92 protein-coding genes and 18 pseudogenes (2 of these 110 running past the window's edge) are annotated in these 114,115 nt (G+C 66.4%); 59 read left to right on the plus strand and 51 right to left on the minus strand.

Annotation, left to right across the window (positions count from 1 at the left end):
* The 11 genes and pseudogenes from OG844_RS00555 to OG844_RS00605 form a co-directional block, all read left to right on the plus strand.
* On the plus strand, positions 1–21 hold the final stretch of the coding sequence (locus tag OG844_RS00555; RefSeq protein ID WP_406387346.1) for a fascin domain-containing protein. Its footprint begins 570 nt before the window's first position; 21 of the gene's 591 nt are visible here — the last part of the coding sequence; its start codon lies beyond the left edge, outside the window; its stop codon occupies positions 19–21.
* A 470-nt stretch (positions 22–491) separates the two neighbouring features.
* On the plus strand, positions 492–1,190 hold the full coding sequence (locus tag OG844_RS00560; RefSeq protein ID WP_406387347.1) for an NAD(P)-dependent oxidoreductase: 699 nt from the start codon (positions 492–494) through the stop codon (positions 1,188–1,190).
* Between the two features lie 57 nt (positions 1,191–1,247).
* A complete protein-coding gene (locus OG844_RS00565; protein ID WP_406387349.1) occupies positions 1,248–1,376 on the plus strand; it encodes a hypothetical protein in 129 nt (42 codons plus the stop codon).
* Positions 1,377–1,491: 115 nt separating this feature from the next.
* Positions 1,492–1,710 (plus strand): hypothetical protein, encoded by a 219-nt coding sequence (locus OG844_RS00570; RefSeq protein ID WP_406387351.1) that lies wholly within the window; start codon positions 1,492–1,494, stop codon positions 1,708–1,710.
* Positions 1,711–1,812: 102 nt separating this feature from the next.
* The gene (gene sigJ / locus OG844_RS00575; RefSeq protein ID WP_406387352.1) at positions 1,813–2,892 is read left to right on the plus strand and encodes an RNA polymerase sigma factor SigJ; all 1,080 of its coding nucleotides are present in this window, start codon (positions 1,813–1,815) and stop codon (positions 2,890–2,892) included.
* A gap of 227 nt (positions 2,893–3,119) precedes the next feature.
* The gene (locus tag OG844_RS00580; RefSeq protein ID WP_406387353.1) at positions 3,120–3,527 is read left to right on the plus strand and encodes a hypothetical protein; all 408 of its coding nucleotides are present in this window, start codon (positions 3,120–3,122) and stop codon (positions 3,525–3,527) included.
* A 908-nt stretch (positions 3,528–4,435) separates the two neighbouring features.
* Positions 4,436–5,275, plus strand: coding sequence for an IS5 family transposase (locus OG844_RS00585; RefSeq protein WP_406387354.1), 840 nt, complete (start codon positions 4,436–4,438; stop codon positions 5,273–5,275).
* Positions 5,276–5,325: 50 nt separating this feature from the next.
* Positions 5,326–5,538, plus strand: a pseudogene (locus OG844_RS00590) (NAD(P)-binding domain-containing protein); the annotation flags it as partial.
* Between the two features lie 238 nt (positions 5,539–5,776).
* Positions 5,777–7,480, plus strand: coding sequence for a PHP domain-containing protein (locus OG844_RS00595; RefSeq protein WP_406387355.1), 1,704 nt, complete (start codon positions 5,777–5,779; stop codon positions 7,478–7,480).
* Entirely contained in the window at positions 7,477–8,217 is a 741-nt protein-coding gene (locus OG844_RS00600) for a hypothetical protein (protein ID WP_406387356.1), read from the plus strand. The genes OG844_RS00595 and OG844_RS00600 overlap by 4 nt, the downstream gene beginning before the upstream one ends.
* A gap of 326 nt (positions 8,218–8,543) precedes the next feature.
* A pseudogene (locus tag OG844_RS00605) lies at positions 8,544–9,051 on the plus strand (transposase); the annotation flags it as partial.
* 30 nt (positions 9,052–9,081) lie between these two features.
* Here the strand turns inward: OG844_RS00605 and OG844_RS00610 are convergent.
* Positions 9,082–9,306 (minus strand): annotated as a pseudogene (locus tag OG844_RS00610) (transposase); the annotation flags it as partial.
* 116 nt (positions 9,307–9,422) lie between these two features.
* Positions 9,423–10,250: an oxidoreductase gene (locus tag OG844_RS00615; RefSeq protein WP_365281059.1), complete on the minus strand. Its 828-nt coding sequence runs from the start codon at positions 10,248–10,250 to the stop codon at positions 9,423–9,425.
* A gap of 91 nt (positions 10,251–10,341) precedes the next feature.
* On the opposite strand from OG844_RS00615, the gene OG844_RS00620 reads away from it, so the two are divergent.
* Complete coding sequence (locus tag OG844_RS00620) at positions 10,342–11,244, plus strand: LysR family transcriptional regulator (protein ID WP_406387358.1); 903 nt, start codon at positions 10,342–10,344, stop codon at positions 11,242–11,244.
* Positions 11,245–11,514: 270 nt separating this feature from the next.
* Here OG844_RS00620 and OG844_RS00625 read toward each other — a convergent pair whose 3' ends face one another.
* Complete coding sequence (locus tag OG844_RS00625) at positions 11,515–12,573, minus strand: saccharopine dehydrogenase NADP-binding domain-containing protein (RefSeq protein ID WP_365281053.1); 1,059 nt, start codon at positions 12,571–12,573, stop codon at positions 11,515–11,517.
* A gap of 98 nt (positions 12,574–12,671) precedes the next feature.
* On the opposite strand from OG844_RS00625, the gene OG844_RS00630 reads away from it, so the two are divergent.
* Positions 12,672–13,271, plus strand: a complete 600-nt coding sequence (locus OG844_RS00630) for a TetR/AcrR family transcriptional regulator (protein WP_365281050.1) — start codon at positions 12,672–12,674, stop codon at positions 13,269–13,271.
* A gap of 188 nt (positions 13,272–13,459) precedes the next feature.
* On the opposite strand, the gene OG844_RS00635 is transcribed toward OG844_RS00630, so the two are convergent.
* Positions 13,460–13,849, minus strand: coding sequence for a hypothetical protein (locus OG844_RS00635; protein WP_406387360.1), 390 nt, complete (start codon positions 13,847–13,849; stop codon positions 13,460–13,462).
* Between the two features lie 406 nt (positions 13,850–14,255).
* Here OG844_RS00635 and OG844_RS00640 point away from each other — a divergent pair, with 406 nt between their 5' ends.
* On the plus strand, positions 14,256–14,696 hold the full coding sequence (locus OG844_RS00640; RefSeq protein ID WP_406387362.1) for a hypothetical protein: 441 nt from the start codon (positions 14,256–14,258) through the stop codon (positions 14,694–14,696).
* Positions 14,697–14,955: 259 nt separating this feature from the next.
* Here the strand turns inward: OG844_RS00640 and OG844_RS00645 are convergent, their stop codons facing one another.
* The 4 genes from OG844_RS00645 to OG844_RS00660 form a co-directional block, all read right to left on the minus strand.
* Entirely contained in the window at positions 14,956–15,318 is a 363-nt protein-coding gene (locus OG844_RS00645; RefSeq protein WP_406387363.1) for a hypothetical protein, read from the minus strand.
* A gap of 201 nt (positions 15,319–15,519) precedes the next feature.
* Entirely contained in the window at positions 15,520–15,960 is a 441-nt protein-coding gene (locus tag OG844_RS00650; protein WP_406387364.1) for a hypothetical protein, read from the minus strand.
* Entirely contained in the window at positions 15,957–16,634 is a 678-nt protein-coding gene (locus OG844_RS00655; protein WP_406387365.1) for a GGDEF domain-containing protein, read from the minus strand. Before OG844_RS00655 ends, OG844_RS00650 begins: the two co-directional genes overlap by 4 nt.
* Before the next feature lie 72 nt (positions 16,635–16,706).
* Positions 16,707–17,638 (minus strand): IS5 family transposase gene (locus OG844_RS00660; RefSeq protein ID WP_406387366.1). Its coding sequence is split into 2 segments (ribosomal slippage): positions 16,707–17,258 and positions 17,261–17,638, totalling 930 coding nucleotides; the frame shifts between segments, so codons are not numbered across the junction.
* A gap of 116 nt (positions 17,639–17,754) precedes the next feature.
* Here OG844_RS00660 and OG844_RS00665 point away from each other — a divergent pair.
* The 3 genes and pseudogenes from OG844_RS00665 to OG844_RS00675 all read left to right on the plus strand — a co-directional run.
* Positions 17,755–18,117, plus strand: a pseudogene (locus OG844_RS00665) (transposase); the annotation flags it as partial.
* Positions 18,118–18,127: 10 nt separating this feature from the next.
* Positions 18,128–18,304, plus strand: a complete 177-nt coding sequence (locus OG844_RS00670; RefSeq protein WP_406395943.1) for a hypothetical protein — start codon at positions 18,128–18,130, stop codon at positions 18,302–18,304.
* 317 nt (positions 18,305–18,621) lie between these two features.
* Positions 18,622–18,981: pseudogene (locus OG844_RS00675) on the plus strand (transposase); the annotation flags it as partial.
* Here OG844_RS00675 and OG844_RS00680 read toward each other — a convergent pair.
* Positions 18,886–19,443, minus strand: coding sequence for a TetR/AcrR family transcriptional regulator (locus tag OG844_RS00680; protein WP_406387368.1), 558 nt, complete (start codon positions 19,441–19,443; stop codon positions 18,886–18,888). The pseudogene OG844_RS00675 and the gene OG844_RS00680 overlap by 96 nt on opposite strands.
* Positions 19,444–19,539: 96 nt before the next feature.
* Between OG844_RS00680 and OG844_RS00685 the strand changes: the two genes are divergently transcribed.
* Positions 19,540–20,148 (plus strand): DUF2867 domain-containing protein, encoded by a 609-nt coding sequence (locus tag OG844_RS00685; RefSeq protein ID WP_406387369.1) that lies wholly within the window; start codon positions 19,540–19,542, stop codon positions 20,146–20,148.
* 201 nt (positions 20,149–20,349) lie between these two features.
* On the plus strand, positions 20,350–21,621 hold the full coding sequence (locus tag OG844_RS00690) for an IS701 family transposase (protein WP_406387371.1): 1,272 nt from the start codon (positions 20,350–20,352) through the stop codon (positions 21,619–21,621).
* 165 nt (positions 21,622–21,786) lie between these two features.
* Here the strand turns inward: OG844_RS00690 and OG844_RS00695 are convergent.
* Positions 21,787–22,041 (minus strand): annotated as a pseudogene (locus tag OG844_RS00695) (transposase); the annotation flags it as partial.
* A 161-nt stretch (positions 22,042–22,202) separates the two neighbouring features.
* Between OG844_RS00695 and OG844_RS00700 the strand changes: the two are divergent.
* Both OG844_RS00700 and OG844_RS00705 read left to right on the plus strand, forming a co-directional pair.
* Positions 22,203–22,835, plus strand: coding sequence for a transposase (locus OG844_RS00700; RefSeq protein ID WP_406387372.1), 633 nt, complete (start codon positions 22,203–22,205; stop codon positions 22,833–22,835).
* Positions 22,836–22,979: 144 nt separating this feature from the next.
* The gene (locus OG844_RS00705; protein ID WP_406387374.1) at positions 22,980–23,579 is read left to right on the plus strand and encodes a hypothetical protein; all 600 of its coding nucleotides are present in this window, start codon (positions 22,980–22,982) and stop codon (positions 23,577–23,579) included.
* Between the two features lie 107 nt (positions 23,580–23,686).
* Here the strand turns inward: OG844_RS00705 and OG844_RS00710 are convergent, their stop codons facing one another.
* Positions 23,687–25,627: a family 20 glycosylhydrolase gene (locus OG844_RS00710; RefSeq protein WP_406387375.1), complete on the minus strand. Its 1,941-nt coding sequence runs from the start codon at positions 25,625–25,627 to the stop codon at positions 23,687–23,689.
* 590 nt (positions 25,628–26,217) lie between these two features.
* The gene (locus OG844_RS00715) at positions 26,218–26,460 is read right to left on the minus strand and encodes a hypothetical protein (RefSeq protein WP_406387377.1); all 243 of its coding nucleotides are present in this window, start codon (positions 26,458–26,460) and stop codon (positions 26,218–26,220) included.
* Positions 26,461–26,916: 456 nt separating this feature from the next.
* Here OG844_RS00715 and OG844_RS00720 point away from each other — a divergent pair, with 456 nt between their 5' ends.
* The gene (locus OG844_RS00720) at positions 26,917–28,296 is read left to right on the plus strand and encodes an ROK family protein (RefSeq protein WP_406387379.1); all 1,380 of its coding nucleotides are present in this window, start codon (positions 26,917–26,919) and stop codon (positions 28,294–28,296) included.
* Positions 28,297–28,398: 102 nt separating this feature from the next.
* On the opposite strand, the gene OG844_RS00725 is transcribed toward OG844_RS00720, so the two are convergent.
* From OG844_RS00725 to OG844_RS00745, 5 genes and pseudogenes are all read right to left on the minus strand, one after another.
* Positions 28,399–30,501 (minus strand): ThuA domain-containing protein, encoded by a 2,103-nt coding sequence (locus OG844_RS00725; RefSeq protein ID WP_406387380.1) that lies wholly within the window; start codon positions 30,499–30,501, stop codon positions 28,399–28,401.
* Complete coding sequence (locus OG844_RS00730) at positions 30,498–33,236, minus strand: PQQ-dependent sugar dehydrogenase (protein WP_406395944.1); 2,739 nt, start codon at positions 33,234–33,236, stop codon at positions 30,498–30,500. The genes OG844_RS00725 and OG844_RS00730 overlap by 4 nt, the downstream gene beginning before the upstream one ends.
* Before the next feature lie 422 nt (positions 33,237–33,658).
* A pseudogene (locus tag OG844_RS00735) lies at positions 33,659–33,964 on the minus strand (alkaline phosphatase family protein); the annotation flags it as partial.
* Between the two features lie 43 nt (positions 33,965–34,007).
* Complete coding sequence (gene eboE, locus OG844_RS00740; protein WP_406387381.1) at positions 34,008–35,177, minus strand: metabolite traffic protein EboE; 1,170 nt, start codon at positions 35,175–35,177, stop codon at positions 34,008–34,010.
* Positions 35,178–35,180: 3 nt separating this feature from the next.
* A pseudogene (locus OG844_RS00745) lies at positions 35,181–35,303 on the minus strand (hydrolase TatD); the annotation flags it as partial.
* A gap of 493 nt (positions 35,304–35,796) precedes the next feature.
* Between OG844_RS00745 and OG844_RS00750 the strand changes: the two are divergent.
* Positions 35,797–36,363 (plus strand): annotated as a pseudogene (locus OG844_RS00750) (ROK family protein); the annotation flags it as partial.
* Between the two features lie 118 nt (positions 36,364–36,481).
* Here OG844_RS00750 and OG844_RS00755 read toward each other — a convergent pair.
* The 4 genes from OG844_RS00755 to OG844_RS00770 form a co-directional block, all read right to left on the minus strand.
* Positions 36,482–38,815, minus strand: coding sequence for a glycosyl hydrolase family 95 catalytic domain-containing protein (locus OG844_RS00755; protein ID WP_406387383.1), 2,334 nt, complete (start codon positions 38,813–38,815; stop codon positions 36,482–36,484).
* A gap of 33 nt (positions 38,816–38,848) precedes the next feature.
* On the minus strand, positions 38,849–39,337 hold the full coding sequence (locus OG844_RS00760) for a peroxiredoxin family protein (protein WP_406387384.1): 489 nt from the start codon (positions 39,335–39,337) through the stop codon (positions 38,849–38,851).
* Complete coding sequence (locus tag OG844_RS00765) at positions 39,334–41,772, minus strand: discoidin domain-containing protein (RefSeq protein ID WP_406387386.1); 2,439 nt, start codon at positions 41,770–41,772, stop codon at positions 39,334–39,336. The genes OG844_RS00760 and OG844_RS00765 overlap by 4 nt, the downstream gene beginning before the upstream one ends.
* Before the next feature lie 149 nt (positions 41,773–41,921).
* Positions 41,922–42,881 carry an N-acetylglucosamine kinase gene (locus OG844_RS00770; RefSeq protein WP_406387388.1) on the minus strand — a complete coding sequence of 320 codons (960 nt, stop codon included), beginning with the start codon at positions 42,879–42,881 and terminating at the stop codon, positions 41,922–41,924.
* A 106-nt stretch (positions 42,882–42,987) separates the two neighbouring features.
* Between OG844_RS00770 and OG844_RS00775 the strand changes: the two genes are divergently transcribed.
* The 7 genes from OG844_RS00775 to OG844_RS00805 all read left to right on the plus strand — a co-directional run bounded on the left by OG844_RS00775 (position 42,988) and on the right by OG844_RS00805 (position 51,733).
* Positions 42,988–43,740, plus strand: coding sequence for a sugar isomerase domain-containing protein (locus OG844_RS00775; protein ID WP_406387389.1), 753 nt, complete (start codon positions 42,988–42,990; stop codon positions 43,738–43,740).
* Positions 43,741–43,801: 61 nt separating this feature from the next.
* Positions 43,802–45,199: an N-acetylglucosamine/diacetylchitobiose ABC transporter substrate-binding protein gene (ngcE, locus tag OG844_RS00780; RefSeq protein ID WP_406387391.1), complete on the plus strand. Its 1,398-nt coding sequence runs from the start codon at positions 43,802–43,804 to the stop codon at positions 45,197–45,199.
* A 16-nt stretch (positions 45,200–45,215) separates the two neighbouring features.
* Positions 45,216–46,133: a carbohydrate ABC transporter permease gene (locus tag OG844_RS00785; protein WP_406387393.1), complete on the plus strand. Its 918-nt coding sequence runs from the start codon at positions 45,216–45,218 to the stop codon at positions 46,131–46,133.
* Between the two features lie 11 nt (positions 46,134–46,144).
* A complete protein-coding gene (locus OG844_RS00790) occupies positions 46,145–47,044 on the plus strand; it encodes a carbohydrate ABC transporter permease (protein ID WP_406387394.1) in 900 nt (299 codons plus the stop codon).
* Positions 47,041–47,967, plus strand: a complete 927-nt coding sequence (locus tag OG844_RS00795) for a MurR/RpiR family transcriptional regulator (RefSeq protein WP_406387396.1) — start codon at positions 47,041–47,043, stop codon at positions 47,965–47,967. Before OG844_RS00790 ends, OG844_RS00795 begins: the two co-directional genes overlap by 4 nt.
* Positions 47,964–50,024 (plus strand): alpha-L-fucosidase, encoded by a 2,061-nt coding sequence (locus OG844_RS00800; protein ID WP_406387397.1) that lies wholly within the window; start codon positions 47,964–47,966, stop codon positions 50,022–50,024. Before OG844_RS00795 ends, OG844_RS00800 begins: the two co-directional genes overlap by 4 nt.
* Before the next feature lie 380 nt (positions 50,025–50,404).
* Positions 50,405–51,733, plus strand: a complete 1,329-nt coding sequence (locus OG844_RS00805; protein WP_406387398.1) for an ABC transporter ATP-binding protein — start codon at positions 50,405–50,407, stop codon at positions 51,731–51,733.
* 99 nt (positions 51,734–51,832) lie between these two features.
* On the opposite strand, the pseudogene OG844_RS00810 reads toward OG844_RS00805, so the two are convergent.
* Positions 51,833–52,604, minus strand: a pseudogene (locus tag OG844_RS00810) (transposase).
* 88 nt (positions 52,605–52,692) lie between these two features.
* Between OG844_RS00810 and OG844_RS00815 the strand changes: the two are divergent.
* The 3 genes and pseudogenes from OG844_RS00815 to OG844_RS00825 all read left to right on the plus strand — a co-directional run bounded on the left by OG844_RS00815 (position 52,693) and on the right by OG844_RS00825 (position 56,641).
* The gene (locus OG844_RS00815) at positions 52,693–53,220 is read left to right on the plus strand and encodes a GNAT family N-acetyltransferase (protein WP_406387399.1); all 528 of its coding nucleotides are present in this window, start codon (positions 52,693–52,695) and stop codon (positions 53,218–53,220) included.
* A 248-nt stretch (positions 53,221–53,468) separates the two neighbouring features.
* Positions 53,469–54,644 carry a PP2C family protein-serine/threonine phosphatase gene (locus OG844_RS00820; protein WP_406395946.1) on the plus strand — a complete coding sequence of 392 codons (1,176 nt, stop codon included), beginning with the start codon at positions 53,469–53,471 and terminating at the stop codon, positions 54,642–54,644.
* A 1,551-nt stretch (positions 54,645–56,195) separates the two neighbouring features.
* Positions 56,196–56,641: pseudogene (locus OG844_RS00825) on the plus strand (DUF2199 domain-containing protein).
* A 190-nt stretch (positions 56,642–56,831) separates the two neighbouring features.
* On the opposite strand, the gene OG844_RS00830 reads toward OG844_RS00825, so the two are convergent.
* Together OG844_RS00830 and OG844_RS00835 are read right to left on the minus strand one after the other, a co-directional pair.
* Entirely contained in the window at positions 56,832–57,263 is a 432-nt protein-coding gene (locus OG844_RS00830) for a DUF4259 domain-containing protein (RefSeq protein ID WP_406387401.1), read from the minus strand.
* Between the two features lie 38 nt (positions 57,264–57,301).
* Positions 57,302–57,487: pseudogene (locus tag OG844_RS00835) on the minus strand (hypothetical protein); the annotation flags it as partial.
* 738 nt (positions 57,488–58,225) lie between these two features.
* Between OG844_RS00835 and OG844_RS00840 the strand changes: the two are divergent.
* Positions 58,226–58,867 (plus strand): annotated as a pseudogene (locus OG844_RS00840) (DUF1524 domain-containing protein).
* A 24-nt stretch (positions 58,868–58,891) separates the two neighbouring features.
* Here the strand turns inward: OG844_RS00840 and OG844_RS00845 are convergent.
* The 3 genes from OG844_RS00845 to OG844_RS00855 all read right to left on the minus strand — a co-directional run bounded on the left by OG844_RS00845 (position 58,892) and on the right by OG844_RS00855 (position 59,962).
* Entirely contained in the window at positions 58,892–59,098 is a 207-nt protein-coding gene (locus OG844_RS00845) for a DUF6233 domain-containing protein (RefSeq protein WP_406387402.1), read from the minus strand.
* A 231-nt stretch (positions 59,099–59,329) separates the two neighbouring features.
* Entirely contained in the window at positions 59,330–59,563 is a 234-nt protein-coding gene (locus tag OG844_RS00850) for a hypothetical protein (RefSeq protein WP_406387403.1), read from the minus strand.
* A 195-nt stretch (positions 59,564–59,758) separates the two neighbouring features.
* The gene (locus OG844_RS00855; RefSeq protein ID WP_406387404.1) at positions 59,759–59,962 is read right to left on the minus strand and encodes a cold-shock protein; all 204 of its coding nucleotides are present in this window, start codon (positions 59,960–59,962) and stop codon (positions 59,759–59,761) included.
* A 304-nt stretch (positions 59,963–60,266) separates the two neighbouring features.
* Between OG844_RS00855 and OG844_RS00860 the strand changes: the two genes are divergently transcribed.
* Complete coding sequence (locus OG844_RS00860) at positions 60,267–61,469, plus strand: IS110 family transposase (protein ID WP_406387406.1); 1,203 nt, start codon at positions 60,267–60,269, stop codon at positions 61,467–61,469.
* Positions 61,470–61,915: 446 nt separating this feature from the next.
* Here OG844_RS00860 and OG844_RS00865 read toward each other — a convergent pair.
* From OG844_RS00865 to OG844_RS00880, 4 genes and pseudogenes are all read right to left on the minus strand, one after another.
* Positions 61,916–62,227, minus strand: a pseudogene (locus OG844_RS00865) (hypothetical protein); the annotation flags it as partial.
* Complete coding sequence (gene pspAA / locus OG844_RS00870) at positions 62,143–62,421, minus strand: PspA-associated protein PspAA (RefSeq protein WP_406387408.1); 279 nt, start codon at positions 62,419–62,421, stop codon at positions 62,143–62,145. The gene pspAA and the pseudogene OG844_RS00865, both read right to left, overlap by 85 nt.
* Entirely contained in the window at positions 62,418–63,194 is a 777-nt protein-coding gene (locus OG844_RS00875) for a PspA/IM30 family protein (RefSeq protein ID WP_406387409.1), read from the minus strand. Before OG844_RS00875 ends, pspAA begins: the two co-directional genes overlap by 4 nt.
* A gap of 418 nt (positions 63,195–63,612) precedes the next feature.
* Positions 63,613–64,743 carry a hypothetical protein gene (locus OG844_RS00880; protein WP_406387410.1) on the minus strand — a complete coding sequence of 377 codons (1,131 nt, stop codon included), beginning with the start codon at positions 64,741–64,743 and terminating at the stop codon, positions 63,613–63,615.
* 1,150 nt (positions 64,744–65,893) lie between these two features.
* On the opposite strand from OG844_RS00880, the gene OG844_RS00885 reads away from it, so the two are divergent.
* From OG844_RS00885 to OG844_RS00895, 3 genes and pseudogenes are all read left to right on the plus strand, one after another.
* Positions 65,894–66,478, plus strand: coding sequence for a GPP34 family phosphoprotein (locus OG844_RS00885; RefSeq protein WP_406387413.1), 585 nt, complete (start codon positions 65,894–65,896; stop codon positions 66,476–66,478).
* Between the two features lie 77 nt (positions 66,479–66,555).
* Positions 66,556–66,963: pseudogene (locus tag OG844_RS00890) on the plus strand (transposase); the annotation flags it as partial.
* A 145-nt stretch (positions 66,964–67,108) separates the two neighbouring features.
* Positions 67,109–67,462 (plus strand): hypothetical protein, encoded by a 354-nt coding sequence (locus tag OG844_RS00895; RefSeq protein ID WP_406387415.1) that lies wholly within the window; start codon positions 67,109–67,111, stop codon positions 67,460–67,462.
* On the opposite strand, the pseudogene OG844_RS00900 reads toward OG844_RS00895, so the two are convergent.
* The 4 genes and pseudogenes from OG844_RS00900 to OG844_RS00915 all read right to left on the minus strand — a co-directional run bounded on the left by OG844_RS00900 (position 67,457) and on the right by OG844_RS00915 (position 71,384).
* A pseudogene (locus tag OG844_RS00900) lies at positions 67,457–68,295 on the minus strand (IS5 family transposase). The gene OG844_RS00895 and the pseudogene OG844_RS00900 sit on opposite strands and share 6 nt — an antisense overlap.
* Before the next feature lie 688 nt (positions 68,296–68,983).
* The gene (locus tag OG844_RS00905) at positions 68,984–69,712 is read right to left on the minus strand and encodes a CE1759 family FMN reductase (protein WP_406387417.1); all 729 of its coding nucleotides are present in this window, start codon (positions 69,710–69,712) and stop codon (positions 68,984–68,986) included.
* On the minus strand, positions 69,709–70,200 hold the full coding sequence (locus OG844_RS00910; RefSeq protein WP_406395948.1) for a MarR family winged helix-turn-helix transcriptional regulator: 492 nt from the start codon (positions 70,198–70,200) through the stop codon (positions 69,709–69,711). The genes OG844_RS00905 and OG844_RS00910 overlap by 4 nt, the downstream gene beginning before the upstream one ends.
* Entirely contained in the window at positions 70,200–71,384 is a 1,185-nt protein-coding gene (locus tag OG844_RS00915) for a CE1758 family FMN-dependent luciferase-like monooxygenase (RefSeq protein WP_406387419.1), read from the minus strand. Before OG844_RS00915 ends, OG844_RS00910 begins: the two co-directional genes overlap by 1 nt.
* Positions 71,385–72,089: 705 nt before the next feature.
* Here OG844_RS00915 and OG844_RS00920 point away from each other — a divergent pair.
* The 3 genes and pseudogenes from OG844_RS00920 to OG844_RS00930 all read left to right on the plus strand — a co-directional run.
* Complete coding sequence (locus tag OG844_RS00920) at positions 72,090–72,482, plus strand: hypothetical protein (RefSeq protein WP_406387421.1); 393 nt, start codon at positions 72,090–72,092, stop codon at positions 72,480–72,482.
* A gap of 264 nt (positions 72,483–72,746) precedes the next feature.
* Positions 72,747–73,517: an SDR family NAD(P)-dependent oxidoreductase gene (locus tag OG844_RS00925; protein ID WP_406387423.1), complete on the plus strand. Its 771-nt coding sequence runs from the start codon at positions 72,747–72,749 to the stop codon at positions 73,515–73,517.
* A gap of 569 nt (positions 73,518–74,086) precedes the next feature.
* A pseudogene (locus OG844_RS00930) lies at positions 74,087–74,512 on the plus strand (helix-turn-helix domain-containing protein); the annotation flags it as partial.
* Here OG844_RS00930 and OG844_RS00935 read toward each other — a convergent pair.
* From OG844_RS00935 to OG844_RS00945, 3 genes are all read right to left on the minus strand, one after another.
* Complete coding sequence (locus OG844_RS00935) at positions 74,475–75,491, minus strand: IS481 family transposase (RefSeq protein WP_406387425.1); 1,017 nt, start codon at positions 75,489–75,491, stop codon at positions 74,475–74,477. The pseudogene OG844_RS00930 and the gene OG844_RS00935 overlap by 38 nt on opposite strands.
* A gap of 715 nt (positions 75,492–76,206) precedes the next feature.
* Positions 76,207–76,680 carry a VOC family protein gene (locus tag OG844_RS00940; protein ID WP_406387427.1) on the minus strand — a complete coding sequence of 158 codons (474 nt, stop codon included), beginning with the start codon at positions 76,678–76,680 and terminating at the stop codon, positions 76,207–76,209.
* Between the two features lie 790 nt (positions 76,681–77,470).
* Positions 77,471–77,926 (minus strand): MarR family winged helix-turn-helix transcriptional regulator, encoded by a 456-nt coding sequence (locus OG844_RS00945; protein ID WP_406387429.1) that lies wholly within the window; start codon positions 77,924–77,926, stop codon positions 77,471–77,473.
* 310 nt (positions 77,927–78,236) lie between these two features.
* Between OG844_RS00945 and OG844_RS00950 the strand changes: the two genes are divergently transcribed.
* Entirely contained in the window at positions 78,237–79,136 is a 900-nt protein-coding gene (locus OG844_RS00950) for a hypothetical protein (protein ID WP_406387431.1), read from the plus strand.
* Positions 79,137–79,632: 496 nt separating this feature from the next.
* Positions 79,633–80,148 (plus strand): peptide-methionine (S)-S-oxide reductase MsrA, encoded by a 516-nt coding sequence (gene msrA, locus OG844_RS00955; RefSeq protein ID WP_406387433.1) that lies wholly within the window; start codon positions 79,633–79,635, stop codon positions 80,146–80,148.
* Positions 80,149–80,220: 72 nt separating this feature from the next.
* Here msrA and OG844_RS00960 read toward each other — a convergent pair whose 3' ends face one another.
* The 3 genes from OG844_RS00960 to OG844_RS00970 all read right to left on the minus strand — a co-directional run bounded on the left by OG844_RS00960 (position 80,221) and on the right by OG844_RS00970 (position 83,130).
* Positions 80,221–80,910 carry a cytochrome b/b6 domain-containing protein gene (locus tag OG844_RS00960; RefSeq protein ID WP_406387435.1) on the minus strand — a complete coding sequence of 230 codons (690 nt, stop codon included), beginning with the start codon at positions 80,908–80,910 and terminating at the stop codon, positions 80,221–80,223.
* Entirely contained in the window at positions 80,864–81,580 is a 717-nt protein-coding gene (locus OG844_RS00965; protein ID WP_406387437.1) for a molybdopterin-dependent oxidoreductase, read from the minus strand. Before OG844_RS00965 ends, OG844_RS00960 begins: the two co-directional genes overlap by 47 nt.
* A gap of 830 nt (positions 81,581–82,410) precedes the next feature.
* Positions 82,411–83,130, minus strand: a complete 720-nt coding sequence (locus OG844_RS00970) for a hypothetical protein (RefSeq protein WP_406387439.1) — start codon at positions 83,128–83,130, stop codon at positions 82,411–82,413.
* Between the two features lie 243 nt (positions 83,131–83,373).
* Here OG844_RS00970 and OG844_RS00975 point away from each other — a divergent pair, with 243 nt between their 5' ends.
* The 3 genes from OG844_RS00975 to OG844_RS00985 all read left to right on the plus strand — a co-directional run bounded on the left by OG844_RS00975 (position 83,374) and on the right by OG844_RS00985 (position 85,854).
* Positions 83,374–83,946 carry a TetR family transcriptional regulator C-terminal domain-containing protein gene (locus OG844_RS00975; protein WP_406387440.1) on the plus strand — a complete coding sequence of 191 codons (573 nt, stop codon included), beginning with the start codon at positions 83,374–83,376 and terminating at the stop codon, positions 83,944–83,946.
* 83 nt (positions 83,947–84,029) lie between these two features.
* Complete coding sequence (locus OG844_RS00980) at positions 84,030–84,503, plus strand: hypothetical protein (protein ID WP_406387442.1); 474 nt, start codon at positions 84,030–84,032, stop codon at positions 84,501–84,503.
* Between the two features lie 325 nt (positions 84,504–84,828).
* Positions 84,829–85,854 (plus strand): alcohol dehydrogenase, encoded by a 1,026-nt coding sequence (locus tag OG844_RS00985; protein ID WP_406387443.1) that lies wholly within the window; start codon positions 84,829–84,831, stop codon positions 85,852–85,854.
* Between the two features lie 152 nt (positions 85,855–86,006).
* Here the strand turns inward: OG844_RS00985 and OG844_RS00990 are convergent, their stop codons facing one another.
* The 4 genes from OG844_RS00990 to OG844_RS01005 all read right to left on the minus strand — a co-directional run bounded on the left by OG844_RS00990 (position 86,007) and on the right by OG844_RS01005 (position 92,875).
* Complete coding sequence (locus tag OG844_RS00990) at positions 86,007–87,845, minus strand: glycoside hydrolase family 15 protein (RefSeq protein ID WP_406387444.1); 1,839 nt, start codon at positions 87,843–87,845, stop codon at positions 86,007–86,009.
* A gap of 613 nt (positions 87,846–88,458) precedes the next feature.
* Positions 88,459–88,944 carry a 6,7-dimethyl-8-ribityllumazine synthase gene (ribH, locus tag OG844_RS00995; RefSeq protein WP_406387446.1) on the minus strand — a complete coding sequence of 162 codons (486 nt, stop codon included), beginning with the start codon at positions 88,942–88,944 and terminating at the stop codon, positions 88,459–88,461.
* 244 nt (positions 88,945–89,188) lie between these two features.
* Positions 89,189–90,175 (minus strand): nitrilase-related carbon-nitrogen hydrolase, encoded by a 987-nt coding sequence (locus OG844_RS01000; RefSeq protein ID WP_406387447.1) that lies wholly within the window; start codon positions 90,173–90,175, stop codon positions 89,189–89,191.
* Positions 90,176–90,595: 420 nt separating this feature from the next.
* Complete coding sequence (locus OG844_RS01005; RefSeq protein WP_406387448.1) at positions 90,596–92,875, minus strand: SpoIIE family protein phosphatase; 2,280 nt, start codon at positions 92,873–92,875, stop codon at positions 90,596–90,598.
* Positions 92,876–93,860: 985 nt separating this feature from the next.
* On the opposite strand from OG844_RS01005, the gene OG844_RS01010 reads away from it, so the two are divergent.
* The 5 genes and pseudogenes from OG844_RS01010 to OG844_RS01030 form a co-directional block, all read left to right on the plus strand.
* Entirely contained in the window at positions 93,861–94,760 is a 900-nt protein-coding gene (locus OG844_RS01010) for an alpha/beta fold hydrolase (RefSeq protein ID WP_406387450.1), read from the plus strand.
* A gap of 195 nt (positions 94,761–94,955) precedes the next feature.
* Positions 94,956–95,237: a Sec-independent protein translocase subunit TatA gene (tatA, locus tag OG844_RS01015; RefSeq protein ID WP_406387452.1), complete on the plus strand. Its 282-nt coding sequence runs from the start codon at positions 94,956–94,958 to the stop codon at positions 95,235–95,237.
* 39 nt (positions 95,238–95,276) lie between these two features.
* Positions 95,277–96,125, plus strand: coding sequence for a twin-arginine translocase subunit TatC (gene tatC / locus OG844_RS01020; RefSeq protein WP_406387454.1), 849 nt, complete (start codon positions 95,277–95,279; stop codon positions 96,123–96,125).
* Between the two features lie 48 nt (positions 96,126–96,173).
* The gene (tatB, locus tag OG844_RS01025) at positions 96,174–96,515 is read left to right on the plus strand and encodes a Sec-independent protein translocase protein TatB (RefSeq protein ID WP_406387455.1); all 342 of its coding nucleotides are present in this window, start codon (positions 96,174–96,176) and stop codon (positions 96,513–96,515) included.
* 295 nt (positions 96,516–96,810) lie between these two features.
* Positions 96,811–96,969: pseudogene (locus OG844_RS01030) on the plus strand (IS5/IS1182 family transposase); the annotation flags it as partial.
* A gap of 42 nt (positions 96,970–97,011) precedes the next feature.
* On the opposite strand, the gene OG844_RS01035 reads toward OG844_RS01030, so the two are convergent.
* A complete protein-coding gene (locus OG844_RS01035) occupies positions 97,012–97,656 on the minus strand; it encodes a hypothetical protein (protein WP_406387456.1) in 645 nt (214 codons plus the stop codon).
* 163 nt (positions 97,657–97,819) lie between these two features.
* On the opposite strand from OG844_RS01035, the gene OG844_RS01040 reads away from it, so the two are divergent.
* Positions 97,820–98,005 (plus strand): transposase family protein, encoded by a 186-nt coding sequence (locus OG844_RS01040; RefSeq protein ID WP_406387457.1) that lies wholly within the window; start codon positions 97,820–97,822, stop codon positions 98,003–98,005.
* A 779-nt stretch (positions 98,006–98,784) separates the two neighbouring features.
* On the opposite strand, the gene OG844_RS01045 is transcribed toward OG844_RS01040, so the two are convergent.
* Together OG844_RS01045 and OG844_RS01050 are read right to left on the minus strand one after the other, a co-directional pair.
* Entirely contained in the window at positions 98,785–98,964 is a 180-nt protein-coding gene (locus tag OG844_RS01045) for a hypothetical protein (RefSeq protein ID WP_406387458.1), read from the minus strand.
* 563 nt (positions 98,965–99,527) lie between these two features.
* Positions 99,528–99,950: an organic hydroperoxide resistance protein gene (locus tag OG844_RS01050; protein WP_406387460.1), complete on the minus strand. Its 423-nt coding sequence runs from the start codon at positions 99,948–99,950 to the stop codon at positions 99,528–99,530.
* 572 nt (positions 99,951–100,522) lie between these two features.
* Here OG844_RS01050 and OG844_RS01055 point away from each other — a divergent pair.
* Positions 100,523–101,713, plus strand: coding sequence for an alpha/beta fold hydrolase (locus OG844_RS01055; protein ID WP_406387462.1), 1,191 nt, complete (start codon positions 100,523–100,525; stop codon positions 101,711–101,713).
* A 235-nt stretch (positions 101,714–101,948) separates the two neighbouring features.
* Here the strand turns inward: OG844_RS01055 and OG844_RS01060 are convergent, their stop codons facing one another.
* Positions 101,949–102,494: a CGNR zinc finger domain-containing protein gene (locus OG844_RS01060; protein WP_406387464.1), complete on the minus strand. Its 546-nt coding sequence runs from the start codon at positions 102,492–102,494 to the stop codon at positions 101,949–101,951.
* Between the two features lie 194 nt (positions 102,495–102,688).
* Between OG844_RS01060 and OG844_RS01065 the strand changes: the two genes are divergently transcribed.
* Positions 102,689–103,567 (plus strand): Bax inhibitor-1/YccA family protein, encoded by an 879-nt coding sequence (locus tag OG844_RS01065; RefSeq protein WP_406395949.1) that lies wholly within the window; start codon positions 102,689–102,691, stop codon positions 103,565–103,567.
* A 253-nt stretch (positions 103,568–103,820) separates the two neighbouring features.
* On the opposite strand, the gene OG844_RS01070 is transcribed toward OG844_RS01065, so the two are convergent.
* Positions 103,821–104,294: a VOC family protein gene (locus OG844_RS01070; protein WP_406387466.1), complete on the minus strand. Its 474-nt coding sequence runs from the start codon at positions 104,292–104,294 to the stop codon at positions 103,821–103,823.
* A gap of 450 nt (positions 104,295–104,744) precedes the next feature.
* Here OG844_RS01070 and OG844_RS01075 point away from each other — a divergent pair, with 450 nt between their 5' ends.
* Both OG844_RS01075 and OG844_RS01080 read left to right on the plus strand, forming a co-directional pair.
* Entirely contained in the window at positions 104,745–105,170 is a 426-nt protein-coding gene (locus tag OG844_RS01075; protein ID WP_406387467.1) for a TIGR02611 family protein, read from the plus strand.
* 337 nt (positions 105,171–105,507) lie between these two features.
* Positions 105,508–105,966, plus strand: coding sequence for a MarR family winged helix-turn-helix transcriptional regulator (locus tag OG844_RS01080; protein ID WP_406387469.1), 459 nt, complete (start codon positions 105,508–105,510; stop codon positions 105,964–105,966).
* 2,028 nt (positions 105,967–107,994) lie between these two features.
* Here the strand turns inward: OG844_RS01080 and OG844_RS01085 are convergent.
* Positions 107,995–109,926 carry an N-acetylmuramoyl-L-alanine amidase gene (locus tag OG844_RS01085; RefSeq protein WP_406387470.1) on the minus strand — a complete coding sequence of 644 codons (1,932 nt, stop codon included), beginning with the start codon at positions 109,924–109,926 and terminating at the stop codon, positions 107,995–107,997.
* A gap of 1,529 nt (positions 109,927–111,455) precedes the next feature.
* Here OG844_RS01085 and OG844_RS01090 point away from each other — a divergent pair.
* The 3 genes from OG844_RS01090 to OG844_RS01100 form a co-directional block, all read left to right on the plus strand.
* Positions 111,456–112,043 carry a hypothetical protein gene (locus OG844_RS01090; protein WP_406387472.1) on the plus strand — a complete coding sequence of 196 codons (588 nt, stop codon included), beginning with the start codon at positions 111,456–111,458 and terminating at the stop codon, positions 112,041–112,043.
* Positions 112,044–112,881: 838 nt separating this feature from the next.
* A complete protein-coding gene (locus tag OG844_RS01095; RefSeq protein WP_406395951.1) occupies positions 112,882–113,523 on the plus strand; it encodes an RNA polymerase sigma factor in 642 nt (213 codons plus the stop codon).
* A 14-nt stretch (positions 113,524–113,537) separates the two neighbouring features.
* Positions 113,538–114,115: the 5' portion of a CU044_5270 family protein gene (locus OG844_RS01100; protein ID WP_406387473.1), read on the plus strand. The gene runs 472 nt beyond the window's last position; the window shows 578 of its 1,050 coding nt (coding positions 1–578); the start codon lies at positions 113,538–113,540; the stop codon falls past the right edge of the window.

Here is a 114,115-nt window from a genome sequence, read left to right on the forward strand (position 1 = left end):
ACATGGGAGACATTCCGCTGACGGTCTGAGCCCGGTCCAGGAGGCTCTGGAAGCATCTGCGGCCATGCGTCCCCGGGAGACCTTCGGGGACGCATGTGGCCGTGCCGAAGGCGGATCAGCGTGCCTTCGGGGACCGGGAGTTCGCCCCGATGACCTGCGTTGCTGCGGTGTCAGGCGTCGCCGCAGGTGTCGGGCTTGGAGAAGCGGAATTTCTTGACGTGGGTGGACGGCTGGCTTGCAGTGTGAGGTCCACGGGACAGGGACTGGCTTGTTCATGACCCGGGTCCGGGCCCGTCCGTCCAAGCGCCGCGACCGGGGGCCGTCGAGTAGGTAGACCGAGCGCCGAGCGTCGTATCCGGCGGCGAAGACGACCAGGATGTCCAGGTCGTCCGCTCCGGGCCGCTCCCCCTCATAACAAGACCCACCTGGACGACGGCACCGTGTGCGCTGCCAAGCCCACCGGGGCCGTCAGAAGGAGACAGGAAAAACTAGTGAAACTCACCATATTCGGAGCGAACGGACCGACCGGGCGACAGGCCACCGAGCAGGCTGTCGCCGAAGGGCACGCGGTCACCGCCGTCACACGCCACCCGGAGCAGTTCCCGTTGAGCCACCCGCGACTGCAGGTGCTCGGCGCGGATGTGTTCGACGCCGGTGCCGTGGAACGGGCTGTGGCCGGGCAGGAAGCGGTGATTTCGGCGCTCGGGGTGCCCTACAGCAGGAATCCGGTCACCGTGTACTCCGAAGGGATCACCCACATCACGCAGGCCATGACCAAGCACGGCGTCCGGCGTCTGGTGTGTGTGTCCTCGACCGTGCTCTTCGGAGTGGCGGCGCCCGGCGAGACCTTCTTCTTCCGGAAAGTCCTCGAACCCTTCATCGCCCGCACCATGGGGCGCACGGTGTACGACGACATGCGGCGCATGGAGGAGATCGCGCGCGAAACTGACCGTGCGTGGACCGTCATCCGCCCCGCTGGCCTCTTCGACACCGCCGCCGTCAGCGACTATCAGGTCGCCACCTCGCGCCTGCCCGGCCGGTTCACCTCGCGCGCGGACCTGGGAAACGCACTGGTGCGCACCGCGACCGGCAACCGTCATGTGCGCGCCTTCGTCGATGTCCGCACCACAGAAGGGATTCCGAGCTTCCTCGATGTCATACGGAAGGAGGCGTTTGGCAGCGGGAAGTGAGTCCGGATCCGGGCGTGCCGTTCGAGGAGGGCGGCATGCATCAGGGAGGCGATGTTCATGACGGAAGACCATTTCATCCTGCTGGAGCCGGGCGGCGTAAGGCCGGGACGGATCCCGCTGCCGCCCGCCTTCGCCGTCAAGGCGACGACCGACGACACCGACGGGCGCTTCTCATGCTGGAGATGACCGTGGCTCAGGACCTTCCGCAGCATGTCCACCATCGCGCGGACGAGTGCGTCTATGTGCTGGCCGGCGTCCTGGAGATCGAGTTCGACGACCGCCGGCACCGTGCGCCCACGGTATGTTCGCACCGCTCCCGCGCGGCGTCCCGCACGCCCTGCGCAGCGCCTCCGACCCACCGCCCCGAGTCCTTCAGATCTCCTCGCCCGGCGGCTGGGAGCGATACGTCGAGGGCATGGTCGAGGCCGGGCCCGCCGTCCTCACCGACGGACGACTGGACCCCGCCAAGATCAATCCCATCGCGGCCGGACACCACATCGGCTACGAAGAACAGGGGTGAGCGATTCCACGCAGCGCTGCGGACCGCCAAGCGGCGGGATGGATGTCACACTCCGGCCGCTCTGTCCCTCTCAGTAGTGAATGCCACACAGGAAGGCGATCCATGGCGGCCAAACCCGATGACAGCCCGGTCACGCACGAGGCAGGACCCGCACGGGACGCCCCGCGCGGACAAGGCACGGGACAGCGGCAGGACGAGCCTGCGCACGGCGCAACGCAGCTCTTCGTCGACCACCGCGAGCTGCTCTTCTCTGTCGTCTACAACATGCTCGGCAGCGTCGCCGACACCGAGGACGTACTCCAGGAGACCTGGCTGTCCTGGTCCGGCAAGATTCGCCGGACGTCGCTGGCGGAGATCGACAACCCGCGCGCCTACCTCGTACGCATTGCGGTGAACCACGCGCTCGGCCGGCAGACCGCCATCGCCTTCCGCCGGGAGACGTACGTCGGTCCCTGGCTGCCCGAACCCCTGGTCACCGACGCCACCGCCGGCCTCGCCCCGGACACCGCCGACCATGCGGTCCGTACCGACTCGGTCTCCATAGCGATGCTCGTGGTCCTGGAGACCCTCACACCGCTGGAACGGGCGGTGTTCGTCCTCCACGAGGTGTTTGGCTACCCCCACACCGAGATCGCCGGCATGCTCGACCGGCAGCCTGCCGCCGTACGTCAACTCGCACGCCGGGCCCGCTCCCATGTCCACGCCCGCCGCCCCCGCTACCACGCCCACCCCCGCGTCCGGCGGGAGGCCACCGAGCGGTTCGTCGCGGCCGCCCTCGGCGGCGACATCCACGCGCTCATGGAGATCCTTGCCCCTGACGTGACGGTCTGGATCGACGGCGGAGGCGCGCGGCAGGCTGCCGGGCTGCGCCCGGTCCACGGCCGGGAGAAGGCCGCCCGCATGCTGGCCGGATACGCCACGCGGCGCACCGAGGATCTGGACATCCGCTACCGTCGCGTCAACGGCGACGACGCCGCGGTGCTGTTCACAGATGACTCCCCGTATGCCGTCATGGTCATGGATCTCACCCCGGATGGCGACCAGGTCTCCGGCGTCTACATCGTTACCAACCCCGCCAAGCTCACCCACGTAGGACCGGACAAGCTGAACGCGCCGGACGAGGTCACGGCCCCGGGCCGCCCCGAGCTCTGCCAACCGCCCGCCCCCGGAGAGCGCGCATGACCGCGCCAAGCACCCGAACTCGCGCGAGACGGGGGCACGCCGGCCGGAGGCGGGTACAGGGCCGAGGACTGGTGCGAGGGCCGACTGGGGATCTACCGCCTCGGCCGCACCTTGAACCGCCCGGTTCGTTAGAGGTGGTTGGTGGCTGTGAGTCGGAGCATGGCGATCGCGTGCTGGAGGCGTGACCGGTAGTGATCGGCTGCGGCGGCGATGTTGGTCCAGCCTGCTTGGCGCATGAGTCCGATGGTGAGGTTGCGCAGGGTGGCCATGGTGCGGGGTGCGGGTGCTACGCACGGCACGCCGCCCGGCGGGCACCGGGTGACGACGAGCAGTACCAGCGCTGGCTCACCATCGCGCGCACCGACCCAAATCTGTCCGCCGACTCCGCGGTGCTCGCCGATGCCTGGACGCAACTGGAGCAGCGCTACCGCAAGTTCTTAGAGGAGTACGCCGCCCAGTGCCCGACGATCGAGGCGTACAACGGCGCCCGGGACGCGCTGCGGCGCTGCGCCGACACCGGCGAGCGCCGGGAGCTGGACCGCATCGCCGCGGCCGTCGGCGGCCTGTCGAGGGAACGGGCTCGGCTGTACGCGCCGGAAGCGCGCCTGGAGTTGTGGACACTGCCATGGCGGTGATGTTCAGGCCCGGGATAGTCACCACCGCTGCGGCATAGATCCGGCGTAGATCACGGTGAACGTCGCGATGATGAATACGGCGACGCGTACGTAGTGACGTTCCCGATCCGGTCGGCCACGTCGGTCATGAAGACCACCGCCTCGCCCGGGTCCGGTCCGGCCACCACGACGTGACCGGTCAAGGGGGCGCCGGCCCCGGTCACTGTCCACCGTGACGCGCGCGCAACACGCCGGGACAGGGCGTGAGTCAGGGGCGCTCGAAGCGCTCGACAATCGCTCCCAACTACCTTGCAAAGCCTGGGGTGTTCGAGGTGTGCGTGAGGCGTTCGGCTATGGCGTTTCCGTAACGCCGTTCCGTGACGCCCGCCGCTGACGGCAGGCCCGCACCCGGCAACGGTCCGAGCAGCACACCGCCGCCTTCGACCGCTCCACCCCCACCGTCCACGACCGCGCGCAGACCGGGCACTCCGCCTGCTCTCCCCGCTGCATCGCAGCCACCCGCTGCCGGGTCCGCCATCGCCGTGACCTGCACCGACCCGAGCAGAACACCGCCTCCGCCGCCATCGTCCGCGGCAGCGGATCACCACGCTCCCGGCAGTACCGCCGCGCCGTCCCACCAACCCCCACACCACAGATCATCCAGCCGTTCACACCTCACGGCCAGGGATCAAAAACACCTACTCAGAGGGCGTTTAGCTCATATTTGGGCCGCTGTACCCGGGTATGGGCCTGGACTTGCCTGGGGCTGTTGAGGCTGGCGTGAATGGTGGTGCACGAGTCGTGGTTCTCGCGCCGCCTTGGCCTGGCTGCTCCTGTTTCATCCCAGGACGCCGGGTTGTGCGCCGTGTGCTTCGGGCGCCGGCGTCTGCGCCCGGGCCTTGCGGGTCATGAGTGGGTAGCCCGAAATCGTGTCTGAACGTCGTCGTTATCCCAGTGATCTGTCCGATGCCCGGTGGGAGTTGGTCGAGCCGGTCCTGACCGCCTGGCGGTCCGAGCGCCGCGGCCGCGGCCTGGACATCGGCCGGCCACCGGATCACGACCTGCGCAGTCTGCTGGACGCGGTCCTCTACGTGAACCGAACCGGGATCCCCTGGCGCTATCTGCCGCACGACTATCCGCACTGGAACACGGTCTACGCCTACTTCGCCCGCTGGCAGGCGGAAGGCGTCTTCGACCAGCTCAACAGCTTGCTGAGGCGTCAAGTCCGCAGACAGGAAGGCCGCGAGGAGGAACCGACCGCATGTGTCATCGACTCCCAGAGCATCAAGACCTCCACCAACGTCCCCGCGGCCGGGCAGGGTATCGACGCCGGGAAGAAGATCGTCGGCCGCAAGCGGAGCATCGTCATCGACACCGTCGGCCTGCTTCTGACGGTGCTGGTCACCGCCGCGAGCGTGCAGGACTCGATCGCCGGCCGGACCCTCATCGAAAGGGTCGCGGTCGAACATCCCACCGTTCGCAAGACCTGGGTCGACGGCGGCTACCGCCAGCACCTCGTCGAGCACGCCGCCACCCTCGGCATCGACATGCACATCGTTCGCCGCGACCCCACGACCAGGGGATTCTCTGTCCTGCCCCGCCGCTGGACCGTCGAGCGAACCCTCGGCTGGCTCATGAACCACCGCCGTCTCGCCCGCGACTACGAGGCCAAGCCCTATCGCTCCGAAGCCATGATCCAGCTCGCAATGATCAACCTCATGACCCGCAGACTCACCGCCGAATCCACCCCCACATGGCGCGGCGCATGAACCACCCGCAACATGCCAATCCGGGATGAAACAACGGGATGAAACGCCCTCTCACCGACTACGAAAAACGCTATGAACTGCCCGTCGAGCGTCCGGTACGCATCCTGGGCGTCCACCGGGACGGTGGGCTCCTCCGCGTGGAGACCGACTCCGGCACCTGGCACGCCCAAGCGGTGATCAGCGCGACCGGTACCTGGTGGCGGCCCTTCCTCCCCGCCGTCCCCGGCCAAGCAGCCTTCGAAGGTCACCAGCTGCACACGGTGGAGTAGAAGCTGCGGTCGCGGACGGCACTCAGGCCGCCCACTAGCAGCCCGGCCCACATCACGGAACCCCATTCCGAAAACGCCGACCATCAAGGGCGTGCCACCGGGGAAGATACGCGCTTTCGGTCCACATGCGCAGTTCCTCGCCCCACCATCACCCGGATGCCCGCTGTTCATGCGGTCTTCGCAGACTCTGCATGTCCCACGCGTGTAGTCCCTGCTGTCAGCGGAGTTGAGCATGAACCACGGCCACAGACACGACCACGGTCACCACCATCACCACCACGAGAGCGGCGACGCCTTGTCCCTGCCGCCCGCCCTCGACATGACGGTGCCGGACGAGGAACTGACCCCCAACCAGCTCTCGCGGCGCTCCATGCTGCGACGCACCGGCCTGCTCGGGGCGGGTCTCGCAGCGGGCAGCGTCCTCGCCGGGGCGGGCCAGGCCGCCGCGGCGGTGCCCGCGTCGGCGACTTCCACAGGTGGGAGTTCCGGCGGGTACCTATGGCTGGCCGGTGATCATCACATCCACACGCAGTACAGCTCGGACGGCAAGTACCGGGTGATCGACCACGTGCGGCAGGCGAACGCGCACGGCCTTGACTGGATGGTGATCACCGACCACGGCAGCGAGCAGCATGCGAAGATCGGTGTGGAGAAGGTCAACCCGGACATCGTCGCCGCCCGCGCGCAGATCGACGACACGCTGGTTTTCCAGGGTCTCGAGTGGAACATCCCGGCCGCCGAGCACGGCACCGTCTTCGTGCACCCCGGCAAGAACGAGGTGGCCGTGTTGAAGGAGTTCGAGAACTCCTTCGACGGCGCCGTCAAGAAGGCCACCGGCAGCACTCCGGCGAACGAGGCCCTCGCCATCTCCGGCCTGAACTTCCTCGCTGAGCAGGTCCAGCGGCGCAAGGTCAAGGATGCGCTGATGCTCGCCAACCACCCGGCGCGCAAGGGCATCGACTCTCCGCACGAGATCCGTGCCTGGCGCGACGCCCAGCCCACCATCGCGGTCGGCATGGAGGGCGCCCCCGGCCATCAGGCCGCCGGTATCGCCGCCCCGGCCGGTGCCGGTTCAGGGCGGGGCTACTACGACAACAGCCCCGGCTCCGCCTCGTACGCCGGGTACCCGCTGGAGAGTTACCGCACCTGGGGCGGCTTCGACTGGATGACCGCCACCGTCGGCGGCCTGTGGGACAGCCTGCTCGCCGAGGGCAAGCCGTGGTGGATCACCGCCAACTCCGACTCGCACAGCGTCTACGCCGACACCGCTGTGCCCGGCCCGAACAGCGACTTCACCACCAACGGTTACTTCAACGACCCGGTCTACGGCGGCGGCCTCAACCTCACCGACGGCGACTTCTGGCCCGGCCAGTACAGCCGCACGCACGTCGGCGCGGCCTCCTTCTCGTACAAGTCGGTCATGGACGGTATCCGGGCCGGCCGGGTCTGGGTCGACCACGGCGGCCTCATCAGCGGCCTCAACGCCCGGGTGAGGTCCGGCCTCAACGCAGTCACGCTCGGCGGCGTACTCCACGTCCGCAGCGGCAGCCAGGTCGACCTGGTCATCGACATCGCGCTGGCGGGTTGCCCCAACTGGGCCCAGTTCGTGCCCGCGCTCGCCCGTGTGGATGTCATCCAAGGCGACGTCACCGGCACCGTCTCCGACAAGGACACCTTCACCACGCCGAACACCAAGGTCGTCAAGTCGTTCGAGGTGAACAAGTCCACCGGCACGGTGCGCCTGACCTACTCGTTGGGCCGGGTGGACAAACCGGTCTACGTCCGGCTGCGCGGCACCGACGGCAACCGCACCGCCGTCGGCATCAACGGCGCCGCGATCGACCCGGTGGGCCCGGCCATGGACGTGGTCGGCGACGCCGACCCGTGGAAGGACCTGTGGTTCTACTCCAACCCGATGTGGGTCCTGCCCGCATGACCGCACCGCATCACGCGCCCGGCGTCCAGCCCGTCATCGGGGTGGACGCCGGGACGGCGAGCCTGCGCCAGGCCGACCACCTCATCCACCACTTGATGGACCGACTCGGCCTTCCACCGGTCACGATCGCCTGCACCCATCTGATCCGCACCGATGAGCGCCGGTGCGTGGCCATCACCTTCGCGCTGCCCGACGCCGAGGTGGCCGAGGCTGTGTGGGAGCGCCTGGCGGACGTGCTGGGGCCGGATGCCGGCGCGGTCCTGGGCGGACGCGAGCAGGGCGCGGTCCTGGGCGGACGCGAGCAGGGCCCGGTGCAGGCCACCCGCGGGGCGACGCTGGCCGCCGAGGAACACGCCCAACAGCGTGGCGGCCGAGCCGTGGTCTACCCCGCAGCCGAGCGCCTCACCGGCACGGTCACCGTGGCTGACCTGCTCACCCTGACCGCCATCGACCAGGTCTCCGTGGTGGGCACGCCACCGACCGGCGATCACGAACTTGATCCCGCCATACTGGTGCTCACCCGCGACCACGTACGGCCCGAATGGCGAGGCGGACGCCTGACCCTCTCCCTGGTACCGGCCGTCGGCGGCACTCTCGCACCGTTCGAGGTGCCCAACCCCACTCCCTGCTGCGCAGACCACACCTCGCCAGCGCGCCCACCTCGCGCCGCGCTGCCCGCCCTTGCGCCACCCAGATCACTAGCTGGGGAATCGTCTCCTACGCCTTCCCCGTACTGAACCCCCGATCACCGCGGCCACGATCTGGTCTACGACCGCGACCAGCTCCTGGCCCATGCCCTCGCAATGCGCCGTCCAAGGAACTCAGTCTCGCCAACTCACTCGCTCATCCGCCAACTGAAGCGCCAAAGGCCACAACCGGACGTCCTGGGGTCAGGAACAGACTCCGGCCTTGTCATTTATGGTCCGGTGTCGAACGCGGCTCGAACTTTGTCAGAGTTTCGCACTTCAGCGGACGAGAAGGCGGCCTCCGTCTGATCCCGTGCTCCGTCACAGAGTGGATCAACGCGAAGGCCGTGGTCGTGAGTTTGGTGCGTCAGGGCGTCCTGCGGGATGCGTTCGCGGAAGTGCCACACTTCCGGTCGGAGCTGTACGCGCGCTGCTGTGCACGGACGGGCCGGTGCGGACGCTGGTTGATCTCGCGCTCGCGCCTGAACACCGTCGTGGGCACGGGGCTTTGTACGGCGGACTCAACCACGGTCGGATCGACGTGGCCGGCTGCGTCGGACCCTCGTCGAGGTGCCGTTGCCGAGGGCAGCGGACGGTCGGCTCGTGCTGGCGGTGGATGTCTCGCCGTGGCTGCGTCCGGACGCCAACGCGTGTGCTGACCGGGCCTTTTGTCACACGTTCGGCCGGGGTGAGGGCAAGCATCAGATGGTGCCGGGCTGGCCGTACTCGGTGGTGGCTGCGTTGGAGACCGGCCGCACGTCTTGGACGGCGGTGCTGGACGCGGTCCGCCTGGAGCCAGGAACCGATGTCGCCGCGGTGACCACGGTGCAGGTCCGCGAGGTCGTCGAGCGGCTGGTCGCCGCTGGCCAGTGGCGGCCGGGTGACTACTCACGCTCAGGCCCGCCACCCACCCATGACCGGACCCTTCTTGCTCCTCAGTGCCCGCTCCAACGCAGGGAAGAACTCCAGCAGTTGGGTCCGCAGCCGGTTGGGCTGACGGGTGCGGTCGTTGACCAGGTCGAGGCGGCGGGCGGTGAGGGTGCGCAGGTCGACGGCTATCTCGTCGCCGGGCCGCAGGAGACCGAGGTCCTGGCGCATGCGTGCCTGGTCGGCGATGACGAACGCGTCCTTCTCATCCGTCTAGGACTTGTCCGGCCGATCATGTACGGAGGCAATCGGTAGCTTTGGCCGATTTCAAGGCTCCTCAGTGACACCCGTCGCCTGATGTACTGCCACGACTGACCAGTCCCGCTGCCTTATCGCGGATGGGCGGTATCGCGAGCGGTCTTCTCCCAAGTGGTGAGGTCGGAGCGGACGGCGTCGAGATGGGCGAGGACCGCGTCGACCGCGTCGCTGCCCAGGGGCAGGTGCAGCGGGGTCTGCTCGGCGTCCAAGGCGGCCAGGATCGCCGCCGCGGCCTTGGCTGGGTCGCCTGGTTCCGCGCCGCCGGCGGTCTGGGCCATCCGCCGGGTGGGACCGACTGCCTCGGCGTAGTCGGCGATCTCCTCACTGGCGCTGATGTTGCCCATCAGGCTGGTGCGGAAGGCGCCGGGCTCGACGATCAGCACCTTGATACCGAGCAGGCGTACCTCGTCGACCAGCGCCTCCGAGAATCCTTCCAGAGCGAACTTGGTGGCGCTGTAGGCGGAGAACCCGGCGAAGGACATCTGACCGCCCATGCTGCTCATCTGGACGATCGCGCCGCTGCGTCGGGCGCGCATGTGCGGGAGCACGGCCCGGACCAGTGCGGCGGGGCCGAAGAGGTGCAGGTCGAACAGAGACCGCAGTTCGGCGTCGGTGGTCTCCTCGGCGGCGCCGATGTGACTGCGTCCGGCGTTGTTGACCAGCACATCGATCCTGCCGTGACGGTCCACCACATTCAGCACGGTGGCCTCGATTCCTGCGGTGTCGGTGACGTCGAGCGGCACCGCCTCCACCTGGTCGGGGTGCGCGGCGACCAGGCCGGCCAGCGCGTCGACGCGGCGCGCGGTGGCCACCACCACGTCCCCGGCGGCGACCGCCGCTTCGGTGATCGCGCGGCCGAAGCCGCTGCTCGCCCCGGTCACCAGCCATACCTTGCTCATCGGACATCCCTTCCCGGAAAGTGCTGCGGATCTTTCGGGTTCAACCCTGCCGGGGCATCGGTCGCCCGTCCAAGACCCGCTGTGATAACCAATGGTTATGGATGTGCATGGGAGGGATCTTCGGTATTTCGCCGCCGTAGCGGAGGAACTGCACTTCACCCGTGCGGCCGAGCGGCTGTTCGTCTCCCAGCCCGCGCTGAGCAAGCAGATCCGGATGCTGGAACGGCAGCTCGGCGCGCCGCTGTTCGAGCGCGACCGGCAGGGTGTCCGACTCACGCCGGTGGGTGCCGCGCTGCTGCCCCACGCCTCTCAGGTGCTCGCCGCCTGGGACGCCGCGCGGGAGGCGGTCGAGGTCGCCAAGGCCGGGCAGCGGACGACCCTCCTCGTAGGGATGAGCACCAGCCCGGGCCGCAGCGGTCTGCTGCCGGCGATCAGATCCCGCTTCACCGGCGCACACCCCGACGTCACCGTGAAACTGCGCCAGGTCAGCTGGGAGGACTCGACCGCGGGACTCTCGGACGCCTCCAGCGACCTCGCTTTCATCTGGCTGCCCCTGCCTGACCCCGACCGCTACACCTGGGTGGTGGTGGCCGAGGAACCGCGCCTGGTCGCCCTGCCCCAGGAGCATCTGCTGGCCGCTCGCGCAGCCATCGACTTCGCCGACCTGCTGGACGAGCCCTTCCTCGCGCTACCGGAGAGCGCCGGGGCGCTGCGGGATTACTGGCTCGCGCTGGACGCCCGCGGTGGCAGGCCGCTGCGCATCGGGGCTGAAATCGCCAGTACCGACGAGACGTACGAAGCGCTCGTGGACGGACGCGGCGTCTGCCTGCTGGCCAGCGGGAACGCACCACTGATTGCCCTGGGCGGCGTCGTCACCCGCCCGGTGCGTGGTATCTCCCCCAGCCGGCTCGCGCTCGCCTGGCGTGCCGACGACCACCGTCCCCTGGTACTGGACTACGCACGAGCCTGTCGACAGGCGACCGGACAACCCTGAACGCACCACCCATGAGCCGAAGCCGACTTCCCCAGCCGTCCCACACCGACATCCCGCGGTCCCGCAATCGAACAGTGCGGCTACCCTCCGCGACTCCTCCCCAAGACCTGTGCCAGAGCCGCAACTGGCGTACATAGCTACCGGGTCACCATGTGCGACAACGGCAGCCCCTCCATCCTCCTCGGGCTCCAGCAGACGCTGCTGACGGAGTTCTCGCCATCGGCGACACCGCTCCGGTCCGGTGTGCGATGGGCAAGGGACGCTGCGTGCTCAGCTCGTGATCGCCACGTTCCACGTGATCCCGTGGGGGGCGAGGAAGTCGAGGAAGCCGACGCAGTCGTAACCCTGCGCGGGCGTGAGCACTCCGCCGGGGGCTCCGTCGGCGACGAGCCGGCGCACCCCCTCGACGGCGATCACGGCGGTGATCCCGTAGATGTCGGTGCCCCGCAGCTCTCCCCTGGCCTTTCGTCCGTCCTCGCCGAGGGCCTCCGCGACGATGGTGAAGGTGGCGGCTGGACGCCGGTCGCCCGATGGGCCCTCCGGCAGACCGCTGACGAACGTGTCCAGTTCGTCTGCCGGGGACTGCAGGAGGGCGGACATTTCCGGGGTGAACGCCGCCGCGTCCATGATGACCTCGACACGGCGTGCGGGCACGTGGCGGGGAACGGTGATGACCTCGGCGCCGGGCCACCTGAGTGTCGGCGACTCCTCCAGGTCGCCGGGGTAGGCGAACGATGTGCGCTTGGCCGGGATGCCGCCCGCCCTCCACTGGCCGTCCTCGTAGACGACGTCGCCGCTTCTGATCATCTCGACCGCCGAGCGGATGGTGCCGCGTGTCATGTCGAACTCGCCCACGCGGTAGGCGACGGTGAGCTCCTCTACCGGTCCGGTGCGCTGACCGGTGAGGTGCGCGATCATGTCGCCGAGGAGGATGTCGTAGCCCATTGCCGGGATGACGCTCACTCCGGCGCGCTCGGCGTCCTCGGCGTAGGTGTCGAAGACGCGCTGCAGGAAGAGCTGTTCGGCTGATGTGTCGACGTAGTGGCAGCCGGCGGCGATGGCCGCGCGTACCACCGGCTCGCCCGCCGAGATGAAGGGTCCGGCGCAGTTGATGACCGCGTCGCAGCCGTGAAACGCCTCGGCCAGCGCCGGCTCGTCGTCGGCGTCGGCGATACGCAGCTCGGCGTCGCCGGCGCCCGCCCCGTCGGCGGCGGCACGCAGCCGCGTGGCGTTGCGGCCGGAGAGCACCATGTCGAAGCCTCTGCGGCGCAGCTCTTCGATCATGAGCTTTCCGGTGTATCCGTTTGCTCCGTAGACAGCGATCTTCACACGAATCTCCTGGCGGGCGAGGACTGGTTGCAGTGACCCTAATACGTACGACCGTATATGACAATGCGGACGTTCGTATTCTGCTTTAGGATGGAAGCATGTCTACCTACCGCCCTGGAGACGAGCGCCGCCGCGCCGTCCTGGAGCGCGCGATGCACCTGGCGTCGGTCGAGGGTCTGGAAGGAATCTCGCTGGGCGGGCTGGCGAGCGCGCTGGGCATGAGTAAAAGCGGAGTGCAGGGCCTGTTCGGTACCAAGCAGGAACTGCAGCTGGAGGTCGTCGCCGCCGCGACGCAGGACTTCGCCCAACGCGTGCTGCGCAAGACCGAGCACGCGGACGACGGGCTGCCCCGCCTGCGCGCCCTGCTCGAAGCCTGGATCGATTACCTCGAGACCTTCGAAGGCGGCTGCTTCTTCTTCGCCACCGCGAACGAGTTCGACGGCCGCGTGGGGCCCGTCCGTGACGCGATCACCAATGCGGCGGCCAGCGGATACGAGACCCTGCGCAAGCAGATCCGCCTCGCCTGCCGCCTCGGTGAACTCGCCTCCGACACCGACGTCGAGCAACTCATCTTCGAATTCCACGGCGCGGCACTGCAGGCCAACTACGCCCGCAGACTCCTCGGCCAGCCGGACGCCTACGACCGCGCCCGCCGCGCGATACACGAGCGACTCGACCGCGGCGGGGGAGTGTCATGAATCAGGTGTGAGCCTTCTACGAGTCGGGGCGGGAGCAGGCGAGGTGATGGTGTCTGACGTTAGGGCCCAGGGCCTTTTCTTCCTCCGGTTTCCCGGTCGGCTGTGCCACCGCTGGTGACCTTGGCCAGGTCATTCCTTCTCCTGCTCCCGCCACTTCGAACCGTGCATGCGGTTTTCCCGCACACGGCTCACCGACGCCGTTCACCGCCGGCATTCGGTCTTTCCCGCCAGGCTTGGTGGCCCTGGGCGGAACGACGGCTCCGGCGAAGCTGAGCAGGCCGCAGTGGTCTGGCGAGAGGTTCGTCCTGGCTCCAGGCCGCGCGCACCTCGTAGTAGGTGTACGGCTCGAACTCTGGCTGGGTCAGCCGGGCGAGCCGCAGGTTGCCGCGGTCGTCGAGGCCGGCGGCCTCGATCGGCTCGATGCCGAAGTCGGCGAGGCGGGCGTTGATCAGTTCGGCGTGGCGCTGGACACGCTGCAGGACCTGGGCGACGATGCCGATCTTCTGCTCCTGGTGGGCGGCTTCGGCGGCGGCGAGCCAGTCCGGGATGACGGGCTGGTCGGTGGTGGGTGTGGTCATCGGCTTTTCTCGTCAGGTGCGTTGGGGTGGTTCGGAGCCCGGTGCCCTCGACGCGGACGCGCGGGTACAACCCGATACGCTTGCTCACCTGGAGAGTGCTTCTTTCCGTGCAGCCAACAGGACCCTAGACAGTCCCATCGTTGCAGTTCAGGAGCAATCTCCGCTTATTTGATCAAGACGTGGACGAGCACGCCTATGAAAGCTCAGGTGGCTCGCAGCGCCCACGGGATGACCGACGAGCAGGTGCAGAAGTCACGCCTGCAGTTCCCGATCTGCGACACCGCCGACGCGTTCGATAGGGCAGCGAAGTTAGCTGGGACACGCCCCAGGGCGCTGGGATTGACCTTTTGACGCGTCGCGATACGTTGGCGTCTCTATCAGTGGACAGCGATGAGAGGATCCGGCGTTGGCTGGAATAGGCGTGGGCTACCGGCCGTACACGGAGTTGCTGTTCGTCTGGAAACACAAGCCGGAGCTGAACGACGCGATGTCGTCGCTGGTGCCACCCGAGTTCCAGCCCACTTACTGGGAGATGGTGGCGGGCCCAGCGAACTACGCCCGGTTGGGCCGGGAGGACGGCCTGCGCTGGTGGATGGCGGCGCACCAGTCCCCCGACGACCGGATGAGGTTGGAAATCTCGCCGGGGGTCTACCTCAGCCGCGATGAACTGACCGAGCTGGAGCAGCGACTGACCACGCCGTCAGTGGCACAGCACATGGCTGCCAGGACCGTGGTGGTGGGTGCGGGGGTGGACCCGTTCGACGGTGATCCGGCGCTGAACCGGCGTCTCCAGGCAGCGATGCGTAGCCGCCAGCACTGGACAACCGCGCACCGCACGAAACTCTGACGACCGTCGCCGCACCCGCGGCTACCGAAATCGAGTCGACCCGCTCGCGATCCTGTTGCGGGTGACGCACGTGTTCGAGTTGAAGACGCGCCGCTCAGCGCCGGGCCGCCGCCCGGTGCTGATCCGGTTGTTGTCTGGCCTTCGAGATGCGGAACGCGGGCCTAGCCTCGATCTTTCTTGACGGTCCGCCGACGGAGTCGGCGGACCGTCAAGAAAGGAACCGGCACCACGTGCCATGGCAGCGGCTCGACAAACCAGATCAGTAATCGGTGAGATCCACGATCACGTCGCAGTGTGGGTCGTCGGAAGGCTGGTGCAGATACTCGTTCGCCAAGAACGCTGGGGAAACCAGGGAGCCGATCAGGCCAGGACCCGTATGACTGATCAGCACATCCACGCCGTAGGTGCGGTCCCGTTCCGGTGAACGGAAGTAGAGGCGCATGCGGTCGTCGCCCGTGATGACCGCGCCGATGAAGAGCGGCTTCCACGACACGTGTGTGGTGACGAGGGAGCGCACGAGATCGAGCAGACGCCCCGTGGCCGCCGACTCGATGTCTGGTTCGGAAGAATTCACACCTTGGCCCATGCCGGACACTTGTTCCCGCAACTCCAGCCAGCCCATGCCGAAGAAGCACCCCGCTTGCCCAGCTCGGCGATTCGGCCGGGCTGAACGTGCTGGTCAGGGCTTCCCGGCGGGCCGGGCTGAGCGATGTTGCGCTGGCGCTGGCGTGTGTGCCGCAGCCGGTATTGCGGATACTGGAGATGACGGGGGGAGCCGGGATCAGACCCGGCTCGAACAGCGGCGTCTTGCTGGAGCGGCGTGTCACGGCCGGAAGGCGGGCAGCTGCTGGAACACGCGGTCCAGCAGGTCCGGCGACGGCTTCCACGGCACGACCTGCCCGCGCGCCGGGCCGGGCAGGGGCAGCTCCTGAACGTCGGCAAGCGCCAGCTGCCAGGCTCCCGGGTGCGCCCACTGCGAGCAGAGCGGTGCTCCGTCGTGGTCCTGGTGGCAGCCGGTGATCCGGGCGATGCCGACCACCGCGCCCGTGACCAGCTGGCGGCCGCGGATCGTGCGGCCGATCAGCGGGATGCGCAGGGCGGGCTGGTCGATGGTCTTGCTCGTGTGCAGCAGCACCCAGCCGGTCCGCCACCGGGCGGTCCGGTTCTCCACCGTCTTGGCACCGGCGAGGATGCAGGCCGCGTACGGCTGCCTGACGCTGATGCCGCGGATCCAGTCGCCCTCGGGCAGAGCAGCGGTGCTCATGCGGCTCGCCCTCGCAGGCTGGTGCCCGGACGCCCGGCCCGGCGGCCGTTGACCGACGCAACCGTGGTGTGCGCCGTGGCGGCGATGACGGCGTGGCCGGTGTGCTTGCCGTCGTACAGGGCCGCGTCGGCGGCCCGCTGCAACACGGCCAGGTCGCTGGAGCCGACGATGTCCGGCGTCGCGGCACCGACCGAGGCGGCGACGTCGACGGTGCGGCCGTCGTCCAGGACGACCGGCGTGCGCAGCATGCGGACCAGCTGTGCGAGGCGCTGCTCCAGGCGAGGTGCGGGCAGTTCCAGGACGACCGCGAACTCATCGCCCCCGAGGCGGCCGACGGATGCGCGCGGGCCCGCCCAGGCGGTGAGCCGGGCCCCGAACGCCGCGAGGACAGCGTCGCCGGCCGGGTGTCCCATCGTGTCGTTCACGGCCTTGAAGTGGTCGGCGTCGATCATGACCAGAGCCGTGTCGTCGCCGTGGCGGGCCAGGAGCCGGCGGGCGCGGGCGGTGTAGGCGTCGCGGCGCAACAGGCCGGTCAGCGGGTCGCGGCGGGTCGCGGCGAGCTGCTTGTGCAGCGCGACCGCGTGGACCGCCCAGCCGGTCAGCGGCACCGCGGCGGTCGTCAGTAAGAGGGTGCGCTGGCCGATCCGGCCTTGAACGCGCAGGAGGGAGGACATACTTGGGTTCTCCGTCTCGTCTCGTACGGGATGGATGGGCCCGGGGCAGCCGTCTAGGACTTGTCCGGCCGATCATGCGCGGAGCCAGATGACGAGGGCTGCGGCGGTCGCGGTTCCGAGGAAGACGTAGCCGCGCTTGTCATAGCGGGTGGCCACGGCTCTGGCGTGCTTGAGCCTGTTGATGGCCCGTTCGACGGTGTTGCGCTTCTTGTACCGCTCTTCGTCGAAGCTTGGTGGCCGCCCGCCGCGTGAGCCTTTGCGTAGACGGGTGGCCTGGCTGTCGGTTTTCTCGGGGATGGTGTGCCGGATGCCCCGTTGTCGCAGGTAGTCCCGGCAGGGGCCGTTGCTGTAGGCCTTGTCGGCCGCGAGGCTGTCAGGCTTCTTGCGCGGCCTGCCCGGCCCGGTCCGCGGGACGCGGATTTTCTCCAGCACGGGCTTGAACTGGGTGCAGTCCGCCCGCTGTCCGGGGGTGACGATCAGGGACAGCGGGCGGCAGCGGCCGTCCGCGCTCAGGTGGAGCTTGGTGGTGAACCCGCCGCGCGAGCGGCCCAGGCCCTCACCTCCTGCACCACCTCCACCAGGCGGGCGACGAGGCTCTGCCACGGCGTCTCGTCCTGGTGTTCTGCCGCTGCGTCCCCCTTTGAGGCGGGCGTCGGCGGTGGTTGGGTTCGGGCGCCGGCCGCGTGCTGATGGGCCCGCACGATGGTGGAGTCGACCGAGACGTCCCAGTCGATGTCGCCTGCCGCGTCGGCTGCGGCCTGGACCTGCTGGAGCAGTCGTTCCCAGGTTCCGTCGGCCGACCACAGGCGGTGGCGTTCATAGACCGTCTTCCACGGGCCGAATCGTTCGGGCAGGTCACGCCATTGAACGCCGGTCCGCACCCGGTGCAAAATCCCGTCGATCACCTGCCGGTGATCCCGCCACCTGCCACAACGCCTGTTACTCACCGGCAGGAACGGCCGCAGCCGTTCCCACTCAGAATCCGTCAGATCACCCCGCCCCATGCCCACATCAACGACACGACAACGGAGTAGTCACATGATCGGCCGGACAAGTCCTAAGCGGTCTCGGTGAAGTCAACTCCCTGTTGGGGTAGGAGCCTTGGCGGGAAGTGGTGATGATGCCGAAGATCCTGACAGTGGAGTTGACGTCCGAGCAGCAGGCCGAGGTGCGCCGACGGCTGGCCGGGCGTGACCTGTCACGTAACGAGCGGCGACGGTTGGAGTGCATCCGGCTGCTGGGCCGGGGCTTGACCGTGTCACAGGTCGCCGACCTGCTGGAATGCAACCCGGTCACGGTCCGCGATGCGGTGCACCGTTTCACTTGCGGCGGGTTCGACGCCCTGGCCGATGCCCCGCGTCCAGGACGGCCCGCCCAGATCACCGACGACGATCTGCAGGCGCTGGGCGTGTTACTGGATGCCTCGGCCGAGGCAGGGGTGACCTGGACAGCCCCCGAGCTGTGCGACTGGCTGGCCACGGAGCGAGACGTGCGTGCGTGTATCGGCGGCGTGGCTGACCGAGCTGCTGCACCGCGAGGGATTTCGGCGGAAACGCACCCGCGACAGCCTCCGGCACAAGGCCGACCCCGTCCTTCAGCAGGCCGCCCGGGACCAGCTGGAGGACTTGCGGATTTACGAATGGAGGCCGACGTGGGCACGCGCGATGTGATCTTCCTCGACGAGTCCGGCTTCGCGCCCACCATGCCCACCGGCTACACCTGGTCACGTATAGGGCAGCGCGCAGTGGTGGCGCGCGAGGACACCCGCGACCGGCGGGTCAACGTGCGCTCGGTGCGCTGGTCGTGGGCGCCGATCCTGAACTGCTGTGGGAGCACACCCCCCGGCAAGATCAACGCGGCCGTGCTGCTGGAGTTCGTCTGCTCACGCCTGGCCGGCCTGCCCGGCGGAGCCGGCGCCTTGTCCCTGGCCGCGGACGGTGTCGGCGCCCGACTGCCCGTTTGGCGGCGGCCCCGGCCGTGCACAGTGGTACTGGACAACGCCTCCGCGCACATCGACAAAGTGTTCAAGGGCCGCCGCGAGCAACTGGCGAAGATCGGGGTGGAGCTGTTCTACCTGCCTCCCCGCAGCCCCGAGCTCAACGACATCGAGTACGTCTGGCGCTCGGCCAAGTACGAGGACTATCCCGACCGCGCCCACACCAGCATCGAAGCGATCGGTACCGCAGTAGACCGGGCACTGACCCGCCAACGAACCCGTATCCGAGGACAGCAGCGGACTTCACCGAGCCGCTTAGCCCAACAACCGGTTCCTGACCGCGGCGAGGACTTCCGTGCGGCTGCGCGGGCCGTTGTCGGCTGCAATGAGGTGGTCGCCGATGCGCAGTGAGAAGGTGATCAGGCAGCGGGCCTCGACATCGCCCTCGTCGGGACAGAAGGCCCCGTAGAGCTCGCGCAGATAGTCCATGCGCCGGTTGTCGGCCCGGCGGAGGCAACGCGCGACGCCTTCGTCGCGCCGGGCCCAGTCGCGGATCGCGAGCTCGACCCCGGCGCTGGTCACGGGCGTCTCGCCCGACCCCACGAAGTCGAAGAGACGCCCGAGCCGGTCGCGGGCGTCGCCCCCGTCGTTCTCGATCCGCTCGATGACATCCTCGGTGACCCCGCGCTCCCAGGTGCCGAGCATCTCTTCCAGCAGGGCGGCGCGGTTGCGGAAGTAGCCGTAGAAACCGCCCTTGCTGACGCCGAGCGCCTGGGCGAGGACCTCAACCCGGACAGCCTCGGGGCCGCCGGCGGCGAGCGCCCGCAGCCCCTCCTCGATCCACTTCTCCCGCGGCGTACGGATCGCGCCCATGCCGTGTCTCCCCTCACATACCCCGGCCAAGTATACGGAGCCGTATGGATGGGTCTATGCTCGATCTATACGTCACCGTATAGACAGGGGTTTGCCATGAGCGATCTGCGCCTTCCCTCAACCGACCACATGTCCCGCCCCTGGCGGATCCACGAGATCGCCGGCGACTTCCGGCTCGAGGATCTGTGGGCGCTGCCGACGCCGGGCGGCCCGGACGACCTGCACCACCTGATCCAGCAGATGGCGGACGGCAAGGACGGTCCGGACGGCGGCAACCCCGTGGGCCGCTTCCTTTTTGCGGTGCGCTGGAAGCTCGGCGCGCTGCTCGGCTGGGACAAGCCGGACTCGGGCGTCGGCGGCCGGGTGGCGACGCTGCGCGACCGGCTGCCGGACGACCTGCGCGAGGGGCCGCGGGGGCCCGACCTCAGCGCGGCACCCTTCACATCAGTCTTCCAGACACACGACGAGTGGGCCGCCGAGTACGCCAACAAGACCATGCACGGGCTGATGCACATCGGCTGGGTCTCCGACGGGAACGGCGGCTACCGCGGCCAGATGGCCGTGCTGGTCAAGCCCAACGGCCGCCTCGGCTCCCTGTACATGCTCGGCATCAAACCTTTCCGGTACCTGGGGGTGTACCCGGCCCTGATGCGATCGATCGGCCGGGAGTGGCGAGAGAACACGGCGCGCCGAACGGCACGCTGACGTCTCCCCTCCCCGTAACCCAGTCCGCCCAAGCCCCCGCTCCTCAAACACCGGCGGGGCTTGAGCGAAGGCACGAGGGATCGTGGTGGAGCTGTTCTACCCGCCACCCGCAACCCAGTCTCGAAGCGATCGGGAGCGCCATGGACTAGTAGGACTCCGTTACGTCTGTCTCGCGGTGCTGTTTGGGGGCATGTTGGGGGTGTGGACGCACATGAAGTGAACCGTGCTCGGGCGAAGTTGGGGTTATTCGTCGCTGATGTGTTCGCATCGGTGCCGCGCAAGGACCAGCGGGCCAAGGGCGACTGCTATCTGCGGGGGCTGATGCTGGACGGCCGCCGCAAGTCCGTCCAGGCCATGGCGGAGCGGCTGCCGGACGGCAACGAGCAGAACCTGCAGCAGTTCGTGAACCAGTCGACGTGGGATCCGGTGCCGGTGCGGCGGCGGATCGCCAAGCGGATGGTGCCGCAGATCGGCTCGGATGCCTGGGCGGTCGACGATGTGTCGTTCCCCAAGGACGGGAAGATGTCGGTGGCGGTTGCTCCCCAGTACTGCGGTGCCATGGGCAAGCAGGCGAACTGTCAGGTGGCGGTCAGCGTGCACGCGGTTACTGATGCCGCCTCCGTCCCGCTTCAGTGGCGGCTGTTCCTGCCCAGGGAGTGGGACAGCGACGCCGAACGCCGACGTCGCTGCCAGGTGCCTGATGAGGTCGGGCACCGGGAGAAGTGGCGCCTGGCCCTGGACGTCCTGGACGAGCTGGCCGGTTGGGGTCTCATCCCGCCGGTGGTGGTGGCCGACGCCGGCTACGGGCAGAACGCCGACTTCCGCGACGGGCTGCAACGCCGGAGCATCGGCTACGTGGTGGCGATCCGCTCGGACGTGACCGCCCACTCGCACGATGCGGTGCCCACTGCCCCGCCCTGGTCCGGCAACGGCCGCAAGCCTCAGCCCCGCTATCGCGACAAGCCGTCCCCGGTGGCCGCGCTCGCGGCGGACCAGGGGCGGCAGGCCTTCACCGAGGTGAGCTGGCGGGAAGGCTCCCGCGGGCCGATGCGTTCGCATTTCCTGTCCCTGCGGGTGCGGCCGGCCGGGGTCAAGTCCCGCCGCCTCGCCCAGGCCGCCACAGACGAAAACTGCTGGGACGGCGTCCTGCCCGACGTGACGCTGCTGGTCGAATGGCCCGCCGGCGCCGAGGCGCCCACCGGCTACTGGCTGTCCAACCTGCCCGACACGCTCTCCCTCGCCGAACTGGTCCGACTGGCGAAGATCCGCTGGCGCATCGAGCACGACTACCGCGAACTCAAGCACGGCCTCGGCCTGGACCACTTCGAAGGACGTTCCTGGACCGGCTGGCATCACCACGTCACCCTGGTCACCGCCGCCCACGCCTTCCTCACCAAACAGCGCCTGGCCCCAAAAGCCGATACACCGGACTCACCCTCTACCAGATCCTCGACACCATCCAGGACCTGCTGAACTGCTGGACCGGCACCTGCACCACCTGCCACCGCCCCCTGCCCAGAACATCCACCACCAGCCCAAACCCAAGAGCCAGAGCAACCTAACGGAGTCCTACTAGGCGTTGACCCGCCAACCGACCCACATCCAAGGATCAGCAGCGAACTTCACCAAAACCGCTTAGCCCTGGCCGCGGTAGGCGGCCGACGCCTGGTGCACGGCCAAGCCGGTGATGTAGACCATCGGCTGGTCGTGGCTGGAGAGCGCGAGTACGTCTGCGATCAGCTCCAGCAAGGCCGGTTCGTCGTTGAAGACTCGGCGTGAAAGGAGGCGTTCGCCGCGCTCGTCGACCACCACGCAGTGGTGGAATTCCTTGCCGATGTCCACTCCGGCCCAGATCTGGGGCGCGGTCACCTCCGCCAGCTCGTCGTCACACATCGATCCCGCAGACGACCTCGCCGACGTTGTCGTACACAGCGATCGAGTCGCGTATCCCAATTACCGGTAGTTCGTTAAATCCGGTGGTGGTATGGGTTGACGGCAGGTCGGGTTGGCCGTAGGCCGGTGGTAGGAGTCAACTGCCTGGCTGGGGGCTGAAGATGACTGCTCGCCGTCCGTGTCCGCCTGCGCCGGGGCCGGTGGAGGACTACGCGGCCCGGTTCGACGACCTCTTCTTCAGTCTGGCCCAGCGGCGAGGGTTTCGCGAGTACCTGACCGGGCTGCTGGCGCCGCGGGAGCGGAACAAGACGATCACCTGCATGGCGGGGGCGGAGCCGGTGGCCGGTGCGGGGATGCCGGGCGTGCAGCGGCTGCAGTTCTTCCTGTCTGAGTCTCCCTGGGAGGAAGAACTGGTCAACGACCGGCGGCTTGAGCTGCTGCGCGAGGAGCTGGCGACGGCTCCGCACGACGGCGGGGTCATCGTGATCGACGATTCCGGAGACCGCAAGGACGGCACCGCGACCGCGCATGTGGGCCGGCAGTGGCTGGGCCGGTTGGGCAAGACGGACAACGGCATCGTCACCGTGACCACGGTGTGGACCGACGGCCGCGTGTACTACCCGCTGCACGCCACTCCTTACACCACCGTCCACCACTTCGCCCGCGGCCGCTCCGACCCGGCCTTCCGCACGAAACCGCAGCTGGCCGCTGCCCTCGCGGCCCGAGGCAAGGAGGCGGGCTTCGGCTGCCGGGCGGTGGTCGCCGACTGCGCTTACTCCGTCAGCGACGACTGAAACCTCGCACTGCGGCGAGGCCGGCCTGGCCTACGTGGTCGCGCTCAAGCCGCACCGCGGCACCTGGGCTCGGGCCGACCAGCCGCACACCCTCATCGAAGCGACCCGCGCCCTGACCTGGCACGATGCCCAGCGTCCCAGCGAATGGACGCCCGTGGAGCGGCACTTCCGGACGGGCACGGTCAGACCTGGTGGGCCGCCGATGCCCGCCTGGGCGGCTACGGCCCCGACTCACCCTGCCGGCTGGTCGTGGCCACCTGGTACCTGGCCACCAACCTGCCCCACCCGGACGCATCCCACGCCGCCACCAGCCCGCACCCGCCCGCCGACCTCGCCGAGATCGTGCACCTCTACGGCCTCCGGCCGTGGATCGAGCAGAGCTACAAGCAGATCAAGGATGAACTCGGCTGGTCCGACTTCCAAGTCCGCTCCGACCGCGCCATCCGCCGCCACCAGACCCTGGTCAACTGCGCCTTCTCCTTCTGCTGGGACCAGTGGTTCACCCCACCCGGACCCCTGGATGCCACCGCGCCGGACCCCTGCCATGACGAGGGGCCAGAGAGGGGGACCGGCTCCGTCCCACCAGCCCCAACAGCCTTGCTGGCCCAGGGCCTTACGAGCCATCCGCTCCTGGCTCACCCCCGCCATCACCCTCAACCACTGGTGGCGAGCCTGGACGGACAAGGACCCACCCGCCGAGCTCCAGGCCCTAATCGACGCGGTCACCACCGGACACGGCATTGACCTCTACTGCCGGATTTAACGAACTACCGCTACACAGACCCTCGACATCAGGGCGGCCGCACCACAGCCGCCCTGATGGTTTGGTGATGACGCCTAGACTCCGCCTGTCAGGCGAAAACCTCGAAGGAGTAGAGCGAGTAGCCGTAAATCGTTCCGCGAGTGATGCCTTGCATCCGGACGTAGCGAGCGGTGGTCGCGGAGAAGGTCACCGTGTCGGTCCCGGCAGTGGTGCGGCCTCGTCGCTCAGCCACGGCCTGCCAGTTGGCGCCGTCTTCGGAGACCTGGATGTCGTAGTCCTTCCCGTAGGCGACCTCCCAGGTCAGACGGGCGGAACTGACGCGCTGTGCGCTACCGAGATCCACGCTGAGCCACTGGTTGTCGGTGTACCGACTGGACCACCGCGTGGAGGCGTCACCGTCGACGGCGTGGGATGCGGGGAACGCCTGGGTCTCGGTCGATGACGCGACCACAGGGCGGCGGTAGGCCAGGTCGCCGGGGGTCTGGCGAGGACCGAGGTAGCTGGTGCCGGGGCCTTTGCCGACTGAGGCGACCCGGTTCTGGAAGGCGGCGTAGTCGGTACCTGCCGCGCCGCCGGACCACATTTTCTGGGCGAGGGCGTCGAAGCTCTTGTTGACCAGTCCGTGGACCTGGAGTTCGGTGTAGTTGGCGCGGACCAAGTCGTTCCACACCGCGGGCATCGCTCCGAGGAGCTGGGGATCCTGTACAGCGAGTTCCTGACCGCCGCCGAAGATGTGCGGCTCCCAGCTCTTGAAGATGTCCTCACCATTCAGCCCCTGGCCGTGGTAATAGCTTGCAAAGGGGACGACATACAGCAGGTTGTCGTTGGAGTTGATGACCTTGTAGCCGTCGGCTGTCGCCGCTCTCGGCGAGTACCAGTGGTTGTTCCAACTGTTGATGACCATGCCCTTGTCGTATCCCGCTCCGCTCCCCGACATGGCGGAGAAGCTTCCCCAGGCGTGGACTTGTTTGCCGAGCGACCGCACGTACGGCGCCATGGTGTTGACGTAGGCCTTGAACTGGTCGGCCAGCTCCGTCGGGTACTCGTCGATGCCGATATGGACGGCGGGCCCGCGGAACCATGGAACGAACTCGGCGAACACACTCTTCATGAAGGAGGTTGTCTCCGGCTTGCTCAGATCCAGATGATCGGAGTTGCCGTTGTTGAGCCCCAGCTCGGGCTTGAGCTTGATGAAGGCCCGCGAGTGTGCCGGTGAGTCGATCTCCGGGATGATGGTGACGCCGTGGGCCGCTGCGGTGTCTTCGAAGGAGTTCCAGTCCTCACGGGTGTAGCCGTCCTCTGCTCCCAGGCCGGCGAACTTCGGATCGGTGCTCTTGAGTCGGAATGCGGAGATGGCTTGGGACCAGTCGCCGTTCGGCGCGCTGAGTTCGTTGTCGTTGAGGTGCAGCTGCAGGGTGTTGAGCTTCAGCCAACCCATCCAGTGCAGATAGGACTTGATGAACTCGGGAGTGAAGTAGCGTCGTCCCACGTCCAGCATGAAGCCCCGCACGGCGTAGTTCGGGTAGTCCACCGCGGTGCCGATGGGCAGGCTGGCGCGGTCGGGTGAGCCGAGGACAGCCTGCAGCAGGGTGCGGGTGCCGTAGTAGAGCCCCTTCTCGCCGCCGCCGTCGATGTGGACCAAGCCCTCAGTAACGCTCAGGCGGTACGACTCGGGGCGGAGCGCGGGTTTCGCACCGCCGAAGTCAGCACTCGGGTTGACGCGCAGTGCGATGTCGCCGACTGCTGGGCGGCCCGTGGAGGTACTCAGTCTTAGCGAGGTCAACTCCGATAATTCCGCGGCTACTTGAGTCGCGAGTCTACTGACGCCTGCCGGGGCATCAGCAGGGACGACGATGCGGCTTGACGAGGTGAGGACGAGACGGCCGGTTCCGCCGTTCCACTCCTGGATGGCCGGTACGACGCCGGGTGGTGCGCTGTTCGTCGCGGCTGAGGCGCTGGGCGCGCTCCGCAGCACAAGGAGAGGGGTGACGAGGAGGGCCAGGACCACCAGTCCTGTGGCAGAACGCATGGCGGTACGCGTTGGTTTCATCTCGACTCCAGGGAGGCAGGCGGGGCTCGGTTACACCCGTTTCGGTGTGCCCCGCGTCGCCGGAATGTGGGGTGGCGAAGAAGCATGACGTCAGAACTCCAAGCGAGTCGGTCTCACCATCCTCGGCCCGTGAAGCGCGGTCAAGTGGTTTAGACCAGTTACCTGGCAGTATCAACAGGTCTGGACCAATAAGGGCTTTCGTGCGGCCCGGGATCGCGACTACACATAGCCGCGTGACCTGACCGTCGAGCCACGAGCACCCCGGACGCTGCCCGCCCCGGCGGTGCCTCTGGGTGCATGTCGCAAACCTCAGCAGGCAACCCAGCCACCCTCCCGCGCCGACCGGAGAACGGCGTCGGTCAGATGGGCGGCGCGTGCTCCGTCCTCGGACACGGGCAGCCTTTCCCGGTGCTCGCCTCTGATCGCGGCGTGCGTGTCGGCGATAAGGGCGTTGAAGCAGTCCTGGAAGCCCTGGGCGTGTCCAGCCGGAAGAGGCGAGTACCGCTTTGCCGCCTCGGACAGCGTATTGGGTCACGGACCAGGGCCTGGGAGCGCTCGCGCTCTCCGATTCAGAGTCGTTCCGGGCTCTCTTGATCGAAGGCGAAGCTGCCAGCGGCGGCGGAGACCTCGAGGAAGAGCCGGTTCTTGCGGACAGCGGCGATCTGGCTGACGGCGACCGAGCCGAGGGCGCCGGAGGCGATGGCGAACTCGATCGTGCCGAGATCCTCCGCGAGTACTGGTCCGCTGCTCACCCGGCCGGCCACGACTACGGAGGTCTGCGCGCAGACCTTCGCGATCCGCTCGCCCGTCACGAACTCGACCAGATCGAACCATGTGGTCCGATGTCGCCGATCGTCCGGCAGGGCCCGCCCTTCGCGGAATCCACCCGCCAGTTGTCGTCGGTCGACTTGAGTAGCCAGTCCAGCAGGCAGCTGTCCTGGATCAGGCTGATCCGGCCCAGGTCGGCCAGCCGGGCCCTGGCCTCGCGAACATCGCGTAGAAGCGGTACACCAACGGCACGGCAGCGATCAGTTGGGCGCCACGAGCGCATTCTGCCATCGCGGCGGCCGTCGGCGCGTCTGTCGCCAGTAGCTTCTCGCAGATCACGGCCAGTCTAGATCCAGTGCCGTGAGTGCGAAAGGAGCGCGCAGGTGGCTGGGCCTGCAGATGCGCACCCCCATCGAAGCGACCGGCTTCGATGCTCCTCGGGCCGATCCCAGCGCCCTCTCTGCGCCGAAGAGCCGGCCTGCATGGATCGCTCTCTCCTCATGCGCATCCGCTACGGCCGCGAGCCGTGCCCCGGCATGTCAGGATGCCCGTGCATGGCTTTGGGCGATGAAGGCAGTTCCGATGATTCTCGTCGCATGTTCAGCATGATAGGAATGCCACGGGGGACTTACGTCGCAGGTCAAGTAAAGTCCGCGCTGGCTATGCTTCGCTCCATCGGCCAGCGTGTACGAGGACAAGGGGACGGGGAGTTGACCATCGAAGTGGCAGGCGCGGGCGACCTTCTGGCGATCCTGCGCAGCGGCGAGCCCCGAACCCGCACCGAGTTGATGCAGCTCACCGGTCTCGCCAGGTCCACGGTGTCCCAGCGGCTCGATGCCCTCCTGGACCAACGGTGGATCATCCCGGCGGGCGACGCGATCTCCTCCGGGGGAAGGCCTGCTGTTGCGTTCACCTTCAACGCTGGGGCGAGGGTCGTCCTCGCCGCCGACCTCGGTGCCACGCACTCACGCATCGCCGTGACCGACCTGACCACGCAGGTGCTGGCCGAGCGCAGCCAGGACATCGCGATTACGCAGGGGCCGGAACACGTCCTGGATTGGCTGGTCGAGGAGTTCGGGAGTCTGCTGGCCGAGGCCGGACACACGCTTGCCGACGTGTGTGGAGTCGGTGTCGGCCTTCCCGGCCCTGTCGAGCACACCACGGGGCTGCCGGTGAACCCGCCGATCATGCCCGGCTGGGACGGCTTCGATGTGCCGGGCTGGCTCGAACCCAAACTCGGCGCCCCCGTCCTCGTCGACAACGACGTCAACATCATGTCGCTCGGTGAGCACTGGGCGGTCAGCCCCGAGGTCGAACACCTGCTCTTCGTGAAGATCGGCACCGGCATCGGCTGCGGCATCATCACCGAGCACCGTCTCCACCGCGGCGCCCAGGGTGCAGCCGGGGACATCGGCCATATTCAGGTCGCCGCTGCCGCCGCCCGTGTCTGTCGCTGCGGCAACACCGGCTGCCTGGAAGCCGTCGCCGGCGGCGCTGCAATCGCCGAGCAGTTGCGCGATCTCGGCGAGGATGCAGTCGACAGCCGGGGCGTGGTCGCTCTTGTCCGTACCGGAAGCCCTGCAGCGATCCGGATGATCCGTCAGGCTGGCCGGGACATCGGCGACGTCCTGGCGTCGCTGGTCAACTTCTTCAACCCCAGCTCGATTGTCATCGGCGGTGATCTGTCCGACGCTGGTGAGCACCTGCTGGCCGGCGTCCGCGAACTCATCTACAGTCGCTCCCTCCCGCTGGCCACCCAGCACTTGAGCATCCGAGTCCGTCGGCTCGGTGACCGAGCCGGTGTCATAGGCGCGTCAGTCATGGCCATCGAGCATGTACTCAACCCCAGCGCGGTGGACCGCTCGGTCGCGAGCGGATGACACCGAAAGCCCCGATCGGTCCGCTCACCCGCCTCGCGAAAGGCCGGACGGTTCCGGTCCCACCGGGTGGCGGGACCGGAACCGTCCGGCGTCATCGGCCCGTCAGGTGCTCTGGTCCCACGTCTGCGCGGCGGTACCGTTGCACGTCCGCAGCTGCACCTTCGTGTCCGAAACGGCATGACCGCCCTCGACATCAAGGCACTTGCCGGACTTCGGGTTCACCAGCGAACCGTCTGCTCGCGGCTCCCAGTTCTGGGCGGCGGTCCCGTTGCACGTCCACAGCTGTACTTTCGTCCCGTCCAACGTCGCCGCACCATTGACGTCAAGACACTTGCCGAGGGCCCGCAGCGTCTGCCCCGATCTGGTCCAGGACTGTGCCGCGGTGCCGTTGCACGTATACACCTGGGCCTGGGTGCCATCCGCCGTTGAGGCTCCCTTGACATCCAGGCACAGCCCGCCCAGGCTCTTGATCGGGCCGGATCCGCTGCCTCGGGTGAAGGTGAAGTCGTCAACGTCGAACAGACCGCTCCCACTTCCCGAGAAGGTCAAGTAGACGTTCCCGGTGCCCGCCGGGACGTTGGACAGTGTGGTCGAGACGTCCTGGTAGGTCGACCAGCCACCAGTGTTCGGCACAGCGACCGAACCCAGGATCGGACCGGTCGGTGATCCCGTCCGCACCTGGAGGGTGCCGCCCGGACCGCCGGAGACGACCCTGGCCTTGAAGCCAGTGGCGCCAGTCAGCGCGATCCCGTCGTAGCGGGCCCAGTCGCCCGGGTCGATGTAGCCCAGGGTCTGACCACTGTTCGCCCCCGCCTTGGAGAATGAACTCACGCCACTGGCCTCTGAGTAGGACTCGGCCTGGACAGCAGTCGTCGCGCTCAGGTCCTTGATCCGGATGTTGCGGAAGGACGCCTCATCTCCGGTCCCGTGGTTTTGGATGCCGATGTGGCCGGCCAGGGAACGGGCCGGGTCGGTGTCGGTGAACTCGTTGATCTTGACGCCGTTGAGGAAGACCTCCAGCCGGTCGCCCTGGACGAGCAGTTCGTAGGTGTTCCACTCCCCCGGTGGGTTGAGCGCGGCGTCCCGGGGGGCCACGTCCGCGCCCTTGAAGCCGTAGACCGAACCAGTGGTCCTGTCCGCGGCGTCCGTGGCGTCGATCTGGACCTCGTATCCCTTGTTGACGGCCGACCACGGGTCATCGGAGGGCGGAAAGCCGAGGAAGACGCCGGAGTTGGCGTCCCCGGTCAGCTTCCAGTCCAGTTTGAGCGAGTACGAGGTGTACGCCTTGGTGTCGTACCAGAGCAGGCCCATGCCGCCGTGCGAGGCCAGGGTGGCGTCGTAGTTGATGAAGCCTCCCGGGCCGGCCTGCTTCCAGCCGGCGGTGGACCCGTTGTAGAGCGGGGCGTAGCCCATCTCGGGGCGACAGTCCGCCTTGGAGACGCCGGCCGCGTAGCGGATGCCGCCCAGCAGCATCTTTCGGAAGCCCTCGTCGCCGTAGGACGCCTCGGTGTGGCCGAGGCCGGTGTACCAGGAGCGTCCGCCCTGGTACGGCTTGCACCAGGTGATCGGGTGATCGCCCATCGCACCGCTCCCCGCGCTATAGCTCGACTCCTCCAGCGAGGCCAGCACATGGGCGGTGGAGCGCGGGTTGGACTGGTAGTTGTACCACTCGTCCCACCGGCTCCAGCTCTGCGGCAGGTGGGACGTGCCGGCATGCGCACGGTCCTCCACCTTCACCGTCGCCTGCTGCTGGACCGGGTGGGAGTTGAAGTAGGCGCCGACGACGCCGCCGTAGAAGTTCCAGCCGTACTCCGTGTCGGCGGCGGCATGCACACCGACGTACCCGCCGCCCTCCTTGATATACCCCTCGAAGGCCGACCGCTGGTCGTCGGTGAAGAGACGACTGGCGGGGTCGTTCGTGATGGTCGTGGTATTGAGGAAGACCACTGCCTCGTACTGGGCCAGATTGCCGGGGGTGAACGCTTCCGCGTCCTCGGTGGCGGTGACGGAGAAATCGTTTGCCGCACCCAGGTCCTTGATCGTTTGGGTGCCCGCGGTGATGGCCGGGTCGTGCCGGTATCCCACGGTCTTGGAGAAGACCAGCACCTGATAGTCCCGGTCGGCCGCCGAGGCGGCCGGAGCCTGCACCAGACCGCCCACGGTCAGCGCCACGACCGAGATGCCGAGCAGTGCTTTCCTGGTCATACGAGCACCGCCCACTTCTGGGCGCCGGTTCCGTTACAGGTCCACAACTGCACCTTCGTTCCGGAAGCCGTGTTGGCGCCCTGGACATCGAGGCACTTTCCGGAATTTGGGTTACGGAGTGTGCCGTCCGTTTGCGGGACCCACTCCTGCGCGACGGTTCCGTTGCACCGGTAGAGCTGGATCTTCGTGCCGTCCGCGGTACCCGCGCCTGCGACGTCGAGGCACTTGCCCAACGCCTTCAGCGTCCGGCCGTCGCGCTGCCAGGTCTGCGCAGCAGAGTTGTTGCAGTCGTACATCTGGATCTGTGTGTCGTCCGCAGTCGATGCACCCGCGACGTCCAAGCACTTGCCGCCAAGGCCCTGAACCGGGCCCGCGGTAGTGAAGTTGAACGAGTCCACATCGAAAAGCTTCCCCGAGCCTCCGCTGAAGGTCAGATAGAGCGTGGTGGTCTCGGCCTTGGCGTTGGAGACAGTGCCCGTCACCGTGGTAAAGGTCTCCCAGCCTCCGGTGGCCGGGACGGCAGCGGACCCGAGAACGGGCCCGGTCGGCGCCCCCGCGCGGATCTGCAGCGTGCCGCCGGCGCCACCGGAGGAGACCCGGGCGGTGAACGACTTCACCTTCTCCAGGCGGTACGGCTCGAAGGAGATCCAGTCACCGTTGTCGATCTCGCCGACGGTGGCACCGCCCTTGGCGGTCGGCTTGATGATGGTGCTGATGCCCGACTGGTCGTCGAAGTGTTCCGCCTGCCGCTCACGCAGCTGTGTGGTGACACGCTTGCCACCCGCCAGGCCCTGGCTGTCGGTGTAGCGGGCGTCGAAGACGGGGAAAAGTCGGGCCGCTTCTCCCTCGTTGGAGTCCTTCACCTCCATCCAGCCTGAGCACCCGGCCTCCGTGCCCAACTGGTGCACATGACTGTTCGGCGGAGTGTCGTGCCTGACGCCCATGTTCATCTCCGCCCGGGAGCAGTCGGGCTCGGCTCCGTCCTCGGCGTCGGAGGCGGTGAAGTCGAACGGGATGATGTCGTTCCAGGAGACCAGCTGTCCTTCCGAGGGCCGAGGGACCGTCACCGTCGGCGGGGTGTTGCCGACGCCGATGTTCAGGTCGTCGGTTGCGGTCGCACCGTCCGGGTCTCGGACGGTGAGTGTGGCCTTGTAGGTGCCGTTACTGCTGTACGTGTGTGAGGGGTTGGCCTCGGTCGAGGACGCTCCGTCGCCGAAGGTCCAGGAATAGGTGATCGGGTCGCCGTCCGGGTCCTTCGAGCCCGCCGAGGAGAACTTCACCGTCAGCGGCGCGTGTCCGTGGAGCGGGTCACCCGCGGCGACTGCCTCCGGTGCGTGATTGCCGCCCGCCCCGACGTAGTCGTAACGCAGTATCCTGGAGTTGTCGTTGAGCTCGAAGTACTTGCCGTTGCCGTAGTCCAGGACGTACAGGGCACCGTCCGGACCGAACTCCACGTCCATCACCTGATTGACGTTGTCCGTGGGGCTGTCCTTGAACGTGCTGATCTCACCGACACCACCCGTGGCCGTCACATGGATCGCCTTGATCCAGCCACGGCCGAACTCACCGGCGAAGAAATGCCCGCTGAGCGACTCCGGGAACTTTGTGGCGGAAGGGTTCGACGCGTCGTAGCGGTAGACCGGGCCGGCCATCGGAGCCTCACCCCCGAAGCCGAACTCCGGTGGGCTGCCGGCATCGCCGCCGTAGCGGATCCACGACGGCTTGGCCGGGGGCAGCACGGTCAGGCCGGTGTTGTTGGGCGAGCTGTTGGTGGGACCGCCCGCGCAGTCGAACTTCGGACCAGTCGAGTTGGTCGCGAAGTTCCAGTCGTTGTAGATTTCGGCCGCGGAGTTGGTCCCCGTGCAGTACGGCCAGCCATAGTTTCCGGGCTCAGTGATCCGGTTGAATTCGACCTGCCCAGCCGGTCCACGGTCGGCTTCGGAGCTGAGTGCGTCCGGACCGTAGTCGCCCACGTAGACCGCCCCGGTCTCCCTGTCGACGTTCATCCGGAAGGGGTTCCGGAGTCCCATCGCGTAGATCTCCGGCCTGGTCTTGTCTGTGCCCGGGGCGAACAGGTTGCCCGGCGGGATCGAGTAACTGCCGTCATCCTTGACCTTGACCCGGAGAACCTTGCCCCGCAGGTCGTTGGTGTTCGCTGAGGTGCGCTGGGCGTCGTACGCCTCCTGGCCCGGTCGTTCGTCGATCGGCGCGTACCCAGTGGTGAACGGGTTCGTGTCGTCGCCCGTGGACAGATACAGGTTGCCCGCCGCGTCGAAGTCGATGTCACCGCCCACGTGGCAGCAGATCCCTCGGGTCGCCGCGACGTCGAGGATCTTCTTCTCGCTGGCCAGCTCGAGTGTGTAGTCGGACTTCAGCGTGAACCTCGACAACCGGTTCACACTCTCGGAGGCCGGCGCGTAAAAAAGGTAGATCCGCCGGTTCGAGGCGAAATCGGGGTCTACGCCGACTCCTTGAAGCCCCTCCTCGTCGTGCGTGTAGACGGGGAGTGTTCCGATCAAGGTCGTTGTGCCGTCCTTGTCGGTGCGCCGCAATTTCCCGTCGCGCGCGGTGTGCAGCACCGACCGGTCCGGCAGTACCTCCATCGCGATGGGCTCGCCCAGTTCCCCGCCCCCCCTCGCAAGGGTGACCTCCGAGAAGTCCGATAGGGGGATGTCGTGCGCGGCCGCCGGGGTGGAGAACCCGGCGAACGCTGTGAGTGAGGCGGCTATCAGCATCAACGCTGTTGCCGCGGTCCAGGGGCGTGTACTTCGAAGCACGAAGCTTACCTTTCGACATTCGACTCGTACGCCGACCGCGTCTAGAGGCTGAAACAACCGCCCCTGCCGACGTGCCACCCGCCAGGCTCTGGGACGCCGCCACATTGGCAGTCCCCCTTTCGCTCGTCAAGGCTCCTACATAGGATTTGATTCATCAATCTTTTGCTTGACACTCGTCATATATCATGACGACCATAGGTCAACGAAGGCGACTTTCGCCCGAGTTGAAGTCGGCATCAGCCGCAACCGGACAGCCGCTCCGGGCTGCTTCACCCGAGCCGTACGACACTCCCGGCACGCCGAGCCGAGGTCCGTACGGATGCCACCCTGTGGTGGGCGCCCGGTGCGGTGTCAGGGCGCAGCATCGGTCGCTCCGCCAATCAGCTGAGGCCGGCCAGTGTCAGGCAAGGTTTTTGCGTCTGTCGCCTTAGCCGGAGAAGTGACGGCATGAGGGCTCAACAGAGAATCACCGGACCGTCGTCGCTCGCGGGAAGGCAGCCGTGGCTGCCGCGAACAGGCGAGGGATCCAGGGGCAGACCCGCCATCCGGTAGCACATGCCGAGCTTCTTGCGCGCCAGCGCGGTGGCGGCCTTGACCTTGACGTAGGGGTCGAGCGGGTCCATGAACAGTTGGACCGGGTCGTAGCCGGGTTTGCGGTGGATCTCGACGAGCTGGGCGAAGTCGGGGTGAGGCCGACGACGTCGAGGACGAGAAGCGGGGTGGGGGTGCTCATGGCAGCTCCTTCAGGCCGAGGTCCGTCAACAGGTCGTGGGCGAAGGCGAGTTCCGCGGCGATGCCCTCGATCAGACCGGCGCGGTCGAGAGGTCGCAGAGACGGTGGCAGGGCCTGCCACATATAGGTCTCCACTTCCAGTTGGTGCGTACGCGCGGCAGGGCCACCGACCAGGTGGGCCAGGCACTCCTTGAGCACGGGCAGCGTGGAGGTCAACGGCCCCGCGGACACGGCGTGCAGAGGGAGACGGAAGTGCGCACGCCAGGGTGCGGTGACCGGCAGGCCACCGAGACCAAGGGCCTCTCCCACATCGTCAGTGCCGCGCAACCCGGCCTCCGTCCTCACCCGCGTCTGGTGCAGGAACCGCGGCTCGTCGAAGGCTGCCAGCGCCTGGCGCGCCTCCGGCATATGCGGCTCCTGCACGTGCAGGGCGGTGGAGAGCTGAGCTTTAACGACGGGAATGTTGGCGGCATCAAGCTCGCCGAGCGCGGTCGCCGGGTCTTCGAAGGACGTAGCCAGGTGACCGGTGTCGACGCAAACCCCGATCCGGAAGGGGTCGAAGTCGGAGAGTAGTGCGGTCGCGTCGGCAGTGGTCTCCAGGATGCAGCCGGGCTCCGGCTCCAGCCCTACGCGAATAGACCGTCCAGTGCTCCTCTCCATGGCATCGAGGTAGTCGACCAGGGAGGAGAGGGCCCTTCGGGCGGCCTCGCCCGAACGATGGCTGTACGACGTCCGCCAGGCGAGAGGAAGGGTGGAAATGCTGCCTTCACTCACGTCGTCCGGCAATAGCGCAGTAAGCAAGCGAGCCAAGTCGGCGGTGTACTTGAGGCGTTGAGGATCCGCCCAATCGGGCTTGTAGACGCGGAACTTGACCTTCTCGGCGCCGAAGCCCTCGTAGGGGACGCCGTTGAGGGTGACAACCTCAAGACGTCGCCGTCTCAGCTCTGCGCGGAGCAGACGAAGGGCACCCGGGTCACGGACAAGGCTGAACACTGCGTCCCGGGCGAGCCACAGACCGATGCCGAGCCGTTCCCAGCCCAGCCTGATACGCACTGGTTCGCAGTGGTCCCGGAGCTGGGCGAGGACGCCGTCGAGGGTCTCGGCGGGGTGGACGTTGGTGCAGTAGGCCAGGTGGACGGTGGAGCCGTCGGGATGGCGGAAGCGCATAGTTCACGCCTCGCCGCGGAGGATGGAGTTGCCCTCGTGGGTGGCGTCGGTGGCCGCGACGTCCAGGTTCAGCCGACCGCTGAGCCCATAGAAGGCAACGGGGTTGCACCACAGCACCCGGGCGACCCCTGTGGTGGCGACGGACCCGCGGGCGCCGATCAGCCAGATTCCCGTACGTGGCTCTGCCTGTGCAGATGTCGTCATCGCGAGCGTCTCCCTGCCGTTCTCGTGCGGTCGTGAATGGGTGCCCGTGCCGAGGGATCACGGGCTTCTGGTGGAGGCTGCGCCAATCCGGCGACATCGGCGGGCGGCGGTACCACCGGTTGCCCTCGACCTGCGACGAGTAGTGGTCACATTGAAGGAGTGCTCAACTGCCGAACTGTCCCGCCGCGTTATCGACCCGTTATACCGAGGCCAGCTGCACGAACGTGAGGCGGAGCGACCAAGGGCGAGCGCGACAGGGTCGATCGAGTCACAAGTCGATAGCGCGACGAGACGGATGGCCAACGCCCACCTCCTTCGAGACGACAGCGCACGGGACGGCCACCCGGCCCGAGCCGGCCCTCTGCGCGCCGGGACGACCCTCCAGGCATCACGGGGAAGGGGCGACGTGAGGCGCATGACGGCACGACGGGCTAACGCCCATCAGGCGCGCATACTCACGCTGCTGCGCGACGCAGGCGCCAACTCGCGCGCCCAGTTGGGTGAGCCTGTGAACTTGTCGTGATCCGAACTCGCTGTCGAGGTGGACAGACTCATCGAGACGGGGCTCGTGGTGAACGACGGACTCGCTGCCTCGCGGGGGCGGCCGCAGGTCCCACAACATCCGGCTCACACCCGAGCTTCGCTTTCTGGGCGTCGACACCGGAGACACGTCAGCCGATGTCGCACTCACCAACGCTCAGTTGGAAGTCCTCGGCCAGTGAGTCTGCCGATCGATGTGAGGGACGGTCCTGTCGCCGTGGTCGAGCAAGTGCTCGACATGGCTGCGAAGTTGCAGGCAGCCGGACTCGCCGAGGACTTCGACGGAGCCGGAGTGGGGGTTCCCGGGCCGGTGCAATTCCCCGTGGGCATCCCGGTCGCTCCACCGATCATGCCCGGCTGGGACTGCTTTCTCGTCCGGGAGGCCCTCAGCCAGAAACTTGGCTGCACGGTCATGGTCGATAACGACGTGAACCTGGTGGCTGCCCCTGCTCTCTCACTCGCTGTATGTCACGCAAAGCAGCGCGCCATCCCCCGACCATGGGCCGCTCCCCAGGACCGGATCATCCAGCCGACCCACCTCGTCGTACACCATGTCTTGATCATCGGACCGGAACCGAGCGGTTACGCGAGCACCCGGCGAGCTGATACGTATGGCCCGCGGTCGCGGTGAACGTCAAGCGGTCGCCGTTGATGATGCCGACAACCAGGCCGCCCGAGGTGAGGTCAGTCATGGCATGGGAACCGCCGATCACCTGGTTGCGCAGTGTGAAATCACCCGAGTTCGCGGGTTTCATCGTGATGCGCACGTCCCCGTGAACAGTCCAGGAGATGTCGACGGTAACGTTCCCCCGGGCCTTGAGCCCGGTCACCGACCCTGACGACCACGAACTCGGTTTGGCCGGAAGGGCATGGATCTCACCATTCTGACTCTGCAGCAGCATCTCGGTGATCCCGGCGGTCGCCCCGAAATTCCCGTCGATCTGGAACGGCGGGTGGGTGTCCAACAGGTTGGGCAGCGTGGAGCTTCTGAGCTGTTCGACGAGGAGCTTGTGCGCGCGGTCGCCGTCCAGAAGCCGCGCCCAGAAGTTGATCTTCCATGCCTTGCTCCAACCGGTCCCGCCATCCCCGCGCGCGTTGAGTGAGACGCGAGCCGCATCCGCGAAGTGCGACCCGGCGTCAATCCCGTGACCGGGGTGCAGGGCGTACAGGTGGGAGGCGTGTCGGTGCGTGTCAGTGCCTTGGTCGAGGTCGGCCTTCCACTCCTGTAGTTGGCCCCACGCCCCAATCCGCAAGCCTGGGTCGAGCCGGGTGACCACAGCCCGAATCCGGTCACTCAGTCCGGGGTCGGTACGGAGTTGCCCGGCCGCGGCAATGGTGTCAGCGAACAGCTGGTGCACGATCTGCTGGGCCATTGCCGCCCCGGCGCTGAACTGGCCGTGTTCGGGGGAGAAACTCGGGGTGACGACGAGAGTTCCGTCACGGGGGTCGGCGCGTAGGTTGGCGAGCCAGAACTCGCTCGCTCCTTTGAGTATCGGGTAGATCCGCTCCAGCAGTCCGCGGTCCTTGGTGAACTCGTACAGATCGAACAGCTGCGAGGCGAGCCAGCCGTTGGCTTCGGGGAACCAGAACGAACCCGCCCAGTCGTGCACCCCGGTGAACCCGAACGGGTTCGTTTCGTTGTTGACGACCCAGCCCTCGGTAGCGAACATCGCCTGCGCGGTGACGCTGCCGGGGGCGACCAATGCCTCCACGAAACGGACGAACGGTTCGGCTGCCTCGAGGAGGTTGGCCGGGCCCGCCGGCCAGTAGTTCATCTGCAGGTTGATGTTGACGTGGTAGTCGGCACCCCATGGCGGTGAGGTGTCCTTGTTCCAGACGCCCTGCAGGTTGGCGGGCAGCGACCCAGCTCGGGAGGATGCGATCAGCAGATACCGGCCGTAGTGGAAGAACAGCGCCTCCAGCGCCCGGTCCGCGGCCGACACGCCACCGGTGTAGGCGGCGCGCAGAGTGTCCGTCGGCTGGTTCGGCATCTCTTGCCCGATGTCGAGCTGCACCCGGTTGAAGAGTGCCTGGTGGTCATGTACGTGCGCGGCGCGCAGGTCGGCGTAGGACCTGGCTGTCGCCGCGTCCACCCGGTCGGTCACGGCATCGCCCGGGTCGGGTCCTCGGTAGGTGGGGTAGGCATCGGCGTAATCCGTCGCGGCCGCGAGGATGAAGGTCGCGCTGGTGGCACCCGACACGGAGATGGCGCCATCGTCACAGGAGACGCTGCCTCCGTCGGTCACCACTTGAACCTGGCAGTCGAACACCATCCCGTTGTCAGCCAGGGCGCCACGGATGCTCAACCTGCCGTCCGCGCAGGTCGCAGCAAAATCGGCCCGAGGGGATGAGTAGCGAAGTGTGAAGGACACCTGACCCGGTTGATCGGTGGCCAATCGTCCGACGAACACCTGTTCCGGGCAGCTGATGAAGTACTCGCGGCTGTGGCGCACCCCGTCCGCGGTGAAAGCGACGTGCGCAGTGGCATCGTCGATGCGCAGCTCGCGCCGATACCCGGAGACGGACTGCGATGGACCATGCAGATCCAACCGGAGGTCGCCGAAGGTCTGGTAGCTGCCGAACCCTCTTCTGAGCTGGCCGAGCATGCCAGCCACCCACTCCGGCTCGGCCGCGTCCTCGCTGCTGATCGTGCTCAGCACCTCGTCAAGCGCGGCGCGGCGCGATGACCTCCAGTTGCCCGAGTCGTAATCGCCCGAGCCGGGGCCGCCGGTCCAGAGCGTCTTTTCGTTGAACTGAAGCCGCTCTGAGGCAATGCCTCCGAAAACCATGGCGCCGAGCGCACCGTTGCCGATCGGCAATGCCTCCGTCTCCCAATCGGTTGCAGGCTTGTCGTACCACAGGATGTTGTCGCAGTCAGCGGGGTTCCGGTTCATGGACACTCTCAGGTGAGCCTTTCGCAGGGACCATCACGTTCCAGCGCGGTCGAGGCCCAGGGCCTGCAACGCGAATGCGAGGTCGGGGTTGTTGACGCGGCCGTCCCAGCGCTTGCTGAGCCGCGCCGACTTGTCGAAGAGCAGGACCGCCGGGGCCGAGTTCACGTCCTCGGCCTCGGCGAGGGAACCATCGGGGTCCGGCCGGACACTGATGTCTCCGAGTTGCCAGTCGTGGCCGAAGTTCACGAGCTGGTCGGGCGTGGACTTGGCGGTGTCGACGATGACGGTGCGCAGGCCTGCGGGCCCGTACTGCTGGGCCATGCTCTTCAGCGTGGTGATCTGCAGCGCCGACGGATCCGCGCCGGTCGTTTCGGTGGCCAGGAACGCGACCAAGGTCGGATGTCCCGTCGTGGTCAGAGGTGTCGGTTCGGCGCGGTCGGGCTGCGCGGTGCAGGAAACGGCCAGGGCGGCCGCCGCGGTGGCGGCGGCCGCACCCAGCCTGACCAGGAGAGTCCTCGTCACGATCCGTAGACCTCGAACTCATGGATCCGGGCGGCCTGGGCTCCGTCATTGGTCGACGGAACCGTGGTGTTAAGGCGCACGCAGGTCGCTGAAACCGGTGTGATCGAGTGTTTGGTGACGTTGGCGGTGTTGCCGGTCGCCGTGACCCGGGTGGTCCAACCGCCGGCACAGGTCGGGTCGGTGGTGGTGGCGATGGTGAAATCCCGCGTGTTCAGGTTCGACGGATCACCACCCGAGCCGGCGTGCCGGATATTGAACCCGTCGACGGTTCGCGGGCCGGTGAGGTTCACGGTGAGGGTGTGGTTGCCTCCGTTGCCTGGGGAGCACCACTTGGTTCCGGGAGCACCGTCGATGGCCTTCGCGGCCGCCTCGTTGCCGTTGCATGCAGCGTTGGCGGTGGCGGTCCCGGGCAGCGCGTGGTTCGAGAACACCTCCACTTCGGCCAGGGAGAGCGGGTTGGCGTTGCCGATGAGCTGGACCCGGATGTACCGGACTTCCTTGCCCACGGGGATCGTGAAGAGGTCGGGCGCCTGTTCGGCCACGTGCCGCTGCCACACACCCGGCTGTTCTGCCGTCACGGCTGGATCATTCGACGTGAACGGAGTGGCGGACGCGAAGACGTTGAAGTCGGACAGGCGGCTGGAGCAGCAGTCGGTCCGGTTCGCGATGCGGATGGTGCCGACCGGTCTGCTGCTGCCGAGGTCGACCTGCCACCACGGGTTCGCGTCGATGGGCGCGTTGTTGGTGTGGGTGACCGACCCGTTGCCGAAGTTGCCGTCGGTGTCCCCGTCCAGCGCCCGGTCGGCGCTGGCACCGTTGAGGGTGCTGGATTGGGTGGCGTTGCCGCCGACAACGAGGCTCGAGGAGCAGGTCTGGCTGGTGAGGGCGGAGGACTGGACGGCCCCCCGGTCGGGGTCACAGAGCGCGGGGACGGAATTGCCGAAGTAGTCCCGGCCGCCGTTATTGGGGATAGCGACACCGCTCGTCCGCGAGGTGGAACCGGCGACGAGGTTGTAGCCGGTCGGATTGGTGCCGGGCGCGGACAGTCCGGGATCGGCGGTCAGCTTGCGCGGGTCGGCGGGCTCGGTGGCGGGGTGCACACCGTGGAAGGTATTTGAGTTCCACGCGAGGGCGTCCGCGTTGTTGTAGTTGACCTGGCCGGCCAGCGACGGGTCGAAGCTGAAGATGTTGTTGTAGAGCCTGACGTTCTCGGCGGTGGACCCGTTCCGGTTGTCGATCGGTTCCATGGGCAGGTGTGCAGGGGTCTTCGCGTAGAACGTGTTGTTGTACACCCTGGTGTTCAGCGCCTTGCCACAGACGATCCACAAGCCGCGGCCGTCGTTCTGGGAGATGTTGTAGCGGGCGACGTTGTCCTTGGAGATCCCGTGCGAACAGATGGTGAGGAGTCCACCCTGGTTGTCGTGCGAGTAGTTGTACTGCACGATCTGGCGATTGGCGCCGCCGTCGAAGTCGAAGGCGGTTCCGTCGAGGCGGCTCTGCCCGCCGGACACCTCGTTGAACTGAATGACCGAGTCGTCCGCGTTCCAGTTCCATATGGCCACGTGATAGTGCGACGGGTCACGGGTCATGTGGCCGTTGACGGTGTTGTACTCGATGACCGCGCCGACCGAGTTGTGCGCGTGGAGCCCGTCGGCGCCCATGTCTGTGAGGCTGTTGTTGCGGACGACGATGTTGGTGGCGGGCTGCCAGGGCTTACCCGCTGCGCACGGGTCCGACACGCACGGCATCTCAGGCCGCTCGCGCCAGGTCGTCCAGTGGACGAAGGCGAAGGAGTCCGTCTTGGTGAAGGTGTTGTTGGCGACCAGGATGTCGTTGTAGTGCGTGGGCACCGTCGTTCCGGTGACCTGCATGACGATGCCGCCGTTGGACTTGTCGTCCCACGCACGCGGGCCGAGCACATCGTGGATGTTCAGATTGGTGAAGTGGTAGTGGTTACCCGTCCCGTAGTCCTTGAGTTCGATGTAGATGCCGCGCAGGAGCTCGGACGAGGAGCCTGCGCTGCTGATGTCGAGATGGGTGAAGTCGTAGTACTGCTCGTTACGCAGGACCACGGTCGCGTACGTGTCGGTGTTCAGTCCGTCACCGACCAGCCGGGGTAGGGCTCCGGTGCCATAGGCGGAGACCAGGACGGGGGCGGATGCGCTCCCGGACCCGTTGAACTCGACGTTGCCGTTGCAGGTGGTACCGCGCTTGAACAGGACCTGGTCACCCGGGCCGAAGGCGTGCGCTGAGACGGCGGCCATGCTGTTCCAGGGCGATTGCTGGGATCCGTTGCCGCCGCCGGCGGCGGTGCAGTCGACGTAGTGCGCGCCTGCGGACGCAGCCGCGGGCGTCGGCACCACCACTTCAGGGACGAGGACCGCGGTCCCCACCAGCATGGTGCCGAGTAGCAGTCGGGCTAGGGATCTGAACATCCTGAGGACTCCTCTGTCCGCGCATAGTCAGATGGTGAAAATTCCAACCACCTCTAGGGTGCTCGGCAATGTATGGGCCCCGGATGGGGAGGGTCAATACAAGAGTAGACATCGGATCTATTGATCGATCTGCTCCGAGGCGGGGGGTCCTACGATTCCGGGGCATAGCGGGCAAACCAGCTATGCCAATCGGGGCGCGGGTCCCAGGCCAGCCAAGCGGCGGCCAGTGCGGTGTCGCCGGCGCTAGCGATGAGCGCGTGCGGCCAGCGCCGGGAACACAGGGCGACTACCCGACTGCGCACCGGTCCGGCCGAGGTCAGGACACCACCCGCGAGGATGATCGGCTCCTCGGATGCGGCCTCTCGTACGCTGGCCAGGCTTGCGACCAGGCGCTGCGCCGCCGAATCAGCGATCTCGGCCGCCACCGGGTCACCAGCACGCGCAGCGGCCGTGATCAAGGGAGACAACGGCGGCAGGGTGCCCACCGGATCACTCTGCACCAGTTCGGCGATGGCGTGTGCGACGCGCGGTGACCGATCGCCCCCCGGTCCGAGCAGGGCATCGACCACCAATTGCGCCAGCAGTCCCGGGCGCCCCTCGGCCAGCTGCCGCACCGCGGCACGCGTGATCTCACGCCCGAGCCAGTACCCCGATCCCTCGTCGCCGAGGACGCCGCCCAAGCCGTCCGCACAGGCAGTGACCTGCAGGTTTTCGATGCGCAAGGCCACAGCTCCGGTGCCCGCCAGCAACACGTGCCCCGAGGTCTCGGCAGCCCCGGCAACGAATCCCAGGAGTGGATCGTCCAGGTAGCGAACCGGGCAGACAACTCCGAGGTCGGACCACATCGCCGCGAACTCAGCCGCCACGTGGCGCTGCTGAAGCGCACCCACGCCCGCGATTCCGACACAGACAGCCGTCAAACGGCTGGCGTCCAGGTCGCCCAGCGCCTGCCGGACCGCCTCGGCGATTGCCGAGGCCGCCTTGGCCGGACCGCGCGATACGGGATTCCCTCCCCCGGCGCGGCCGCTGCCAAGGACCCGCCCGGCAGGTGTTGCAACCACGGCCCGCGACGCGGTGCCCCCAGCGTCGACACCCAACGTCAGTTCCATAGATCCTACCTCTCAGGGAAATGAAGTCTAGCGATGGCCCATGTGGCCGTGATACAAACTGGACCCACAGGCGATCATAATTATTTTCAGCCAAGTGAGGACCAAAATGTCAATCTGTGGCAAGCGCTACGCGGAGGCCGTCGCCGCCTACGTCTCCAGGGTTCCGTCCGAGCAGACGAAGGCAATCGCTCAGGCTGCTGACCTGGTCGTGACGAGCCTTCGGCGTGGCGGCATCGTCAACGCTTTCGGCTCGGGACACTCCGAGGCCGTGGCTATGGAGATTGCCGGGCGAGCCGGCGGGTTGGTGCCGACCAACAGGCTGGCGATGCGAGACATCGTGCTGCACGGCGGCGAACCGCTCAGCGTCCTGTCAGACCCGTTGCTGGAGCGAGACCTGGGTGTCGCGGAGCGAATCCTCAACGCGGCCCCGGTGCAGCCGGAGGACGCGTTCGTCATCATCTCCAGCTCGGGTGTGAACGGAGTTGTCGTGGAGCTCGCCGATATCGTGAAGAGGCGCGGCCACCCCCTCATCGCCCTGACGTCCCTGGCGCACAGCACAGCAGTCCCCTCTCGGCATCCCAGTGGGCGCAAGCTGTATGAGTTCGCGGACGTCGTACTGGACAACGGCGCACCCCTGGGCGACTCGGTGCTGGAGCTACCCGGTGGCGGTTCGTTCGGCGCCGTTTCCACGATCACCTCCGCCTTGCTGGCCCAGATGATGGTCGCCGAGGTCGTGGCCCAGATGCTGTCCGCGGACGAGGCGCCGCCGGTCTACCTCTCGGCGAACATCCCAGAGGGCGACGCCCACAACAACGAGCTCGAAGCTCGGTATGCCGGACGGCTCCGGCGCGGCGCCTGACGCCGCAACCTCATCCCCCTCACGCTTTGCTAGCACATCCGATTCGTCCAAGGAGGAAACCATGTCCAGAAACACCTTCATCGATCGCCGTGCGATGCTGCGCGGTGCGGCCGCCCTGGTAGCGGCCGGCGGAGTCGCCGCCCTGACGGGCTGTGCCACCGGCGGCGAGAAGTCCCCCGCCCCCACCAAGAGCGCTACTAAGAACAACCCCCTCGGCGTGCCAGATGACGCGGGCCTGAACGTGGTCATCTTCAAGGGTGGCTACGGCGACCAGTGGGCCAAGTTTGTCGAGGACCTGTACAGCAAGCGCTACCCGGACGCCAAGGTCGATCTCGAGGCGATCCAGCAGGTCGCGGAGACACTGCAGCCCCGGTTCGTCGGCGGCAACCCGCCGGACCTGGCCGACGCGCCCGGTCTGGGCATCGCCTCGCTGGTCACGCAGAAGCAGCTGCTCGACCTGGCACCCCTTCTCGACGCGCCGAGCGTGGACAACCCGTCGATCAAGGTGCGCGACACACTCCTTCCCGGTGTCGTGGAAGGAGCACTGTTCGACGGCAAGGTCTACCAGCTCAACTACATCACCACCGTCTTCGGGTTCTGCTACTCGAAGTCGTTGTTCGCCAAGCATGGCTGGGTGTACCCCAAGACGTGGGACGAGATGCTGGCACTGTGCGCCGAGATCAAGGACGCAGGGGTAGCCCCTTGGACATACCAGGGCAAGCACCCCGGGTACTGGACCGAAGCACTCATGGCCATGGCGACCAAGGCCGGCGGCCGGGACGTCGTCAAGGCGATCGACAACCTCGAGCCCAAGGCGTGGAAGAACCCCGCGGTGCTGGAGGCAGCTGAAGCCATCTACGAGATCGCGAAGAAGGGTTACCTGTTGCCTGGGACTGCCGCGCTGACGCACACCGAGGCGCAGACCGCCTGGGCCAAGGGGCAGGCGGCGTTCATCCCGTGTGGTACGTGGATCGAGAACGAGATGAAGGGCATCATCCCGGACGGCTTTGACACCGTCATCGCACCCACCCCATCGCTGACCAGCCGGGACGTGATGCCGCAGAAGACCGTGTACGCCAAGGCCTCCGAGTCGTTCATCGTTCCCGCGCAGGGAAGCAACCCGCGAGGGGGCATGGAGTTCCTGCGCCTGATGCTGTCCAAGGAGGCGTCGCAGAACTTCGCCAGGACCGCCGGCTCGATGACTGTGCTGAAGGGCGGCTCGGCTGGCGTCACGCTGAGTCCTGGCGTCGAGTCCGCACGGGACAGCCTGGAGGCCGCGGGCGACAATGTGGTGCTGCACACGTTCTCTGATTGGTACCCGCAGCTCCAGGAGGAGGTCGCCAGCGCCAACGGCGAGCTGATGACACTCGCTATCACACCGAAGGAGTGGGCCGCGCGCTGCCAGAAGGCGGCCGACAAGATCGCGGCGGACTCTTCGATCGCCAAGTTCACCCGCTGAGGAGCCGAGGTTCAACATGATGCGCCACGGTCGCCGCAAGTTCATCGCCGCATTTCTCGGCCCTCCGCTTCTCCTGTACGGAGTGTTCGTCCTCAACCCCTACGCTCAAGCGTTCTATCTGTCGCTGACAGATTGGGGCGGCTACTCCGACAAGGCTGAATTCGTCGGCCTGGACAACTTCCGCAAGCTCTTCTCCGACCAGCACTTCTGGGCCGCTCTGCGGAATAACGCTGTCATGCTCGCGGTGATTCCGGCGGTGACCGTAGCCGCAGCCCTCCTGATCACAGGTCTGCTGTACTTCGGTGGACGCCGGAAGGGAGCAGGTCACACCCCAGTGCGGGGTGCCGGCGTGTACAAGATCCTGTTCTTCCTCCCGCAGGTTCTGGCGGTCTCCGTTGTCGGGGTGCTCTGGCAGTTCATCTACACCCCCCGCAGCGGTCTACTCAATGCCGTGCTGGACGCTCTCGGCTTGGGCAGCTTGAAGCACGAGTGGCTCGCCGAACCGGGATTCGCGCTGCCCGCTGTGATGGTGGTGATGATCTGGAGCACGCTCGGTTTCTACATCGTGCTGTTCGGCGCGGCAGTGCAGGCGATCCCGTCCGAGGTCCTGGAAGCCGCGGCCCTCGATGGGGCGAGTAGGCCGACCACGTTCTTTCGCATCGTCCTTCCCATGGTGTGGGAGAGCGTTCAGGTCTCCTTCGTCGCCCTCGGGATCATGGCCCTGGACGGCTTCGCCTTCGTCCAGATCATGACCATCGGCCCAGGTGGCCCGGGGAACTCGACCGAGGTTCTCGGCCTCTCCCTTTGGAACAATTCGTTCAAGTACGGACAGTTCGGCTACGCGACCGCGTTCGGAGTGGTCCTCTTCCTGCTCACCATGGTCATGGCCGTCTTCACCTTCAAACTGTCCCGCCGCGACTCTATAGAACGGTAGAGGTTCCGCCGATGTCGACCTCACTCACGCCCAGCGAACCGCGCACCGACCCCCCAGCCCGCCACGCGCGGCGGCCAACCCGCCCCCGTGTCCGCCCCCTCGCAGGCTCCACCCACGTCGTCCTGATCGGGTGGTCTCTAGTGGTGACCCTCCCCCTGCTTTGGGCCGTCATCAGCTCGCTCAAGACAGCGGACGAGATCTTCACCAGCCCGTGGTCGGTGCCGGACAAGCCCCAGTTCGACAACTACGCAAGAGCCTGGAACGAGGCGTCCATCGGGCAGTACTTCCTCAACAGCCTCATCGTCGTCACCAGTGCAGTCGTCCTGGTGATGCTCCTGGGGTCCATGACCGCGTACGTGCTGGCCCGATACCCGTTTCGCGGCAGTCAGGTCATCTACTACCTGTTCGTGGCGGGGATGGCCTTCCCCGTGTTCCTGGCCCTGATCCCGTTGTTCTTCGTGGTCAAGGGCATGGGGCTGCTGAACACGGACCTCGGACTCATCCTCGTCTACGCCGCCTACTCATTGCCGTTCACCGTCTTCTTCATGACCGCGTTCTTCCGCACCCTGCCGAGCGAACTCGCCGAGGCGGCCGTGATCGACGGCTGCGGTCACTTCAGGGTGTTCTTCCAGATCATGCTCCCCTTGGCAACGCCCGGCCTGATCGGCGTCGGCATCTTCAACTTCCTCGGCCTGTGGAACCAGTACCTGCTGCCACTGGCCCTCAACCAGGATCCGGACAACTACGTCCTGGCACAGGGGTTGGCCATGCTAGCAATCAACCAGGGCTACAGCAGCGACTGGGGCGCCTTGTTCGCCGGGCTGAGCATCGCCATGCTGCCTGTGATCATGGTGTATGTCATCTTCCACCGCCGTATCCAGTCCGGCATCACGGCGGGCGCAGTGAAATGACCCAGGAAGTACACTTAACGGAAGTGGAAATCGTGTCCGATGACAGCCCAAGAAACCGGTCCGGCCTCGCGCCGATGCTGGCCCACATCGAGGCAGAGCTGGACGCGCTCCCCCAGGCCCTGGCACGCGTCGCCTCGGAAGTGCTACGCAATCCCAGGGACGCCGCGACCCTGACTTTGGTCGAGCTGGCCGAGCGCGCCCGGACGGCTCCGGCGTCCGCGACACGCTTCTGCCGGTGGCTCGGATACGACAACTACCGAATGTTCCGAGCGGCCCTGGCCACCGAGATCGCGCGAGCCGAGCAGGCCAAGTGGGAGAGTGATCTGGGCCAGGAAATCCTTCCCGACGATCCCCCCGACCGGGTACTGGAGGTCGTCGCCGGCGCCGACGCGCTGGCGATACAGGGGACCGCGGCTCAGATCGACCAGAGGACCGCGCTGCGCGTGGCGCAGCTGATCTCCCGCGCCCGCCGGGTCGACCTGTTCGGAGTCGGCGGGAGCTGGCTGTCAGCGCTCGAAATGCAGTACCGCCTCGAACGCATCGGCATCGCGGCGTGGTCCCGTAACGATGTTCACAGCGCCCTGACGAGCGCTGTGCTGCTCGGAGCTGGAGACGTCGCTTTCGGGATCTCCCACTCGGGCCGCACGAGGCAAACCCTAGACGTCATGGCACGCGCCCGCGCCTCGGGCGCGACGACCGTGGCCCTGACCAGCTTCGCCAGTTCGCCGTTGGCCCAATCAGCGGATCTGGTCCTGACCTCGTCGGTACGCGAGACCACTTTCCGTCCGGAGGCCCTGGCAGCCCGGCACTCCCAGCTGCTCGTTCTCGACTTCATCTACGTCTTGATCGCGCAGCGCACATACGAACGCACCACCTACGCCTTGGACGCCACCGTCAAGGCAGTGGAAGGACAGAAGGAATGAACTCGACCACGCCTGTCCAGCCAGTCAGCGATCGGGACCTGCGCGCCACGGCCTCCATGGTGCGGCCCTCCGCACGCCAACTCGCATGGCAGAAGCGGGACCTGAGCGCCTTTATCCACTTCGGAATCAATACGTTCACGGACCTGGAGTGGGGAACCGGCACCGAAGACCCGACATTGTTCAACCCCGCCACGCTGGACGCGAACCAATGGGTCGAACACCTCGCCGCGGCTGGCTTCAAAGCGGTCATCCTCACCGCCAAGCACCACGACGGATTCTGCCTGTGGCCAACCCGCTACACCCGGCACTCGGTCGCATCGAGCCCATGGCGCTCCGGGTCGGGCGACGTCGTAGGGGAACTCGTGGCAGCCGCCCGCAAACACCGTCTAGCAGTCGGGCTCTACCTCTCCCCCGCCGACCTCCATCAGATACACATCGACCGCCGGTACGGCAACGGCAGCGCCCGGGGCCGGTGCACCATCCCCACGCTCGTCGAGGACGACGACCGCGCCGGCCGGGTCGCAGGCGGCGAGCTACCGTCCTTCGGCGTGACCGCCGACGACTACAACCGGTTCTACCTCAACCAGCTCTACGAGGTGCTCACCGACTACGGTCCGATCGACGAGATATGGCTCGACGGCGCCAACCCGGACAGCTCTCACCCCCAGACCTACGACCGCCAGGCGTGGTATCAGCTCATTCGCGTCCTCGCGCCCGACGCCGTCATCTTCGGCGGACCCGACGCGCGGTGGGTCGGCAACGAGGTCGGTATCGCGCGCACCACGGAATGGAGCGTGGTCCCGTTCACCGGCGATCCGGAGGGCACCGGAGAGCTGGCTCTGGACCACCAAGCGGTGGACCTGGGCAGCGTCGAGAGCCTTCGTCACGGTGTCAGGTGCCACTGGTATCCGGCCGAGTCGGACGTGTCGATCCGCCCGGGCTGGTTCTACCACGCTTCCCAGGACAACTCGGTCAAGAGCTCGCAGCAGCTGCTCGAGCTCTATGAACACTCGGTCGGCCGCAACACCGTGTTCCTGCTGAACGTCCCACCCAACCGCGACGGGCTGTTGGCCGCGCCCGATGTCGACAGCATCAGGGGTTTCGGCGAACGACTCGCCCGGGTGTACGGCGATGACCTCGCGTCCGGCGCTCGCTCCGGGCCCCAGCGGGACGGTTCGACCACACTTACGTTCTCGGCCGACCAGAGCTTCAACCTCGTGGTGCTGCGGGAAGACATAGCCAACGGCCAGCAGGTCGAGCAGTTCGACGTCTATGCGGACATCAACAGCACCCTGACTACGATCGCCTCGGGTACCACCATCGGCCACTGCCGAATCCTGCGATTGCCCAGCACCGTTGAAGCCCGGCGCGTCGAGGTCCGCGTGACATCTGCCCGGGGCCCGTACCAGCTTGCCGTGTCCCTGCACCGCGACCAGGACGCGGCGGGGCCCACTGTGTTCCCCACGCTGGAAGCAGCCTTCGACGCCGTCACGGTGACCAACGACAACGACCCCCGCCGTGGCGAACTCGGCCCCCAGAGGCTCAGTCTCTCCGCGCAAACCCTCACCGACGCCGGGATCACACCAGGTGCGGCCGTCAACGCTCTCGGGTTCACCTTCCGGTGGCCGGCAGTGTCCCCGGGAGCACCCGACGCCGTCCGCCCCAACGGCCAGCGGATCTCTCTCAGCGGGCGCGCCGCCCGAGTTGGCCTGCTCCTCGTGGCGTCCGAACCTTTCACCGACGGATACGGCATGCTGACGTACGACGACGGCAACGTGGAAGAGTTCCGCTTGCCATCGGTCTCGCCCTGGGGAACGGCTCGACAGGACGGCGCGCCGGTGATCGAGCTGCCCTACCACAACACCCAGACGGGCCGGAGCGACACCCCCGCATGGATTGGCGCGATCGCCGTCCCAGCCGACACCTCCCGGACACTGACCGAGCTTGTCCTCCCGACGATCTCTGTACCCCATGCCGGCCCTCCCGGGGTACACCTCCTCGCAATCGCCCTGGACAGTGCCGATGCCGCAACCGACGGCTTCTCCCAGACGGGGTGAAGGCCAGCCCACGCGTCCCGGCCAGGACGGCACCTCAGCTACGCCACCATCGCGAAGCAGGGCAACCTCGATCGGCAAGCTGATCATCGAGGTCTGCCGCGACGGCTCCAACCAACAGCGGCAGCTCACCTGAAAGCCGGTCGGCCCTCTGCCCCTTTTTTTAGGGGCAGAGGGCTCTTGACGCCTGTCGTGCACCTGCTCAAACACAGCGTAGGAGCAGTTGGAGCCTTCCTCCGGTGGCGCGATTTCCTACGGCGCCGAACGGATCACGGTGCTGGCCATGAACGCCTTACGCGCCGACAGAGTAGGCGAGCGAGCCCCCGGCAACTCACTCTGCAGGAACCGACCACAACGCAACCGTCTCCTCTTGGGCAGGACCCATGACACGCGCCATTTCCCTTCACCACGTCAGCAAGAGACATGCTCGCGCTGCTGAGCGTGCCGTCGACAATCTCTCCCTCAGCGTCAGACCGGGGGAGTTTCTCGTAATGCTCGGTCCTTCGGGCTGCGGCAAGTCCACCGTGCTGCGGATGATCGCCGGACTGGAGGACATCACCGAGGGCGAACTGCTGCTGGACGGCGAATACGCCAATGACATCCCACCCCGAGAGCGGGATGTGGCTATGGTATTCCAGAGCTTCGCGCTCTACCCCAACATGACAAATCGCGAGAACATCGGCTTCCCGCTGTGCGTGAAGGACCCACAGGGCAACCATGACCCGCGTGTCGAAGCGACCGCGCGGATGCTCGGGATCGAGGACCTCCTGGACCGCTTTCCCCCCCAGCTCTCCGGCGGTGAGCGCCAGCGCGTCGCGATGGGCCGCGCGATCTCCCGACGGCCCTCCACCTTCCTGATGGACGAGCCGCTGTCCAATCTCGACGCCAAGCTGCGCAGCCATCTGCGCGCCGAAATCGCCCAGCTGACCGCCGAGCTGGGGGTGACCACCATCTATGTCACCCATGATCAGGCCGAGGCCATGTCGCTGGGCCATCGGGTCGCCGTAATGCGCGGCGGTGTGCTCCAGCAGGTCGGCACCCCGCGCGAGATCTATGCCCTGCCCGATAACGTCTTCGTCGCGGCCTTCATCGGCACCCCGCGCATCAATCTGCTGCAGGCCGTCGTGCAAGCGCCGCTGGGCAGCTGGATGTCGATCAACCTCGGCTCGCAGACGCTGCCGTTGTCCGAAGCGCGCCACGCGGACCACCAGTTGCTCCGAATCCAGCAGGGTCGGCAGATCATCGTAGGGCTACGCTCCGAGGCCGCGCGCATCGCGCCGCCCAGCCAGGCCCGAGCCGACGAGATCGCGCTGACCGGGATCGTGCAGCACCTGGAATTCCAGGGGCACGAGACGCTGGTGCATCTCAGCACCGGCTCGACTCCGGCCGTGATCCACGACCTGGAGTCGCCGCGGCCGCCGCACTCCGGCCTCGGCCAAGGAAGCGATGGCCCCAAGATGCTGGCCCGGCTCAAGCAGCAAGTGATCTCACGGATTACCGCGCCAGTCGCAGGAGGTGCCTCGCCGGAGCTACCACGCGCGCGGACAGCCGTCTCTGCCGGCGACTTCGTCGTACGCGCAGGGGCCGACCTGCGACTGCGGACAGGGGCGCAGGTGCCACTTCTCGTGGACATGGCGCGTCTGTACGTCTTCGATCACCAAGGCCACAGAATCTGTCCCACGCCCACCCGCCAGCCCGGCTTGGAGGCTTGACGTGATGTGCCCATCAGTCGAGTCCAGGACTAAGGGTTGTCCCGTAAATGATCTTTGAGTCGCCTCGGGGCATGGTGGACTGCTGTACCGCCCGTCGGCCTATCCAGCGAGGGCGAGGTTATGCATGCGGGCGATGCCGAGCATGGCGTGGTGGACGCCATCGCCTTTGAGGCGGCAGTCGCGGAGGATCTTCCAGGTCTTCATGCGGGCGAAGACGTGCTCGACACGCGGGCTCGGACTTGCTTGTGGGACTTGTTGTGTTCTTCTTTCCAGTCCGGGAGTTCGGTCTGGCCGCGCTCGCGGCGGTGCGGGATGACCAGTCCGGTGCCCGGGTAGCCGCCGTCGGCGATCGTGGTGGTCTTGCCGACCGCGGCATTGGCGCCGGACTCCTCCCACGCCTTGCAGTTGTTGCGGTTCCCGGCGAGCGGTCGGCCGACCACGACGACCAGGCGGGTGTCGGCATCGATGACGACCTGATGGTTGGTGGAGTACCGGTAGTTCTTCGACCGCTCGGCAATGGTGTGGTCGCGGGTGGGAACCAGGGTGCCGTCCACGATGAGCACGGCGTCCTTGGCGAACCGCTTGCGGGGCTGGAGGGCGAGCATCGGCCCGAGGTGATCGATGATCCGGTCCGCCGCCGACTTCGACACCCCGAACAGCGGAGCGAGCTGCCGCATGGTCAGGTTCGGCGCCAGTACACCGCGACCAGCAGTGCCCGGTCCTCCAGCGGAAGGCTCCACGGCCGGCCCTTGCGGACCGCGTCCGCACCCTCACGACGCAGAACCGCCACCAGCTTCGCGAAGGCACGCGGGCTCAGCCCGGTGAACGGGGCTATCCAGGACGGCTCCGACGCCGTGATCCCACCACACACGGAGATCATCTCCTGTGTCCGGGGAGCTCTGTGTGATGTCGCGCAGAATCCGATGGTGCTGCACGGCTCTGGCGTCAAGAATCACCGGATGCATGAAGTGAAGCTGTCCGACGGAATCATCACTCTGTCCCCCCTGCGCCTGGACGACGTGGAGGCGCACCTCGCGGGGGAGGACGAGCTACTCGTTCGCTGGCTCAACGGCGGTCCCGGCACGCGCGAGGGCATCGAAGCGTACTTCCGGCACTGCCGGGAGCAGTGGGACACCGCCGGGCCACTCCGCGCGTTCGGCATCCGGATGGGTGCCGACGAAGTGCTCGCGGGCACGATCGACTTGCGGTTCGCAGGAGAAGGTCTGGCGCCCGGCCAGGTGAATGTCGCCTACGGCCTTTATCCGTCCTGGCGGGGGCGTGGCCTGGCTACCCGCGCGGTCCTGTTGGCGTCCCAGTACGCGGCGAGCGAGGGCGAGGCGGAGGCGGTCATTCAGGTCGAGCCGGAAAATCCCGCATCTGCCGCAGTCGCGCAGCGGGCAGGGTTCACCCCGGGCAAGCCGACGCACGGCAAGGACGGCACACGCTTCGACTGGTACATCCGGGACCTGCACGCCGCTGCCCGGTGACAACCAACAGTTACGGAACTGCTTTTAGACGGCTCGTGACGGTCGCGTTCGCGGGCGGCGTCGGGAAACAAACCCATTTCTATGAATGCATAACCTGATCATCTTCACTTATTGTGACTTTCATGTGTTGACGCTCGCCGTGGTAATTCTCAGGTTGGTAGGCGGGACGGGTGGAAGGGACTGTGGTCGTGAGTGGTGGGCAGCGTGGACTTCCCCGGTTGCTGACGGCAGCGGAGACGGCGGCGCCGGTGGAGGCTGTCGACGTGGTCGCGGAGGACCTGCGGCTGCGTTTCAATGCCATGGAGGTCTCTTTCCTCATCGTGGACCTGACGGGGAAGGCAGTGGCGCGGTTGTCCACCGCTCCTGCGGAGGAGGGCCGTAAGGCGGAGCGGATCCCCTTGTTCGGCAGCGTCTACGAGGAGGTGATCCGTACCCAGCGGCTGTATCAGGAGGCGACCGGTCAGGGAGAGCGGGTGATTGTGCCGGTCACCAACCGGGGGGATGCGATCGGGCTGCTGGAACTGCTCCTGCCGGCCGGCCCCGGCGAGGACGTCCTTGACGAGGTCGGAGAAGCGGCCCACATCCTGGCCTACGTCGTGATCGCCAACGGGCGCTTCACCGACTTCTACACGTGGGGCAAACGCTCCAGGCCTCCCACCCTGGCAGCAGAAATCCAGTACCAGTTGCTGCCCCCGTCACTGTCCTGCGAGGCCGCGCAGTTCACCCTGTCCGGGAGCCTGGAGCCCTCCGAAAACCTCAGCGGCGACACCTTCGACTACACCCTGGACCGCGACGCCCTCCATATCTCGGTGACCGACCCCATGGGCCACGACATCGATGCCGCTCTGGCCGCCACGGTCCTGGTGAGCGCCCTGCGTGGCGCCCGCCGCGCGGGAGCCGGCCTGGCCGAACAGGCCCACCGGGCCGACCAGGCACTGGTCGCCCACGGCCACGGTCACGCCACCGGGCAACTGCTGCGCATCAATCTCCACACCGGGCAGGCCCAGCTCGTCAACGCCGGTCACCCCTGGCCCTTGCGGATGCGCGAGGGCGCGGTGGAGGTGATCACCTGCGAGGTGGACCATCCCTTCGGGCTGTCCGAGTTCGCGACCCGCCCCTACCGCGTCCAGGACCTCGACCTGCGCCCTGGTGACCGTGTGCTCATGTTCACCGACGGCATGCTGGAACGTCACGGGGAGCAGGTCGACCTGCCCGCCCTGCTGGAGCGCACCCGGGACCTGCACCCGCGGGAGACCGCGCTGATGCTGACGTCCGCGGTCCGGGATGCCGCCGGCGGCCGGCTCGGGGACGACGCCACCGTGATGTGCCTGGACTGGCACGGCCCCCAGGAGGCACAACGGCACGTCAGCTCCGGCGCGGACACGCGGCAGGCCTCAGCCAGCCGCACAAAGCAGCAGCCCTGACCAGAGTGCTCTGCTGGACGGCGCCAAGCGGCCGCCGAGTAGCACTCGCGTCGCGCCTCTTCCTGGAAGCCTGAGCTCCCGTCCATCCCCAGCCGCTATGGGCGGCTCTGGGACCTACCCGAATGAGACATCACGAGGTGTCTGGAGAACCGTCGAACTTGGGCTGCACTGCCACCCTGCCGAGTCGAGTGGTGGGAAGGTCTCGCCGGAGGCGCCAACGCCCCGGCCGCTCCTTGAGTTCTAGACCCGAAGCGCCGACAACTCCGTCGTCCACTGAGCGCAGGGCGCTTGCCATGGGGTGACTGACGGACGCAGCCGCCGACTCCGCAGTAAGCGGCCGGCCCGGCCCGACGTCTCGCGTCGGGCCGGAGAAGAAGGCCAGCGCAGCGCCGCTCGACTTCCCGCGACCACCCCCACCACCAGCCACCACAGCAGGGCAGACCAGGAGAACAAGGGGAAGTCTGAATACTCACCAGACGAAAACCGGTGCCTGACCTGGGCCTATGCAGGCGTCGGGCGGAATCGTGCGCGCCTGTAAGTAAAGGGGCAAACGGACGGGTTACTGGAGGGGATAGCGGAGGGGTAAGTGCGACTGCGCAGGACGACACCGAGCGCAGCGGCCAGGATCGGCCGGCATCGGGTCGGCGCAGCCTCTCTCCCGGCCTGTACAGCGGCGCGGGGTGGCGATGGTGGTCACCACCGCCACAGCACTTTTGCCCCGGGATCCGGACGGGCGGCAGACGGCGTCCCGGCGGTCACCACGAGTGGTCTCGCGCAGGGATGGAGTGAGTTACGGCCTGGACTCGTGCCCCCTGGCCGGTCTGGGCACCGGCATGCTCGGGCCATGGGAAGACGCGACGGGGTACGCAGTGGAACGGCCGGGGGATGCCTGTTCAACGGTTGCCTGGCTGTGCTCGTGCTGCTCCTTGTGTGTTTCATCGGACTGTGGGTATGGGCGGCCACGGCGGATGACCGGGCCGAGGAAGGGGTCGAGCTGGCTGGGCCGGCGCTGGCGACGCCCGCTCAGTAACTCTTCGGGGACCGTAGCTCGTGCGGTGCGGCGGACGGTGATGCCGTGAACGTCACGCGACCGTTCATGCTCTGCTGGCCCAGGGACACGGCATCCGGGAGATCGCCCGGGAACTGCACATGGGCCCTATGCCGACGGCGCCCGCACCGGTGCCCCGAGCGCAATTCAGGTTGCCGACCGATTTCATCTCGGCAGAACCTCGGTACCGCCGTCAAACGCAGCGCCTGACCACCCGCTGGTACTCCGGCCCGGTGGAGGGCCGGGCCAATCACATCAAGATGATCAAACGCCAGATGTTCGGACGCGGCAAACTCCCCCTCCTCCGCAAGCGCGTCCTCCTGACCGCCGCCCCGCCCCACAACCGACAGCAGTCGGTAACTTTCTCCGGCGCAGCTTGCCGTTACCCCTCCGGGGCCGCAGTGCAGCACATCGTTAGGCTCCCGGCCATGGCTAACGATCTCGGCTTCACCTGCTCCTGCTGCGATGAGTACCACGCAGAACTCCCCATGGGGTTTTCCACCATGGCGCCCGACGTCTGGTCCGAGAGCTTTGCTGGCGATTCCGCCAGCATGCTCTCCACCGACCAGTGCATCATCAAGAACGAGCACTTCTTCCTCAGAGGCACGATCGAAATACCTGTGATCGACAGCGACCACGCGTTCTCCTGGGGCGTCTGGGTCTCCCTCAGCCGCGACAACTTCGCCCGGTCCCTCGACGTTTGGGAGACGCCCGGCCGAGAGGCCGAACCCCCTATTTCGGCTGGCTGACCACCGAGCTGGCGCTCTACTCACCCAGCACCACGAACCTGAAGACGCACGCTCACACGCGTCCGCTCGGCCAGCGTCCATTCATCGAACTGGAGCCCACCGACCATCCCCTCGCAGTCGAACAGCGGACCGGCATCACCATGGACCGTGTCCGAGAGATCGCCGAGGCAGTCCTGCATCCCAACAGCGGTAAGGCCTGACCCGGACCCTCTGTCGGCAGCTCATACGCAACGAGCTGGTCACGGTGAGGATCACTCTGCTTTTCCTTCCTCCAGCGGCCGGTCCACTCCACGCAGCAAGAAGCAGCAACATCCGTTGATCGTCCTCACGGAATTTGTGCCTGATCCGAGTTGTGGTTCTGGCGCAGGTTCTGCGGCGGGTGACGCTCTGTCATTGCTCGATATCGAACAGCGGGATGGACGGTGCTGGCGGAGCAAGGACTGTGCGAAGGCGGTTGAGGTCGGCTCGCCACTGCTTCCAGTCTTCCGGATCGACCCAGTTCGAGGCCGGCCCGGCGTCGTAGCTGATGATGCGATCGAGGGCCTTGTCCGCGAGCGTCCGGAGATCGTCAGGGAAGGCGGGCATGGGTTCTTCAGGGCCGTAAGGTGTGTCGATTGGGCCGCCGCCGGGGCATTGCGCCGCAATCAGTGCGGCCGCAGCCACCGCTTCTTCTCCTTCGGTGAGCCAGCCGGTGGCGTCGATGGTGCGCGTGAGGACGCCACGGATCAGTGCCTCGCGTTCCTCGAGTTTGGCGTCGTCGAGAGCGTTGGCGAAGTCCGCTGCCGTGTCGTTGTCGAAGGGGCCAGTGTCCCAGGTGCCCATGTTTGATCTCCTCGTGTAGTTGCGCCGGGATCTTCGCATCAGCCGCTGACATTGCGGTCACTGTGCGAGCAGTACGCGCTTTCGCAGAGGGCGAAGCCAGCACGTCCGAATATCTGACGCTTGAGCATCTTGATCCGGTTGACATGCCCCTCGACCGCGCCCGAGCTCCAGGGCAGGCTGAGTCCAGCGGTGACGGCGTTGAGGTCGCGGTCGATGCCGGCGGCGAGGAAGGAGGCTCGTCCGTATGACCGGCGCTTGATGAGCTTGATGCGTGTGACCTGACTTCGACTGCACCTGAGCTCCAGGGCAGGCTGAGGCCGTTGACGACCGCCTCCCAGTCGTATTGGGCGGCGCGAGCACTTGCCGCCCGAATGCTGGCCGGCGAGCTGACACCACGCGAGCTGGCCTTGAGGATCCACCATCGTTTCGTGCACGAGCTGTCTCTGGTCGAACGACTCGCCAACCTGGACGATGACTACGCCGTCCTTGAATACGGCTACAGAACACAGGCGCAGGTCGACGCCGATGTCACGGCCGAAGCTCGTCGGCTTGCACAGCGTCCTCGTGTTCCAACCGAACCCACGGGCCCACCGGCCTGAGGCAGACCGATGGGCCCGTGGGTTCGGTCTGGAGGACCTTCGGCTTCCTTAAACCCACGGGCCTCACGGCCCGGTTCTCGTATAGCTACGGCAGAAGGACATGTAGCGGAGAGTGACGGGACATCCGGGTCTGTCGCGGTAGATGCATACACCTCACCTGCGGAAACGCGGCCGTTGTCCCTGGTGATGGGCGAGGAGCCGCGCATGCCTTGAGGCCGCGGGCGTCGGTGAACCGGCGGCATCCGCCCGGTGTTGACGAGTCGTCACGAGAATTTCAGCGCCGACATCTACACGCATAGACCACCCCGGGCCATCATGTGCGCGAGTCACCCCCTCAACTCCTCAACCTAGGAGCCAACACTCATGCGCACCAAGGCCCGCCGGAGCATCCTCACTACCCTCGTAGCAGCCGCCATCACCGCTGTCACCTTCCTCGGCACCACCCCTGCACAGGCCGCATTGCCCACCCCTGTGAGCGCCGCCACCGCCCGCTCCTACCTGGCGTCGATGCCCGCCACCGCCGAGTCGCACGGCTCGACGTACGACCGTGCGCTGTTCCCGCACTGGATCACCATCTCCGGCACCTGCGACACCCGGGAGACCGTCCTCAAGCGGGACGGCTCCGGCGTCGTCACCAACTCGTCCTGCGCCGCGACGTCGGGCAGCTGGTACTCGCCGTACGACGGCGCGACCTGGCACGCCGCGTCCGACCTCGACATCGACCACATGGTCCCGCTCTCCGAGGCATAGGCGTCCGGCGCGTGGGCGTGGAGCACCTCCCAGCGTCAAAACTTCGCCAACGACCGCACCCGCCCCCAACTGCTCGCGGTCACGGACAACGTCAATCAGTCCAAGGGTGACCAGGACCCGGGCACCTGGTGGCCATCCGTCACCAGCTACAAGTGCACCTACGCGCGCGCCTGGGTACAGGTGAAGTACTACTACGGCCTGACCGTCGACAGCACGGAGAAGAGCGCCCTGTCCTCAGTCCTCAACGGCTGCTGACGATCCCGACCCTCCTCGTACCGCCTACAGGCGGGTGAGGACCTCGGCGGCGGCGCAGATCTGGCAGGCCCTGGCGCCGGGACGGGCGAGGGCGGCGAGGGCCCCCTCGAGGTCGAGTTCCGCGCCGCCGGCGGGGACCGCCTTGCACCCGTGCTCGTGCACGACGGGGCCGGTCGGTCGGCTGCCGGGGCCGGCGGCCCGAGTGCGCTCGCCGGTCCAGGCCCAGCTCATGTCCGCGGCGGGCGGTGACGGGACGAGGTTAGGGGTGGGACGGCGGCCGGGCCTCGACCGCAGCGGCAACCCCCCGCCCGCTCGGCACGGCCCGCACACTCCATAAGCGGGCGGCCCCGATTCGAGGTCCGCATCAGCACTGCACTCGCCAAGGACAGGTCAGCGGCCACGTGCGGCAAAAGCTTCGCCCTCCGGCGGCTGCAATGCCGGGAAGCGGGGCGATTGTCTCGCTCAGGCGGCCCAGCCGATGGAGGAAACGTTGCTGTACGCGTCGTAGTCGGAGCCGAGTTCTTCGATGATCTGATCCCAGATGGCGTCGAGTTCCTGGATGTCGTCGTCGAGCCAGGCGTCGACGGCGTGGTCCCACAGGCCGCGGACGTTGATGCTGCGGCTGGCGGAGTGTTGCGCCGGTTCGGCGTCGTCCGCCTGACACCCTTCGCATCGGTACCCGGCCGGGGGAACCATGTGGTGGTGCCCGGGCGCGGTGTGCGGGGATGGGCACAGGCTTCACCGCGCGCGCTGAAGGCGGGGCTGCGTCGGCTTGTGCGTGAATCGCCCTTCGTTGTCCAGGGTCGCTGGCGTGGCGAGTGGTCACGACATGCTGTCGGTACCCGCGCACGGTGCGGGCGCCGACGGAAGGGAGATGAACGGGGCGGAGACTCAGCTGCGGGCGATGTTCTCGGCCTGCGGCCCCTTCTGGCCCTGCGTAATGTCGAATGTCACGGCTTCGCCCTCGGTCAGCTCGCGGTAACCGTTGCCCGAGATGTTGGAGTAGTGCGCGAAGACATCCGGTCCGCCTCCGTCTTGGGCGATGAAACCAAAGCCCTTCTCCGAGTTGAACCACTTCACGGTGCCACTGGCCATGCTCTTCCCCTTGGTTCAAATTCAACAACGGCCCTGGGCTGGACCCCTGTAGCGCCCTTCCCCCCCGTTACCTTTTTCGTGGCTCCGCAATGGGGCCTCCGGCCTTCGGGTCCGGCATGACTTCCCCCCCCTTGTTGTTCATGATCCGGGGGGTGGTGTCACCGGGCCCGGAGGCATCGACGGACCGCTGATGAGGGGCTTGAGCACCGGCTTCACCCGAGCCGGAAGAGCTCTCCGTAACGTGGATGTGGCAGCTCGGTGCCGAGGCAAGGCCGGACGAAAACGTGAGCGGAGGGGCCTGCACGTGATCGACACCGGCGACATCGACGTCTTCCTCGGCCTGGACGTCGGCAAGGGCGAACACCACGCCACCGCCGTCACCCCGGCCGGGAAGAAGGCGTTCGACAAGCGGTTACCCAACACCGAACCCAAGCTCCGCGAGCTGTTCGCCAAGTTGCAGGCCAAGCACGGAACGGTGCTGGTCGTGGTCGACCAGCCGGCCTCGATCGGGGCCCTGCCGCTGGCCGTGGCCCGGGACATGGGCTGCCCCGTGGCCTACCTTCCGGGGCTGACGATGCGGCGGATCGCCGATCTCTACCCGGGCGAGGCGAAGACGGATGCGAAGGACGCGTTCATCATCGCGGACGCGGCCCGGGCGATGCCTCACACGCTGCGGGCGATCGACGGTGAGGACGAGACGATCGCCGAGCTGGAGATGGTCGTCGGGTTCGACGACGACCTGGCCGGCGAGGCCACTCGGGTCGCGAACCGGCTCCACGGCCTGCTGACCCAGATCCATCCGTCGCTGGAACGGGTGCTGGGGCCGCGGTTGCAGCACCCGGCCGTCCTCGCGCTGCTGGAGCGGTTCGGTTCACCGGCCCAGATCCGCAAGGCCGGCCGACGCCGCCTGGTCACCCTCCTGCGGCCGAAGGCCCCGAGGATGGCCGAGCGTCTGGTCGAGGACATCATCGCCGCGTTGGACGAGCAGACCGTGACGGTTCCGGGGACCGAGGCGGCCGCGCTGATCGTCCCGAGCCTGGCCGGGTCCCTGACCGCCGTGCTTGACCAGCGGAGACTGCTGGCCGGGCGGATCGAGGAACTCCTGGAGGACCACCCTCTTTCGAAGGTCCTGAGGTCGATGCCGGGAGTCGGCGTCAGGACCGGAGCACGGATCCTGATCGAGGTCGGCGACGGCAGCACCTTCCCGACCGCCAGCCACCTCGCCGCCTACGCCGGTCTCGCCCCTGCCACCCGGAGTTCGGGCTCCTCGATCCGCGGTGAACACCCCTCCCGGAGAGGAAGCAAGCAGCTCAAACGGGCCTTCTTCCTCTCCGCGTTCGCCGCACTCGGCGACCCGGCATCGCGGGCCTACTACGACAAGAAGATCGCCCAAGGAAAGCACCACACCCAGGCCCTGCTCTGCCTCGCCAGACGGCGGGCCGACGTGCTATTTGCGATGCTCCGCGACGGAACCTTCTACGATCCTCGGCCTGCCACACCGGTGTGAGAACCGCTAGAGAGGCGCATCGCAGTCAAACTCGAACGTCTCCCTGGCGGCATCAGCGGGGAACTCAGGGTGGTCGTGCCAGATTCCAGCGAGGGCGACCAAAAGGTTCCATGCGGCGGCTGCCACATCAGTCGTTGCCCCGTTCGCGGGCGGAGCGGTCCGATGAAAGCGCACTGCAAAGATCTGCTTGTCCGCGGCCAGACGAAGGGCTGTCGCCGTGCGGCGGGCTTCACCTTGAAGCGAAGCCGAGTCAGGGATGCGGTCCCGCACGAAACGGACCAGCCGGTTGACTTGGTCCTCAGTGATCCGCTCCACCCGTTCCCCCCACAGTTAACGAGCCCATTCGCCTCGCGCGGCGCCAACTATCGCACCCGCCACGGTCCACTGACGCCCCAAAGCCTCTGCGGACGCCTCAATGCCTTGACCAAAGACATAGGGGCACCCCCCCCGGGGTCGGTGACCTCCTGGCCGTCGTAGTACGACAGCCACACTCCCCCGGTCAGCTTGCAGCCGGCACCCACCACCGGGGCCGTGACCGCCTCGGAAAGCAGCACCTCGTTGCGGGTGCTGCAGCCGTCGGTGGCGATGTCGCCGGAATTCCAGTGCCGGAAGGACGAGCGGGTGTAGCCGGTGCGGTCCTCGTCACCGTTGCCCGCGCATCGCGCTCGGCCCATCATCCAGGGATGAGCCCTTCGTCGGAGAGCAGCTCTCGCATCCGCGAGAGGCTGGTTGTCTCCTCGGGAAGCACCAGGTCCGATGGCGTAATCCGCTCATTGCTCACCGGTTCGCCGAGGCTGCGTACAGCGTCCAACAGGGCCGACAGGGCGGACGTGAATGCTGTCTCGTCGCCCGCGTCGGCGGATGCCTGCAAGGCGGAGTCCAGCTGGTTGAGCCGGTCTAGATGCTCGTCGGCGACGTCGTACTGGCCCTCGCCGAGAATGCGCATGATCATGGCGTCTCCTCACGCTCCGGCCGGGCCGTTGGGGTTCTCGGGGCTTCGACCGCCCGGGCGGTCGAAGCCGCTGGGAGCTGAGCCTTCATCCTGGCCAGCTCGTTCTCCACGTTCTGATCTGCGTTGACGCGCTCAATCTCAGCCTGGATGTCGTCCCGACCCACCGGTACGGTGGCGTCCTCCAGCGCACCGGAGGCGATCAGTTCGTCTAGCGCACCAGCGCGCGCCTGTAGCTGCTCGGTTTTGTCCTGCGCGCGCTGCATAGCCATGCCCACGTCACCCATCTCCTCACCGATACCGGTTACCGCCTCAGTGATACGGGTCTGGGCCTCGGCCGCAGTGTAGGTCGCCTTGACGGTCTCCTTGCGGGTTCGGAAGGTGTCCACCTTCGCTTCCAGGCGCTGCATTGCGAGCGTGAGCTTTTCCTCCTGATCCGCCAGCGAAGCATGCTGGGCTTCCAAGTCAGTGGTCTGCGCGGCCACGGCCGTACTTCGCGTGAGGGCCTCGCGGGCCAAGTCTTCGCGCCCTGCGGCCAGCGCCTGCTCGGCCTGGCGTTGCAGCTTGCCGCTGGATTGCTGCATCTGGCTAACCTGGAGTTCGACCCTCTTGCGGCTGGTTGCCACATCGGCCACCCCGCGCCGTACACGTTGCAACATCTGTAGCTGTTGTTCGTAGGAATAATCCAGGATCTCGCGAGGGTCTTCAGCCTCGTCCAATGCCTTGTTCGCCTTGATCCGGAACAGGGTGGTGAAGCGGTTGGTAATGCTGGTCATGGTGACCGCCTTCCTGCCGAGGCCGACGTCCGTAGAACGATTCAGCCCTGTGAGCGCTGGCACCGGATTGCTTACTCCGAGCAGACATCCGCGAGCAGCCCTTCCATTGTCCGACCCCAGCTGAGGTACGGCAGTGTGACCGTGTTTACACCGGCTCTGCTGGTATCGGGCCGGAATGCGTGCCGGAATCTGTCTGCGTGAGCGACACCAAGGCGACGGCGACGATTAGGGCACCCGGGAAGCGCACCGGATCTCCCGCCGACACCGCGACGGCACCAAACCGGCATCTGCTGTAAGGGCTTTGGGCTGGCCGGCACACCTCCGGGCTGTCCCAGGGATGGTGCTCCAAGAGGTAGGACTCCAGCTCCGGACACCGGTGGACCGTTGTGGCGGATACGTCCACACACTCGTTCCTCCGCTATCCGCGCTGCTGGTAGCGTCGCCACTCGCGTCCGGCATCGCGAGAGATCCACAGACCCTCGCCCTTCACCAGGTCGTATGTCGCCGTCGTCGCATCCGCGATGCCGTAGAGCGTGGTGCCGTCGACGGTGAGCGACGTGAATTTCGCCGGCGTCTTCAGCTCGTGGAAGCGGCTGTTGGTGCGGTCATCGGCGACCCAGTACCGGCCACCCTCCTCGCCGACGAGCAGCCGTCCGTCCGTAAACACCTGCATGACGAGCCATTCCGGGCCACGCTTCAGGGCGCTGAAGGGGATTCCACCATCGAGCACTGTCTTCCAGTGCCCGCCGCCGTCCGTCGTCACCAACAGGCCGCGCGTGCTGTGGCCCTGGGTGAGGGACAACGCTGCAGTGCCACCCCGCGCAGTGAGGGCGCCTCCCCAGTACGGCTTCGGCACAACCGTGCGGCCGAGCATGCGACCGCCGCGCTGCCATACGACGCTGAAGGGTTCTTCGGCGACGGGCTGGTCCAGGCTCCAGGCCGTGCCCCGCTCGTCGACGGCGAGCCGGATGGCGTTTTCCCAGACTCCGGCCGGTGGCGCCACGGTGCGCGTGGCGGGGCGGTAAATGAGGATCGGCTCCGGCGCGACGAGCAGGATGTCGCCGGGGCGGGTGCGCAACGCGGCTTCCGTGACGACGACCTTGCGCCGCTTGCCGTGTACGTCGAGGACTGATCCTTCCCTCGCTCCCACCCCGGGCGGCACCTGTAGGAAGCCATCGCGTATTCCCTTGAACGCGGCCTGCCCCGCCTCCGCGTCCGTGTGTTCCGCGTGCTCGGTGACCGTGCGGCCGTCGGGGTCCACGATGCGCCAGGCGGAGGCGGCCGGTCCTTCGTCGTCCTCGACGTTGCTGATGTAATAAGTCAGGAGCAGCGAGCCGTCGTCTGCGCGGATCACGCCACTGGGTGCGCCGGCTGCCTCAATGACGTCGGCTGGACCCGGGTGAGGGTCCTCGATGACGCGTTTGTACTCCGCCTCGCGACTGCCAGAGCGCTCATCGTCGGAGCCGTTGCAGGCGGTCAGTGCCAGCACCGCACTTGCCGCCGCCACGAGCCTGACCGGCCGCCTCCCGCAGTCCCTCAGCCACGTCATGATCACATCATCACACGGGGTGGCTGCCGTACCTCAGCGCCGGGCTGCGACCGCCTCCCGACGCCTCCGGTCCCGGGCTCGAGTGTCGCGTCACCCGCAGCTCAAATCCGCCCGGGCTGCTCGCGCGGCCGAACGTGGGCGGGCTGGAGACGCGCATCTGCGAGAGGCCAATCTGGTATGGCCCCGTTGCACTGACGAGCCGGTAGTTGAAGCCGAGGTTGGCGTAACGGTCGTGCCGCCAACGGTGCCCCTGAAGGTCTGGTGTCTGTGCAACGTGGGGGCGTTGTTGGGTCGGTTGGCCTCGTGTTGCCCTGGATCCCCTGATCCCAGACTCCCCGCGACAGGGCGATGGGCCCCAGGCCCGCCGATCAGGCTAGCGACGTCAGCGTGGCGCACGGTCTGAAAGGTCGGGTTCGAAGCGCATGGTTTGCAGGGCCCGTCGGGGGTAGCCAAGACCGTCGGCGTGCGTCGCCGACAGCCTCCCTGAGCCGACGGCTTCTCGCCGCCGTCCTCGTCTGCCTCCAGTGCATCGATGATCCGCAACTCCGTTTTCTCCGAAGCGGGTTCCTTCTCTGCCACGACCACGCCTTGTCTGGGGGTAACCAGCGTCGCGCCACCGCTGTCTTTCGGCGCACAGCGTGCCGTCTTCGTCCAACCAATCGATTCAGGATCCGTCGGGCGCGCCCTGGTTGCGACACGCATAGAAATGCCGTCGACCATGTCGGTCAGAACCGTCTCCTGCGAGTCGTTCACTGATATCGCGCGCCTGCGCCCTGAGGCCCGCTCCACGGGGGAAGGTGACAACAGCTGCGCTCTCGGCACCATGCCTGGCTGGGAGAGCTCAGCACGCTGTGGCTTCCGGGGCCGCTCCCATCCAGCTCTGGGGGCCACAGCGCTAAGCGCCGAAATCTGCGCCGCCGTGCCTGTCATCGATTGCCGGGCAGACTGTGTAGCCGCAGCGCAGGCGCCCCCAGCACGGAATGCAGTCGCGGTCGGCACTCCGTAAGCTGGCAGGAGCAGCTGGGCGCAGGATCGGGTGGGCGGCGCTTCGGTAGCCCATGTCGCGCCTGGCGGCAAAATCTCTTACCGAGCGGCACATCAATGTCGGCTGGGACGTGAAGACCTTATGGCTACACCCCGGGACCTATTGATGGTCACTATGGACGTGCCGACGAGCACTCCTGTGGATCAGGAAGATCTGTCGCTGGTGCTTGCCGCCGCTGAGCTGATCGACCTGCTCAAGGTCCGGGTTGTGGGCTTGGAGAGCCGTCACATCGTGCCAGGTCCGCATGGGGTACCTGCAGAGCACTTCTTGGAGCAGGCTGCCGCGACGCTGCAGTTGACGGAGCCGTACGAATTGATAGGTGACTGGCTGTGGCGCAGAGATCGCGCTCTGGCACGGTCATACACCGAGGCTCTTGAAACCGACAAGCTGGCCGCCTGGCAACGGCCTGCTGGGCATCGTTTCAGGCGCCGCGAGTTCACCTTGATCGACTCACCAGCTCGCCGGGAAGCAGCTGAGCGCTGGGCTGCCGCTGATCACGTCCTTGTTGCTCTCGCTGAGGCTGTTGGGATAAAGCGCGACGACCGGCCCAGCTCTGCGAACGTAGTGGACAGTTCAGTAGCAACGGTGTTGTCCGCTCTTGGCGGCACACTGGTACGGCTGAAGTCCGCGCAGAGGGAAGAACACCACCGACAGGGGAAGTTCGATGACGGCTGGGGCCTTTTGGAGTGACACCCACAGGACCCGCTCGGCTTGGAGCCCGCCTCGATGAAAGCAGGTTGCTGCCTCCGGGTCCTTGGCTGTGCAAACTTGAGGACGCGAACGGGCTGCCCCTCCTCGTCTGCCTCTCCGCGGCCAACACCCACGACAGCCTCGCGCTGAAGCCCATGATCGAGGGCCACCAAACGAGACACGACCCCCACCGCGGCCGCTACTTCAAGCCCCAGCGGCTCCACGCCGACAAGGCATACGACGTCCCCCACCTGCGGAAATGGCTCTGGGGCAAACACATCGGCGTACGCATCGCACGCAAGGGCATCGAATCCAGCGAACGGTTAGGGCGCCGACGATGGGTCATCGAACGCACCATGTCCTGGCTCACCAGATACCGCCGACTCAACCACCGCTACGAACGCCACCCCCGCAACTACCTGGCCTTTCTCGGCCTCGCCGCCGCCCTCTGCTGCTACAAACGACTCACCCGCCTCACCACATAGGACACGGTCTTAAAAGAGCGTTTTATCCCGTCCGGGGTGTTTGGTAAGTCGCCATGTCGGCGGATTGGGGTCACGCCCGGAGGCGTGTGAAGATCCGCTTGTGGAGTGCGATGTGTGTGGACGGGCGATGTGGCGGTGGCCGGCGATGCCGACTGTGTGGGACGAGGAGATCTGGTCCTGTTCCTGGTGCCATGCCGCCACCCATGTGGGCGGCGAGTGGTTCGAGGTCGCGCGGCCGCCGTATTTGCCTGTGGAGATGCGCTGGGAAAGGGTGGTCGCGGACGGCCTTCCCCTCGACGTTTCGCACGCCTTTGGCATCTTCGACAGGACGCTGTGCGGAGTCCGGCAAGCCGGCATGTCGCCGTCTGATTACGGGTGGCTGCCGCAGCGAGGGAACGCCTGTGGCGCTTGCCGGGAAGCGGCGGGTGTCATTGATGACCGCTGGCCGCAGGCTATGAGGGGCGAGGAAGCGCGGGTCAGTGTGGCCCGGCGGCTATGAGTCCTTCCAGTTCGGAGTCGACTCTCGTGTGAGCCTGCGGCTCATCAGGTCGATCATCGCGAGGCGGATCATCGCTTCGGAGCGGTGCGGGTGGGTTTCGTAGTCGCGGGCGAGGCGGCGGTGATTCATAAGCCAGCCGAACGTCCGCTCGACGACCCAGCGCCGCGGAATGTCCTTGAAGCCCTTCTGTCCCGGGTCACGGCGGGTGACCTCGACGTCGATGCCGAGGGTGGCGCCGTGGTCGATGGCCTTGGTTCGATAACCGCTGTCGGCCCATGCCTTGGTGATTCCGGGGTGGGCCTTGGCGATGCGCGAGAGCAGATGGATACCGCCGGCGTTGTCGGAACGCTGGCCGCGGTGACCCAGACCGCGAGGAGGAGGCCGAGGGTGTCGACGCCGATACGGCGCTTGCGGCCCGCGATCTTCTTGCCCGCGTCGATGCCCTGGCCGGTGGCCGGGACGTTGGCGGACGTCTTGATGCTCTGGGCGTCCAGGACGCATGCGCTCGGTTCGGCGTCCCGGCCTGCGGCCTCCCGGACAAGTCGGCGGAGCAGGCCGTTGAGCTGGTCGAACACGCCGTCCTTCTGCCAGGCGGCGAAGTATCCGTAGACGGTTTCCCACGGAGCGAAGTCGTGGGGAAGGTAGCGCCAGGGGATCCCGGTCCGGTCCACATACAACACCGCGTCCATGATCCGGCGCAGGTCGCGCTCGGGCGGCCGCCCGATATCCAGGCCCTTCCCTCGCCGCTCGGTCCGCCAGGCCGACACAATGGACTCGAGCAGTTCCCATCGGGCATCGGACAGGTCACTCGGATACGGCCGCTGTCGAGACATGTTTCGATAGTTCCGCCGAGCGGCATCCCGCCACAGGCGCAAACGGGAGCGAGTGGGGGCGCCTTGGGATCAGACAGGAGCGAACGGGCGGAAACGTGCCCGGCAATGGCGTCAGCCGCCCCTCACGTCACGGATAGCAACCCTGGCTTCAGCAGTCCCAGCCCGACCTGCTACCCAGAAGACCGCCAAACACCCCGGACAGGATATAACGCTCTTTAAGACCATGTAGGACACGGTCTTACTACTTCCTGGAGGCAGGCAGCTCAGCACCGAGATCGGCATTCCCACCGTCTCGGACCGAGTGATCGAGCCGGAGGAGCAGGTGCGGCCCAAGTCGCAAGGACAGGGCACGGTTTTAATCAGCACGGTGCTGCACAGGAAGCAGGCCGTACGGTCCTCGAGAGCGCGGGCTCTGCTGCAGCGTTTCGGCAGAGCCCGTTGCGGTGGTGCTTGTCGCAGCGACTCCCATCAGTGCCGCCACGCCCCACCGGCTGCCGGCTCTGCATCGATCACCACGAAGGTCCGGTTGCTGTCCGGGCCGTCCGTGCCTGTCAGTGCGCTGGTGAAGCCGCGCCGCTTCAGGTGGTAGCCGGCCGAGAGCCCCGACTGCCCGCACCCTATGACCACCACCGTCGCGCGCTCACCGGCTCGATCCCGCCCCGCTGGTCCCCATGCCGGGGCAGGTACGTCAGCGTGCTTCCGCCCGGTCACCGGCAGGGGGGTGTGCGGTTCCACCGGTGGCCAGGCGCATGAGATCGGTGTCGAAGTCGACGTCCTCGACGCTGCGTTCGGCGCGGGTGGCGTTGCCGCCGAACGTGTGCTGGTAGCCCGCCCAATTGCCGTCGGCGATGTCGCGGGCGGCGCCGCTGTGGAGGACGGCCGCGAGTTCACCGGCCGCGCGGACGATGCGCTTGCCGAGATCGGTCGAGCCCCAGTCCTCCGGTACGGCGTAGAGGGAGGTCGGCATCGGGATCGTCCGTAGGAACGCGAACAGCGGTCGGAGATGGTCGTCGACGACCATGCTGTGCCTGGCCGAGCCGCCGGTAGCGGCGAGGATGACCGGTTTGGCGATGAGCAGGTCGTTGTCGATCAGGTCGGCAAACGACTTGAACAGGCCGCTGATTCCTGCCTTGTAGACCGGAGTTGCGGCGATGATCGCGTCCGACTCGGCGAGCTGTGCGATGGCGTCCTTCACCTTCGCATCAGGTATCCCCGAGACGATCGACCGTGCGATCTCAACGGCGAGAGGTCCCAGATCGATCGAGCGCACGGTCGCGGCAATGCCGATCTCACGCAGTGCGTCGATGCTCTTCTGGGCGATCCGGTCGGACAACAGCCGGGTCGAGGACGGATCACTCACCCCGGCATTCACGACCGTGATGGCGATTTGTTGGGGGGCGGTGGGCACATTGTTCATGCGATGTTCCTTGGGTCTGGCTCCGTGTGCTGCGAGGTTGCCGGCGGGGCTGCGGCGGCAAGCGCCTTCCCGAGGTCGCGCAGCGTTGTCAGTTGTGACGCGGTGAGCGCGCGAGTCATCGCCGTCGCGACGTGTCGCGCGTGTGCGCGACCGAGTCGCCGCTGAACATCGCGTCCCTCGCCGGTCAGGACAACGCGGCAGGCACGGCCGTCGTCGGGATCCGGGAGCCGCTCGACAAGGCCGCGCTTCTCCAGACGCGCCACCAGCCGAGAGACTCCGGCCTGAGTCAACAGGACGTCGTCGATCAGATCGGTGATGCGCAAACCGTCCTCGGCGCCGACAAGGGCGTAGAGCACGCCGTACTCCCGGGGCGGGAAGACGCCCCAATCGCCGCAGTGCTCGAACTCTCGCGCTAGAGTCGCCTGTGCTCTGAACAGCGCTTCCCATGCCTCGTTCGCCAACCTCATCAAGCCCCTGGTGTCCGTCATCACGAGTCGACCGGGAAGCGAGCCGCATTTCCTGAGGCACTGTCCTGGTAGGGCGAGGTACCCGAGAGGTTGTCGCCCCGGTTGGGGTTCGGTCGCAGCTGGCGCGGTTCGGCGTCCCCGTACTTCGCCTTGACCAGCGCAGCGTGCGTCGGTGCGTCCGGGACGCCGGGCTTGCGGCGCGCCTGCATCTCCCGGCGCAATACCGGGACCACCTCGGTGCCCAGCAGTTCGACCTGTTCCAGCGCCATGTCGAGCGGAAGGGCGAGCGCGTCGACGGAGAAGAGTTGGCGCTGGTAGTCACCGAATCCCTCCTGGAAGGTGAGCACCTTCTCGATGACCTGTTGCGGGCTGCCCACCGTCAGCGGCGTGCCAGCCATGTAGTCCTCCAGTCTCGAGCCGCGGAACATCGGGTATCCCTCGAAGTAGGGCCGGTAGGTGTTGATTGCGTCCTGGGAGCGCTTGGCGATGAACCCTTGGCCGCCGAGCCCGACGAAGGCCTGGTCGGCGGTTCCGTGTCCGTAATGCTCGAACCGCCGCCGGTAGAGGTCGACGAGCGGCTTGAAGTGGAAGTTCGGGGCGAGGATGTGGTTGGCGAAGAACCCGTTGCCGTAGTACGCCGCCTGCTCCGCGGTCTCAGGGGTACGGATCGAGCCGTGCCACACGAAGGGCGGGACGTCGTCCAGCGGGCGCGGGGTGGAGGTGAAGCCCTGCAGCGGGGTGCGGAACTGTCCTTCCCAGTCGACTACGTCCTCGCGCCACAATCGGTGGAGCAGGTTGTAGTTCTCCAGGGAGAGTGCGACCCCCTGGCGGATGTCCTTGCCGAACCACGGGTAGACCGGGACGGTGTTCCCGCGTCCGAGCATTAGGTCCAGCCGCCCCTTGGCGACATGCTGGACCATCGCATAGTCCTCGGCGAGCTTCACCGGGTCGTTGGTCGTGATCAGGGTCACGGCTGTGCTCAGGATGATCCGCTCCGTCAGTGCCGCGATGTGCCCGAGCAGAGCCGGCGGCGAGGACATCACGAACGGGGGGTTGTGATGCTCACCCAGCGCGAAGACGTCGAGGCCGACCTCGTCGGCCCGCTGGGCGAGCTTGATCAGGTTACTGATCCGCTCCGCCTCGCTCTGGGTGTAACCCGTCGGGTCGGGAGAGATGTCACCGACCCCGAAGATACCGAATTGCATGTCGCACTCCTTCAACTGGTTACATGACTGCACTGATACATGACTTCGCATGTATCGAAACAGCTTGACGGAGCAAGCATTCCCGGGACCTGTCCGGCGGCGCCGTGATCCCGGTCATAGCGCATACGAAAATGACGGCCTCACCACGCTGGTACCGACCAACCCGCTACAGAACCGCATCGATTCATAAATGGCCACCGCGCTCACCGAGGCACTCGACGCAATCGGCCGCGGCAGCGCCGAGCCGTCCTGATACGCACCGAGGGCCCGGACTTCAGCTTCGGAGGTGACATCGTCGACTGGCCCGACGCGGACGTACGGCAACTGCGACCCTGTTCGAGGGCTACTAGGCCGCGGTGCCTTCCTTGCCGATCGGATGAGTCGCGTACGTGGAGTCATAGTCGGAACGCTCTGGGTAATTAAGATCCCGCTGCCCGTCGAAGAGGGCACCGCTTTGCCCGCGGGCGTCTTTGGACTCCGCGCCGCGCACTGATCCCAGCACGCGAGACCCGCGCCAGCGCCGCGATCAGCCAACTCCGCACCTGTTGGCCGCACCGGCGCCGCGGCAAGGCGGGCAGGTCCTGCTGCCACCCCCCACCGGGACCGCCCACTGCGTGGGGGCGGCCACCCGATTGCCTGATGTCCAATCTTCAACTAACGTATTTGCTTGACGCAGCAAATATTCGATCAAGTTGGAGAAGTGAAATGGGATGGTCCCTCACCGACGTCGGAAACCGGTACATGGAGCTTTGCGACCTGGCGCCGCAGGATCCGCTGGCCTTCGAGGAGCTCATGGGAATGTTCACCGAGGATGTGCAGACGACTCTCCTGCACGTCAGTGCCCCTGAGAAGAAGATGACAGGGCGTGCGGAACTCGCAGCGATGTACCGCTTCTTCTTCGAGTCCGGGCCTCGCTTCAAGCACCTCTGGAACGTGAACGAGCTCAGCGGGAACTCCATCGAAATGCCCTACGTGTTCGTCCTCCGCCAGTCCGACGGCTCGCTGTCCGTCTCCGGCGGGGCGGACAGGTTCGTCTTCGCCCCGGACGGCCGCATCGCCGAACTCACCAACGAGCAGAAGTTCTTCATCCACCTGTAGACGGCCCGCCTCCCGCTTTCCCGCTGACGCTGTCGAAGCCACGGCCAGCCAAACGGGTGGCGTCTCGCTGGCCGGGTCGCCACCTCGCCCGGCCCGGCCTCTGGAAACCAGGGGCGGGCCGAGCGCGAGGCCTCCGGCGCCATGACGCTGTCGCGTGAACTCGCCCCCAAGCGGAGGGGCACGTCGACATAGACCACCCCCTACCTCGACAGCCGCCCCCTTCCTGGACGGCGGCTGTCGCCGTTGGACGAAAGAGAGAAGACCATGCAAGGACTGCGCGGGAAGGTAGCCCTCATCGCGGGCGCCGCAGAGGGAAACATCGGCGCCGCAACAGCGATCCGTCTGGCCAGGGAAGGCATGCACGTCGTGACTGCCGATCTCAACGAAGCCAACGCCAAGGCCGTCGCCGACGAGATCACGGCCGCCGGAGGAAGCGCGGTGGCGAAGGCGTTCGACATCACCGACGAGACGTCGTACAAGGAATTGATCGAGTTCACGGTAGATCGCTTCGGAGGCCTGCACGGCCTGTTCAACGTGGCTGCCGACCTCTCCGCACGAACCATGAGCAGGGACACCGACGTCACCTCAGTCCCGCTCGACATCTGGCAGCACACCATTGACGTCACTCTCAGCGGCTACATGTACGGCATCCGCCACGCCTTGCCGATCATGATGGAGCAGGGCACCGGATCGATCGTGAACACCATGTCCAGCGTGGTGTGGATGGGCAAGGACGTAGCCGTCTCCTACCAGACTGCCAAGAGCGGTCTGGTAGGGCTCACCCGCCACACTGCAACCGTCGGCGGCAAGCACGGTGTCCGATGCAACCTCATCTCGCCCGGCGTCATCCTCAGCAAGGCATCCCTCGCAGCGACCACCGAGCAGTTCCGCGAGGAGACGCTCGCCTCGGTAAGGTCAACAAGGCTGGGCGTCCCGGACGATCTAGCCGGCCCTGTGGCGTTCTTGTTCTCCGACGACAGTTTCTACATCAACGGCCAGTCCTTCCTCGTCGACGGCGGGGCCAACTTCACCTGAGGACTGGGACCCTGCCCTTTGAAGAGCGGACATCGCGGGTCCCAGAGCAGTGCGAGCGCTACCAGGCAAGGCTCCGGGAGCATCCGCACCTCTTGACGAGGACGTCCATGCCATCCGGCAACAAGCTGGCATTCGGTTCGGGCTTGTCCACAAGGGGCTTCCCCACTGCGGCGGTTCTCGTCTGTGACCGTTCGGGGGCGGCCGCCGCTGACCTGATCGTCGCCGCGCTCAGCAAGACACGGGGGAGTGGCCTGTGATGCCTGAGCCAGCGATCTGCAGATCGCTGCTCACCGCACGCGCTGATGAGTTCCTCCAGCCCGGATTGTGCGGTCAGCGTGGCACGAGGCGAGCTGGTGGGCGGCCAGGTGCAGCCGGTCGTAACGACCCAACAGGTTGGCGAGCGCCACCATGAGGCGGGTGGTCTCCGGGCAGCCAGGCTCGCCTGCCGGGACGAGGACGAGGGGATGTTTCGGATCGGGCAGCGGCAGTACTCCGCCAAGGCGGCCCGGCAATGTCACGAGCCAGCCGTCGAGCGCGATGTCGCGGGAGCGGTAGCGGTGCAATTGGGTATGAGTCGTCCGGGTCCGAAGATTCCGCCGTTGTCGGTGACCGATGCCCAACGGGCTGTGCTGGAGGGGTGGGTACGTCGGCGTTCGACGGCCCAGGCCCTGGCCGCGGACAGGGTCCGAACCTGGCGGCGGCGGTTCATCGAACGGGGCCTGGACGGCCTGTCCGACGAACCGCGGCCGGGTGCACCGAGGAAGATCAGTGACGCTGACGTCGAGCGGGTCATCGTCAAGACACTCGAGGAGCGGCCGAAGAACGCCACCCATTGGTCGACCAGATCGATGGCTGCCGCCACCGGCATGTCGCAGTCGGCGATCTCCCGGATCTGGCGGGCGTTCGCACTCGCCCCGCACCGGTCCGAGACGTTCAAGCTGTCCACGGACCCGTTCTTCATCGACAAGGTCCGCGACGTCGTGGGCCTCTACCTGTGTATTGACCCTCAGCGTTGTTGACACGGCTGATCGGTGGCTTGCCATCGAGTGCGGTGTGGCAGCGGTGGTGGTTGTAACTGTGGAGGAAGTCTGCCAGGGCAGCGGTGCGCTCGTCGTTGGAGGTGTAGGGCCGCAGGTAGGCCCACTCCTCCTGGAGGGTGCGGTTGAAGCGTTCGACCTTGCCGTTGGTCTGTGGCCGGTAGGGGCGGATGCGCTTGTGGGCGATGCCATCCGCGGTTAGGGCCTGGGTGAAGAGTTTGGACTTGTAGCAGGAGCCGTTGTCGGTCAGAACCCATTCGACAGTGACGCCGTGTCCCGTGAAGAACGCGTGAGCCCGCTGCCAGAACCCGATCGCGGTGTGCTGGCGTTCGTCGGCCAGGACCTCGCTGTAGGCGAGGCGGGAGTGGTCGTCGACGGCGGAGTGGATGTAGCTGTAGCCGATCACCGGTTTGCAGCTCTTGCGCAGGTCAGTGGTGTTCTGCCGGTTCTGGTTGCCGGTTGTTCTGCCGACCGTGCGCCAGCCCCCGCCGTCAGGGATGTTGCCGAGCTTCTTGATGTCGACGTGCACCAGCTCGCCGGGACCGCTGCGTTCGTAGCGGCGTATCGGCTCGCCGGTCGGCCGGTCCAGCCAGGCCAGACGGTTCAGGCCGTGACGGGTCAGGATCCGGTGCACCGTGGAGGCGGGCAGACCGAGAATCGGGCCGATCCGGGCCGGGCCGAGCTTGCGGTCCTTCCGCAGATCGCAGACAGCTGCTTCCGTTCCAGGGGCCGTGCGGTGCGGGGTCGTGCGCGGTCGGCTCGAGCGGTCGAACAGCCCCGGGTCGCCCTCGGCCTGCCACCGTCGCACCCACTTGTGGGCGGTCGCCCGCGAGATTCCCATCTCTGCGGCCACATGAGCGACCGGACGGCCGGAACAGACACGTTGGATCAACAGCCGCCGGCCATGAACAGTCAGCCGGACATTACGGTGGGACACGAAGACCTCCGTGTGGTGCAGTCCTAGACAGCTCCACCACACCGGAGGTCTTCGCCTTTGATCAAGACCCCCGTGTCAACAACGCTCGTGATCAATACACAGGTGGGAGTCGAAATGGCCAACACGTGCGTGTTCTGCGGGGGGGGAGGGCGGGCAGCCGTGAGCACGTGCTGCCGCAGTGGCTGCGGCGCCAGGCCCCTGAGAAGTTCGTGGAGGCAGGTGGCACCCGCACCATCCGCACCAAGCAAGGTGAGTACCGGCAGATCCCCGAACTGTTCGCCACCGCCACTGTCAAATGCGTCTGCTCCACCTGCAACAACGTCTGGATGTCTGGCGTTGAGCAGAAGGTGCAGCCGTTCTTGTACCACGTGATGCTCGGCAGGCCCGTGGCTCTGAGACCATGTAGGACACGGTCTAAGTGCTGAAACCCGCGCCGAACAAGCCACTCTGCTTTGCCACGTTCCGGTCGGACCTGAGCCGGCGTTCGGACGGACCTGCCGACTCACGTAACCAGCTCTCGCGCTTGTCCGTGCCAGCGGACCTATGCGGCGTGGCGCCAACGCCTCTCTCCGAACGGCCAGCCGAGCCGCTGCGCCGCCATACTCGGGCGATGCCCCCAAGCACTGGGAGCCTCTACGAGCCGGGGACCGCGAGTTGCAAGGTGGCGTCGGCGCCTCGCGGTCCTCAGGCTCGGTTGGCGTCCGTTGCCACGGTGTCAGCGGCCGGGGAAACGCTCGGTGACCTCCTGAAGGACCCAGCCGTTGCCGTCGGGGTCGCTGAAGGTGGCGTAGGAAGCGTAGGAGTCGCCCTCGGGGTTACGGCCCACGATCCGCTCCTGTCCGGGGAGGTCGTGTGTGATCGTTCCGCCGGTGTGGTTGTGGAAGAGCCGGCCTCGAGCGTCGTGGAACACCTCACTCACTTCGATGCCTCGGTCCAGGAGCTCCTGGCGGGCTTCCGCAATGTCGGTGACTATGAGATAGAGGCCCTGCGTGGAGCCAGGCTCGGCGGAAGTGATGCCCTTACCGAAGATGATCGATGTCTCGGATCCGGGGGGTGTGAGGTGTACCGCGCGCCACTCCAGGATGGGGGCGGCGTCGATGTCCAGGCGGAATCCTGCCTTCTCGTAGAAGTCCTTGGCGCGGTCGACATCGGATACGGGCAAGACGATGAGTTCGAGCTTCAGGTTCATGGGTTTGTTCACTTTCTGTGAGTGAAGTGCCCGAGACGAGAATCGTCACCGGTTCAACTGGTGACGAGCGTGCAATATCGTTCGTCACCTGTCAAGGCGGTGACGTCTCGAGTTGGATTCACCTCGGACACTCATAGACCCGCAAACAAGCGCTTCCCCAGCTCAGAGCATGAGAATGCCGCAGCAAGCCACAGCTCGATCAGTCCGAATGCCGGGAAGAGTCATCCCGCAGCCCACCCGCTCAAGCCTCGACTCCCCCAAGACGATTTCGAAGCGGGCACACCTCCGAAATGAGCGCCACGACCCCGCCGGAACGTGGCAGCAGAACCATCGGGCCAAACACTGCCACTACAGCGCCCACGGAGTCGGCGCCTTCGCGGCGACGAGCAGCACCACGAAGCGGCCAACCACGACAGGCAACGCCGGTGAAGCCCTTAGGTGCCTCGCATCACTGACACATGCCGACGGTCCGAAACCGCGCAATTTTGCCTCGCACCAGCACCCCCACAGGGCGCCGCGCCCCTGGCGCAAGGGAGGCAGTAGCGGTCATTCGGCACAGCACAGCCCGCCCGCCGACCAAGGCAGTCAGCAGACGGCACCGCTTCCTGGATCGGACTGCACTCCCCCAAAGCGGCGCAGCGCTCCGACACATGCCTTGACTCGCGGGGATCACTGAAGCACCGGCGCCTGAAAGTTGAGGGGGGCGGGCCGCTGCTGGGCAGCTACCGGGCCATCGAGGTGCGGGCCCGACTGGAGGGGAGCCTCACGAGACCCTCCGGCGATCCGCCTCCTACTCGGCCCAGGGGTCGAAGCCTGCCTCGAGGACATCCTCGAGAGTGGCGCGGAGCCGGGCGGCCCGATCCACTCCGAAGTTCTCTTCGAACTGAGCCTGCACAGTGCACCAATAGGGAAGAGCGGCCTCCATGCGGCTCTGGCCGTCCGGGGTAATGGAGACGACACGGGCACGGCGGTCGGTCGAGGAGGTTTCGACGGTGACCAGGTTCTCTCGGGCCAGCGGTTTGAGGTTGGTGGCCAGGGTGGTGCGGTCCATGGCAATCATGTCCGCGAGGGCAGTGATCGTTATCGCCTCGCGGCCGCTCAGGTGCCGGAGGATGCTGAACTGCGTCGTTCGCAGGCCTGTCGGGGCGAGAGCCTTGTCGTAGGCGGCGCTCAGATACCGAGCCGCCTTACGCAGGGCGAGGCTGTTGCACGCGTCGACGGTATCCGTCGCCTCCGTAGGGGGCATGGTCTCCTCCAGATCCCAGATCCAACTAAGAGTACATGCGCCTAATCGCCGGCCACCCAGGGCAGGGGACGTTTCTTGCCATCCTCAAGATAGGAGCATATGCTCTTATCTCTGTGAGGCCTCCCCACTCCCTCACTCCGCCCCTCACCCACAAACCCAAGGGCCCACTATGGCTACCGCGACCGGATCGCCCGCCGAGCGCGAGCAGACACCCCCTCCCCCAGCAGGACAAACCCCGAAGCTGAGCCAGGGGGCTCGTCGGCCGCCCACAAGAATGTGGCTCCAGCCGACTCTGATCTCCCTGATCGTCGTGGCAGCCTTCATCGCCTGCTACGTCGGCCTTCAGCGCGACCCACAGCCGCACCAGGTGCCGATCGCCGTCACCGGACCCAGCCTGCCGGGGGAGGTCCAGGAGGCCCTGGGTAGTGCCATAGAGGTCCACCCCGCCGCAGACGCCACTACGGCACGCCACGCATTGGAACACCACGACGTCGTGGCGGTGCTCAGCGCCGAGACTCCTGATCACCTGAGCCTGAAGTTTGCCGGGGCCGCCGGCACATCCACCACTTCGGCTGTAAGCGATCTCGTCAACGCCTATGCCCATGGCGCTGGAATGCACGTCGCCGCCGAGGACGTCATCCCGCTCGCGAAGCACGATGCTCGCGGCTTGGCGGGCTTCTACGTGGCGTTCGGCGTGTCGCTGGCCGGCTTCGTTTTGGGTTCGAACGTTCTGGGCCTGGCTGGCGTCATGCGTCTGCGCCACCGGCTGCTTCTGCTGACCGGCGCCTCCGTCGCCATCGGTATCGTGGGGGCGATTCTCGTCGGCCCAGTCCTGGGCGCCGCCCCTGCGCCACTCATCCCCCTCATGCTCATCCTGGCCCTGCTGGCCGCGTCGGCTGCATTCACCACCACGCTCCTGGGAACCCTCCTGGGGCCGATCGGGCTGCCGATCACCACCCTGGTACTGCTGACCGTCGGCAATGCCACCAGTGGCGCCGTCATCGGGGCCGATCTGCTGCCCGCCGGAGCCAGGGCGATCTCGGCGCTTCTGCCACCGGGCGCCGCCGTCCGCGCAATCGCCGACCTGAGTTACTACGGCGGTTCCCACCTCGTCACCCCCGCGATCACACTGGCCCTGTGGGCGATAGTCGCCGGGGGCGTACTGGCCCTGCGCCCCCGCCTGGCGCGCCGCCGAGCAACTGCTGGCTGACTCCCATCTCACCGAACCCGCTGTTCCGCCGGAGACAACCCGGCATGAGCAGCGGGTTTCGGTCGAGCCTCCACCAGCATCCATCACTTCCTTGACAGGTGACGTTTGGGTTGCGACCATCTAGTCACCGGTGAGGGCCGAAACGGCGGCCGCGCCCGGGCGGACGACGGTCTGCTGGATACCTGGCCGGCGCTGCCGAAGGAGCTCGGCGGTGCCGGTACAGAACCCGCCCCCGAGCAGTTGTTCGCCGCGGTCTGGGCGACCTGCTTCCTCAGCGCAGTCCGTGCGTCCGCCGATGAGCGAAGGTCCGGCTGACCAGCACGTGTACGCGCCACTCGTGCGGGGCCGGCCCCCCACCTCATCCACCACGGACCCTGCCGGGGCGACGGAGCTGCAGACCTTTCGTGCACGCGGCGCCCCGGCACTCGTCCGTCCCCGGGCCAAACGGCTGCTGTCCGTGCCCGAAGTCCACTACAGGAAGGAAATGATCCAGATCATGAGTGAGACCGAGCAGAAGGCCTGGCTGGCCGGCGGTTGCTTCTGGGGCATGCAGGAGTTGATCCGGAAGCTTCCGGGCGTCCTGAGCACCCGAGTCGGGTACAGCGGTGGCGGCACACCGCTGTACCCGACCTATCGCGACCACGGCAGTCACGCGGAGTCGATCGAGATCGTCTTCGACCCCGCCGCCACCGACTACCGCATCATCCTCGAGTACTTCTTCCAGATCCATGACCCCACCACGAAGCACCGGCAGGGCAACGACATCGGTGCTAGCTACCGTTCTGCGGTCTTCTACCTGGACGATGAGCAGCGGCGCATCGCCCAAGAGACGATTGCCGATGTCGACGCATCCGGTTTGTGGCCGGGAAAGGTCGTGACGGAAGTCGTGCCGGCCGATGAGTTCTGGGAAGCCGAATCGGAGCATCAGGACTACCTCGAGCGCTACCCGGAGGGCTACACCTGCCACTTCCCGCGTCCGAACTGGCGGCTGCCCAAGAGGGCTGAGGCGTAATTGCCCTCGTTCTCGTTCTCGTTCACGGCTGAGGCCGCCTCACCGAAATTGGGTGGGGCGGCCTCAGCTGTATCAGCGCCTGAAGTCCTCACGCTGGTCCGTGTCGTCCTGAACCGCGTCGTCGGCGCGCCACCGGGAGTGGTACCGGGCGGCCCAGGCGCGGTCGACACGGCCTGTGCGCATTCCGTGCAACGCCTCAGGGTGTGCTCGCGCCTTCCTTATGTGTGCAATGACGGCGAATGTGATCGCCCAGGCGACGGCGTCGTGGATGAAGATCGCACTCGTACGGGAGATGAAGGGCAGGAGTCCCGCGAACCACATCAGCAGTCCTGTGGCCATCATGACCAGCACGGCGCCGGCGATCCAGCCCGCGTAGATCTTCTGGCCTGCGTTGAACTTTCCGGCCGGCCGGGCCTCAGGTGACATGACCCGGCGGCGAGCTGCGCGCAGCCATTGGCTGTCGTATTCCGTGAAGCGGTTCAGCCGGCGCAAGTCTGATCTCAGTGCCGAGGAGAAGAGACCGAGCACAAGGGGGGCGGGCAGGAGGATTCCTGACCATTTATGGAGGGTGGCCATCAGATACCGCTGCCCGACCACCTGGGCGATCGGTCCGATGTACAGGCAGGCGGCCGTCACCAGGCAAATGAGCATCAGCCACCCGGTGGAGCGGTGTACCAGGCGCTCGGCGTGGCTGAACCGCCGAACCTCGTGCGGATCAGGTTGCGCGTCCGTCGGCCTCATCGAGCCAGCCATCGATGTCATATCCGCGCTCCTCCCAGTAACCGGGTTTGACCTTGCTGGTGACCGAGATACCTGACAGCCATTTGGCCGACTTGTAGAAGTACATCGGCGCCGCGTAGAGCCGCGCCGGGCCGCCGTGGGCGTGTGTGATCGGCTTGTCCTGCATGTCCAGGGCAACCAGCATGTCTGCCCGCCGTGCCTGTTCGAGGGTCAGGCTCTCGGTATAGGCGCCGTCAAAGCAGGTGAAGTGGACGGCCGTGCCCCGCGAGCGGACTCCAGCCGCGTCCAAGAGGTCCGACAGCTTCACGCCGCTGAACGGTGTGTCGTCCACGCGCCACCCGTCGGTGCACACCACGTCGGCGACAACTCGGGTCTGGGGCATCTCCCGCAGGTCCGCGAGTGTGTAGGTTCTGGGCCTGTCGACCAGGCCGTCGATGCGCAGTTCGTAGTTCGTCACGTCCTTGCGCGGTACCGAGCTGACGACACTGAAGTACCGGAAGCCGCCCGGGTTAGGCAGCAGGCCGGTGAGACCGGTCGGATCGACTTGGGAGGAGGAAGCCAGAAAACGTTCCCAACCGCTCTGCAGGTAGGGAGCACCGGCTAGTCCTGCGGCCCCCGCGGCAAGCATTCCGAGCATGGTCCGGCGTCCTACCGGCGCACCGCCGGCCGGGCGTTTCGACTGGCCCGTCATGGCCACCATCCTTCGTATCGCGGCGATCGTGGCATCTCCCACCACCGGGCTGTTGTCGCAGGTGGTGGTTGGCACTGGTTCGTCTGAGGGGGAGGTTGGGGTGACTACGTTGTCGCCTCAGTTCCGCCGACCCTGACCGGGCATGTGCCCGCAGCGGACCTCCGGCGGCATGCCTTGTGACAGTGCACGTCACCCCTTGAAGCGGTGCTTTGCATGCTGACACGTCAATCCGTCACCAGTCAAGGCAGTGATTATTTGCTCACAGTCGGCAAGTGCGGCACATGCGATGCGCATCTCATCGAAGGCAGGGTCGGGCATGAGTGGCGTTGCATCGATCACCGTGCGAGGTGGCGGAGTCGCCGTGCCACTACTTCGTCTTCGGCACCAGTCCGCCCGCCAGAGAGGCAACGCCTAAGGAAGCGCGGGGGGGGACCCGACGCACTCCAGTACCGCAGAGCGGCGGGGCCCGTGGAACGGCGACGATCGCGGTCCGACCGTTCACCGTCGCAGCGAAGGCCCGCCTGAGCGGCATACTGATCGCCGGTGCTCGCCGCTCGCCCGAGCCGATCCCCTCGCTCGACAGCTACCGCCTGCCGGACACTTGCCGTCTTCCCGCGGTCCTGCACACGCCCTCCGTTGACGCCCTGACGGAGGCGGCGAGTTCGCCGCCTCCGTCCCCCATCGGCTTCTGCAGCACAGCAGTTCGAGGCTTCGGTGACACGTAGGGCCGATGGCAGGGGGCCCGGATGGGGTGTCCAGAGACGCCACAAAGTGTGGGGTGATACGGGAAGCCGCGTCACCGCCTGGGCCGGAATCTACTGCCGCCCCCTTTAGGAGAATTCGACGTGATCGATGTCGATGGTGACGAGTTCGATGTCACGAATGGCGACGCCGCCCTCTCCCTGCGGGTAGACGCGCCGCTTGGTAGGCACCATGATGCCGCCGAATTCCTTGTAGTCGGAGCTGTAGTGGGCGGCCGGTCCGGCGTTGAGGACCTCGGCCGCGTAGTCGTGTCGACGCAACAGCCCGGCCTCGTCGTAGTAGAAGACCTGTTCCGGCGCGTGAGTGGCGATACGGCTGGGGAAGGTCACCTGTAGCCGGCGCAGGGTCGCGCCGTCCTCAGTCACAGGCTCCAGCTCCTCGGTCTTGAAATCGGGCGAGGCGAAGATGAAGGGGGAGGTCAGGTAGGTCCACATCGCGTAGCCGGCGAAGTAGGCCAGGTGCAGATCGTCCCAGGGGGTCTCGAGGGTGTGGCCGGCGAATGCGGCGCGCGGATCAAATCGCTCCGCCTGTACATCGCCGGCGCTGTTCTCCACGGCTACCCGCTGAGCGGCGAAGGAGCTGTGCAGGTCTGGTGCGGTGAAGGGACTGTGACTGGCGTACTGGCGGTCGAGGTCGATCCGCACCGTGGATGAGTCGAGGACTCCGCCCTTGCCCTTCAGGTCCCAAAGGGCTCCGCCGGAATGGAATTGGACCACGGCCGTGCGGTACCGGCTGTAACGGTCCAGGCCGCCGTGGGCATCGATGACAGTGGTGGTGAGGTCAGTCATGAGGGTTCCTTCGTCTGGCATTGGCGTGCCGCCTACCATTCGACCATAACGACCGGTCGTCTTAACGTCAACGCATGACTTCCGCCGCGAGCGCGAGACGAGGAAGAGGCATGCCGCGCAAAGGCACGCTTGCCAGTGCATCCTTTAGCCCGCCACGCCCGACTGCACACCGGAGAGACGCCGTCAGCGGCAGGAAGAGTGGTATTCTGAGACGATCGACCATCTTGCGAGGAGGCCCTGACCGTGGCCCGACCCAGCTTGCGCGAAAACATCATTGAAGCGGCCGTCGAGCGGTTCCATGCCCACGGATACGCGGCAACAGGGGTGAAGGACATCACCGACGCCGCCGGCGCTCCGAAAGGGTCCTTCTACAACCATTTCGAAAGTAAGGAAGCACTCGCGATCGTGGCGTTGGAACGCTACGGAGAGAGCCGTCGCTTCGACATGCTGTGTGACGAGTCGGTGGCGCCCCTCGCCCGGCTGCGGCAGCACTTCGAATTCCTGCGCGACGAGAATCTCGAGACACGATTCGCCCGGGGCTGCATGGTCGGGGACATCGCAGTCGAGATGGCCGACCACAGTGAAGCGGTACGTGCGACCGTACAGTCGAGCTTCACCTATTGGCGCGAGGCCCTTGCCACGGCCATTTCCGCCGCCCAGCAGGCAGGCGAAGTGTCCAGGGCCCAGGAGGCTGCCACGCTGGCGTCCTTCGTGCTGAACGCATGGGAAGGGACCCTGATCGCCACCAGGACCGACCGTTCGGCCAAGCCCTTCGAATCCTTCTTCACGATGGTCTTCGGCGTCATCCTGCGCTAGGCGGTCTTGTCTGGATCACCGCGGCAAGTCAGCTCAGCGGCTGATGCTGTCCCGAGAGTGGGAAGCCTACGTAGATTCACCCGGTGACCTACGACATCATGCTTGTGCGGGTCCAGCCGGGTCTGACGCTTCAGGAAACGCTTGACCGTCTGAACGCCGGCTTTGATCCCGACGCCGACCTGCCCCTTCTCCGACTTACCGAAGCACAACGGGCCGAGTGGGACCGGATCCTGGGCCGAGTCTCACGGGACATCGGACCTGTGGAGTCTGAGGAGTACCTGTACAGCCTGGCCCTTGAGACGGTTGGTCCGCCGGGACGCGTGCAGCTCGACTACTACGGGGACACAGCCCACATCGAGGTCGCCTACCGTCACTCGGGGCTGGCGGCGTTGGAGGTGATGGAACTGGCCTATCGCATCGCTCGTATCGTCGAGGACGAAAGTGGCCTGACGGGCCACGACTTCGAGGTGGGCCAGCCCACCCGAACCGGTGACCCCGTCAAAGCCTCCGACCGGCTGAGTAGCATCTCCGTTTGGGCACAACATCACTTGAGCTAGCGGATCACTGGGCGGGCCAGCTGAAGATGCCGGGCGGCATGGAGTCCGGCCGGGTAGATGCTCGCGGTCTTCTCGTACGCCTCTCAGGTCGAAGCAGCACCAGTTGCCGGTCCGAGCAGTCAGTGGTGGGATGGAATTGTCTTGCGTCGGACCGCGGATAGAAGGCGACCGCCGGACACGAGAGTGCGTGGCCTGTCCTGCGTCGCGACTCGACAGCCGTGGTCAGGACGCCGAGGACAGTTCTGTGTGCCCTCGTCAACACGTGATCCAGAAGTGATTGGCGACTGCGTGCAGCGGCACCGTTTCCTGATCACGGAGGCACTCAGTGGATACCTATCGCGCCGCGCAGGTGGCTACGGCGAACGGACCCTTCGAGATCGTCGAACGCAGCACGCCAAGGCCGGGCCCCAACCACGTGCGACTATCCGTTGAAGCCTGCGGAATCTGTCACAGCGACGACTTCTTCGTGAGCGGTGGCATGCCGGGAGTCCAGTTCCCCCTGGTACCCGGACATGAGGTCGCCGGGCGCATCGAGGAACTGGGCGAGGGTGCCGAAAGCTTCCACTGGAAGGTGGGAGACCGAGTGACAGTGGGCTGGTTCGGGGGTAGCTGCTGGCACTGCACACCCTGCAGGCAGGGCGACTTCATCGTGTGCGAGAACCTCAAGATCCCCGGCTGGACATACGACGGGGGTTTCGCCGAGACCATGATCGCCCCGGTAGACGCACTGGCGCGGATCCCCGAATCCCTGTCGGCAGCAGAAGCGGGCCCCATGTCATGTGCGGGAGTCACCACCTACAACGGGCTACGCCGTAGCTCCGCCGAACCGGGCGACCGGGTTGCCGTAGTGGGTCTCGGTGGTCTCGGGCATCTCGGTGTGCAGTTCGCCGTAGCTATGGGATTCGAGACGGTGGCCATCGCCCGGGGCCAGGAGAAGGCGGAACTGGCGGAACAGTTCGGGGCGCACCACTACATCGACAGCACCGGACCGACCCCGGTCGCGGACGCCCTGCAGTCCCTGGGCAGCGTCAAGGTGGTCCTGGCAACTGCCGGCAATTCCGACGCCATCACAGCTACAGTCGACGGGCTGACACCTCGAGGCGAGCTCGTGGTCATCGGTGTTTCACCCGAGCCCCTGGCAATCAGCCCGCTCCAGCTCATTCTGCCCGGCAGGATCGTGCGCGGTCATCCCTCCGGTACAGCTCAGGACGTGCAGGACACCCTGGACTTCAGCGCCCTTCACGGCATCCTTCCCACAGTAGAAGAGACCCCTCTGAGTGAGGCTGACGCGGCCTACAAGAAGATGCTCTCCGGCGCAGCCCGCTTCCGCATGGTCCTCACCAACAGTTGACGTATCCTCCTGCTCGCCGCGGTGGGCGCTGCCAGTCTGGCGGCGCCACGAAGCCGGTCTTCAGGCTGGGGGCACGGCACGCGGGCGGGCTGCCTGGGCTCCGGCAACACGTCGTTGCCGCTTGCGGGCCGGGTTGTTGGGCACGAGAAGCCTCAGTCGGGCGAGCCCTCGGGTCGGTCGGTTGGGCACTCGGCCTGGTGGATGGCCCAGGCCGCGTTGACGAGCCCAATGTGGCTGAAAGCCTGCGGGAAATTGCCGAGCAGTTCGCCGCCAGGTCCGACTTCCTCTCCGAGGAGGCCCACGTCGTTCATGAAGCCGGCCGCGCGTTCGAAGATGGTACGGGCCTCTGCGACATCACCCGCCAGTGCGAGCGCCTGGGCCAGCCAAAACGTGCACAGCAGGAAGGTCCCCTCATTGCCGGGTAGGCCGTCGTCTGCCGCAAGGTAGCGGTAGACCATCCCGTCCGTACCGGTGAGGCGGGTCCTCACTGCGTCGATGGTGGCCCTCATCCGGGGAGTGTCGGCAGCTTCGAACCCTACGATTGCCAGCATGAGGGCCGACGCGTCGAGCGTGTCCGAGCCGAGCACCTGTGTGTATGCGCCTGCCGACTCACTCCACCCGTCGCGCTCGATGGCTGCGCGGATCTCGCTCCTGGCCTGCCGCCATACCGGGGTTCGGCTCTGTGCACCCAGCTCTTCGGACAGATCCAGGGCGCGGTCCAAGGCGACCCAGCACATGAGCTTGGAGTACAGAAAGTGCTGCGGCGCACTGCGGACTTCCCAGATCCCCTGGTCCTTCTCGCGCCATCGGGAGGCGGCACTGTCCGCAAGTCTGGTCAGGAAGGTTTTGGTGTGTTCGTCGAGGCCTCCCAGATAGTGGCGCAGCTTGTGGAAAGCGGCGAGCAGCTCGCCGTACACGTCGAGTTGACGCTGTTCCCAGGCTCCGTTGCCGGTTCGGACCGGCCGGCTCCCCCGCCATCCGGGCAGAAGAGGCAACTCGCGCTCACTCAAGTCGCGTTCTCCGCGGATGCCGAACATGATCTGCAGGCCTTCGTGGTGTTCGGGGTCCCCGTCTGCTGCCTGCGCCATCCAGCGGAAGAAGTGTTCGGCTTCATAGGGACAGGCAGCCACCCATAGTGCCTCCAGGGTGAAGGAGGCATCTCGTACCCAGGCGTAGCGATAGTCCCAGTTGCGGACCCCTCCGACTTCCTCGGGCAGCGAGGTCGTCGGGGCCGCGACGATGGCGCCGGTCGGCTGGAACGTGAGTGACTGCAGCACACGCCCGCTGTGGTGCACCAGGTCCGCCCACGGCCCTTCGTATGTCTGATGGCGCTGCGACCATGCGCGCCAGCCCGCCAGGGTGTCCTGCAGCTGGGTGAGGATCTCCTGCTGGGACCACACCTTGGGGCTGTCGCCTGCCGGTACCCGTTGGAGGGCGAAGCCTGCCCACTGGCCGGTCTGCAGTGTCGGGGCGCATCTGGCCATGTCCGTGATGTCCAGCCGGTACGGAGTGCTTAGTCCGATTGTGTCTGGGCCGCCGTGGCAATGCAGCCCTCGTCCTTCGTCGACAGGCATCAGGTGGGGCCTGATCAGGCCGTACTCCGGTCGCGGGGCGAACTCCATGTCGAGTGTGACGTGGCCTTCGGTGCACTTCACCGCTCTGAGGAGGAGGTGGGGCGCGTGCCGGCCGAGGTTGTGCCCCCATTCGCTGCGTCCTGTGGCGAGGGCGTCCGTGACGGTGATGACTCCGGTTGGGGTGCGAAATGTGGTCTCAAGGACCATCGTGCGGTCCACGTATCGTCTGCTTGCCGTGTGAGGGCCGGCCGGCCGGATGCTCCAGTGGCCTGCTTCTGGGCCCAGAATCCGCGCGAAAAGGGAACGGGAGTCGAAATGCGGCAGGCATAGCCAGTCGATTGATCCCTGGCTGCTGACGAGTGTTGCGGTATGGCAGTCGGAGAGCAGGGCGTAGTCCCCGATGGGACGGTCGTTCATCTGGGGCACCTCCGCAATTGGCAGTCGCAGCCGCCCTTGGGGGCGGACCGGAGCCTTGAGGTGCGGCAGTACGCCTCTGCCACATGTTCCTACAGGCGGGATATGCACGCACTTCCCTGGCGTCGCTCCATGCCCGTTCAGTGGCACCCTGCATGATCGGAATCTTCCGGCTCGCCCTGCGGACCTCGTAGGAGCGGCAGGGTGACGCGGGAGCGGAGGCCGCCCGTCAGAGGACAGCTCGGCAAGGCAAAACAGCGCCAGCCCGTTCGTCAGAGACACGCTCCAGGCGTGTCTCTGACGAACGGGCTGGTCAGTTGATTTTTCGGGGAGGGCGGCAGGCCCTTGAAGGCCTCCGCAGGGAAGTGTTCGCACCGCCTCGCCCGGGCGGGGGGCCGTCCGGGCGGGCTCGGCCGCTCCGGACATGCCATCGGCTGGACCGTTTCGCTGTACTCCACCATCTGCCAGGCTCATCAGGTTCCGCTGGAGCTGGAACGAAGAGCCGGCGGCCGGCTCGAGTGGTCGGCAGCCGCAGTTTCGGAGATCCGCGACTCAGCCCGTGACGGCCGGACAGGGTTCCTGTTTGGCTCCTGGACAGCGCGCAGGGGCTGTTCGCTCAGCTTTGGGGGTCGTTGCGCCCCTGCAGGGCCAGGGCGGTGGCAACAGCGGCTGTGACGGCCTCGTGCCCCTTGTCCTCGTTTGATCCTTCGAGCCCAGCGCGATCGAGGGCCTGCTCTTCGTTGTCGCAGGTCAGCACACCGAAGCCAACGGGGATCCCGGTATCGGTCGATACTTGCACCAGCCCCTGGGTGACGCCTTGGCAGACGTACTCGAAGTGGGGGGTGCCGCCGCGGATGACGACGCCGAGCGCAACGATGGCATCGTAGCCGCGCCCAGCCAGAACCTTCGCCGCGACAGGTAGTTCGAAGCTGCCAGGGACACGTATCAGGGTGGGTTCGTCGATACCGAGCTCGCGCAGGGCACGCGTGGCACCGTCGACCAGTCCGTCCATGACCTTCTTGTGCCACTCGGCGGCTATGACGGCAACTCGCAGGTTTTCGCCGTTCTCTACGTGCACTACAGGAGCGCCATTGCGGCTCATCGCTCTTCTCCTTGGTGGTGGGGGATGTGGGCGGCGTTCTTCTGGATGCCTTGCATTCACGGGGGCGCGTACAGGTCTCTCGAGAGGGTGCGGTGCACGACAGTCTCAGCACATGCCGCATGCGCTTCCGGTCTGGTGGGGCGCCCGCCGACGAAGACGTCGTTCACTCATCTCCGTCCGCGGGGGTCTCGGCCTCGCCGATGACCGATGACCGCTGTGTATGTGAGGCAGGTGCGGCCGCTGCTCACTTGGCCTCGGCTGAGCGGCCCTTTTCAGTTGCCGGAGCGCTTGAGGACCCCTGGCGATTGCGATCGTGGACGGCGGGTGCCGGCGTCCGGTCGATCTGCAGGCTGAGCAGTTCGGGGCGGCTGTAGTGGCCGCTGGCGTCCATCAGGCGCTTGCGGCGGTCGATGAGCGCAAAGTCGAGGTCAGCGATGACTTCGCCTTCGCCGGAGGTGATCGGTTCGCCGATGATGCGGCCGTCGGGGTCGATGATGGCTGTGAAGAAGCCGCCGGAGATCGCCTGTACGGGGCCGCCGGTGTCCTTCGCAATCTGGGCCTGCTGGTCGGCGTCGAGCCAGGCGGTGGCGCTGACGACGAAACTGGCCGATTCCAGAGCGTGCTGACGGACATTGACTTCGATCTGCTCTGCGAACAGATCGCCCCCGAAGGCGCCGGGGTACATCGCGGCGTGGATCTGCTCGCCGTCGGCGATGAGAGCGTAACGGGCCAGCGGCTGGTAGTGCTCCCAGCAGGCGAGCTGGCCGATGCGGCCGACGACGCTGTCGACCGCGCGCAAGCCTGATCCGTCTCCCTGTCCCCAGATCATCCGCTCGTGGTAGGTCGGCGTGATCTTGCGGCGGCGCTGGATCAGGGTTCCGTCGGCGTCGAACAGGAGTTGGGTGTTGTAAATGGTGCCGCCATCACGTTCGTTGACACCGATCGAGACGACCATGTTGGCCTTGCGGGCGGCGTCGCCGATGGCGTCCGTCTCGGCAGAGGGCACAGTCACCGACTCCTCAAGCAGGCGCAGGTGCTCCGTGGCCAGTTTGTAGGGGGGCTGCACGAAGGAGAAGTAGGGGTAGTAGGGGACAACGGTTTCAGGGAAGACGGCAAACTCGACACCCTTCTGGCCCAGCTCGTCGATCTTCTTCACGACCTTCTCGACGGTTCCTGCACGGCTGTAGAGCACCGGGCTGATCTGCACTGCGGCGGCCTTAACAACAGTCATGGTGTGGCTCCTTGTCTAGGTGCGGTCGGTGTGACCGAGAGGTGCTGTGCCCGTCCACTGACAGGCATGCGGATTCGGGAAACCGAGCCGCTGTCCGTGGGTAGCTGGTGCCCGGCTGTCTGGCGTCCGTGTCACCAGTTGTCCGATGATCGTCCACCATTCCCCAGATAGGAGCATATGCTCCTATCTGGGGAATGGCAACAGTAAGCCTCTGAACACCTATCGGGCGGTTTGAAGGGATTCATCCAGGACCGGCTTCGAACAGTGGGAGGTGGCGGAGTCTCAGAGGGCGTGGCCACGGATGTGCACACCGAAGGTGACGGCTTTCCCAAGCCGAAGACCGGATCAGCCGCACGCCTCCGGGCCAGCCGCGGTTGCCGGAATCTGCGTCCACGCCGTGCCGCTGCTGGAGGCCGCTTTCTAGGACCCCGGGTCGTCTCCTGTCACCTCTTCGGACACTTCGATGGGCAGGTCGAGCAAGACCGTCTTGCCACGTCCGTTTGGCGAGCTTCGCCATTTCCCACCGAGCGCCTCCACGATGAGCAGACCGCGGCCGTGCTCCGCCTCCGCGTTTTCCTCCTCGGCAAGCGCAAGGGGGGAGGGAACGGGCGGGTTACTGCCGGCGTCCCGCACCTCCAACCGGATGTGGTCGTCGAACGCGCGCAGGCGGACATCGACGTCGCTGCCTGCGTGGATGAGTGCGTTTGTGACGATCTCGGAAGTGACCAGCTGGCATGTGTCGGACATCTCCCGCAGCCCCCAGGCGGCCAGCTGCTCGTCCACGAAGGTTCGCGCTGCTTTAACTCCTGGCAGATCCCGTTGCTGAATATGCAGGCTCTCCGCCCGCTGGCCCTTCAGGTCGCTGCAGCCCTCGTAGCGGACGAGTAGAAGCACGGCGTCGTCACGGTGCCGCTGTGGGCTCGTCATCTCGGCGGTCATGCGGTCCGCCAGCTGCTCGAGGTCCTCTTCTGCCTCACCACCGCCAGCATCCAGTAGCGCAAGCGCCTGCGCCTGCGGGTCCGGCGCATCCCAGGCGATCAGGCCGTCGGTGTACAGCATCAGGACCGATCCGGGCTCAATATTGTGCTCCCAGCCTTCACTGGCGACTGACGTGGACACTCCGAGGGGGATATTCGACGGAGCGGTCATGACTTCGGCAGTCCCGTTCGGTCTTCGTACCAGTGGCAGGGGGTGCCCGGCGCTAGCCACCTGGGCGGTGCCGTCGACCGTGTCCAGCACGATGACGCAGCAGGTCACGATCAGGTCTGTGCCGAGCGCAGCAAGCAGTGTGCTGGTCCGGTCGATGACAGTGGTCGGACTGTGGCCTTCGGATGCGTAGGCGGCCACAGCCGTGCGCACCTGCCCCATGACTGCGGCGCTGTCCATGCCGTGTCCTTCGACATCCCCGACCACCAACACCATCCGTTCGTCGGGCAGTTTGATCACGTCGTACCAGTCGCCGCCCACCTTCGAGGTGGCTGCGGTTGCTCGGTACCGCGCCGTGGTGGTGAGTCTGGGCGAATCAGGCAGCGCGGACGGCAGGAGGAATCTCTGGAGGCATTCTGCGACCTCGTGCTGCTTGACGCTCAGTGCGACACGTTTCACCGCCGCGCCGAGGAGTCCGGCGAGCATGGTCATGATCGCTCGTTCTTCGGGGGGAAACGCGCGGGGCCCTTGGAAGGAGAGGCAGCAAACGCCAACAACCTGGCCACTCCTGAGAGGGGAGAACTCAAGGAGTCCGGTGTTTCCCGCGAGGGGCAGGTATGCCTCGGCCAGTGAGTCGGTGCCGTACTCGTCGGAGAGCGACGACTGGCCGTCTGGAAAGAAGAGGGGGCGCCCGCGGCTGGCCCGGGCCGCCGGCACCTGGGCGTCCCGTCCGACGCCGTGGGTGGTGCGGACCAGCCCAGAAGACTTTCCGCTGTGCCCCAGGACCCAAAGCCGGCCGTCGTCAGCGAACGTGAGGACCAGGGCCTGGGCGCGCAACGGCAGCATCACGCAGTACTGAGCTGCCTCGACGATGTCGTCCATCGTCATGGCCTGATTGAGCAGTTCGGCCAGGCGCCGAACGGGGTACATCATGCTGATGCCGGCAGAGCCCGGGACTCCGGGCACTCCCCATCCGGGGGTCACGTAGTTCGTCTCCGGGTCGAACCACCGGGGCGCGAGCATCGGCATGGGACCGGGCTCGATTACGGCCCCCTTCCCCGTCAGCTCGCCGAGCGCCCGGGCCAGCGCGTCTGCGATGCCCTGCAACTCAGCGTGGTCTGCTTCCTGGTAGTTGTCGTGGGTCTCGAGACGGAGAGTAGTGATCGCTCCGAAGCGACGTTCAGCGGCGCTGACAGGGGCCGAAAGAGAGATATAGGGATAGGGAAGGGTGTTCCCCTGGTCGGCCGGGTCGGCCGGGACAGGGTCGGACAGGGTGGCAGTTTCCCGCAGGGCAAACGCGCGAGCCGAGGCATAGAGCGCACCCAGACGCATTCGCACGGGGAACGTGAAGAGGGAGGGTGGGCTGCCGCTGACTGCGGCGAGCCCAAGTCCGCCATGGGCGTTGTCGAACAGATAGACGGCTGCCGAGACTGCACGCAGACGACGGACCGCTTCCTTCAGGGCGTGATGCAAGGTCGCCGCGAGGTCAGCCGCTTCCGTACGACCGGGCTGGGTCCCGTGGGGGCGCTCGCCGGCTGAACCGCTGCTCGTCACAGAAGGTCCCCTTCTGAGTGTCGACCGCGATGGGCGAATACATTCAGCAAACGCGCCGTCCGGTCGTGCCGCAACCGACGCTCGACGCCGCCTGCCCTATTCACGAGGGCGACCCGGGCGTCGGGAAGGCACCTGCCTGGCCGGCACCGGAGGGTCGTAGCCATATGAAGCCGTCCGGCTCGCGAAAGCTCCGGCCACCTCCAGCAGCGCCGTTCTCCCGGGGCCGCCAGGGGAGACGTCGATATCCACAGCCTCCGTGCCGGTGCCCGCCAGCCGCAAGATCTACTCAACTGCACATTCACGCGCACCCCACCGGCGGCACATGTGTCTCGCGTGAATCATCACTGACAGCCCGGCCAGCAACGCAAATCGTTTATGCAGCGCCACCGGACCACGCCCAGGCCGCACCTGCAGAACTCCGGCGGGAGGCGGCCATCACAGTACATCCCGGGCCGATTCTCGCCCCTCCCCCTGCGAGGCAGGCATCCGCGGCCGCCTGCCCAGCCGCCCCTCCCCCGCACCGACGGATCCTCCTGAACTGCCGGTTTACGGGCCTGTTTCCGCCCGAGGTCGAGGTCCCCGCCGGAGGCCACTCGCCTACTGCGCCATTCCCTGGGCGACAAAGCACTCAAGACCTCGGACACCTCCGAGAGGCGCACGCTGCGTGAAGACCAGAACAGCGAAGCCCACACATACGCGTGGCGCAGCACCATTCGTGCGTCACCGCCTTGACAGGTGACGCAGTCCGTGTGAACCTCGTTCTACGTCTTCGATTTTGCGAAAGGAAATTTCAATGAACGCCACTCCTACTCCCATCGACTCCGCAGGTCAGACTGAGACCGCATCCAGGGCGCGCCGCTGGTTCTCACGCCGCGCGTTCGTTGGTGGAGCGGCTGTCGCGGCCGCTGGTGCATCGCTGACCGGTGTAGCCACGGTCCCGGCGGTTGCTTCTCAGGGGCGGCGAACACCCGCGGGCTTCGGCTCAGTGTCGACGGCACCGCGCCTGCCGGCAGGGTTTTCGGAGACATTTAAGAGCCGGTTCGTCCAGGCGAACGGGATCCGCCAGCACGCGGTCGTCGGTGGTGACGGTCCGCCGCTGCTGCTGGTTCACGGCTGGCCGCAGAACTGGTATGCCTGGCGCCTGCTGATGCCGGAGCTGGCCAAGAAGTACACCGTCGTGGCGGTGGACCAGCGGGGTATCGGCCTGACCGAGAAGCCCGCGACCGGCTATGACACGCGAACGCTGGCTAACGACCTCGTCGCACTGATGGACGCCCTCGGCCACCGCAACAAGTTCGCCGTGGTAGGCCATGACACCGGCATGGTGATCAGCTACGCCCTCGCAGCAGATCACCCCGACCGTGTCGCACGGGTCGCCCTGGCCGAGGTTCCTGGCCCGCCCGGAGTGGTCCCTTCTCCGCCGATGTTCATCGAAGAGCAGTTCAACAACAAGCTGTGGCACATCCCGTTCAACCGGGTCAACCATGAACTGACCGAGAAGCTCGTCCAGGACCGCGAGGACATCTTCTTCGGCTACGAGTTCGACATCCAGGGCGGCAAGCTCCCCGAGTACGCACGCGAGTACTACATCAGTCTCTTCTCCAACCCCGAATCCCTGCGCGGTGCCTTCCAGTTCTACCGATCGTGGGACACCACCCTCAAGCAGAACGAAAAGCGCGCCAAGACGAAGCTGCCGATGCCCACGCTCGCCATCGGCGGAGCCGACAGCTGGGGCCCCGGAGTCGGCCATGCGATGGCGGAGTCAACGACCAAGCTCGAGACCGCGGTAATCCCTGGTGCCGCTCATTGGGTCGCCGAGCAGGCGCCCAAGGCAATGCTCGACACCCTCGGGGAATTCCTCGCCCCGTACCGCCACCGCAGGTAGTCCTCCGCACCCACTCACTCCAGGCACTGACCTGAACAGCGGGGCCGAGTACCCGGTAACGGCAACTCGGCCCCGCTCACCCGGCTTTCCCCACCTCCGGTGGATCACTGACGGAATTCACGCAGCTCGCCCCGGCGATGCTTCATCCACTCACCTGTGCGGCGCTGCCGCGCCCCCACATGCGAAGGAAACAACATGTTCGGCAAGCTCGGAGCACCTGAAATCCTGCTCATTCTCGTCGTCCTGGTCCTGCTCTTCGGCGCCAAAAGGCTGCCCGGCATGGCACGCTCCCTCGGCCAGTCCCTGCGGATCCTCAAGAGCGAAACCAAGGCGATGCGCGATCGCGACGAGGAGACGACCACGAGCGCCTCCCCACCCATGTCCGAGGGCACCGAAGGCGACCCACTCGTAGCGGTCTCCGGCCCAAACCGCCAGGAGGTCCCGGTGGCCACCCCGGGTGTCTACAGCCCTCACTGACCGATAACCAGGAGGCGAGAGAAGGACCGAGGCCTACCCATGACTGCCACTGCATCCCAGCACCCTCAGGGGAGTATGCCCCTCACGGCCCACCTACGTGAGCTGCGCAATCGCCTCTCCAAGGCGATCGGTGCCATCCTCGTAACGACCGTCGTCGCCGCGCTGTTCTACAAGCAGCTCATCGATTTCGTCATTGCGCCCCTGCCCGGCTGCGATCCCACGACCATCGGAGCCGCGGGATCGGAACGGTGCGGCATCGTCTCGACCAACGGCCTTCTCTCCCCCTTCACCCTCGCTCTCAAGGTCTCTCTCACCGCAGGCCTCATCGCAGCGAGCCCCGTCTGGCTCTACCAAATATGGGCCTTCCTCGCCCCCGGACTGCACCGCAGCGAGAAGAAGTACACGCGAGCCTTCCTGGCAGTCGGCATCCCTCTCTTCCTTGTCGGGGCTGCGATCGCTTATGCCATCCTTCCCACCACTGCACGCGTTCTGATCTCCTTCACCCCGGACGGGGCCACCAATATCCTGCCCATCGACGACTTCCTCGATCTCGCTACGCGCGCGATCGTCGTCTTCGGGCTGGCCTTCGAGCTCCCCCTCCTTTTGATCATGCTCAACTTCGCCGGCGTCCTTTCCGCCCAACGCATGATCAGCTGGTGGCGATACATGGTCATCGGCATCACCGTCTTCGCCGCCATCGCCACACCCAGCAGCGACCCCCTGACCATGCTTGCCCTCGCCGGTCCCGTTACCGCTCTGTACCTCCTCGCCTGCGCCGTCGCATCGTTCAACGACCGTCGCCGTGCCCGGGCTGAGGACACAGATGCCCTCAGCCCGGACGAAGCTTCCACCCTGCCTTCTCTTCGTGAGCCGGCAGACAGCCACTGAACCCCACCAGCACCACCCCGCAAAAACATCACACCCAGGAGATTGCACATGTTCTTCGACATGGGCCCACTCGAAGTAATCGCCATCGCCGTAATCGCCATCATCGTCCTCGGCCCCGAGAAGCTACCGAAAGCCATACAAGAAGTCACTTCGGTAATCCGCAAATTTCGGTCACTCTCCCAGACTGCTCAAACCGAGATACGCAAAGAGCTCGGGCCCGAGTACTCCGACCTCCACCTCAACGACCTGCGCCCTCGCAACCTCACCCAAAAGGCTATATCCAGCGCAGAACAAAGCATCCGCCTGCACGATCTCGCAAAGAGTATCGATCTGGACAAAATTATCGCCGATGAGAAGACTCGGCCGACGCTCGCCAAGGTCACGAACTAATTGGTTCGTTCTTCGTTCGGATCAGCTGCTGTCCTGGCCGGAAAGGGGTCCGCCGCCGGTCGACCGGCGGAAGACAGGCAGCCCACCTGATCCGCGTCGGGCACGGCGCCCCGACCACCACCGCGGCCGACGTTCAACGGCATCACCCAGACCCTGGCCCTGGTCGACGGCACCCCGATGGCGGCCGGACGTCCCAGTCGGCCAAGGCCGCGCCCCGAATCCATCCCTGGGTGACAAGGCGTACGCCTAAGGCCGTACGGCGTGAACTGTGGCGTCGCTGGCCCTTGCGGGCGATCGCGGATCGCGCGGAGGTCGGCCGCCAAAGTTCGACAGGGACGACTACAAGCAGCGGCACGTTGTGGAGTGCGGGATCAACCGGCTCAAGCGCCACCGGGCTGTCGCCACTCGTTACGACAAACTCGCCGTCCGCTTCGAAGCGACCGTGCTGGTCGCCAGCCATCAACGAATGGCTGTGACCGGCACTTTCACGCGGGTCCTAGTCGTAAGGCGGGCCGATGACCGCCTGGCCGATCTGCTCGGCCAGCCAGGCAGCGTAGCTCTGTGAGTCCCCGGTCTTGTGGACGTCGACGCATACACTGTGGGTCCCGATTTGTCGGGTGGTTCCTGCGTCGTCGCAGTTGAAGACCAAGGTGACCCCGTCGTGATCGACCCGCCCGTCGTACCCGTGCTCTGGCACCGCCGGCCAGATCACCTGGTCCCAGCGGATCAAGCCGTATCTCGCCCCAACCAACGCCGTGAAGGCGTCCTCGACACTGCCTACCGGCTGGTCCAGCATCGACGCCCAGAGCGGGAGCAGGGGAACGAGGCCATCTGCATCCTCAGAAAGCTCGGCCGCGTGCCAGTCGCACCTCAAGCCCGCCTGCGCATCAAACTCCCTCGCCCAGAACTCTTCGTTCTCCGTGCGGAACCAGGCGTCCGGCAGCACCTTACGCAGTTCCAACACCTCCGCGACCGTGCAGAGTTCCACGTCCACCGATACCTGGGCATAGTCTCGATCGCCCAGCGCGAGGAGCCGGCGCCCCGTGGCGAGGGCCGCTGCCGGGTCTGACGTGCGGAAGACGGGATAGGAGACGCCGTTGGACATGTGAGCACCCTGCCACACGTCGATGTTGGCCAGCATCTGCGTTTCGAATGCCTGTGACCAGCACTCACAACAGGCCTAGTCGGCCGCTGTGATCACCGAACTCGTTGCCGAGGTCGGACCGTAGTGGCATGAGCATCGCCAGACCAGGCTTACGTCCCGGCCGCGGAAGAGTGCGGTGGGCGCAGGTGCGAAGCACCGCATGATCTTTGTCGACCGGCTCCTGGCCACGCTCGTGCACCTTCGCCACGGGGTTACTCACGACGCGCTGGCCTGCCGGTTCGGCGTGGACCGCTCAACCGTCACCCGGCCATCGGCGAGGTGCGGTCCCTGCTCGCGGAGCGGGAGGCACCATCAGCCCCGACGTGTGGCTGCGAACGCTAGCTGAGGTCGTTGACCCCGTCTCGGCGAGCCGGGAAAACCAGCATCATCGACGGCATCGAGATCGTCTCCCCCGAGCGTCGGCCACCAGGACCGGGACAAGTTCATCTCCGGCAGACCGGATACCGGCTTGGCAGACGAAAGCGCCAAACCCCGCCGCCCCTTTCGACGTCCCACCACTGACCGTGCACGAGCTCGTTAGACTCACGCAGCTGCTGACTGCAGCCGGTGCAACGGGGAAATCCTTTTGTACACGAGCAATATGGGAATCCTCCATCACCCATGCGGCGCAGGAGCCTGCGGGCTTGACTGCAACCTGTCGTCGCCAGCCTCATGGGCCATGCGTCAGGCAGGGCCGACCCCAAACGTGAACGCCGGTGCGCCCGCCGGACCGCAGCTACGGGCGCCACAATCGGGGTACGCCTACCTCGAGGGTCTCAAACGTTTCCGTATCCACTCGGACGCCCCATCGCCGGGGCAAGAGATCGCCCTGCGGCTTCAGTCCGACTAGAAGATATGCAGGAAGCAACCGAGCGTAACCGCACCGGCAGCTGCGATCGAGGTCATCTTGAGAAGGATCCTCTGGGGCTTCAAGGGGCCTCTTTCGGAGAAGCGTCATGTTCTGTTTCGACGTCAGGATGTCTCACACTTTCACCCTTGGCAGGTGCACGCCGAAAAACGGTGAAAGTATCGCGGCCGGGATTTGATATCACCAATCAGCCGAGGCGGTCGGCCATCCAGATGCTAGCGAATGGACTCGGACCGCCCCGGCCGAGAACGTATGGGTCACAGACCACCCATGCGTATGAGCCACCAATGCGCGTTGTACACACCGCTTTGCGTGTCGCGTGGCGCAGCCGAACGCTCTTCCACGGTGTCCTCCAGCCGGACAGGGGCCGGAAGCTTCGAGAACCGCAGGCTGCGCTGCAACTGCGCCGCATCTACAGACTTGCGTTCCTTTGCCATTTCAACGCCTCCTAGCACGGCCCTAGCGGCGTGCTCGCTAGCAGTCTGTCCTCTGTCTGCGACAGAGGCGGAAGTGGATACCTCCGGTGATCCCACAGATCCAAGAGCTGGACACAAGCACTTGGCCCGACGCGTCGTACCCCTGCGGGAGATGGCGGCCTCCGGTAGTTACTGATTGAACGAAGAATGCTGCCGAGAAATTCCTTTCCCTGGCAAACGTGCGCACTGACAAGAGGTTGCAGGGAGCGAACTCCCTGGCAAGCCCTCACCGCCTGGGCCTGGACGACGAGCCGGGCTCAAGACGAGGTGCCATGGCCCCGGATACGAGGCTGGCCCCGGCGTTTTCCGTAGGCCGCGACAAGAGGGATCGGAGATCCACGCGGGTCAGCTGTCAGCGGTTTCTGCCCCGTGGCAAAGGAATCCGGCTGATCAGCGGCCGATGCACCTCGGCTACGGCCTCGCGTCCCTACCGATCCGGAGCTCTCGCGAAGGTGGGTCTCGCAGCACGACGGTGATCCCTCGGCGCGCGACCCGCCCTCGGAGAGCAACTGATCATCGCCGAATCAGACAGCGGCGGCGTTGATGGTGACGGGGATGTTGCCTCGAATCGCCTTGGAGTACGGGCAGATCTGGTGCGCAGCGTTGGCGAGCTCGTCAGCCTCCCCCTGGGTGACTCCGCCGAGCGAAAGGTTGAGGACCGCGGCAAGGGAGTATCCGTCGCTGCCGTGGTTCAGGGTGAGTTCGGTGTCGATTTCGGTGCTGCTGAGGCGGATTTTGCGTTGTGCCGCTGCGACGCGAAGGGCTCCGAGGAAACAGGCGGACCAGCCGGCAGCAAAGAGCTGCTCGGGGTTGGTGGCAGTGCCCGCGCCACCAAGCTCCTTGGGGAGTGACAGATCGGTGCTGAGCAGGCCGTCGCTGGATTCGGCGTGGCCGCCGTTGCGGCCTTCGCCGGTGACCTTCACGAGAGCGGTGTAGTCGTTCGCCATGGTTTCTCCTTCTTGGGACGTGCGCTGCGGATCCGTAACGCACGAAGGCAACACAAATCACGTTGCGTCACCTGTTTAAGCGGTGACTCCATGATTACATCACACTGGTCACCAGTCAAGGTGGTGACGAATGAGGATGCATTCAACCGCCTGCCGCCTCGGCGCATGCGGGCAGCACCGGCTGGCAGGTCAGCGTCTGCGGCGGCCACCAGAGACACCCAGCCGGTTGCGCGGCAGCTGGAGGGACAGCGCCGCACACAGCGTCGGCCAGACAGGAAGGGGAGTCGCGGCGCGTCGCCGGACCACCCGTGCCCGCGGGCGTGCCGGACGGCAGCCCCAACCCCCGCCGTCACCCGCACGGCGCAGCGAAATGAATGCGGAACGCCCCGTCCGAGCCATCTTGACCGGCCACACCTGACCGCATACTGCAGCCCTTTCGGGGCTGAACCTCGCACCGGAAACCACTTGCCCGAATCAGTGGCCGGCTCCTGTATTCGCATGCCGCCCCCCATGCCCGACATGCCGGTAACTCGACGTGAGGTTACGTTCACGACGAGTGAAAGGAGAAGTGCATGAACCGAACTCCGGGCGAGCCGCCTTCCAAGGACAGCTCGAACCCAGACCTGTCTCAGGACAGCAGTCGTAAGCCCTCTAGGCGCACCGTCATCGGCGGCCTCATTGCGACCGCTGCCGTCGCCGCGCTGATCGGCGGATTGGTGCTGTCCTCCCCGGGAACACCCGCGACCAATGCCCGCTCCTCCACCTTGGGAGGAGAGCCTGCGGTACCGGACGCCTCGTCGGCATCTCAGTCGGATAAGTTCGGCTCGGTATCCACATCCCCGGGTCTCTCAGCGGAGTTCAAGAAGACTTTCACCGACCATTACATCGAGGCTAATGGTCTGCGTCAGCACGCGGTCATCGGAGGCGAAGGCCCGCCTCTCCTGCTGGTACACGGCTGGCCGGAGAGCTGGTACGCGTGGCGCCTGGTAATGCCGGCCCTGGCGCGCAACCACACGGTCATCGCGGTCGACCAGCGCGGCATGGGCCTGACCGAGAAGCCTGCGACCGGATACGACACCGGCACTCTGGCCAAGGACTTGGCCGCTCTGATGGACAAGCTCGGCCACGAGCGGTTCTCTCTCGTGGGCCACGACACCGGCATGATCATCAGCTACGCACTGGCCGCCGACTCCCCGAGCCGGGTCGAGCGCGTGGCCCTGGCCGAGGTACCCGGCCCGCCCGGAGTCGTCCCGTCGCCGCCGCTGTTCCTGCCCGAGCCGCTCAACAACAGGCTGTGGCACATCCCGTTCAACCGGGCCGACGCCAAGCTGGTCGAAGAGCTCGTCTCGGATCGGGAAGACGCTTTCTACGGCTACGAGTTCAAGGTCCAGGGCGGCGGAGTGCCCAAGGAGGCAATTGACTACTACGTCCGCCTCCTCTCCAACCCCGAGAGCCTGAGCGGAAGTTTCGGCCTCTACCGCGCCTGGGACGCCACCACCGCGCAGAACGAGAAGCGGGCGAAGACAAAGCTTCAGATGCCCGTTCTGGGAATCGGTGGCCAGGACAGCTGGGGGAAGGCCGTCGCCGACGCCATGAAGGGTGCTGCGGTGAACGTACAGACCGCTGTCATTCCCAACACGGGACACTGGCTCGCCGAGCAATCTCCCGACCAGATGGTGGCAGTCCTCACCAAGTTCCTGAACTCCGGCCGCGGCGACGCGGACCAGGGCGACACCACGTCTCCCCCCATGGCTGGGAAGTGACGCGAACCCTGCTCAGCGCCGGAACGACCAGCTAGGGACCGCCGCCTCCCCAGGAGGCGGCGGTCGCTTGTGCCGCCTCAGCCAGAAACCTGGCTGACGGCCTCGCTGATCTGCTAGGGAAGAGCGGACGCTGCGCGCAGTCGTGGACTTCGGCTGCCGTCCACCGCGACTGATCGGTCGTCGACGTACCCTCAACGGTTGGGTTAGGGCTCCGCGAGCGAGCGGAAGCAGTCTTCTACCCCCCGCTCATTCGCTTGCGGGCCCGATACGCTGCGGCCTTGATTCTGTTACCGCACGGGTCCATGGCACACCACTCCCGCCTCGCACCCCGAGACCGGTCGATGTAGACCTGCGAGCACTCGGGATTGCCGCACTCCTTGAGCAGCGAGACGTCCGGCCCGCCGAGGACCGAGACGGCATCCTGGGCGACAGCGGCGAACGCCTGCTCGATGGAAGCTTCGACATGCCGCCCTTCCGCGGTGAGCTGCGGAACGGGGGTGGGCTTACGCGCGTAATCATTTACGAGCGCCAGTGCGTGCTGGTCATAGGCCCGGCCGGACATCCTCGCCAGGATCAGCTGGTAGACGGCCTCTCTGAGCTCCAGGGCCTCGCGGAGATCTGTGGCCTCGCAGGGAATCTCGCGCTCCGTGATCCCGCTTTCACGGAACCATGCGCTGAGGCTCTCGGGTGAGGACATGTCCTCACGGGGATCTGAGCGGTACCTAAAGCGCAGTGTTCCTGCGAAGTCGAGCGCCGGGGCACCTCCAGGGAAAGCGTGCATGTCACCACTCTAAATGGTGACGAATGAGGGCGCAAGAACCCGCCCCAGGTCACCGGCGAGCCCAAGGGGCGCCACAATTCGTCACCCCCTTGACAGGTGACGATTGGTGTGTGACCGTGCAAGAGCGACGCAGGGTGCGACGCGGATGTACGAGCAGAGAAGGCAGTCGGATGTTGGACGCAGACAAGCGGTCCCTGAAGGGCAGCAATCCGCTCCTCCGCCAGTGGAAGGATCAGAACGACGGCGCCAGCGGTCGGCGGTCCGCCGGTGCGGAAAATTCGACGGACGCGGGCACCGCACCCTCGTTGATCACGATCAACCTCCGCAAGGACACCGAAGCGGCCTACGACTCCGGATTCAGCCCTCCCGCACAGAACACCGCCGGCGCCATGACGATGGACGACGTGGTCGTCCGCACGGCCATGACCCTCGGAACGGTCGTCCTGACAGCGGTGCTGTCGTGGGTCCTGCTGCCGGTTGACCAGATGCAGCTGGGCAGGTCTTACGGCATCGCGGGTGGTGCCGCCCTGGTCGCCTTCGCCCTCTCCATGATCCAAGCCCTCAAGAGTCGACCCACCCCGGCACTGATCCTTGCGTACGCGGCATTCGAGGGGGTCTTCCTCGGCGTCATCTCCGCTGCAGTCTCCACCCACATCGCGCCGGGTGTAGTGATTCAAGCGGTCCTGGGCACGATGGCGGTCTTCGCCGGAGTGCTGATCGCCTACAAATTCGGCTGGATACGCGTCACCCGTCGCTTCTACGGCTTCGTGATCGCGGCGGGACTAGGTTACCTACTGCTCACAGTGACGAACCTCTTGTTCTCCGAGCTCGGCGACAGCGAGGGACTCGGCTTCCGCAGCGGCAGCCTCGGCATCGTCTTCGGAGTCATCGGTGTCGTCCTGGCGGCAGCATTCCTGGCCCTGCACTTCAGGCAGGTCGAGGAGGGCATCGAGAACGGCGCCCCCCGAAGGGATGCCTGGCTCGCGGCCTTCGGACTCACCCTGACCCTAGTTTGGCTCTATGTGGAACTTCTCAACCTGCTGACGCTGGTGCGGGAAGAGGACGTCTTCTGATCGCTCCGACCGCCCCGGACCGAACCTGAACCGGAGCACTGGCCAGAGACAGCTCATGAGCGCGGGAGAAACTACTCCCGCGCTCATTCACGTACTGCGACGCACCGGGCCAACACGACGCCGAGGGCTCCTACCGCAAGCAGGCCGATAGCGACTATCAGCGTCTCCCCCTGCATCCGCGTCCCGCAACCAGACGCCCCCACACACCTTGACCGCGGCCCAGGCGCAGCCCGCGGATTCGAAGGGAAGCCGATCAGCGGCCCGGCGCCCGCTGGGTGACCTCCTGCAGTACCCAGCCATTGCCGTCAGGGTCGCTGAAGGTTGCGAAGGAGCCGTACGAAGCGCGGTCCGGGTGCGGGCCGGCCTTGCGTTCCTGCCCCTCAATGCCATGCACGACCCCACCGCCCTCATGGCTGTGGAAGACCAGCCCGCCCGCATCGTGGAAGATCTCGCTCACGTCGATCCCGCGGCCCACGAGTTCGTCACGCGCGGCCTCGATATCGGAGACAACCAGGTACAGGCCCTGGCTCGAGCCAGGCGCAGCTGCGCTGAGGCCCTTGCCGAGCAGGATCGAGCATTCCGATCCGGGAGGCGTGAGATGTACCGCCCTCCACTGTTCACTGACGTTGGCGTCGAGATCCAGACGGAACCCTGCCTTCTCGTAGAACGCCTTCGAACGGTCGACGTCAGAGACAGGAAGAACGACGACTTCGAGTTTGAGGTCCATTCCTCTAGTCACCCTCTTGGACCTGGTTCTCGCAACTGCAGGAGTCTTCGAGCTTGCAGCTCCTGTCTGCGGGTGCATCCCCATACCGCGCCGACCTGGTCCCGGGCAGGCACACAGCGCTTGCTGAAGGTTGGCTCTGCGTATATCTGAGACTCATTCTGAGGAGGACCGGAAGAGGGCACAGCACCGTGTGGTCTGCGCGGGAATAACTCCCCCTCGTCACTCCTTAGAATGGTTACGCCTGGTGCCGCAGCCCGCGAGCCGGCAACGAAGGACTGGGCCAGGCCATACAGAACTACCGGCCCAGCATCAATTATCCAGAGCCTGATCAGAGTTTATGCGGTGAAATGTGTCATGGTGTGGTCCAGGATTGAGGTAGACGAAAAGCTCAGAAGGGCAACAGCGGTCGCCTCGGACCCTGCAGAGAGCTTTTGCGCGAATACCGGCCCGATGGCTACATCCTCGAACAGCCGGACCGAAGGCGCTGTCTTGCAGGCAGAGGGAGGGGAGAAGCCGTACGGTTCCAAAGCCCCCCACTTCATCCAGCGTTCGAAGTCGCTACACCTGATCTGGCGGATCGGTATATTCCTTGCGGGATTCGCGGTAGTCGGCACCGGCGTGATCCTTTTGCCGCTCCCCGGCCCCGGCTGGGTAGTGATCTTCGGCGGTATGGCGATCTGGGCCAGCGAATTCACTTGGGCCCAGTTCGTCCTGCGCTGGACGAAGCGGAAGGTGACCGAGGCAACGCGGCGAGCTTTGCGGCCGGAAGTGAGGCGGCGCAATATTGTTCTCACATCGGCGGCGCTCGCGGTAGTGGCAGCAACTGCCGGTACCTTGATCACGCACTTCGGCCTTCTCAACCGATCCATCTTCTGACTTGCCGCCCCCGCCCGCGGTGGGACGGGGTGTCCTGTGCCCCCTCTCCGAGGATGCAGGCGAGCAACGATGGCACGGCGCCTCCTAGAGGACAGACGACCTGGCTGCCGTGAGCTGGGCAGGCAGGGCAGACGCGGCCCACGTCAATGACAGCCTGTGCAAAGGCAGTCGGAGCCTCTGCAAGTGCGTTGTGTCCCGCACTGTCCGGTGCTCGCACTTCCCCGGGAACCTGTCCCGGAAGAAATCTCCACCACCAGGCGGCGTGAGGGATCGCGTTCGGTGTCGAGGCGTTGCCGGCCGCCGATCTCTGTTGTTGCAACCCACCTACAATGTGCCCATGGCGAATGCGGCGACTACCGACCCTCTCAACCCCGACGAGGAAGCATTCCTCCGGGCTCTCGGCAGGGTGATGTCTTTCCTGCCCCGCGTCGTCGACGCTGACATGCTCGAAGAGCAGCAAATCTCCGGGACCGAATACATGGCGCTCGTACATCTCGCCGATGCACCGCACAACCAGCTGTCCATGAGCGAGCTAGCCAATGCCTGTGGACTCTCCATCAGCGGTATGTCCCGACTTGTGAAGCGGTTGGAAAGCCAGGGACTCGTTCTGCGGGCCCAATCCCGTCAGGACGGACGGTCCCACCTTGTCGTGCTGACCAGCTCCGGCCGGGCACGGCTCGAGCAGGCGTGGCCCACTAATCTCGCCAGCGTCCGACGGCACGTCTTTTCCCGCATTGAAGGCTGCGACATAGCTGCTGCCGCTGAGGTGCTGGCACGTATTGCCCCGCGTCATTGAGATGACCTTGCGGGAGGCGAAGTCCTCGAAGCGGGCGGGCCAGCGCAGCCGGTGACACTCTCGCCCGGCGATGGCTGAAGACGGCCTTCGCGGATGAGGCAGCGGTGTTCCTCTCCGACCAACGGCCCTCGCCCCTGGCCTTTGCTCCGGCCGTTCACAAACGCCGACGCCGCCTACCCGCACCCGGACGGACGTCCTGGCCAGCGGCTGCGGCGGGTCCTCGACCTGAGCAACGCACTCGTGCTGTACCACTTCGCCGAGCAGGGCGTCAGGTCGGTGGCGAGCCCGGCCGGGGCGGCCTGCGACGGGTGGGATGCCGTCGAGGAGGGCGAGGGTTTGGGTGACGTCGTCGCCGTTGTGATGACTTTGAGCGAGGTGCCACGTCCGTCGCAGGTCGAGTGGTATTCGCTGCCCGCTTTTCCGCCGGTCGACCGGCGACGGACCGGTGTCGGCCCCCTTACTTACTTCGCGCGGATGAAGCATCGGCGCCAGCAGGTCAACTCCGAGCCGAACCTCAGCTACAGCAGCAGGAGTTGCCCGGCTTTATCTCCGGTAGAGCACGAACAGGATGCCCTGGAGACAGAGCTGGTCCGACACCGGCCGGGGCTTGGCGACCTCTTCGGCCAATGGAGGCCTAGCGGCTCGCTCAGTGCACACTGGTTGTCGTCCACGATTCACGGACGAGTAGTCAGACCCTCGCGAACGACCGAATCCTCACACCGGGGTCACGGCCAACCAGGACACTGCAGCAAGATCGCGTCACGAGCCCTAGGCGACTACACGTAGAACCGCGCTGAGCAGCTCTCCCACCTGTTCCATGATTCACAGATCACAAGGCTGGCAATGTCTTTATTGAAATTGCGAGCGTCGCTCTTCCCGGCCGCCGTGTAGAGCGAGTCGGTGGTGCCGTCCGTGAATGTCAGATCAACTCGGGCCCAATCCTTTCCAGCCTGGTAAGGGCTCCATGCCCAGGCCCAACTCGCCGTACCGTTACCCGGGCAGTTGTCTACCTGAGCCTGGGTCTGATTGTAAGAAAAGTAGCGGACGCAACCTTCTATGGTCGGCACTCCCTCAGCCGTGGTTGACGAGGCCAAGACGGAATCCGACCCGAGATTCCCCGTTTGCGCCGAGGCGGGAGATGCAACCCCCAGAGCCAAAGCGGCGGCAGCGCAAACACCCGCGAGGATGGAGAACATCTTCTCCCCCTTATCCCTCGCCGCTCCCCTGTAATTACGCTGGTTCATTTAATCCCTTTCCATGTGCAACCTGAACGACCAGGAACCGAGTTTCCGGGCACAGATCAGGCCGAAGCGATTGAAGCTTTAACGTACATGCACTTGATTGCCCAGTCAACTAATCTATTAGCGGGTCAAGTTGTTTTCTGGCAGACAAATGAGCGAACAAGTGGTGCCCCCTCAGACCGCAAGGCCGAGCTCTGGCTTATACAATCGGAAAGTGATGCTGCCGAGATCGACCGCATTGCCAGGACCTTTTAGCATCCTGGCCACGGCCGGCTCAGCGCCTACCGCCCGCAACAAGCTTGGGACAGGCGACGGCATCGACGGTGGGCAGATGGACGAAGGGGCAAACCCTGCAGGCTGCGTACGCAGACCTGTCGGCCCGACGTCCTGCCATGCCCACCAGCATGGGGCCACGCCCGGGGCCCAGCGGAAGGACAAGACCCCAAACGCCCCCTCAAGGAACTCGGCCTCTCGCGGAGCGGTCTGAGCTGCAAGACCCACCTCACCGGTGAGGGCGGCTACCGCCCTCACCGGCGAGCGACCGCAGTCCAGCTCGGGTCACGCCCCAACAGCCGCTGCGGCAACCACCGCTGCCTGCGAAGACGGCAGACCTGATGGCTCCAATTGCAAACACTGCCGAACCGCAACGAGGGCGGGCGAACCAACAACCAGCCCGAGTCTCGCGTCGACATGACCCGTCAGGGCCCAGAAGGTCTGCGTCTTCTGCGGCACGATCACCACAACAGCAATCCGCTTATGGCTCCGTCCGTGCAACTCCGGACAGGACCTAGTCGGCCAGCGGAGTAGCTGTGACATCGCTCGAGTACACCGACGCGAGGCGGTGGTTGTACTGGATGGCATACATCTTCTTGGCCCCGATGACGACCTTGCCACTGGAAGCGAAGAAGTCGTCGGTAGCAGACGGCGCACCGGTGGCAACGTATGCCTGGCCGGCCGGGAGGCCGTACATACTCAGCGGAGTCTGCGTGGAGGGCGAGAGACCCGCGGGGTATTCCGTGGCGTCCGGGTAGGACGTGCCGTACACGGCCACAGGCGGAGTGGCTGGCGTGGTACCGGCGGCCTTGATGACGGTTACATCATGTGTAGGCACCGTGTTGCGTCCGTCCGGGTTATGGAACCACACCCTGTGGCCGCTGAACCAGATCGCAGTCCAGTCACCCTCCTTACCGGCGACCACAAACTGCTGACCGTCCTGGGCCGTGCTTCCCCAGTCGGAGATTCTGCGGGTGCCGGCAGCACCGGAGTGGATCGCCTGGTCGCCGAAAAGGGGCGCTGTGCTGCTCGGCGCGGTCCGCAGGTAGACGAAGTTGGTCGGCTTCTCCACGTCCGTGCACGCCTTGATGGCGCCGGTCGGGTCGTCGGAGGGGCAGATCTGGACGGTCTGGTTGTTGTCGGCGAAGCCAGGGACGATGGTCACCACGGAGCCGATGTCACCGACTCCGCGGTCTCCGTCAGTGGGCGCGTCGAGCAGCGCCATGAAGTGGCCCCAGTCCCAGGAGGGCCCCGGGTCCCAGTGCATCCCGGAAACGAGAGACGACTTAGGGCCGACAACGTTGTCGTGCCCAATGATGTGCTGCCGGTCGAGCGGGATGCCGAAGCGGTCGGCCAGGTACTCCACCAGGTCTGCGGTGGCTTCGTACTGCGCTTCGGTGTACCAGGTGCCGCCGTGCGCGGCGTAGCCCTCGTGCTCGATGCCGATGGAATGCATGTTGGCGGAGTAGTTGCCGGCGTGGAAGGGAATGTCCTTGGTGGCCGCCATCTGCGTCGTAGCTCCGTCGGAGGAGCGCATTACGTAGTGGGCTGCGCCTCCGCCCGGCTTCTGGAAGGTGGCGATGGCGGACTCGTAGGAGGATTCGGTGTCGTGGATGACGATGGAATCGATCCTGACGCCGTTGCCCGGGCGGTTGGAGACTTGGCCGTTGGAAGGCGCTGCGGGAACGAAGGTGCAGTCCACCGTGGCTGGGCACTCGGTCGTGGTCGCGTCCGCCCGGGAGGCCAGGCCTAGCTTGGCCAACTGTCCTGTCGCAGGCCGGACCTGCGACGCGGCGGTCAGTTCCACTCGCTGTCCGTCGGATGTCGTCCGCTTGGCACCGCGCTTGACCGTGGCGAATACCCGGTCGGCGAATGCCTTGGCACTCTCCTGCTGCGTTGCCTGGCTGTAGCGGGCGACAGCTCCGTACCAGTCGGCTATGTCGGCCGAGGTCGTTCCGGTCAGGGACTTCTGGTGCGAGGCGAGTAGTGCCGCGCCGCCGCGAATGTTCGCTGCGGGGTCCTTGCGGAGCTTTTCGACGGACAGCCCGGTCAGTTTGGCCGCTGCCTTGAGAGTGTGCAGTGCCGGGTCGGCTGCCAGCTCCTGAAGATCGCCTCGTCCGGCGGCTCCTGCGGGGCCTGCGGCCAGCATGGTGGGGGTGACGTCCGTCAAGTGCATGGGCCCATAGCCGCCGCTCGCGCTGTGCCCGGAATGAGCGTTCCAGGTCGACTCCTGGTAGGCCACGGCCAGCAGTACTTCCTGCGGCACGTGGTGCTCGGCAGCTGCGGCGACGAACTCCTGCTGCCTGACGGTGGCGTCGGAAGCATTCTCATCGGTGGCCTGGGCCGCCAGCGGCACAACCACCGAGCCGCCGACGGCGAGTGCACCGATCGCAGCCAACAGGATCAGACGGGACTTGCGTGGACGGGCATGTTGACTGTCGGTCATGAAAATCCTGGTTCTGAGGGGGGAGGTTCTCTGACGTACAGATTGGGACTTCACAGCGCTGCGAAGTTCCCAGGATTACGAGCTCGTCAACTGTCGGTGCCTTCGCGTCAAGTCGGAACACGACGTGCTGCGAGGCTCCTGAGGGAGGGGCCGCTGCACTCTAGACCTGGCCGGTGTGGCCTCAAGGATGCAGCGGGGGCGAAGTGCAGGGTCGACAGCCAGGATGCAGTGGATTCCAGGTGGATCCTGTCTCCTGCAGTGAACAAGGACCGGGCGACGGAAAGTCACGCGGGCATCGGTCCTTGGGACTTGCTAAGACTGTGCCGCCTTGGCAGATCGTTCTTAAGGAAGCCCAGCTACCTGGCACGCAAGCAGGCACTCACTCCTTCCCATGCCGCGTCTACCGGATTGCAGGCAAATACAGCAAGAGTCCCGAAAGTTGTTGCTCGGTCAAGTAAGTAGATCAGGAGAATAACGCTCGGCGCAAACCCGTTGGCGCTCCGCCGACCGCCGCAGTCGCCGTCGTGGCTCCGTTGGGGCCAGGATTGGCGGCCTCGTACCACCGCACTCGACACTCCCCCGGATGATGGCCGCACGCGCGCCTACCGGTCAGGCCGGTGGGCACAGCGAGGCGCCAACTGGGAAGTGAGGCCGGTCTTTCGGGGACATCGGTGCAGGCTGGCCCTCGACGGCTGCCCGAGACTCTGCTGCCGGGCGCCCCAAGAGGCTGCAGGTGCCGGGCATGGAGCCTTTCGGCACGTACCGCCCCTTCGACGTGAATCTTCAGGACATCCATGCAACAGCCTCGCTCTGCGCAAAAGCCGCCCGGTACCCCGGGGCGGCCTACGACAAGACGCTGGTCTCCCTTGTCGCCAACAGTCACCATGGGCCGGACGACGCTCGCTTCCACCCTCAAGCCGCTCGCGCGGGAAGGTCTGGGACGGATCATCTAGGGCTTCGCCCCTCAGCCGAAGTTCGCCGAGGAGATACCGAAGCCGCACAGGGTGCAGCACTCGGCACGGTTGCAGCCGTGGTCAGGGCGACCGTCCGGGCCCTTCTTCAGGTGCAGGTTGCCGCCATTCAGGCACGAGGACGAGCGGGCGGTAGGGGATGTGTCTTGCGCTGACGCCACGACCGCAGCGGCCGGTCGCATTCCATCCAGCCGCATGAAGCACGTAGCATCCAGTGCAGTTACCGCCCATGTGAGCCAGCGCTCCACGCGCGGTCGCACTACGTTGCAGGCTCGCAGGCACCGACGGCAGTAGAGAGCCTTCGGCGGAATGACGGCGCTGAACAGCGCCCCCTTCCAGGACAGCGCCGGCGCGTCTCGTGCAGCACCCCAGCCTTCACTTACACCGCCCCCGTCCCGGTGACCAGCCAGGGATGGAATGCGGGAGGAGACATCGTCACCCCCGTATCCGTACTATCTCTGCTCCCGGGCATGCACAGCGGTGGCAGCGCAATCCCTGGCCGATAGCTACTCACCCCTGCGCCCGCCCTCCAGCAGCCAGCCAAGGAGAAGCACCATCATGTCCGAAAGCTTGACCTCCACTACCAAAGTAGCTGCGCAGTACTCGGCCCAGGTGAACGACGACCTCGAGCGCAACGCCAAGGAACAAGAGAGCCTCAGCAGTCAGGTCGCCGCCCTCCAGGAGCAGCTCACCGCCCTGCAGCATGATCAGAGTGTGCTGGTCAGCATCCAGCAGGCGTTGGGCGGTGTCGTGCCGACCGCCGAGGCCACCGTGCCTGTAGCCCGCACGAACACGGCAGCCCAGGCCGCAGGCGGCAAGAACACGCCCGTCAAGAAAGCCGCTGCCGCACAGGCAGCCAAGGCCGCAGCGGCGAAGGGCACCACACCCACGCTGGTGGAACTCGTACGCCGTCACCTCCTCGAGCAGAGCGAACCGCGCTCCGCCGCCGAGGTCTCCGCCGCACTGACCCAGGCCCACCCCGAACGCCTCGTCCAGACCACAGTGGTGCGCAACACACTCGAAGGGCTCGTTGCCAAGCATCGGGCGCAGCGCACCAAGCAGGGCTCCTCGGTCTACTACACCCCTCCCGGTGTGTCGCAGCCCGTGGCTTCGGCTGAGCCTACCGACCAGACCGAAAAGGCTTAGCCAGAGTTGGAAGTACGCAAGTCGGTTGTGGGGTGATGCACTCCGCTCGGCGCCGTCAGTGCTCGCCTGGCACGGGCCGGTGCAGAGGTGAGTGCGCTGGTCGACAGCGGTCACAACCTGCGCAACAGTACGTGGGCCCACCTGTTCATCATCGGTGCGTGAGGCGGGCTGTGCCTGCCCCTCCTCCACATCCGTCTCGGCGGAAAGCGAGTGTGCTCGCGGACGGGCCGCCGACACTTCACCGAATCGGAACGGAATATAGGGCTTCCCTTAAATGGATGCCACAGGCTGAACAATCAATTGCCCAGATGCTTCTTCCCTGGCCTGGGCGAGGCTCCAACCATACGCTTGTCTACGCAAGCAGACCACAAACTGCTTGACGCATCAACATGATATGCCGGTTCGATGCCAAAGACAACGCGACGAGCCTTCACTCCGGCCACGCAAGACTCTGCAGGGCTTCTGCCCCCGAAGCCCGCGGTGCCGGGCGCCGGTTCGCCTTGGCCGTCGAGCCAGAACACTCGGGCGCCGGCCCCCCGCCCGGCCCGCCAGGCATGGAGTTTTCGCGGAAGGGGCGGACGGCCGGGCGCCGGCCCATCAACCACGGGGACGCTTCTGCCCTCTGCCGCCCAACTGGCCGCACGGTCCCGACGACTACTGGACGGTAGACAGCACCAGCGGCAGAGGGTGGCGGGAAAGGCTCGCCACGTGCTCGGACGGCGCATCACGGAAGAAGCTCCCAGGGTGGCACTGCGCGCCGAACTGCCAGAGCCTGCCCACCCATCGGGTGTGGTTCACATCACAGGAACTCTGGCCTCTGAATCGACAGCTGATTGATGTGACAACAAATTTGCGTGCGCGCATACGTGCGGGGGATCCGCAGGCTTTCGCAGACCTTTTCGACGAGTACGCCCGGACTCTCTACAACCATGCTTTCCGACTGACCTCGGACTGGGCCGCAGCCGAGGACGTGGTGTCCGCGACGTTCATGGAAGCCTGGCGGTGCCACCAGCGTCTCGATGCCACCGGAGGCTCCCTGCGTCCCTGGCTTCTGGGTATCGCCACCAATCTCGTGCGCGCCCAAGCGCGCAGCAACCGCCGCTTCCGTGCGGCAGCACTCGCTGCGGCACGGACAGACACCTCGGTGGCCGACCACGCTGACGAGGTCGCCGGCCGGGTCGACGACCGTCGGCGGCTCACTGCAACCGCTGCCGTACTCGCCAAGCTACGCCGCAGCGAGCGCGAGGTGCTGAGTCTGTGCCTCTGGCAGAACTTGGACTACGCCACCACAGCCCAGCTCCTGCAGATTCCCGTCGGGACGGTTCGCTCCCGTCTCTCCCGCGCCCGCTCGAAGCTGCGCAAGCTTGCGGATGCGGAACTGTCGGAAGAAATCCGGGAACCCCAGTCGGCGAATCGACAGGTAAAGAGCGACCGCACCACTGCGGTCCGGCCCGTCCAGGAAGGAACCCGGATTTCATGAGCCAGCATCGTCTTATGCCTGATGAGTGGCAGGAGACCGCTCGTCTGGTCAGCCTCGAGGAAGCCGACCTCCCCGCGGGCCGCCACACCTTCCACAAGGAAGCCCTGATGACTTTCATCCACCAGTCGGACGCCGCGGCGAACACACCCACTCCCGACAAGCGGCGCAGGTTCCTGCGGCCCATGTTCGTCCTTCCGGCCGCCGCCTGTTCGCTGGCCGTTGTCGCCGCCGGCCTCGTCACTCTCACTGGCTCCAGCAGCAACTCCCCCACCGCACAGCCGGCGCTTATCGCGCAGGTCGGCACGAGCACCAGTCAGGGTGTGCCGCAGCTGCTGAACCGGATCGCGCTGGCGGCAACGAAGAAGCCGGTCGCCTCCGTCGGCGAGGGTCAGTACATCTACATCGAGAGCAAGTTCGGCGGAACCTACGAGCGCACGGTCGACGACAAAACCACCGTGGCCAGTGACGGCATCAACCGCCGACAGATCTGGCTCTCCGGGGACGGCACGAAGGGCTGGCTCATCGACCCCACCAACACCCCGGCTGACGGTGAGAGCATCGACCGGATCAACGAGAAGGGTGCGTCCGAGCC

The organism is Streptomyces sp. NBC_00887 (assembly GCF_045207585.1).

Excerpts from the sequence above, each read along its gene's own strand:
- OG844_RS00565 (WP_406387349.1), top strand. The coding sequence starts at position 1,248 with ATGACGGAAGACCATTTCATCCTGCTGGAGCCGGGCGGCGTAAGGCCG.
- OG844_RS00570 (WP_406387351.1), top strand. The coding sequence starts at position 1,492 with ATGTTCGCACCGCTCCCGCGCGGCGTCCCGCACGCCCTGCGCAGCGCC.
- sigJ (WP_406387352.1), top strand. The coding sequence starts at position 1,813 with ATGGCGGCCAAACCCGATGACAGCCCGGTCACGCACGAGGCAGGACCC.
- OG844_RS00595 (WP_406387355.1), top strand. The coding sequence starts at position 5,777 with ATGAACCACGGCCACAGACACGACCACGGTCACCACCATCACCACCAC.
- OG844_RS00600 (WP_406387356.1), top strand. The coding sequence starts at position 7,477 with ATGACCGCACCGCATCACGCGCCCGGCGTCCAGCCCGTCATCGGGGTG.
- OG844_RS00615 (WP_365281059.1), bottom strand. The coding sequence starts at position 10,250 with ATGAGCAAGGTATGGCTGGTGACCGGGGCGAGCAGCGGCTTCGGCCGC.
- OG844_RS00620 (WP_406387358.1), top strand. The coding sequence starts at position 10,342 with ATGGTTATGGATGTGCATGGGAGGGATCTTCGGTATTTCGCCGCCGTA.
- OG844_RS00630 (WP_365281050.1), top strand. The coding sequence starts at position 12,672 with ATGTCTACCTACCGCCCTGGAGACGAGCGCCGCCGCGCCGTCCTGGAG.
- OG844_RS00635 (WP_406387360.1), bottom strand. The coding sequence starts at position 13,849 with ATGACCACACCCACCACCGACCAGCCCGTCATCCCGGACTGGCTCGCC.
- OG844_RS00645 (WP_406387363.1), bottom strand. The coding sequence starts at position 15,318 with ATGGGCTGGCTGGAGTTGCGGGAACAAGTGTCCGGCATGGGCCAAGGT.
- OG844_RS00650 (WP_406387364.1), bottom strand. The coding sequence starts at position 15,960 with ATGAGCACCGCTGCTCTGCCCGAGGGCGACTGGATCCGCGGCATCAGC.
- OG844_RS00655 (WP_406387365.1), bottom strand. The coding sequence starts at position 16,634 with ATGTCCTCCCTCCTGCGCGTTCAAGGCCGGATCGGCCAGCGCACCCTC.
- OG844_RS00680 (WP_406387368.1), bottom strand. The coding sequence starts at position 19,443 with ATGGGCGCGATCCGTACGCCGCGGGAGAAGTGGATCGAGGAGGGGCTG.
- OG844_RS00685 (WP_406387369.1), top strand. The coding sequence starts at position 19,540 with ATGAGCGATCTGCGCCTTCCCTCAACCGACCACATGTCCCGCCCCTGG.
- OG844_RS00700 (WP_406387372.1), top strand. The coding sequence starts at position 22,203 with ATGACTGCTCGCCGTCCGTGTCCGCCTGCGCCGGGGCCGGTGGAGGAC.
- OG844_RS00705 (WP_406387374.1), top strand. The coding sequence starts at position 22,980 with ATGGACGCCCGTGGAGCGGCACTTCCGGACGGGCACGGTCAGACCTGG.
- OG844_RS00710 (WP_406387375.1), bottom strand. The coding sequence starts at position 25,627 with ATGCGTTCTGCCACAGGACTGGTGGTCCTGGCCCTCCTCGTCACCCCT.
- OG844_RS00720 (WP_406387379.1), top strand. The coding sequence starts at position 26,917 with ATGCGCATCCGCTACGGCCGCGAGCCGTGCCCCGGCATGTCAGGATGC.
- OG844_RS00725 (WP_406387380.1), bottom strand. The coding sequence starts at position 30,501 with ATGACCAGGAAAGCACTGCTCGGCATCTCGGTCGTGGCGCTGACCGTG.
- OG844_RS00730 (WP_406395944.1), bottom strand. The coding sequence starts at position 33,236 with ATGCTGATAGCCGCCTCACTCACAGCGTTCGCCGGGTTCTCCACCCCG.
- eboE (WP_406387381.1), bottom strand. The coding sequence starts at position 35,177 with ATGCGCTTCCGCCATCCCGACGGCTCCACCGTCCACCTGGCCTACTGC.
- OG844_RS00755 (WP_406387383.1), bottom strand. The coding sequence starts at position 38,815 with ATGAACCGGAACCCCGCTGACTGCGACAACATCCTGTGGTACGACAAG.
- OG844_RS00765 (WP_406387386.1), bottom strand. The coding sequence starts at position 41,772 with ATGTTCAGATCCCTAGCCCGACTGCTACTCGGCACCATGCTGGTGGGG.
- OG844_RS00770 (WP_406387388.1), bottom strand. The coding sequence starts at position 42,881 with ATGGAACTGACGTTGGGTGTCGACGCTGGGGGCACCGCGTCGCGGGCC.
- OG844_RS00775 (WP_406387389.1), top strand. The coding sequence starts at position 42,988 with ATGTCAATCTGTGGCAAGCGCTACGCGGAGGCCGTCGCCGCCTACGTC.
- ngcE (WP_406387391.1), top strand. The coding sequence starts at position 43,802 with ATGTCCAGAAACACCTTCATCGATCGCCGTGCGATGCTGCGCGGTGCG.
- OG844_RS00785 (WP_406387393.1), top strand. The coding sequence starts at position 45,216 with ATGATGCGCCACGGTCGCCGCAAGTTCATCGCCGCATTTCTCGGCCCT.
- OG844_RS00790 (WP_406387394.1), top strand. The coding sequence starts at position 46,145 with ATGTCGACCTCACTCACGCCCAGCGAACCGCGCACCGACCCCCCAGCC.
- OG844_RS00795 (WP_406387396.1), top strand. The coding sequence starts at position 47,041 with ATGACCCAGGAAGTACACTTAACGGAAGTGGAAATCGTGTCCGATGAC.
- OG844_RS00800 (WP_406387397.1), top strand. The coding sequence starts at position 47,964 with ATGAACTCGACCACGCCTGTCCAGCCAGTCAGCGATCGGGACCTGCGC.
- OG844_RS00805 (WP_406387398.1), top strand. The coding sequence starts at position 50,405 with ATGACACGCGCCATTTCCCTTCACCACGTCAGCAAGAGACATGCTCGC.
- OG844_RS00815 (WP_406387399.1), top strand. The coding sequence starts at position 52,693 with ATGCATGAAGTGAAGCTGTCCGACGGAATCATCACTCTGTCCCCCCTG.
- OG844_RS00830 (WP_406387401.1), bottom strand. The coding sequence starts at position 57,263 with ATGGGCACCTGGGACACTGGCCCCTTCGACAACGACACGGCAGCGGAC.
- OG844_RS00845 (WP_406387402.1), bottom strand. The coding sequence starts at position 59,098 with ATGAGCTGGGCCTGGACCGGCGAGCGCACTCGGGCCGCCGGCCCCGGC.
- OG844_RS00850 (WP_406387403.1), bottom strand. The coding sequence starts at position 59,563 with ATGGTTCCCCCGGCCGGGTACCGATGCGAAGGGTGTCAGGCGGACGAC.
- OG844_RS00855 (WP_406387404.1), bottom strand. The coding sequence starts at position 59,962 with ATGGCCAGTGGCACCGTGAAGTGGTTCAACTCGGAGAAGGGCTTTGGT.
- pspAA (WP_406387408.1), bottom strand. The coding sequence starts at position 62,421 with ATGATCATGCGCATTCTCGGCGAGGGCCAGTACGACGTCGCCGACGAG.
- OG844_RS00875 (WP_406387409.1), bottom strand. The coding sequence starts at position 63,194 with ATGACCAGCATTACCAACCGCTTCACCACCCTGTTCCGGATCAAGGCG.
- OG844_RS00880 (WP_406387410.1), bottom strand. The coding sequence starts at position 64,743 with ATGACGTGGCTGAGGGACTGCGGGAGGCGGCCGGTCAGGCTCGTGGCG.
- OG844_RS00885 (WP_406387413.1), top strand. The coding sequence starts at position 65,894 with ATGGTCACTATGGACGTGCCGACGAGCACTCCTGTGGATCAGGAAGAT.
- OG844_RS00895 (WP_406387415.1), top strand. The coding sequence starts at position 67,109 with ATGCCGACTGTGTGGGACGAGGAGATCTGGTCCTGTTCCTGGTGCCAT.
- OG844_RS00905 (WP_406387417.1), bottom strand. The coding sequence starts at position 69,712 with ATGAACAATGTGCCCACCGCCCCCCAACAAATCGCCATCACGGTCGTG.
- OG844_RS00910 (WP_406395948.1), bottom strand. The coding sequence starts at position 70,200 with ATGACGGACACCAGGGGCTTGATGAGGTTGGCGAACGAGGCATGGGAA.
- OG844_RS00915 (WP_406387419.1), bottom strand. The coding sequence starts at position 71,384 with ATGCAATTCGGTATCTTCGGGGTCGGTGACATCTCTCCCGACCCGACG.
- OG844_RS00920 (WP_406387421.1), top strand. The coding sequence starts at position 72,090 with ATGGGATGGTCCCTCACCGACGTCGGAAACCGGTACATGGAGCTTTGC.
- OG844_RS00925 (WP_406387423.1), top strand. The coding sequence starts at position 72,747 with ATGCAAGGACTGCGCGGGAAGGTAGCCCTCATCGCGGGCGCCGCAGAG.
- OG844_RS00940 (WP_406387427.1), bottom strand. The coding sequence starts at position 76,680 with ATGAACCTGAAGCTCGAACTCATCGTCTTGCCCGTATCCGATGTCGAC.
- OG844_RS00945 (WP_406387429.1), bottom strand. The coding sequence starts at position 77,926 with ATGCCCCCTACGGAGGCGACGGATACCGTCGACGCGTGCAACAGCCTC.
- msrA (WP_406387433.1), top strand. The coding sequence starts at position 79,633 with ATGAGTGAGACCGAGCAGAAGGCCTGGCTGGCCGGCGGTTGCTTCTGG.
- OG844_RS00960 (WP_406387435.1), bottom strand. The coding sequence starts at position 80,910 with ATGACATCGATGGCTGGCTCGATGAGGCCGACGGACGCGCAACCTGAT.
- OG844_RS00965 (WP_406387437.1), bottom strand. The coding sequence starts at position 81,580 with ATGACGGGCCAGTCGAAACGCCCGGCCGGCGGTGCGCCGGTAGGACGC.
- OG844_RS00970 (WP_406387439.1), bottom strand. The coding sequence starts at position 83,130 with ATGACTGACCTCACCACCACTGTCATCGATGCCCACGGCGGCCTGGAC.
- OG844_RS00990 (WP_406387444.1), bottom strand. The coding sequence starts at position 87,845 with ATGAACGACCGTCCCATCGGGGACTACGCCCTGCTCTCCGACTGCCAT.
- ribH (WP_406387446.1), bottom strand. The coding sequence starts at position 88,944 with ATGAGCCGCAATGGCGCTCCTGTAGTGCACGTAGAGAACGGCGAAAAC.
- OG844_RS01000 (WP_406387447.1), bottom strand. The coding sequence starts at position 90,175 with ATGACTGTTGTTAAGGCCGCCGCAGTGCAGATCAGCCCGGTGCTCTAC.
- tatA (WP_406387452.1), top strand. The coding sequence starts at position 94,956 with ATGTTCGGCAAGCTCGGAGCACCTGAAATCCTGCTCATTCTCGTCGTC.
- tatC (WP_406387454.1), top strand. The coding sequence starts at position 95,277 with ATGACTGCCACTGCATCCCAGCACCCTCAGGGGAGTATGCCCCTCACG.
- tatB (WP_406387455.1), top strand. The coding sequence starts at position 96,174 with ATGTTCTTCGACATGGGCCCACTCGAAGTAATCGCCATCGCCGTAATC.
- OG844_RS01035 (WP_406387456.1), bottom strand. The coding sequence starts at position 97,656 with ATGCTGGCCAACATCGACGTGTGGCAGGGTGCTCACATGTCCAACGGC.
- OG844_RS01040 (WP_406387457.1), top strand. The coding sequence starts at position 97,820 with ATGATCTTTGTCGACCGGCTCCTGGCCACGCTCGTGCACCTTCGCCAC.
- OG844_RS01045 (WP_406387458.1), bottom strand. The coding sequence starts at position 98,964 with ATGGCAAAGGAACGCAAGTCTGTAGATGCGGCGCAGTTGCAGCGCAGC.
- OG844_RS01050 (WP_406387460.1), bottom strand. The coding sequence starts at position 99,950 with ATGGCGAACGACTACACCGCTCTCGTGAAGGTCACCGGCGAAGGCCGC.
- OG844_RS01055 (WP_406387462.1), top strand. The coding sequence starts at position 100,523 with ATGAACCGAACTCCGGGCGAGCCGCCTTCCAAGGACAGCTCGAACCCA.
- OG844_RS01060 (WP_406387464.1), bottom strand. The coding sequence starts at position 102,494 with ATGCACGCTTTCCCTGGAGGTGCCCCGGCGCTCGACTTCGCAGGAACA.
- OG844_RS01070 (WP_406387466.1), bottom strand. The coding sequence starts at position 104,294 with ATGGACCTCAAACTCGAAGTCGTCGTTCTTCCTGTCTCTGACGTCGAC.
- OG844_RS01075 (WP_406387467.1), top strand. The coding sequence starts at position 104,745 with ATGGCTACATCCTCGAACAGCCGGACCGAAGGCGCTGTCTTGCAGGCA.
- OG844_RS01080 (WP_406387469.1), top strand. The coding sequence starts at position 105,508 with ATGGCGAATGCGGCGACTACCGACCCTCTCAACCCCGACGAGGAAGCA.
- OG844_RS01085 (WP_406387470.1), bottom strand. The coding sequence starts at position 109,926 with ATGACCGACAGTCAACATGCCCGTCCACGCAAGTCCCGTCTGATCCTG.
- OG844_RS01090 (WP_406387472.1), top strand. The coding sequence starts at position 111,456 with ATGTCCGAAAGCTTGACCTCCACTACCAAAGTAGCTGCGCAGTACTCG.